At 56.1% G+C, this 115,343-nt stretch carries 98 protein-coding genes (2 of these 98 only partly in view); 57 read left to right on the top strand and 41 right to left on the bottom strand.

Features of this window, described 5'->3' with window-relative positions:
- Window positions 1-198, top strand: partial view of a YdcF family protein gene (locus ACQG2G_RS10385; protein ID WP_348595830.1) — the final stretch only. It extends 597 nt beyond the left edge of the window; only the last 198 of its 795 coding nucleotides appear in the window; its start codon lies beyond the left edge, outside the window; it ends in the stop codon at window positions 196-198.
- Window positions 199-266: 68 nt separating this feature from the next.
- On the opposite strand, the gene ACQG2G_RS10390 is transcribed toward ACQG2G_RS10385, so the two are convergent.
- The 3 genes from ACQG2G_RS10390 to gap form a co-directional block, all read right to left on the bottom strand.
- Complete coding sequence (locus ACQG2G_RS10390; RefSeq protein WP_226836368.1) at window positions 267-923, bottom strand: DUF1120 domain-containing protein; 657 nt, start codon at window positions 921-923, stop codon at window positions 267-269.
- A gap of 260 nt (window positions 924-1,183) precedes the next feature.
- Window positions 1,184-1,846 carry a DUF1120 domain-containing protein gene (locus tag ACQG2G_RS10395; protein ID WP_320706914.1) on the bottom strand — a complete coding sequence of 221 codons (663 nt, stop codon included), beginning with the start codon at window positions 1,844-1,846 and terminating at the stop codon, window positions 1,184-1,186.
- Window positions 1,847-2,096: 250 nt separating this feature from the next.
- The gene (gene gap / locus ACQG2G_RS10400; RefSeq protein ID WP_226836370.1) at window positions 2,097-3,098 is read right to left on the bottom strand and encodes a type I glyceraldehyde-3-phosphate dehydrogenase; all 1,002 of its coding nucleotides are present in this window, start codon (window positions 3,096-3,098) and stop codon (window positions 2,097-2,099) included.
- Between the two features lie 189 nt (window positions 3,099-3,287).
- Between gap and cybB the strand changes: the two genes are divergently transcribed.
- Complete coding sequence (gene cybB, locus ACQG2G_RS10405) at window positions 3,288-3,818, top strand: cytochrome b561 (RefSeq protein WP_013096695.1); 531 nt, start codon at window positions 3,288-3,290, stop codon at window positions 3,816-3,818.
- 68 nt (window positions 3,819-3,886) lie between these two features.
- Here the strand turns inward: cybB and ACQG2G_RS10410 are convergent, their stop codons facing one another.
- Both ACQG2G_RS10410 and ACQG2G_RS10415 read right to left on the bottom strand, forming a co-directional pair.
- Window positions 3,887-4,954, bottom strand: coding sequence for an oxidoreductase (locus tag ACQG2G_RS10410; RefSeq protein WP_248078502.1), 1,068 nt, complete (start codon window positions 4,952-4,954; stop codon window positions 3,887-3,889).
- A 13-nt stretch (window positions 4,955-4,967) separates the two neighbouring features.
- On the bottom strand, window positions 4,968-5,711 hold the full coding sequence (locus tag ACQG2G_RS10415; RefSeq protein ID WP_061772579.1) for a DeoR/GlpR family DNA-binding transcription regulator: 744 nt from the start codon (window positions 5,709-5,711) through the stop codon (window positions 4,968-4,970).
- Window positions 5,712-6,427: 716 nt separating this feature from the next.
- On the opposite strand from ACQG2G_RS10415, the gene ACQG2G_RS10420 reads away from it, so the two are divergent.
- From ACQG2G_RS10420 to ACQG2G_RS10435, 4 genes are all read left to right on the top strand, one after another.
- Window positions 6,428-7,765 (top strand): TolC family outer membrane protein, encoded by a 1,338-nt coding sequence (locus ACQG2G_RS10420; RefSeq protein ID WP_061772580.1) that lies wholly within the window; start codon window positions 6,428-6,430, stop codon window positions 7,763-7,765.
- A 121-nt stretch (window positions 7,766-7,886) separates the two neighbouring features.
- Window positions 7,887-25,892, top strand: a complete 18,006-nt coding sequence (locus ACQG2G_RS10425) for an Ig-like domain-containing protein (RefSeq protein WP_348595834.1) — start codon at window positions 7,887-7,889, stop codon at window positions 25,890-25,892.
- 71 nt (window positions 25,893-25,963) lie between these two features.
- Window positions 25,964-28,144 (top strand): type I secretion system permease/ATPase, encoded by a 2,181-nt coding sequence (locus ACQG2G_RS10430; protein ID WP_248766885.1) that lies wholly within the window; start codon window positions 25,964-25,966, stop codon window positions 28,142-28,144.
- Window positions 28,141-29,316, top strand: coding sequence for an HlyD family type I secretion periplasmic adaptor subunit (locus ACQG2G_RS10435; protein ID WP_013096690.1), 1,176 nt, complete (start codon window positions 28,141-28,143; stop codon window positions 29,314-29,316). The genes ACQG2G_RS10430 and ACQG2G_RS10435 overlap by 4 nt, the downstream gene beginning before the upstream one ends.
- Window positions 29,317-29,356: 40 nt before the next feature.
- Here the strand turns inward: ACQG2G_RS10435 and ACQG2G_RS10440 are convergent, their stop codons facing one another.
- A complete protein-coding gene (locus ACQG2G_RS10440) occupies window positions 29,357-30,241 on the bottom strand; it encodes a hypothetical protein (RefSeq protein ID WP_013096689.1) in 885 nt (294 codons plus the stop codon).
- A gap of 327 nt (window positions 30,242-30,568) precedes the next feature.
- Here ACQG2G_RS10440 and ACQG2G_RS10445 point away from each other — a divergent pair, with 327 nt between their 5' ends.
- Window positions 30,569-32,032 (top strand): EAL domain-containing protein, encoded by a 1,464-nt coding sequence (locus tag ACQG2G_RS10445; RefSeq protein WP_348595837.1) that lies wholly within the window; start codon window positions 30,569-30,571, stop codon window positions 32,030-32,032.
- A 27-nt stretch (window positions 32,033-32,059) separates the two neighbouring features.
- Here ACQG2G_RS10445 and ACQG2G_RS10450 read toward each other — a convergent pair whose 3' ends face one another.
- From ACQG2G_RS10450 to ACQG2G_RS10460, 3 genes are all read right to left on the bottom strand, one after another.
- A complete protein-coding gene (locus ACQG2G_RS10450; protein ID WP_013096686.1) occupies window positions 32,060-32,332 on the bottom strand; it encodes a DUF883 family protein in 273 nt (90 codons plus the stop codon).
- Window positions 32,333-32,438: 106 nt separating this feature from the next.
- Window positions 32,439-33,107, bottom strand: a complete 669-nt coding sequence (locus ACQG2G_RS10455) for an epoxyqueuosine reductase QueH (protein WP_020688571.1) — start codon at window positions 33,105-33,107, stop codon at window positions 32,439-32,441.
- Between the two features lie 83 nt (window positions 33,108-33,190).
- Window positions 33,191-33,667 (bottom strand): GNAT family N-acetyltransferase, encoded by a 477-nt coding sequence (locus tag ACQG2G_RS10460; RefSeq protein WP_061772013.1) that lies wholly within the window; start codon window positions 33,665-33,667, stop codon window positions 33,191-33,193.
- A gap of 82 nt (window positions 33,668-33,749) precedes the next feature.
- On the opposite strand from ACQG2G_RS10460, the gene ACQG2G_RS10465 reads away from it, so the two are divergent.
- The 3 genes from ACQG2G_RS10465 to ACQG2G_RS10475 all read left to right on the top strand — a co-directional run bounded on the left by ACQG2G_RS10465 (window position 33,750) and on the right by ACQG2G_RS10475 (window position 36,140).
- A complete protein-coding gene (locus tag ACQG2G_RS10465) occupies window positions 33,750-34,679 on the top strand; it encodes a LysR family transcriptional regulator (protein ID WP_061772014.1) in 930 nt (309 codons plus the stop codon).
- A 112-nt stretch (window positions 34,680-34,791) separates the two neighbouring features.
- Window positions 34,792-35,856 (top strand): hypothetical protein, encoded by a 1,065-nt coding sequence (locus ACQG2G_RS10470; protein ID WP_061772017.1) that lies wholly within the window; start codon window positions 34,792-34,794, stop codon window positions 35,854-35,856.
- The gene (locus ACQG2G_RS10475) at window positions 35,853-36,140 is read left to right on the top strand and encodes a DUF6966 domain-containing protein (protein ID WP_061772019.1); all 288 of its coding nucleotides are present in this window, start codon (window positions 35,853-35,855) and stop codon (window positions 36,138-36,140) included. The genes ACQG2G_RS10470 and ACQG2G_RS10475 overlap by 4 nt, the downstream gene beginning before the upstream one ends.
- A gap of 246 nt (window positions 36,141-36,386) precedes the next feature.
- On the opposite strand, the gene iraM is transcribed toward ACQG2G_RS10475, so the two are convergent.
- Window positions 36,387-36,770, bottom strand: a complete 384-nt coding sequence (gene iraM, locus ACQG2G_RS10480; RefSeq protein WP_338149075.1) for an anti-adapter protein IraM — start codon at window positions 36,768-36,770, stop codon at window positions 36,387-36,389.
- Between the two features lie 560 nt (window positions 36,771-37,330).
- Here iraM and ACQG2G_RS10485 point away from each other — a divergent pair.
- From ACQG2G_RS10485 to ACQG2G_RS10495, 3 genes are all read left to right on the top strand, one after another.
- A complete protein-coding gene (locus ACQG2G_RS10485; protein WP_013096678.1) occupies window positions 37,331-37,606 on the top strand; it encodes a metal/formaldehyde-sensitive transcriptional repressor in 276 nt (91 codons plus the stop codon).
- A gap of 31 nt (window positions 37,607-37,637) precedes the next feature.
- Window positions 37,638-38,756: an S-(hydroxymethyl)glutathione dehydrogenase/class III alcohol dehydrogenase gene (locus ACQG2G_RS10490; protein WP_023619503.1), complete on the top strand. Its 1,119-nt coding sequence runs from the start codon at window positions 37,638-37,640 to the stop codon at window positions 38,754-38,756.
- 160 nt (window positions 38,757-38,916) lie between these two features.
- Entirely contained in the window at window positions 38,917-40,608 is a 1,692-nt protein-coding gene (locus tag ACQG2G_RS10495) for a methyl-accepting chemotaxis protein (RefSeq protein ID WP_038419375.1), read from the top strand.
- Between the two features lie 81 nt (window positions 40,609-40,689).
- Here ACQG2G_RS10495 and ACQG2G_RS10500 read toward each other — a convergent pair whose 3' ends face one another.
- The 4 genes from ACQG2G_RS10500 to ACQG2G_RS10515 form a co-directional block, all read right to left on the bottom strand.
- Window positions 40,690-43,074, bottom strand: coding sequence for a glucose/quinate/shikimate family membrane-bound PQQ-dependent dehydrogenase (locus tag ACQG2G_RS10500; protein ID WP_348595838.1), 2,385 nt, complete (start codon window positions 43,072-43,074; stop codon window positions 40,690-40,692).
- 266 nt (window positions 43,075-43,340) lie between these two features.
- On the bottom strand, window positions 43,341-44,264 hold the full coding sequence (locus tag ACQG2G_RS10505; protein WP_014831860.1) for a LysR substrate-binding domain-containing protein: 924 nt from the start codon (window positions 44,262-44,264) through the stop codon (window positions 43,341-43,343).
- Window positions 44,265-44,429: 165 nt separating this feature from the next.
- Window positions 44,430-45,314, bottom strand: coding sequence for an SDR family oxidoreductase (locus tag ACQG2G_RS10510; protein WP_013096673.1), 885 nt, complete (start codon window positions 45,312-45,314; stop codon window positions 44,430-44,432).
- A gap of 62 nt (window positions 45,315-45,376) precedes the next feature.
- Window positions 45,377-45,766: a YdeI family stress tolerance OB fold protein gene (locus ACQG2G_RS10515; protein WP_248057203.1), complete on the bottom strand. Its 390-nt coding sequence runs from the start codon at window positions 45,764-45,766 to the stop codon at window positions 45,377-45,379.
- Window positions 45,767-45,904: 138 nt separating this feature from the next.
- Here ACQG2G_RS10515 and ACQG2G_RS10520 point away from each other — a divergent pair, with 138 nt between their 5' ends.
- The 4 genes from ACQG2G_RS10520 to ACQG2G_RS10535 are packed head-to-tail and all read left to right on the top strand — an operon-like array spanning window position 45,905 to window position 48,386.
- Entirely contained in the window at window positions 45,905-46,408 is a 504-nt protein-coding gene (locus tag ACQG2G_RS10520; protein WP_061773069.1) for a hypothetical protein, read from the top strand.
- Between the two features lie 9 nt (window positions 46,409-46,417).
- Complete coding sequence (locus tag ACQG2G_RS10525) at window positions 46,418-46,864, top strand: DUF421 domain-containing protein (protein WP_348595839.1); 447 nt, start codon at window positions 46,418-46,420, stop codon at window positions 46,862-46,864.
- An 11-nt stretch (window positions 46,865-46,875) separates the two neighbouring features.
- Window positions 46,876-47,382: a 2-oxo-tetronate isomerase gene (locus ACQG2G_RS10530; RefSeq protein WP_029883805.1), complete on the top strand. Its 507-nt coding sequence runs from the start codon at window positions 46,876-46,878 to the stop codon at window positions 47,380-47,382.
- Window positions 47,383-47,399: 17 nt separating this feature from the next.
- Window positions 47,400-48,386: an SDR family oxidoreductase gene (locus ACQG2G_RS10535; RefSeq protein WP_061772258.1), complete on the top strand. Its 987-nt coding sequence runs from the start codon at window positions 47,400-47,402 to the stop codon at window positions 48,384-48,386.
- Here the strand turns inward: ACQG2G_RS10535 and ACQG2G_RS10540 are convergent, their stop codons facing one another.
- From ACQG2G_RS10540 to ACQG2G_RS10575, 8 genes are all read right to left on the bottom strand, one after another.
- Window positions 48,387-50,012, bottom strand: a complete 1,626-nt coding sequence (locus ACQG2G_RS10540) for an alpha-amylase family protein (RefSeq protein WP_236276977.1) — start codon at window positions 50,010-50,012, stop codon at window positions 48,387-48,389.
- A gap of 8 nt (window positions 50,013-50,020) precedes the next feature.
- Window positions 50,021-51,031: a cytochrome d ubiquinol oxidase subunit II gene (gene cydB / locus ACQG2G_RS10545; protein WP_020688583.1), complete on the bottom strand. Its 1,011-nt coding sequence runs from the start codon at window positions 51,029-51,031 to the stop codon at window positions 50,021-50,023.
- Window positions 51,031-52,434: a cytochrome ubiquinol oxidase subunit I gene (locus ACQG2G_RS10550; protein ID WP_061771802.1), complete on the bottom strand. Its 1,404-nt coding sequence runs from the start codon at window positions 52,432-52,434 to the stop codon at window positions 51,031-51,033. The genes cydB and ACQG2G_RS10550 overlap by 1 nt, the downstream gene beginning before the upstream one ends.
- A gap of 67 nt (window positions 52,435-52,501) precedes the next feature.
- On the bottom strand, window positions 52,502-53,374 hold the full coding sequence (locus tag ACQG2G_RS10555; protein WP_020688584.1) for a manganese catalase family protein: 873 nt from the start codon (window positions 53,372-53,374) through the stop codon (window positions 52,502-52,504).
- Between the two features lie 15 nt (window positions 53,375-53,389).
- On the bottom strand, window positions 53,390-53,896 hold the full coding sequence (locus ACQG2G_RS10560) for a ferritin-like domain-containing protein (protein ID WP_013096663.1): 507 nt from the start codon (window positions 53,894-53,896) through the stop codon (window positions 53,390-53,392).
- A 25-nt stretch (window positions 53,897-53,921) separates the two neighbouring features.
- The gene (locus ACQG2G_RS10565) at window positions 53,922-54,125 is read right to left on the bottom strand and encodes a hypothetical protein (RefSeq protein WP_013096662.1); all 204 of its coding nucleotides are present in this window, start codon (window positions 54,123-54,125) and stop codon (window positions 53,922-53,924) included.
- 23 nt (window positions 54,126-54,148) lie between these two features.
- Complete coding sequence (locus tag ACQG2G_RS10570; RefSeq protein ID WP_014831873.1) at window positions 54,149-54,643, bottom strand: ferritin-like domain-containing protein; 495 nt, start codon at window positions 54,641-54,643, stop codon at window positions 54,149-54,151.
- Window positions 54,644-54,732: 89 nt separating this feature from the next.
- Window positions 54,733-54,918, bottom strand: coding sequence for a general stress protein (locus ACQG2G_RS10575; protein ID WP_004150795.1), 186 nt, complete (start codon window positions 54,916-54,918; stop codon window positions 54,733-54,735).
- Between the two features lie 528 nt (window positions 54,919-55,446).
- On the opposite strand from ACQG2G_RS10575, the gene hglS reads away from it, so the two are divergent.
- Window positions 55,447-56,790 (top strand): 2-oxoadipate dioxygenase/decarboxylase HglS, encoded by a 1,344-nt coding sequence (hglS, locus tag ACQG2G_RS10580; protein ID WP_061771801.1) that lies wholly within the window; start codon window positions 55,447-55,449, stop codon window positions 56,788-56,790.
- Window positions 56,791-56,832: 42 nt separating this feature from the next.
- Window positions 56,833-58,338 (top strand): carboxylesterase/lipase family protein, encoded by a 1,506-nt coding sequence (locus ACQG2G_RS10585; protein WP_061771800.1) that lies wholly within the window; start codon window positions 56,833-56,835, stop codon window positions 58,336-58,338.
- On the opposite strand, the gene ACQG2G_RS10590 is transcribed toward ACQG2G_RS10585, so the two are convergent.
- Window positions 58,325-59,167 carry a LysR family transcriptional regulator gene (locus ACQG2G_RS10590; RefSeq protein ID WP_061771799.1) on the bottom strand — a complete coding sequence of 281 codons (843 nt, stop codon included), beginning with the start codon at window positions 59,165-59,167 and terminating at the stop codon, window positions 58,325-58,327. The genes ACQG2G_RS10585 and ACQG2G_RS10590 overlap by 14 nt on opposite strands.
- 113 nt (window positions 59,168-59,280) lie before the next feature.
- Here ACQG2G_RS10590 and ACQG2G_RS10595 point away from each other — a divergent pair, with 113 nt between their 5' ends.
- The 4 genes from ACQG2G_RS10595 to rimL all read left to right on the top strand — a co-directional run bounded on the left by ACQG2G_RS10595 (window position 59,281) and on the right by rimL (window position 63,727).
- The gene (locus ACQG2G_RS10595) at window positions 59,281-60,450 is read left to right on the top strand and encodes a pyridoxal phosphate-dependent aminotransferase (protein WP_348595855.1); all 1,170 of its coding nucleotides are present in this window, start codon (window positions 59,281-59,283) and stop codon (window positions 60,448-60,450) included.
- A 10-nt stretch (window positions 60,451-60,460) separates the two neighbouring features.
- Window positions 60,461-61,234, top strand: a complete 774-nt coding sequence (locus ACQG2G_RS10600; RefSeq protein ID WP_014831878.1) for an ABC transporter substrate-binding protein — start codon at window positions 60,461-60,463, stop codon at window positions 61,232-61,234.
- A gap of 243 nt (window positions 61,235-61,477) precedes the next feature.
- Window positions 61,478-63,133: a glucan biosynthesis protein D gene (locus tag ACQG2G_RS10605; protein ID WP_061771797.1), complete on the top strand. Its 1,656-nt coding sequence runs from the start codon at window positions 61,478-61,480 to the stop codon at window positions 63,131-63,133.
- 45 nt (window positions 63,134-63,178) lie between these two features.
- Window positions 63,179-63,727, top strand: a complete 549-nt coding sequence (gene rimL / locus ACQG2G_RS10610; RefSeq protein ID WP_023619523.1) for a 50S ribosomal protein L7/L12-serine acetyltransferase — start codon at window positions 63,179-63,181, stop codon at window positions 63,725-63,727.
- On the opposite strand, the gene ydcK is transcribed toward rimL, so the two are convergent.
- Window positions 63,722-64,702 carry a YdcK family protein gene (ydcK, locus tag ACQG2G_RS10615; protein ID WP_013096652.1) on the bottom strand — a complete coding sequence of 327 codons (981 nt, stop codon included), beginning with the start codon at window positions 64,700-64,702 and terminating at the stop codon, window positions 63,722-63,724. The genes rimL and ydcK overlap by 6 nt on opposite strands.
- 122 nt (window positions 64,703-64,824) lie before the next feature.
- On the opposite strand from ydcK, the gene tehA reads away from it, so the two are divergent.
- Window positions 64,825-65,826, top strand: coding sequence for a dicarboxylate transporter/tellurite-resistance protein TehA (tehA, locus tag ACQG2G_RS10620; protein ID WP_248078512.1), 1,002 nt, complete (start codon window positions 64,825-64,827; stop codon window positions 65,824-65,826).
- A complete protein-coding gene (gene tehB / locus ACQG2G_RS10625) occupies window positions 65,826-66,419 on the top strand; it encodes a tellurite resistance methyltransferase TehB (protein ID WP_061772132.1) in 594 nt (197 codons plus the stop codon). The genes tehA and tehB overlap by 1 nt, the downstream gene beginning before the upstream one ends.
- Here tehB and pepT read toward each other — a convergent pair.
- A complete protein-coding gene (gene pepT, locus ACQG2G_RS10630) occupies window positions 66,416-67,645 on the bottom strand; it encodes a peptidase T (RefSeq protein WP_061772133.1) in 1,230 nt (409 codons plus the stop codon). The two genes, tehB and pepT, sit on opposite strands and share 4 nt — an antisense overlap.
- A gap of 110 nt (window positions 67,646-67,755) precedes the next feature.
- On the opposite strand from pepT, the gene ACQG2G_RS10635 reads away from it, so the two are divergent.
- Together ACQG2G_RS10635 and ACQG2G_RS10640 are read left to right on the top strand one after the other, a co-directional pair.
- On the top strand, window positions 67,756-69,351 hold the full coding sequence (locus ACQG2G_RS10635; RefSeq protein ID WP_061772134.1) for an ABC transporter substrate-binding protein: 1,596 nt from the start codon (window positions 67,756-67,758) through the stop codon (window positions 69,349-69,351).
- 134 nt (window positions 69,352-69,485) lie between these two features.
- Complete coding sequence (locus ACQG2G_RS10640) at window positions 69,486-70,160, top strand: DUF3313 domain-containing protein (protein WP_057071872.1); 675 nt, start codon at window positions 69,486-69,488, stop codon at window positions 70,158-70,160.
- Window positions 70,161-70,192: 32 nt separating this feature from the next.
- Here ACQG2G_RS10640 and ACQG2G_RS10645 read toward each other — a convergent pair whose 3' ends face one another.
- Window positions 70,193-71,089, bottom strand: coding sequence for a DMT family transporter (locus ACQG2G_RS10645; RefSeq protein WP_062857537.1), 897 nt, complete (start codon window positions 71,087-71,089; stop codon window positions 70,193-70,195).
- Between the two features lie 175 nt (window positions 71,090-71,264).
- Here ACQG2G_RS10645 and ACQG2G_RS10650 point away from each other — a divergent pair, with 175 nt between their 5' ends.
- Window positions 71,265-72,137 carry a helix-turn-helix domain-containing protein gene (locus tag ACQG2G_RS10650; RefSeq protein WP_205918168.1) on the top strand — a complete coding sequence of 291 codons (873 nt, stop codon included), beginning with the start codon at window positions 71,265-71,267 and terminating at the stop codon, window positions 72,135-72,137.
- Here ACQG2G_RS10650 and ACQG2G_RS10655 read toward each other — a convergent pair.
- Window positions 72,117-73,478: a benzoate/H(+) symporter BenE family transporter gene (locus ACQG2G_RS10655; RefSeq protein ID WP_348595840.1), complete on the bottom strand. Its 1,362-nt coding sequence runs from the start codon at window positions 73,476-73,478 to the stop codon at window positions 72,117-72,119. The genes ACQG2G_RS10650 and ACQG2G_RS10655 overlap by 21 nt on opposite strands.
- Between ACQG2G_RS10655 and ACQG2G_RS10660 the strand changes: the two genes are divergently transcribed.
- Together ACQG2G_RS10660 and ACQG2G_RS10665 are read left to right on the top strand one after the other, a co-directional pair.
- Complete coding sequence (locus ACQG2G_RS10660; RefSeq protein ID WP_048972155.1) at window positions 73,375-73,902, top strand: helix-turn-helix domain-containing protein; 528 nt, start codon at window positions 73,375-73,377, stop codon at window positions 73,900-73,902. The genes ACQG2G_RS10655 and ACQG2G_RS10660 overlap by 104 nt on opposite strands.
- Window positions 73,903-73,982: 80 nt before the next feature.
- Complete coding sequence (locus tag ACQG2G_RS10665; protein ID WP_348595841.1) at window positions 73,983-75,947, top strand: U32 family peptidase; 1,965 nt, start codon at window positions 73,983-73,985, stop codon at window positions 75,945-75,947.
- On the opposite strand, the gene ACQG2G_RS10670 is transcribed toward ACQG2G_RS10665, so the two are convergent.
- A complete protein-coding gene (locus tag ACQG2G_RS10670) occupies window positions 75,948-76,178 on the bottom strand; it encodes a DUF2554 family protein (protein WP_013096641.1) in 231 nt (76 codons plus the stop codon).
- Between the two features lie 250 nt (window positions 76,179-76,428).
- Here ACQG2G_RS10670 and ACQG2G_RS10675 point away from each other — a divergent pair, with 250 nt between their 5' ends.
- Window positions 76,429-76,791 carry a hypothetical protein gene (locus ACQG2G_RS10675; RefSeq protein WP_023619540.1) on the top strand — a complete coding sequence of 121 codons (363 nt, stop codon included), beginning with the start codon at window positions 76,429-76,431 and terminating at the stop codon, window positions 76,789-76,791.
- 158 nt (window positions 76,792-76,949) lie between these two features.
- On the opposite strand, the gene ftrA is transcribed toward ACQG2G_RS10675, so the two are convergent.
- Window positions 76,950-77,951 (bottom strand): transcriptional regulator FtrA, encoded by a 1,002-nt coding sequence (gene ftrA / locus ACQG2G_RS10680; RefSeq protein ID WP_029883790.1) that lies wholly within the window; start codon window positions 77,949-77,951, stop codon window positions 76,950-76,952.
- 73 nt (window positions 77,952-78,024) lie between these two features.
- Between ftrA and ACQG2G_RS10685 the strand changes: the two genes are divergently transcribed.
- From ACQG2G_RS10685 to zinT, 8 genes are all read left to right on the top strand, one after another.
- A complete protein-coding gene (locus ACQG2G_RS10685) occupies window positions 78,025-78,438 on the top strand; it encodes a rhodanese-like domain-containing protein (RefSeq protein ID WP_013096638.1) in 414 nt (137 codons plus the stop codon).
- Between the two features lie 156 nt (window positions 78,439-78,594).
- Window positions 78,595-79,698: a cobalamin-independent methionine synthase II family protein gene (locus ACQG2G_RS10690; RefSeq protein ID WP_013096637.1), complete on the top strand. Its 1,104-nt coding sequence runs from the start codon at window positions 78,595-78,597 to the stop codon at window positions 79,696-79,698.
- 200 nt (window positions 79,699-79,898) lie between these two features.
- On the top strand, window positions 79,899-81,170 hold the full coding sequence (gene urtA, locus ACQG2G_RS10695) for an urea ABC transporter substrate-binding protein (RefSeq protein WP_061772932.1): 1,272 nt from the start codon (window positions 79,899-79,901) through the stop codon (window positions 81,168-81,170).
- A gap of 24 nt (window positions 81,171-81,194) precedes the next feature.
- The gene (urtB, locus tag ACQG2G_RS10700) at window positions 81,195-82,769 is read left to right on the top strand and encodes an urea ABC transporter permease subunit UrtB (protein ID WP_061772931.1); all 1,575 of its coding nucleotides are present in this window, start codon (window positions 81,195-81,197) and stop codon (window positions 82,767-82,769) included.
- Window positions 82,769-83,842 carry an urea ABC transporter permease subunit UrtC gene (urtC, locus tag ACQG2G_RS10705; protein WP_248766889.1) on the top strand — a complete coding sequence of 358 codons (1,074 nt, stop codon included), beginning with the start codon at window positions 82,769-82,771 and terminating at the stop codon, window positions 83,840-83,842. Before urtB ends, urtC begins: the two co-directional genes overlap by 1 nt.
- Window positions 83,842-84,639 (top strand): urea ABC transporter ATP-binding protein UrtD, encoded by a 798-nt coding sequence (gene urtD, locus ACQG2G_RS10710; RefSeq protein ID WP_046887475.1) that lies wholly within the window; start codon window positions 83,842-83,844, stop codon window positions 84,637-84,639. The genes urtC and urtD overlap by 1 nt, the downstream gene beginning before the upstream one ends.
- A 9-nt stretch (window positions 84,640-84,648) precedes the next feature.
- On the top strand, window positions 84,649-85,347 hold the full coding sequence (gene urtE, locus ACQG2G_RS10715; RefSeq protein WP_348595842.1) for an urea ABC transporter ATP-binding subunit UrtE: 699 nt from the start codon (window positions 84,649-84,651) through the stop codon (window positions 85,345-85,347).
- A 53-nt stretch (window positions 85,348-85,400) separates the two neighbouring features.
- Window positions 85,401-86,039, top strand: a complete 639-nt coding sequence (gene zinT, locus ACQG2G_RS10720; protein WP_013096631.1) for a metal-binding protein ZinT — start codon at window positions 85,401-85,403, stop codon at window positions 86,037-86,039.
- 46 nt (window positions 86,040-86,085) lie between these two features.
- Here the strand turns inward: zinT and ydeE are convergent, their stop codons facing one another.
- Window positions 86,086-87,303 carry an efflux MFS transporter YdeE gene (gene ydeE / locus ACQG2G_RS10725; protein WP_061772928.1) on the bottom strand — a complete coding sequence of 406 codons (1,218 nt, stop codon included), beginning with the start codon at window positions 87,301-87,303 and terminating at the stop codon, window positions 86,086-86,088.
- A gap of 194 nt (window positions 87,304-87,497) precedes the next feature.
- Between ydeE and eamA the strand changes: the two genes are divergently transcribed.
- Window positions 87,498-88,397 (top strand): O-acetylserine/cysteine exporter, encoded by a 900-nt coding sequence (gene eamA / locus ACQG2G_RS10730; RefSeq protein WP_061772927.1) that lies wholly within the window; start codon window positions 87,498-87,500, stop codon window positions 88,395-88,397.
- A 37-nt stretch (window positions 88,398-88,434) separates the two neighbouring features.
- On the opposite strand, the gene marB is transcribed toward eamA, so the two are convergent.
- Genes marB through marR form a run of 3 tightly spaced genes read right to left on the bottom strand, consistent with a single transcriptional unit; the run spans window position 88,435 to window position 89,521 of the window.
- On the bottom strand, window positions 88,435-88,653 hold the full coding sequence (gene marB, locus ACQG2G_RS10735; RefSeq protein ID WP_013096628.1) for a multiple antibiotic resistance protein MarB: 219 nt from the start codon (window positions 88,651-88,653) through the stop codon (window positions 88,435-88,437).
- Between the two features lie 32 nt (window positions 88,654-88,685).
- Window positions 88,686-89,066 (bottom strand): MDR efflux pump AcrAB transcriptional activator MarA, encoded by a 381-nt coding sequence (gene marA, locus ACQG2G_RS10740; RefSeq protein WP_008502237.1) that lies wholly within the window; start codon window positions 89,064-89,066, stop codon window positions 88,686-88,688.
- Window positions 89,067-89,086: 20 nt separating this feature from the next.
- Window positions 89,087-89,521: a multiple antibiotic resistance transcriptional regulator MarR gene (gene marR / locus ACQG2G_RS10745; RefSeq protein ID WP_013096627.1), complete on the bottom strand. Its 435-nt coding sequence runs from the start codon at window positions 89,519-89,521 to the stop codon at window positions 89,087-89,089.
- Between the two features lie 256 nt (window positions 89,522-89,777).
- On the opposite strand from marR, the gene ACQG2G_RS10750 reads away from it, so the two are divergent.
- Complete coding sequence (locus ACQG2G_RS10750; protein ID WP_013096626.1) at window positions 89,778-90,443, top strand: MarC family NAAT transporter; 666 nt, start codon at window positions 89,778-89,780, stop codon at window positions 90,441-90,443.
- Window positions 90,444-90,628: 185 nt separating this feature from the next.
- The gene (locus tag ACQG2G_RS10755) at window positions 90,629-91,471 is read left to right on the top strand and encodes a lysozyme inhibitor LprI family protein (protein WP_061772926.1); all 843 of its coding nucleotides are present in this window, start codon (window positions 90,629-90,631) and stop codon (window positions 91,469-91,471) included.
- A gap of 81 nt (window positions 91,472-91,552) precedes the next feature.
- Here ACQG2G_RS10755 and ACQG2G_RS10760 read toward each other — a convergent pair whose 3' ends face one another.
- Window positions 91,553-92,749: a sugar transporter gene (locus ACQG2G_RS10760; RefSeq protein ID WP_061772925.1), complete on the bottom strand. Its 1,197-nt coding sequence runs from the start codon at window positions 92,747-92,749 to the stop codon at window positions 91,553-91,555.
- 175 nt (window positions 92,750-92,924) lie between these two features.
- Between ACQG2G_RS10760 and ACQG2G_RS10765 the strand changes: the two genes are divergently transcribed.
- Both ACQG2G_RS10765 and ACQG2G_RS10770 read left to right on the top strand, forming a co-directional pair.
- On the top strand, window positions 92,925-93,713 hold the full coding sequence (locus ACQG2G_RS10765; RefSeq protein WP_020688617.1) for a PhzF family phenazine biosynthesis protein: 789 nt from the start codon (window positions 92,925-92,927) through the stop codon (window positions 93,711-93,713).
- Between the two features lie 27 nt (window positions 93,714-93,740).
- On the top strand, window positions 93,741-94,532 hold the full coding sequence (locus ACQG2G_RS10770) for a PhzF family phenazine biosynthesis protein (protein WP_095455197.1): 792 nt from the start codon (window positions 93,741-93,743) through the stop codon (window positions 94,530-94,532).
- On the opposite strand, the gene ACQG2G_RS10775 is transcribed toward ACQG2G_RS10770, so the two are convergent.
- The 6 genes from ACQG2G_RS10775 to ACQG2G_RS10800 form a co-directional block, all read right to left on the bottom strand.
- Window positions 94,529-95,206 carry an SDR family NAD(P)-dependent oxidoreductase gene (locus tag ACQG2G_RS10775; RefSeq protein WP_095427392.1) on the bottom strand — a complete coding sequence of 226 codons (678 nt, stop codon included), beginning with the start codon at window positions 95,204-95,206 and terminating at the stop codon, window positions 94,529-94,531. The two genes, ACQG2G_RS10770 and ACQG2G_RS10775, sit on opposite strands and share 4 nt — an antisense overlap.
- 1 nt (window position 95,207) lies before the next feature.
- The gene (locus ACQG2G_RS10780; RefSeq protein ID WP_248766890.1) at window positions 95,208-95,678 is read right to left on the bottom strand and encodes a YhcH/YjgK/YiaL family protein; all 471 of its coding nucleotides are present in this window, start codon (window positions 95,676-95,678) and stop codon (window positions 95,208-95,210) included.
- Window positions 95,675-96,838 carry a sialidase family protein gene (locus tag ACQG2G_RS10785; RefSeq protein ID WP_155022122.1) on the bottom strand — a complete coding sequence of 388 codons (1,164 nt, stop codon included), beginning with the start codon at window positions 96,836-96,838 and terminating at the stop codon, window positions 95,675-95,677. Before ACQG2G_RS10785 ends, ACQG2G_RS10780 begins: the two co-directional genes overlap by 4 nt.
- Before the next feature lies 1 nt (window position 96,839).
- Window positions 96,840-98,252 (bottom strand): sodium:solute symporter family protein, encoded by a 1,413-nt coding sequence (locus ACQG2G_RS10790; RefSeq protein WP_013096620.1) that lies wholly within the window; start codon window positions 98,250-98,252, stop codon window positions 96,840-96,842.
- Window positions 98,253-98,328: 76 nt separating this feature from the next.
- A complete protein-coding gene (locus ACQG2G_RS10795) occupies window positions 98,329-99,213 on the bottom strand; it encodes a dihydrodipicolinate synthase family protein (protein ID WP_061772920.1) in 885 nt (294 codons plus the stop codon).
- A gap of 14 nt (window positions 99,214-99,227) precedes the next feature.
- On the bottom strand, window positions 99,228-100,376 hold the full coding sequence (locus ACQG2G_RS10800; protein WP_094084610.1) for an iron-containing alcohol dehydrogenase: 1,149 nt from the start codon (window positions 100,374-100,376) through the stop codon (window positions 99,228-99,230).
- Between the two features lie 173 nt (window positions 100,377-100,549).
- Between ACQG2G_RS10800 and dtnK the strand changes: the two genes are divergently transcribed.
- From dtnK to ACQG2G_RS10820, 4 genes are all read left to right on the top strand, one after another.
- Complete coding sequence (dtnK, locus tag ACQG2G_RS10805) at window positions 100,550-101,767, top strand: D-threonate kinase (RefSeq protein WP_061771836.1); 1,218 nt, start codon at window positions 100,550-100,552, stop codon at window positions 101,765-101,767.
- On the top strand, window positions 101,760-102,746 hold the full coding sequence (locus tag ACQG2G_RS10810) for a D-threonate 4-phosphate dehydrogenase (protein ID WP_061771835.1): 987 nt from the start codon (window positions 101,760-101,762) through the stop codon (window positions 102,744-102,746). The genes dtnK and ACQG2G_RS10810 overlap by 8 nt, the downstream gene beginning before the upstream one ends.
- 1 nt (window position 102,747) lies before the next feature.
- Window positions 102,748-103,509 carry a DeoR/GlpR family DNA-binding transcription regulator gene (locus tag ACQG2G_RS10815; protein WP_061771834.1) on the top strand — a complete coding sequence of 254 codons (762 nt, stop codon included), beginning with the start codon at window positions 102,748-102,750 and terminating at the stop codon, window positions 103,507-103,509.
- Window positions 103,510-103,591: 82 nt separating this feature from the next.
- Window positions 103,592-104,074, top strand: a complete 483-nt coding sequence (locus tag ACQG2G_RS10820) for a GNAT family N-acetyltransferase (protein ID WP_045294042.1) — start codon at window positions 103,592-103,594, stop codon at window positions 104,072-104,074.
- Here the strand turns inward: ACQG2G_RS10820 and ptrR are convergent.
- Window positions 104,028-104,906 carry a putrescine utilization regulator PtrR gene (gene ptrR / locus ACQG2G_RS10825; protein WP_013096613.1) on the bottom strand — a complete coding sequence of 293 codons (879 nt, stop codon included), beginning with the start codon at window positions 104,904-104,906 and terminating at the stop codon, window positions 104,028-104,030. The genes ACQG2G_RS10820 and ptrR overlap by 47 nt on opposite strands.
- A 99-nt stretch (window positions 104,907-105,005) precedes the next feature.
- Here ptrR and sad point away from each other — a divergent pair, with 99 nt between their 5' ends.
- From sad to ACQG2G_RS10870, 9 genes are all read left to right on the top strand, one after another.
- Window positions 105,006-106,394, top strand: a complete 1,389-nt coding sequence (gene sad, locus ACQG2G_RS10830; RefSeq protein WP_236276213.1) for a succinate-semialdehyde dehydrogenase — start codon at window positions 105,006-105,008, stop codon at window positions 106,392-106,394.
- A 116-nt stretch (window positions 106,395-106,510) separates the two neighbouring features.
- A complete protein-coding gene (locus ACQG2G_RS10835; protein ID WP_048972133.1) occupies window positions 106,511-108,100 on the top strand; it encodes a methyl-accepting chemotaxis protein in 1,590 nt (529 codons plus the stop codon).
- A 64-nt stretch (window positions 108,101-108,164) separates the two neighbouring features.
- Window positions 108,165-109,091: a glutaminase B gene (gene glsB, locus ACQG2G_RS10840; RefSeq protein WP_013096610.1), complete on the top strand. Its 927-nt coding sequence runs from the start codon at window positions 108,165-108,167 to the stop codon at window positions 109,089-109,091.
- Window positions 109,091-109,447, top strand: a complete 357-nt coding sequence (locus ACQG2G_RS10845) for a DUF4186 domain-containing protein (RefSeq protein WP_061771832.1) — start codon at window positions 109,091-109,093, stop codon at window positions 109,445-109,447. The genes glsB and ACQG2G_RS10845 overlap by 1 nt, the downstream gene beginning before the upstream one ends.
- 112 nt (window positions 109,448-109,559) lie before the next feature.
- Complete coding sequence (locus ACQG2G_RS10850) at window positions 109,560-110,999, top strand: GGDEF domain-containing protein (RefSeq protein WP_248078518.1); 1,440 nt, start codon at window positions 109,560-109,562, stop codon at window positions 110,997-110,999.
- A 176-nt stretch (window positions 111,000-111,175) separates the two neighbouring features.
- A complete protein-coding gene (locus ACQG2G_RS10855) occupies window positions 111,176-112,168 on the top strand; it encodes a sensor domain-containing diguanylate cyclase (protein ID WP_061772235.1) in 993 nt (330 codons plus the stop codon).
- Between the two features lie 53 nt (window positions 112,169-112,221).
- Window positions 112,222-113,187, top strand: a complete 966-nt coding sequence (locus tag ACQG2G_RS10860; RefSeq protein WP_023619571.1) for a sensor domain-containing diguanylate cyclase — start codon at window positions 112,222-112,224, stop codon at window positions 113,185-113,187.
- A gap of 82 nt (window positions 113,188-113,269) precedes the next feature.
- Entirely contained in the window at window positions 113,270-113,797 is a 528-nt protein-coding gene (locus tag ACQG2G_RS10865; RefSeq protein ID WP_061772234.1) for a GNAT family N-acetyltransferase, read from the top strand.
- 117 nt (window positions 113,798-113,914) lie between these two features.
- Window positions 113,915-115,343 carry the 5' portion of a tagaturonate reductase gene (locus ACQG2G_RS10870; RefSeq protein WP_236276221.1) on the top strand. 23 nt of this gene lie beyond the right edge of the window, so the window shows 1,429 of its 1,452 coding nt (coding positions 1-1,429); its start codon is at window positions 113,915-113,917; its stop codon lies beyond the right edge, outside the window.

The raw sequence follows: 115,343 nt of genomic DNA on the forward strand, positions 1-115,343 counted from the left end.
CTCTGGCCGGTGGAACGCTATTTGTCGCTGGTGCTGGGGGAGCTGCCGCGCCTGCGCGACGACGTTAACGGTTACGGTCCGGCAGGACGTGATTTTATTGCCCACGTGGAGATACCTGATGAGATTGCGGCGGCATGGAATATCTTACGCAACGATGTCATTTTGACCGATGCGCTGGTAAGCCGATCCCTGTTGTGAATGTGGACGCGTAAAAAATACCGGGCCAGCGTTAGCAGCTGACCCGGTATTGAATAAAGGGCGAATAATTACAGATAAACCAGCGTCATGGTGTTCTGGCCGTCCAGCGCGGTGTCGTCGGTAATGGCCAGGGTAGAAGTATCCCAGATCACCAGGTTGGTCACGAAGTTAAAGTTAGCCGTCGTGATGGCCATTGGGGTGGTGGTGCCGGTATCAGCAAAAGCGATGGTCTGGAACGCATCGCTGCGTGGAATACCGGTTTTTTTCCAGACGGACCAGTCGTGATTCTGTCCAATACTGTCAACCGACTTGCCGTCTACGGTGATACCCGTCATCCACATGCCGTAGTTACCAATCTTTTTCCCTTCATTCGTCATGCCGACGCCATAGGTGTAATATTTAGCCGTTATGTTCATATTGCCATCGATATCAACCGGGAGCTGGGCATTGCTGTCGCTGCGGTTATCGGTGATGGTAAAACCGACTTTGGTTGGGGCGGTGCAGTTAATGGTCACCGGGATCTGTTTTTGACCCAGTTTGTTATTGTTTGTATCGGATAATTCACCGAGGCGAATATAACCGTAATCAACAACGCCACCATTACCCAGCTCGGCCGTGCAGGCTGCGTTGGTTAATGTTCCTGCCACTTTCATAACAGCAGTGTCTGCTGCAAATGCTGAAGCGGTGCTGAGGGCGATGGCCGTAGCGAGAATGACTTTTTTCATCCTTGATTTTCCTTTGCTTGAGTGTAATACGTACGGGGAAGATAAGAGAACGCAGCGATGGCGCCCTCATTCATCTGGCGGGAATAATATTTATTATTAGGTTTTTGGTATATTTATTAAAAATGAATTTCTTTTGTAGAAAAAATAAAGGCGTGCGTGAACGACAAATGAAAGGAATCCTTTTATTTGTTATGTGAATATAACAGTGGTAAAAGTACCGGTTCAGGCGAAAGCTGAACCGGTATAAGCAAATTACGTGATTAGAGATATACCAGCGTCATCGTCGCCTGACCGTCGAGAGGGGTATCGTCGGTAATGGCCAGCGATGTGGTATCGCGAATCATCAGGTTAGTAACAAAGTTGAAGTTAGCGGTGGTGATGGCGATAGGTGCCTCCGTCCCGGTTGCCGCAAAGGAGGTGGTGGAGAACGCATCGCTGCGTGGAATACCGGATTTACGCCATTTAGTCGCTTCCCAGTCATGGTTTTGGGTCACGGGGTCTACCGTGTTGCCATCCGCCGTGACGTCCGTCATCCACATGCCGTAGTCACCAATTTTTACGCCTTCGGTCGTGGTGCCCACGCCGTAGGTATAATATTTAGCAGACTGGTTCAGGTTACCACCAATATCCAGCGGCAGCTGTGCGTTGCTGTCGCCACGGTTATCAAGAATGGTAAAGCCCACTTTGGTTGGCGCAGTACAAGTAATGGTGACAGGCACCTGTTTTTCACCCAGCTTGTTATTTTCCGTTGCAGAGAGTTCTCCGAGACGAATATAGCCGTAATCAATGACCCCGCCGTTACCGATAGAAGGCGAACAGGCCGCATTGGTCAGAGTCCCTTGTACTTTTAATACAGCGGTAGGTTCTGCGAAAGCTGATGCGCTGGCCAGTGCAATTAATGAAGCCAAAATAACTTTTTTCATTGTTGTTCCTTAACAATTTCATTGGTGGTGTTTGTTTTGACAGACCGCTTGCCTGTCTTGTGATTTATATTATTGGGAGTGTTTATGAAATTAAAGCAAGCATATTTAAAACTTCATTTTAGAAGTTCTAATGATAATTAACGTATGATTCAAAAATTTCGTGAATAATTTTATTCTTGAAAACAGATGATAAATAATAAGCGGTGCGGTAAGGGAGAGCGACGGATGGTATGACCACCCGTCATCGTTATTAAAGTGCGGCGTATTTATCAAGCGTGCGCACCAGCTGCGTCACAAAGCCATACTCGTTGTCATACCAGGCGACGGTTTTCACCAGTTGCAGTTCGCCCGCCTCGGTCACTTCGGTCTGCGTGGCGTCAAACACCGAGCCAAAGTGTGAGCCAATCACATCTGACGACACAATCTCTTCATCGGTATAGCCAAAGGACTTATTCCCCTGCGTCGCTTTTTTCAGTGCGGCATTCACCTCTTCAACGGTGACCTTTTTGCCCAGAATGGCGACCAGTTCCGTTACCGAGCCGGTTTTCACCGGTACGCGCTGGGCATGACCTTTCAGTTTGCCGCTGAGGGCCGGGATCACCAGGCCAATCGCTTTGGCGGCACCCGTGGTGTGGGGAATGATGTTCTCCGCCGCCGCGCGTGAGGCGCGCAGATCTTTCCCGCGCGGACCATCCACCAGCGCCTGGGTACCGGTGTAGGCGTGAATGGTGGTCATGGTGCCCACTTTAATCTCAAAGGCATCGTGCAGGGCATTTGCCAGCGGGGCGAGGCAGTTGGTGGTGCAGGAGGCGACAGAGATAATGGTATCACTGGCGTCAATGGTGTCGTCGTTAACGTTAAACACAATGGTTTTCATCTCACCTGCTGGCGCGGAGATCAGGACTTTTTTGGCGCCAGCATCCAGATGCGCTCTGGATTTTTCTTCCGACGTATAAAAACCGGTGCATTCCACGACGATATCCACCCCAGCGGCTTTCCACGGGATATGTCTGGCCTCTTTCTCGGCGTACACCGCGATGGTTTTACCGTCCACAATCAGCGCGTCTTCGGTGAAATCCACGCTCCATGGGAAGCCGCCGTAGTTAGAATCATGCCGGAGCAGATAGGCCAGTACTTTGGGAGAGGTGAGGTCGTTGATGGCGACGACGGTGTTGCTGTCCTGGGTTTCAAGAAGACGACGAAGTACCAGGCGTCCAATGCGTCCAAATCCGTTAATGCCAATTTTACTCATGGTATTCTCCTGTAAACGTGTCGATGCGACAGTTTGAACTTATCCAGGCTTAGACCATGAGGGGCGGGGCAGCAATTGAAGATGCTTCATGCCCCGGGAAGTATTTGAAAATCCATATAGAAAAGTTAATGAATTTTTAAGGAAAGGTAGTTATGTTGGCGCGGTAACTGTTTTTTATCGGAAAATCACATGCGCACTAAATATACAGGCCTGCAAATCGGCATTCACTGGCTGGTGTTTCTGTTAGTTATCGTCGCCTACTGCGCCATGGAGTTCAGAGGCTTCTTTCCGCGTACCGACCGACCGCTGATCAATATGATCCACGTCTCATGCGGGATCGCTATCCTGGTATTGATGGTGACACGTCTGCTGGTGCGCCTGAAGTTCCGCGCGCCGCCGATTGAGCCGAAACCGAAAGCGATGATCACAGGCCTTTCGCATCTGGGGCATCTGGTGATTTATCTGCTGTTTATTGCTTTGCCGCTGATTGGCCTGGTGATGATGTATAACCGTGGAAACGACTGGTTTGCCTTTGGCATCGCCATGCCGCACGCGGCGGAATCCAACTTTGATCTGGCTGATGGGCTAAAAGAGTGGCACGAGACGCTGGCGAACCTCGGCTATTTTGTCATTGGCCTGCACGCAGCGGCGGCGCTGATGCATCACTATTTCTGGAAAGATAATACGCTGCTGCGCATGATGCCGAAAAAGCGGCAATAGCCTCAACACTTTTGCCGCCTTTCTCGCCGGGTGGCGCTGCGCTTACCCGGCCTACAAAACCCGTTTTTTTATTGCAGCAGAGCACGCTCTTCAGCTGTTAATGCCAGCCCCTGCGTTGACCCGGTCTCTGACGATTTCACCGCCGCTTCCAGTACCGCCATCACCGCTAACGCCTCGACAGGATGAACCGGATTGGCAATCTTCCCGAGCAGAGCATCGCGCACATTAATGTAATACTGGCGCTGATCGCCTTTCGGCGTGGTAATGGTCTGCGGCGCGCCGTCAGCCCCAAAGAACACCATACTGTCGCTGTCCTCACCCCAGGTTTCACTTCCCGGAACGATGCCAGTCAGCAGCTGGGCTTCCTGCTGATCGATACGGGCCTTCACTACGCTGCCCTTATCCCCATGGACGGTAAAGCGCGCGGTACCCCCGGCGACCAGCATGCTGGCGTGCAAAATAACCTTATGATCAGGGTAGTTTAAGACCACATGCGCCCAGTCGTTCACTTCTGCGCCGTCGCGCAGCGTCGCGATATTCCCTTGCACCGAGTGAGGCAGACCAAAGAGCTGTAGCGTCTGGTCGATCAGGTGCGGCCCCAGGTCAAACCACAGCCCGCTTCCCGGTACGTTCTGTTCTCTCCAGCGCACGCGCACTTCCGGGCGGAAGCGGTCAATGTGCGACTCAAACAGTTTCACCTTCCCGAGGGTGCCCTGTGTGATAACGTCCTTAATGCCCAGGAAATCACTGTCCCAGCGGCGGTTGTGGAACACGGAGAGCAGAAGCTGCTTTTCATCCGCCAGGGCAATAAGATCGCGCGCTTCCTGCATATTGAGCGTGAAGGGTTTATCCACCACCACGTGTTTTCCGGCGTTCAGGGCCAGCGTGGCCAGCGGGGCATGGGTGGCGTTAGGGGAGGCGATCACCACCAGGTCAATATCAGGGTGCGTAATGGCCTCTTCCGGGGTAGCAACCACCTGCACATCCGGCAGATCGCGCTTAACTTTTTCCTCATCACGGGAGGAAACCACCGCCAGCGTAAGCCCGTCCACAGACTGGATGAGCGGGGCATGGAAGGTTTTACCAACAAAACCATACCCGATCAGCGCAATGTTGATTGTCTTCATTTTATTCATGACCTTCTCCACGTTAATGAGCGCAAACCGTGACGGACACGGTGCTCTGGTCCCCAAGCTCAGGCCAGGGACGATCTAAAAACAGTTGATGAATTTCGTCTAACCCGCACACCAGATACGGCTCACAGCGGTTGACTTTCAGATGGTCTGCGACGATCCAGTGCGTCTGGCTGGCAGCAAGCATCGCCCGTTTGACTTCTGCATCGGCTTCCGTCCCGGCACTCAGACCGAGTGATGAATGAAGGGCGCAGGCGCCAAGGATGGCGATATCCGCCCGATACCGTGAAAGCAGGGAGAGGGTGGCACCGCCAGCAAACAGGCGTTGCTTCTGATCCCATTTCCCGCCGAGCAGGATCAGTTCGATATCCTCCCGGTCGCTAAAAGCGTGGGCGATATCCAGCGAGGTGGTGATCACCGTCAGCGGCCCCTGAAGAAAAGAGGCCACCGCCATGACCGTACTGCCCGCATCCAGAAACAGCGTAGAGCCCGGCGGAACCTGCTGTGCCACCTGTTTTCCCAGCCGCTGCTTGGTCGCCGGCAGGAGCGTATTTCTGCCCTGGCGATTCATGGCCGACAGATTGAGCGCGATAGCGCCTCCGTGGTTCTTCTGCGCCAGCCCTTGTTTTTCGAGGTCCGTGAGATCGCGGCGAATGGTATCCGCAGAGACCTGCAGCTTTTCTGCCAGCTCAGTGATGCTGGCCTGTCCCTGCTCGCTGATGATGTCGAGCACATATTTTTGACGCGCGGTTTTGTGCATGGCAGCAATCCTGCAAAATGTCGCAATAGTTCGCATAATACAGCATTTTATCGCAGAGAAAAGGGCAACCGCACATTAGTTCAGTTGCGTGATAATTGAGCTGTTATTGATTAAATATAAGTGAACGGTTTCTAAGGGTAATCAATATGTTATGACGATGTTTTATCTGGCTGTTTGGACTTTGTAACCAGTTAACTTCGCTTTACTGGTTTGTTGTTCTATTAAAAAACTATTTAAACCAACAAAATTCCTAAAAAATGAATTTACTAGGTTTTTTATGCCAATAAATAGGGCGAAGCTACTTAAGTTGACATTTCTTTGAAAATCTTTGTGTCTGACGCGCGTGGAAATTAACGCAAAAATGTACATCCGGGTATTTTTAAATTTCACTTAAATAACAATGACTTTATTAGTTTCATTTGAAAGGCCATTTTTAAGAGTTTGTCCAGAAACCCCATGATTTTTCTTAATTGTAACACCACATTAACATTGTGGGTGTAGTTGCCTATACCACATTTTGTTATGCTGCGAATCAGTTAAGAAGTAAGTAAATTCTTAATTCATATTAGGCTAAGGTCGGCTCTCATCTCCAATGGAAATGGGTATGGGGAGCTATTACCCGAAATTCAGTACGGGGGATTAATAATATTTTTCTGATTATCTATACCTCTTTTTGGGTAAAGGGTTAAACCATTCGCAGGCTCAGGGAGATATAAATGATGAGAGAGCGAAATTATAAGTGGGTCCGATTATCCGCAGTGCTGGTGTTAATTTCGGCATGCATTAATACGACCTATGCCAATAGCGGCGCGTTGGGTTTTGCCACGGTGCCGACGACAACATTAAAAGAAAGTATTCTTTTTGCCATCGATCGCGATCCGTCGGTCAGCCAGCAGGCGGCACAATTGGGGATTGGTCAGGCGCAAATAGATGAAGCACGTAGCGGATGGATGCCGCAAATATCGCTGAACGGCAGTACGGGCCATAGCCAAACCACCGATTCCAGCGGTTCACTGAGAAATTCAGCGGCATGGGGATTAAGCCTTACGCAGCTCATTTATGACTTTGGCAAGACGAATAACAGCATCAGCCAGTCTTCAGCGCGACGCGATAGCTATCGTTATCAGCTGATGGAGACGCTCACCGCCGTGGCGGAAAAAACCGCGCTGAGCTACGTGGAGGTCAGACGTTATAGCGATCTGTTGCAGGCGGCTAAAGAGAATGTGCAGGCCCTCAAAAACGTGGAGCAGCTGGCGAAACTGCGCGCGGATGCAGGCGTAAGCTCAACCTCCGATGAGCTGCAGACCCGCACGCGAATCGCCGGTATGCAGGCGACGGTGGAGCAGTACAACGCCGCGCTCAACAGCGCCCGCGCAAGGCTCGCGGTGTTGACGAGCATGCAGGCTGAAGCCTATTCACCGGTCCCTGAGAAGCTTGCCGTAGAGCAGAATGCCGTCAACCAGATCGATTACTCGCTGATACCGGCGGTAATGGCCGCGCAGAATATGGAGCGTTCAGCCCAGTATGGGGTGGAAACCGCTAAATCTCAGCACTGGCCAACGTTAAGCCTGAAAGGAGGCCGCACGCGCTATGAGTCGGATAACCGCGCTTACTGGGATGACCAGATCCAGCTCAATATCGATGCACCGCTGTATCAGGGCGGCGCCGTTTCGGCACGCGTTCGTCAGGCTGAAGGCACCAGGGCGATGGCCTCCTCTCAGGTCGATCAGGCGCGGTTTGATGTGCTGCAAAAAGCCTCCGTCGCGCAGGCAGACTGGACCGGCGCGCGTGGAAGAATGGCCGCCGGAAGCCTACAGCTTGAAAACGCGTTACGTGCCCGCGCGGTCTACAAAAACGAATACACCCTGAGCAAGCGGAGCATTAATGATTTGCTCAGCGTAGAACAGGATGTCTGGCAGGCCACGTCTGCCAAAATAATGGCTGAATATGATGGCTGGAGCGCGGCAATTAATTACGCCTCCGCTGTTGATAATCTCATGACGCTTATTGGAGTAGAAAAAAACGCTGCCGCAAAATTACCCGATTTGAGTTGAAAAAAGCCGCGCCTTTCTGCGCGAAATAAATCTGAAAATAATGGGTGAAATTTCCCAGGGATAGCTACATCCATCTGGTGGACATATCCACAGGAATCCGAGCACCTGCAAGGAGAGAAATATGAGTAACGTAAAAGTTGTAGATGTCATCATTCGCAAGACAGCGGAGAAAACGAAATTAACCGGCGAAGGAAATCTGTCGGTCTCCATTTCCTCTCCGAGCGTGATTGAAATCCAGGGTTCTGCACAGGACGTGGTGCGTTACGTCCGCCAGGGGAAAGACCTTCTCATTTATATGAAAGATGGCAGCGTTATTCGCTGCAATAACTATTTCGTTGAAGATCCTGAAACCCATAACCAGTCTGAACTGGTATTTAACGATAATCAGGAATTAACACATATCTCTTTTGCCGATGCCGGGGAAGCGTCAGGCGCAGCCGTTACTGAATTAACCGCGCAAGCCACACCGATTAGCAGCATTGAACCTTTCCTGATCCAGGAGAGCATATTGAGTGATGCGCCATGGGGCTGGATTGCGGGGGCGGCGTTAGGCGGCGGTGCTATTGGGGCACTGCTGGCTCACGGTGGTGACGGCGAAACAAAAACAAAAGTTATTGATAATACGAAAGAAGTTGAGAGCGCAACGCCAACCTTCATGCTCACCGATCTTGCGGGAGACAAGCAGGGCGTGCTGAGTGCAAATGCGATCACCGACGATAACACGCCAACCTTTAGCGGTACCGGGCAACCGGGCGCGACCATTCAGATCAAAGACAGCAGCGGCAATACCCTTGCCAGCGCGATGGTCAGTAAAGACGGCACCTGGACGGTAAAACTGCCGACCCAGACAGACGGGGAACATACCTGGTCAGTCGTGCAGATCGACGGCAGTAAAACGACCTCCGCAGGCAGCATCACCGTGACCGTTGATACTGCCGTGGCGAGCGTGACGCTGGCAACCACGGCGGGGGATAACGTCATCAACGCCAGCGAGCAGTCCGCAGGCTTTACGCTTTCTGGTGCCAGCAAGAACCTGGCGCAGGGAACAGAGCTGACCGTTACGCTGAACGGCAAATCCTATACGGCTGAGGTGGGTGCAAACGGCGCATGGAGCGTGAAGGTGCCTGCGGCGGATGCGCAGGCGCTGGGCGACGGCACCTGGACGGTGAACGTCAGCGGCAAGGACGCGGCGGGCAATACCGTGAACGGCAGTCAGACGATTGGCGTGGATACTGCGGCACCTACCATCGCGGTCGATACTGTCGCGCAGGACAATATTATCAATGCCGCTGAACACCATCAGCCGCTGACGCTGAGCGGGAAAACCACGGCGGAAGCCGGTCAGATTGTCACGGTGACAGTGAACGGTAAAAACCATACCGCCACGGTGGGCAGCGACGGTACCTGGACCGTCACGCTGCCAGCCAGCGAGGTGCAGTCGCTGGCGAATGGTGAACACACCCTGACGGTGAACGTCAGCGATAAAGCCGGGAACGGGTCATCCACCCAGGCTCATTTCACCGTGGATACTGTCGCCCCGGTCGTGACCATCAATACCGTCGCGGGCGACGATATTCTCAACACCAGTGAGCAGGGCCAGGCGCAGATTATTTCCGGCCAGGCGACCGGAGCCGCAGCAGGCGATGTGGTCACCGTGACCGTTGGCGGCCAGAGCTTTACCGGCGTGGTGCAGGCGAACGGCAGCTGGAGCGTAGGCGTACCGGCGTCAGTCATTGACGCGCTGGGGGAAGGTAACCACAGCATTGCGGTTTCGGTGACCGATGCGGCGGGCAATACCGGTAACGCCACCCACGGCATTACCCTGAGTGGTAACCCACCGGAATTCACCCTGAATGCCATCAGCCAGGATAACGTGCTGAACGCGCAGGAGGCGATGCAGCCGCTGAGCCTGAGCGGCACCAGCAACCTGCCAGACGGCAGCGTGGTAAACGTCACGCTGAATAACGTGAGCTATCAGGCCACCGTTAATAACGGCATCTGGTCAGTTCAGGTGCCGGTGTCTGACGTTCTGAACCTGGCAAACACCCTGTACACCGTCAGCGTGAGCGGCACCGATGCCGCCGGTAACAGCGGCTCCGCCGAAGCGGCGCTGCTGGTGGACACCGTGCTGCCGCAGGTGATTATCAATACCTTCGCCGGTGACAACCTGGTCAACAATGCTGAAGTGGCGGTGGATCAAACCCTGAGCGGGCGCGTCACCGGTGCGGCGGCGGGCGACACGGTCTCTGTTTCGGTGGGCGGTAAGAGCTACACCGCTACAGTAGGCAGCGATCTGACCTGGAGCGTGACCATTTCGTCAGCCGATCTGAAGGCCTTTGGCGACGGGGCGTTAACCTTTACCGCTTATGTCACCAACGCCCACGGCAACACCGGCAGCGGCGAGCGTGATATCAACATCAACGCCGAGATTCCTGGCCTGCGGGTGAATACCATTTCTGGCGATGATGTGATCAACGCCATCGAGCAGCAGCAGGATCTGACCGTGACCGGCTCCAGTACCCACCTGGCAGCGGGCACGCACGTCACCGTCACCATCAACGGCGTCGAGTATGCCGCCGTGGTCAACGCCAACGGCAGCTGGCAAATCGGCGTCCCGGCGTCCGATCTGCAGGGCTGGACGGCCGGAGATATCACCGTTCACGTCAGCGCGACAGATGCCTGGGGAAATACCGTTTCAGCTGAGCACCCCATCGAGCTGGATCTGAACGCCGTGGCGGTGACCATCGATACCGTCAGCAGCGATGACATGCTGAATGCGGCTGAAAAAGGTGCCGATCTTGTGCTGTCGGGCCAGACGCAGGGCGTAGAGGCCGGGCAGACCGTGGTGGTGAAATTCGCCGACCAGACCTTTACCGCGCAGGTGCAGCAGGATGGCTCCTGGAGCCTGACCGTGCCGGCCAGCGCCATGGAGACGCTGATTGACGGACGCGCGCAGGTCAGCGTCAGCGTGACGAACGTCAGCGGCAACAGCGCCGACGCGTCGCGCGTGGTGACCGTGGATACCTTACCGCCGTCCATTACGATCGATAACCTGACCGACGACAACATCATTAATGCGGCCGAAGCGCAGCAGGATCTGATCTTAAGCGGCGGCAGCAATGCTGAGGCGGGACAGACGGTTACCGTTACGCTGAACGGCAAGCACTATCAGACCACCGTCCAGAGTGACGGGACCTGGACGGTGAACGTACCGGCTGAGGATCTCGGCGCTCTGACTGACGGCACCGTCACGGTAACGGCAACCGTGAGTGACGTGGCAGGCAACAGCAGCAGCGCAGACCGCGTTGGGCTGGTGGATGCGACCGTCCCGCAGGTAACCATTAACGATTTTGTCACCGACACCAATACCGTTAACCAGCACGCGCATTCACAGGCGCAGATCCTGAGCGGGTCGGTCACCGGTGCGGCAGCGGGTGACCTGGTGACCATCACCCTGAATAACGTGGAGTACACCACCGTGGTGGATGCGGCGGGGAACTGGAGCCTCGGCCTGCCAGCCTCCGTTGTACAGGGTCTGACAGACGGGACCTGGACCGTTAACGTCTCGGTGACCGATCGCTCCGGTAATACCGGCAGTAGCGCAGTGGACGTAGTGGTCAACACCGTGACGCCGGAAATCGCTATCAATACCCTGGCGGCGGATGATGTGATCAATGCGACTGAGAAAGGCGAGGATCTGCTGCTTTCCGGGACCAGCAACCAGCCGGAAGGAACGACGATTGCCGTTAGCCTTAACGGCATCACCTACACCGCGACCACCGACGCCAGCGGCAGCTGGAGCGTCACCGTACCTGCCTCTGCGGTCAGCGCGCTGGGCGAAGCGCATTACACCGTGACTGCCAGCGTCACCGACAGCGTGGGCAACAGCGCCTCAACCACGCACGATGTGCTGGTGGACAGCTCGCTGCCGGTTGTGACCATCAACGCGCTGGCGGGCGATAACATCGTTAACGCGGCGGAAGTGGCCGCGGGGCAGACGTTGACCGGTAAGGTTACTAATGCTGCTTCAGGTGACACTGTCACTATTATTCTCGGCGGCCAGACCTACACCACCACGGTTCAGGACGATCTCACCTGGAGCCTGCCGTTAACCCAGAGCCAGTTAACCGCGCCTGGCAACGGCGAACTGACCGTATCGGCCAGCGTCACCAACGTGCACGGCAACACTGGCTCTTCCTCGCTGGACTTCACCATCGACGCCCAGCTGCCGGGCCTGCGTATTGATACGGTCGCAGGCGATGACGTCATCAATGTTATCGAGCACGGTCAGAACCTGATTGTGTCCGGCACCAGCACCGATCTGGCGGCAGGCAGCACCGTTACCGTCACCATTAACGGCAAGGATTATTCCGCCTCGGTACTGGCAGACGGCACCTGGCAGGCGGCCGTGCCTGCGGCGGACGTCTCCCAATGGGCTGACGGTTCACTGACCATCAGCGCCAGCGCGCAGGACACCTCCGGCAACCCGGTCATGATTGGCACCGTCGTTGATGTGGATCTCAGCCCGGTCGCCATCAGCATTAACAGCGTGACCGCTGACAACGTGCTGAACGCGGCGGAAAAAGGTGAAGACCTGGTGCTCAGCGGCACCTCGGCCAACGTTGAGGCGGGACAGACCGTGATCGTTACCCTGGGCGGGAAAACGTATACGGCGACGGTAGACGCCAACGGCGACTGGACCACCACCGTTCCGGCAGCGGATCTGAGCAGCCTGAAGGACGGCGATGCCAGCGTGCAGGTGAGCGTGACCAACGTTAACGGCAACAGCGCATCGGCGGGGCGCGAGTACAGCGTGGATACCACCGCGCCGACGGTCACCCTCAATACCATCAGCGGTGACAACATCCTGAATGCGGCAGAGGCGGCGCAGGATCTGACCCTCAGCGGTACCTCCACCGCCGAAGCGGGCCAAACGGTGACCGTGGCCTTCAATGGCAACACCTATACCGCGCAGGTGCAGGCAGACGGTAGCTGGACGCTCGACGTCCCGGCGGCCGATCTGGCAGGCATCGCCGACGGTAATGCCACGGTCACGGCATCCGTTTCTGATAAAGCCGGCAACCCGGCGAGCACCGATGCGGCCGTGCTGGTGGATACCACCGTGCCGCAGATCGTGTTTGACGTTGTGGCGGGTGATGACATCCTGAATATCGCCGAACACGGCCAGGCGCTGATCGTCTCCGGTAAGGTCACGGGTGCCCAGGCGGGAGACGTGATTACCGTCACCCTTAACGGCAAAGACTACACCGCCATGCTGGACGCCTCCGGGAACTGGAGCACCGGCATTCCGGCCACGGACGTCGGCGCGCTGGTAAGCGGCGATCAGACCCTCTCGGCAACCCTCACCGATAAAGCGGGCAACAGCACCACCGCCACGCATGATGTTACGGTCTCCCTGACCGCGCCGGTTATCGCCATCAACACCCTTGCGGGCGATGACGTGATTAACGCGATCGAAAAGGGTGACGATCTGCTGCTCTCCGGCACCAGCAATCAGCCGGACGGCGCCACCATCACCGTAACCCTGAACGGTATCAGTTATACCGCCACCACCGACGCCAGCGGCAACTGGAGCGTGACCGTTCCGGCAGCCAACGTCTCGGCGCTGGGTGAAGCCAGCTACACCGTGACGGCGAGCGTGACCGATACGGCAGGCAACAGCGCGAGCGCAAGCCATAACGTGCTGGTGGACAGCGCGCTGCCGGTTGTCACCATTAATGCGGTTGCCACCGACGACGTCATTAACGCTGCGGAAGTGGCGTCTGGCCAGACGCTGAGCGGGAAAGTGAGCGGTGCCGCGAGCGGTGACTCTGTCACGATTTCCATTGGTGGCAACAACTATACGACAACCGTTCAGGACGATTTAAGCTGGTCGGTGAATGTGCCGTCTGACGTGTTAACCGCCATTGGCAACGGGGACCTGACCGTGACGGCCAGCGTCACCAACGGCCACGGCAACACCGGTTATGGCGAGCGTGACATCACCATTGATGCCAACCTGCCGGGCCTGCGTGTGGACACCGTGGCGGGCGACGATGTGATTAACAGCATCGAGCACGGGCAGAACCTGATTATCACCGGTACCAGCGAGGGGCTGAGCGCTGGCTCGGCGTTGACGGTCACCGTCAACGGTAAAACCTACGCGGCCACGGTGCTGGCAGACGGCACCTGGGCGGCAGCGATCCCTGCCGCAGACGTCAGCGCGCTGAATGCGGGCACGGTCACCGTGACCGTTGACGGCCAGAGCAGCGCCGGTAACCCGGTGACTATCAGCCATGACGTGACCGTGGATCTGGCGACAGTGGCGATCAGCATTGACGCCATTGCCACCGATGACGTGATCAATGCGGCAGAAAAAGGGGCGGATCTGGTGCTGTCCGGCTCCACCACTAACGTGGAAGAAAACCAGGCGGTTTACATCACCTTCGGCGGTAAGTCTTACACCGCAACCGTAGATGCCAGCGGTAACTGGACCGCCACCGTGCCATCGGCTGATTTGGGTAGCCTGAAAGATGGCGACGCCAGCGTGCAGGTGAGCGTCACCAACGTCAATGGCAACAGCGCGTCGGCAGGCCGCGAATACAGCGTGGACGCTACCGCGCCGACGGTTTCCATTGAGATTGTCAGCGATAACAACATCATCAACGCGCTTGAAGCGCAGCAGGATCTGGACATCAACGGTGTGACCAACGCCGAAGCGGGCCAGACCGTCACCGTGACCCTGAACGGCGTGGATTACACCACCACCGTACAGGCCAATGGCAACTGGAGCGTCACCGTGCCGTCTGCGGACCTGAGCAGCATGGTGGACGGCAACTACACCATCAGTGCCGCCGTCTCCGATAAAGCGGGCAACCCGGCCTCTGCGGATCGCGACGTGCTGGTGGATATCACGGTTCCGCAATTGACCATTAACACCGTGTCCGACGACGACGTGATCAACAGCGCCGAGCATGCGCAGGCCCTGATGGTGACCGGTTCCGTGACCGGCGCCGAAGCGGGCGATGTGGTTACCGTCACCATTAACAACAAATCGTATACCGCCACCGTGGATGCCTCAGGCAACTGGAGCGTGGGGGTACCTGCGGCGGACGTCAGTGCGCTGACCGCGGGCGATTACACCATCACCGCCGCGTTGACTGATAAAGCCGGTAACAGCAATAGCGCGACCCATGACGTGGAGGTGAACCTGACCGCCCCGGTGCTGACCATCGATACCGTGTCCGGTGATGATGTGATCAACAGCACCGAGAAAACGCAGGATCTGACCATTACCGGTACGGCCACCGGCCTGACGGCAGGTGCGGTTGTTACCGTGATGCTCAACGGCAAAGCGTATAGCGCGACGGTGGATGATAACGGTCTCTGGAGCACCACCGTTCCGGCGAGCGAGGTGGGGCAACTGGGTGAAGCGCTTTACAGCGTCACCGCGTCAGCCACGGACAGCGTTGGCAACAGTGCTAGTACCTCGCACACCGTGAACGTGGAGTCTGTACTGCCGGGGGTCATCATCAATACCGTCGCGGGTGACGACGTCATTAACGCGGCGGAGCTGGCAACCGGGCAGACCATCAGCGGTACCGTGGTGAATGCCGAAGCGGGCAATACCGTGACCGTGACGTTGGGAGGCAACACTTACACGGCCACGGTGCAGAGCGATCTCACCTGGTCTGTCAACGTACCGGAATCGGATCTGACGGCGCTGGGCAACGGCGAACTGACGGTGAGCGCCAGCGTAACCAACAATGTGGGCAACAGCGGCTCCGCTGAGCGCGATATTGCTATCGACGCCAATCTGCCGGGCCTGCGTGTGGACACCGTGGCGGGCGATGATGTGATCAACACCATCGAGCACGGACAGAACCTGATTATCACCGGCTCCAGCGACGGTCTGACGCCGGGTACGGGATTAACCGTCACCGTGAACGGCAAAACCTACCCGGCGACGGTGCTGGCCGACGGCTCCTGGAGCGCAGCGGTTCCGGCGGCGGACGTCGGGGCGCTGGCTGCAGGCACGGTCACCGTGACCGTTGAAGGTCAGAGCAGCGCGGGTAACCCGGTCTCCATCAGCCACGATGTCACGGTGGATCTGGCAAGCGTCGCCATCAGCATTGACGCCATTGCCACCGACGACGTGATTAATGCGGCCGAGAAGGGCGCGGATCTGGTGCTCTCCGGCAGCACCTCGAATGTGGAAGCGAACCAGACCGTCACGATTACCTTCGGCGGCAAGAGCTACACTGCCACCGTGGGGACAGACGGTAAATGGACCGCCACCGTGCCAGCGGCGGATCTTGCCGGTCTGAAAGACGGCGACGCCAGCGTGCAGGTGAGCGTCACCAACGTCAACGGCAACAGCGCGTCCGCAGGGCGCGAGTACAGCGTGGATGCTACCGCGCCGTCCGTGACCATCAACACCCTTGCAACTGACGACATACTCAACGCCGCAGAAGCACAGGCCGACCTGACCGTCTCCGGCACCAGCACCGCAGAAGCGGGCCAGACGGTGACCGTGAGTCTGAACGGCCAGGACTACACCGCAACGGTCGGTTCAGACGGTAACTGGACGCTGAACGTCCCGGCGGCGGATTTGGCAGGTTTAGCCGACGGCAGCGTGACCGTCACCGCATCGGTCAGCGACAAGGCGGGTAACCCGGCGTCGGTTGATCATAATCTGACGGTGGACATGACCGTGCCTGAGGTGACCATCAGCACCATCGCGGGCGATGACGTCATTAACATCGCAGAACACGCTCAGGCGCAAATCATCAGCGGCATAGCCACCGGCGCGGCGGCGGGCGATAAGGTCACCGTGACGATTGGCGGCCAGAGCTACACCACCGTGCTGGACGCGGCGGGTAACTGGAGCGTGGGCGTACCGGCCAGCGTCATTTCCGGCCTCAGCGACGGCAGCGTGACCGTGACTGCGTCAGTCACTGACGCGGCGGGCAATACCGGCACCGGCACCCATAGTGTGACCGTCGACACCGGTCTGCCTTCGGTTAATTTCAACGCCATCAGCGATGACAACGTCCTGAATGCGGTGGAGAAAGGCCAGGATCTGAACGTCAGCGGCACCAGCGCCAACCTGGCAGAAGGCACCGTGGTGACCGTTTCCCTGAACGGTAAAAACTACACGGCCACCACGGCGGCAGACGGTACCTGGAACCTGACGGTTCCGGCCGCCGATCTGGCCGGTCTGGGTCAGGCGAATTACACCCTGAATGCGACCGCCACCAACGGCGTGGGCAACAGCGTGAGCAATACGGCGAACCTGCTGGTCGACACCGCGCTGCCAACCGTCACCATTAACACCGTGGCGGGCGACAACGTGATTAACGCGGCGGAAGTGGCGGCGGGCCAGACCATCAGCGGCACCGTGGCGAATGCCGAAGCGGGCAACACCTTAACCGTGACGATTGGTGGCAACAGCTACACCGCGACGGTGCAGAGCGATCTGAGCTGGTCCGTAAGCGTGCCGTCCGACGTTCTGACCGCGCTCGGCAACGGCAGTCTGAGCGTGAGCGCGACCGTCACCAACGGCCACGGCAACACCGGTACGGGCGAACGTGACATCACCATCGACGCCAACCTGCCGGGCCTGCGTGTGGACACCGTGGCGGGCGATGATGTGATCAACACCATTGAGCACAACCAGAACCTGATTATCACCGGCTCCAGCGACGGGCTGACCCCAGGCACCGCACTGACCGTGACCGTCAACGGGAAAGACTATTCCGCAACGGTGCTGGCGGACGGCACCTGGAGCGCGGCGGTCCCGGCGGCGGACGTGAGCACGTGGCCGGAAGGCACCGTGAAGATCAGCGTCACCGGCGACAGCACGGCGGGTAACCCAATAACCATCAGCCATGATGTCACCGTAGATCTGGCAACGGTGGCCATCAGCATCAATGCCATTGCCTCCGACGACGTGATTAACGCGGCGGAGAAGGGCCTGGATCTGGTGCTCTCTGGTGCCACCACCAACGTGGAAGCCGGGCAGACCGTCACCCTGAGCATGGGCGGTAAAATCTATACTGCGCAGGTCGATGCCGATGGCAACTGGACCGCTACCGTGCCAGCGGCGGATCTTGCCGGTCTGAAAGACGGCGACGCCAGCGTGCAGGTGAGCGTTACCAACGTCAATGGCAACAGCGCGTCGGCGGGTCGCGAGTACAGCGTGGACGCCACCGCGCCGTCCGTGACCATCAACACCCTGGCGACGGACGACATTCTTAATGCGGCAGAAGCACAGGCCGACCTGACCGTCTCCGGTACCAGCACCGCGGAAGCGGGCCAGACGGTGACCGTGAGCCTGAACGGCCAGGACTACACCGCAACGGTCGGTTCAGACGGTCACTGGACGCTGAACGTCCCGGCAGCGGATCTGGCGGCGCTCAGCGACGGCAGCGTGACCGTTACCGCATCGGTCAGCGACAAGGCGGGTAACCCGGCGTCGGTTGATCACAATCTGACGGTGGACGTGACCGTGCCTGAGGTGACCATCAGCACCATCGCGGGCGATGACGTCATTAACATCGCAGAACACGCTCAGGCGCAAATCATCAGCGGCATTGCCACCGGCGCGGCGGCGGGTGATAAGGTCACCGTGACGATTGGCGGCCAGAGCTACACCACCGTGCTGGACGCGGCGGGCAACTGGAGCGTGGGCGTACCGGCCTGCGTCATTTCCGGCCTCAGCGACGGCAGCGTGACCGTGACTGCGTCAGTCACTGACGCGGCGGGCAATACCGGCACCGGCACCCATAGCGTGACCGTCGACACCGGTCTGCCATCGGTTAATTTCAACACTATCAGCGATGACAACGTCCTGAACGCGGTGGAGAAAGGCCAGGATCTGAACGTCAGCGGCACCAGCGCCAACCTGGCAGAAGGCACCGTGGTGACCGTGACCCTGAATGGTAAAAACTACACGGCCACCACGGCGGCAGACGGTACCTGGAGCCTGACGGTTCCGGCCGCCGATCTGGCGGGTCTGGGACAGGCGAACTACACCCTGAACGCGACCGCCACCAACGGCGTGGGCAACAGCGTGAGCAATACGGCGAACCTGCTGGTCGACACCGCACTGCCGACCGTCACCATTAATACCGTGGCGGGCGACAACGTGATTAACGCAGCAGAAGTGGCGGCAGGCCAGACCATCAGCGGCACCGTGGCGAATGCCGAAGCGGGCAACACCGTAACCGTGACGATTGGTGGCAACAGCTACACCGCGACGGTGCAGAGCGATCTGAGCTGGTCCGTGAGCGTTCCGGAGTCGGTCCTGACCGCGCTGGGCAACGGCGATTTAACGGTATCAGCGACCGTCACCAACGGCCACGGCAACACCGGTACGGGCGAACGCGATATCACCATCGACGCCAACCTGCCGGGCCTGCGTGTGAACACCGTGGCGGGCGACGATGTGATCAATAGCATCGAACATGGTCAGAACCTGATCGTCACCGGCTCCAGCGACGGGCTGGCGGCGGGCACAACGCTCACCGTGACCCTGAATGGCAAAACCTATGCGGCTTCCGTGCTGGCAGATGGTACCTGGAACGCGGCGATCCCGGCCGCAGACGTCGGGGCGCTGGCTGCTGGTACGGTCACCGTCACCGTTGCAGGCCAGAGCGCAGCAGGCAACCCGGTGACCATCAGCCATGACGTCACGGTCGATCTGACCGCGGTCGCCATCAGCATTGACACCATCGCCGCTGACGACGTGATTAACGCGGCGGAGAAAGGTGCGGATCTGGTGCTCTCCGGTAGCACCAGCAACGTGGAAGAAAACCAGACCGTTACCGTCACCTTTGGCGGCAAGTCTTACACCGCCACCGTCGATGCCGACGGCAACTGGACCGCCACCGTACCGTCCGCGGATCTCGCGGGCCTGAAAGACGGCGATGCCAGCGTGCAGGTGAGCGTCACCAACGCGCACGGCAACAGCGCGTCCGCAGGGCGTGAGTACAGCGTAGATGCCACCGCGCCAGGCGTCACCATTGATACGGTTGCTGGCGATAACGTTATTAACGGCAGCGAAGCATCCGCTGGTGTGACTGTCTCCGGCACGACCACGGCAGAAACCGGGCAGACGGTTACCGTGACGCTGGGCGGCAACAGCTATACCGCCCAGGTACAACCGGGCGGCACCTGGAGCGTCAACGTACCTTCCGCCGATCTGTCCGTACTGGCTGATAATGGCTATACGGTGCAGGTGAGCGTCAGCGATACGGCGGGTAACCCGGGCAGCGCGAGCAAAGCGATTACGCTGGATACCACACCGCCGACCGTCAGCTTTAACGTGGTGGCGGGCGATGATGTCATCAACAGCGTGGAACATGCGCAGGCGCAGATCGTCAGCGGCACGTCCACCGGCGCGAACGTGGGCGATAAGGTCGTCATCACCTTGGGTTCAAACCAGTACACCACCACCGTTGATGCCAGCGGTAACTGGAGCGTGGGCGTACCGGCGAGCGTGATTTCTGCGCTCAATGACGGCACCGTGACCCTCAGCGCAACCATCACCGACAGCGCGGGCAACAGCAGCACCCAGACCCACGACGTGGTGGTCAATACTGCCTCCGTGGCGCTGACGGTTAATACCCTCAGCGGCGATGACGTGATCAACGCAGCAGAAGCCACTACGTCTCTGGTGATTAACGGCTCCAGTGCCCAGTTTGCCAGCGGCACGGTGGTGACCGTGACCCTGAACGGCAAGAGCTATACGGCCACCATTCAGAGCGACGGCAGCTGGAGCACCACCGTACCGGCGGCCGATGTGGGTGCGCTGGCCGATGGCGCGAACTATCAGGTAGCGGTTTCGGCGCAGGACAGCGCGGGCAACAGCGCTTCGGCAACGCACAGCATCAGCGTGGACACCACTGCGCCAGTGGTGAGCATTGCAACGCTGTCGGGCGATGACGTGATGAACGCAGCGGAAGCGCAGCAGCCGCTGACCGTCCACGGCTCCTCCAGTGCAGAGGCGGGCCAGACCGTCACCGTGACGCTGGGCGGCAAAACCTACACTGCCACCGTGGCGAATGACGGCACCTGGACGCTGGATGTTCCGGCCACTGACCTGGCTGCACTCGGCCAGGGCGCGCTGACGGTGACCGCGTCGGTGAACGACAAGGCGGGTAATAACGGTCAAACCACGCATACCTTAACGGTAGACACCGTCGCGCCAACCGTGACCATCAGTACCGTGGCCGATGACGATATTGTCAACAACGCCGAGCAGCTGGCCGGCCAGACCATCAGCGGCACCACCACGGCGGAACAGGGCCAGACAGTGACCGTCTCCTTTAACGGCCACAGCTATCAGGCAACCGTCGCGGCGGACGGTACGTGGTCGGTCTTCGTACCGGGCCGAGATTTCCTTGGCCTGAGCGACGGGGATTACACCCTTACCGCCTCGGTGAGCGATAAGGCGGGCAACCCGGGCAGCGCCACGCACGACGTGACGCTGAACGGCGAAGTACCGACGATCGTTATTAACACTTTTGCCCAGGACGACATCGTTAGCGCCGCCGAACACGGTACGCCGCTGGTGATCAGCGGTACTACCGACGCGCCAACGGGCCAGACGGTGACGGTGACCCTGAACGGCAAGTCCTATACGACGACCGTGCAGAATGACGGCAGCTGGAGCTATACGCTCGGCAGCGCAGATGTTTCCGCGCTGGCAGACGGCGGCGCGTATGTCATTAACGCGCAGGTGAGCAACACCATCGGCAACACCGCCAGCGACAACCACACCGTTACCGTGGATCTGACTGCGCCGTCGATGGGGATCAGCATTGATTCCCTGCAAAACGACACCGGTCTGAGCGCGAGTGATTTCATCACCAATGACAGCCAGATTATCATCAACGGTTCCCTGACCGCGCAGCTCGGCAACAACGAGAAGGCGCAGATCAGCCTGGACGGCGGGGCCACGTGGAGTGATCTGAGCGTCACCGGCACGACCTGGCGCTACACCGATAGCCGCACTCTGACGGACGATACGTACCAGTACCAGGTGCGGGTGATCGATAACGCGGGCAACGTGGGGGCAACGGACAGCCAGGACGTGGTGATTGATCTGACCGCGCCTGTGGCAACGAGCATTACGGTTGACTCCATCTCCCAGGATACCGGTCTGTCCAACAGCGACTTTATTACCAGCGATACGCAGATCAGCCTGAAAGGGACGCTGGGCGCGGCGCTGGGCAGCGGTGACCACGTCCAGATCAGCCTCGACGGCGGCCAGAACTGGACCGATGTTAGCGTCAGCGGTTTGAGCTGGACCTATGTGGATGGCCGTACGCTGGCCGACGGGGATTACAACTACCAGCTGCGCGTCATTGATGATGCGGGGAATATCAGCGCTACCGTAAGCCAGGTAGTGACCATCGATACCGTTGTGCCGGACGCCAGCAAAACGATCGCCATCGACAGCATCAGCGATGACACTGGCCTGAGCAGCAGCGACTTTATCACCAGCGATACCTCGCTGACGCTGCACGGCTCGCTCGGCGCGACGCTGGCCGACGGGGAATATGCCCAGATCAGTATTGACGGCGGCGTGACCTGGCAGAACGTGATTGTCACCGGCAACAGCTGGTACTACGTGGATGGCCGCACGCTGGCTAACCAGACCTACGACTACTACGTTCGCGTGGTGGATGCCGCAGGTAACGTGGGTGCCAGTGCCCATCAGCAGGTCACCGTTGACACGGTGGCCCCGGATGCGGCGATTACGGTGAGCGTGGATAACATCACTGTGGATACCGGCTTCGACAATAACGACTTCCTGACCAGCTCGACATCCTACACCCTGCACGGCACGCTCGGTGCTGAACTGGGAGCGGGTGAGTACGTTCAGGTGAGCATGGATGGCGGCACCACCTGGGTCTACGCCACCGTGAGCGGCACGCAGTGGAGCTATAACGACACGCGCACGCTGACCGACGATAGCTACAGTTACCAGGTACGTGTTGTCGACCAGGCGGGGAACGTCGGGGCTACCACGTCGCAGGTGGTAACGGTGGATACGCAGGCGCCGCAGTACGGCGTCACTATCGACAGCATCAGCGACGATACCGGACAGTCCGGCAGTGATTTCATCACCATGGACACCACGCTGACCATTAACGGTTCGCTCGGTAGCGCGCTGGCAGACGACGAGCGCGTGCAGATCAGCCTCGACGGCGGCAATACCTGGGTTGACACCACGGTCACCAACCAGCGCTGGAGCTACACCGATACCCGCGATCTGGATGACGGGGATTACACCTACCAGGTGCGGATTATCGACCAGGCGGGTAACGTTGGCTCCACCGCGTCGCAGGTGGTGACGGTCGATACTACGCCGCCAACCACCGTGGGTACCGTGGTGAGCTACACCGACGGTGAAGGCGAGCGTCAGGGCACTTACGGTACGTCGGTGGCGACGGATGATACCTCACCGCTGATCAACGGCACGCTGAACCGCGCCCCGGACGACGGCGAAATTGTGCAGCTCTATCGCGACGGCATTCTGCTTGGTCAGGTAACCATGAACGGCAGCGCCAGCTGGTCCTTCCAGGACAACGGCCTGAGCGATGGCAACCACACCTACATTGTGCGCGTCACCGATAAAGCCGGTAACTACACGGAATCGGACGGGTTTGTGCTGAACGTCGATACCAGCGTGCCGACCACCACGGCGGCAATTACCGCCCAGACCACCTCCGATACCACGCCGATTGTCAGCGGTACGGTATCCGCAGACCTGGTGAACGGTGAATACCTGGTGGTGACGGTGAACGGGAAAACCTACACCTCCCAGACCGGCGGTGCGGTAGTGGTCGACCCGGATCACAACACCTGGTATCTACAGATCCCGGACAGCGATGCGCTGGGCGTGGCGAGCTATAACGTCACAGCACAGGTGAAGAGCAGCGCGGGCAACGGTAATACCACCGGTATTGCCAACGGTAGCCTGGTGATTGATACCACCACCGTGAATACCGACTGGGCGACCACGGCGGGGAACAGCAATAACTCGACCATGACCGTCGGCACGAACAGCAGCGGCCTGTGGAATATCATTGCTAACGGCCAGTCTTACTCCAGCAGCGATAGCTCGACCTATGCCGGCAATACGCTGAGCAACACCCGTGGCTATTACGTGGTGAGCCAGACCGCCGCTGACTTTGACCGTAACGGCACGCAGGATATCTTTGCGACGGAGAACACCTACGCGGGTTCTACGCAGGTGATGTGGACCTACGATGGCAGCACCTATAACGCCAGCCAGCTGGCGATGGGGACCACCATCTGGTACGGCGGCGTGGTGGCGTACGACAAAAACGGGGATGGTTATCTGGATCTGGCATACGGCGATGCGGGTGCGGACTCCATAACCTATCTGATTAACAACAATGGCGTGCTGACACCAGACGGTACCAACGGCGGGGCAGGCTTCTGGGGACAATTCACCACCATGCGTGAAATCTCCGGCGTCGACCTGAACAACGACGGCACCGTAGACATTGTGCAGCACACCAACCGCAGCGGCGCGTACTCGTTAACCGTGATGAACAACAACGGCAACGGCACGCTCTCCATCGGCCAGAACCTGACCAACGTGTTTGTGGTTAATGCGGCGAATACCACCACGGCAGCCTCCATGACGTGGGCGGACTTCAACGGCGATGGCTACATGGATCTGTACCTGGGCAGCAGCTACAACAACACCGGCGGGGTGATCTACTACAACAACGGTGCAGGACAGCTGTCCACGACCAAGAGCGCGGTAGAAGCTTCTAACGCCACGGCGGGGTATCTGTCGGTGGCGGTGGACTGGAACGGTGACGGGCAGATGGACATCATCAAGCTCAGCACCTACGGCGCGTCACAAACCGCAACCCTGTTCACCAACAACGGTTACGGTTCCACCTGGACCTCGAGCCAGCTGGCGTCTGGGCTTGCCAACGTCACCGGCGTGGCTGCGGTGGATTACAACTGGGACGGCACACAGGATCTGCTGGTATCGCAGCAAAACGGTAAGGTGGTGCTGGTGCAAAACAGCAAAACCATTGCCGACGGCACCGCGATGCACCTGCACATTGTCGACAGTGAGGGTATCAACGCTTACTACGGCAACACGGTCAATCTGTATAACGCCGCGGGTGTGCTGGTGGCCTCGCAGATCATCAACGCCCAGTCCGGTATCGGCTCGAACGATACCTCTGCGCTGGTGAGTTTCTACGGGCTGGATCCGAATGAGACCTACTCGGCCGAGATCGTCAAGATCACTAACGGCGTGTCGGATAATGTCACCTGGAGCGGCCTGGAGGCGGGCAACGGTAAGGAGGGCTACGTGCTCACTGCCGAAGCGGCCACCGGCGGCCACAGCGGAACGATTACCGGCACCGGGTATAACGACACCTTTATCGCAGAGGATGGCACCTATACCTATAACGGTTCCGGCGGCTGGAATACCCATTCCGACTATGACACCTGGAGCAACACCGGTGGGATGGACGTGGTGGATTACCGTAACGCCACGTCCGGCATTACCGTTGATTTACGTCTCTCCACGGCGCAGGACACCGGGTTTGGCACCACGCGGTTGTTGAACATTGAAGGGATCAACGGCTCGGACTTCGACGATGTCATTACCGGCAACAGCGGTGATAACCAGTTCGAAGGCCGGGGCGGAAACGACACCTTCAATATCGGCAGCGGCGGCCACGACACGTTGCTCTATAAGCTCATCAACGCGTCGGATGCCACGGGTGGTAACGGTCACGATGTGGTGAACGGCTTTACCGTCGGCACCTGGGAAGGCACGGCGGATACGGACCGTATCGACCTGCGCGATCTGCTCTCCGACAGCGGTTATACCGGCACGGGTTCGGCGAGCTATGTGAACGGGGTGGCAACGCTGGACAGCAGCGCGGGGAACATCACCGATTACATCCGCGTGGTGCAAAACGGCAGCAATACCGAAATCCAGGTTGACCTCGACGGTACGGGCGGTCAGTTCTCGCCTACCACGCTGGTGACCCTGAACGGCGTCCAGACGGATCTGGCGACGCTGCTGGCCAATCATCAACTGTTAATTGCGTAAAACCCTGCCGCGGGGAGCGATCCCCGCGGCCTTTTGCGTTTCTTTAGACGACTTGCGTTAACCCGGAGATTATGAAGACACATCCACAGTACGAACCCTGGTTGCAGGGCATGCTCATCATCGCGAAGCACTATCGGCTGGATTTTTCGGCGGAGCATGTTCGGGTCACGATTAACCATGAAAGCCAGTCCCCGCGCCAGCTGGTGCTGGAGGAGATGGCGCGCCAGCTTGGGCTTGGGATGCGTAAGGTGGAAGCAGACGCCGTCTCCCTCGACCCGTGGCGTTTACCGCTGCTGGCGGAGTTCACTGGCGGACAGATCGCGGTTATTAACCGCATGGACAACGACGGCAACGTCAGCCTGCAGTTCAGCGGCGATGGCGGGCTGGAGACAACATTAACGCGGGAAGCGCTCGGCGCACGGCTGAAAACGCTGCTGGTGTTGCGCCCGCTCGAATCCACGCCGGATGCCCGCGTGGATGATTACATCAAACCCTATGAGAAAAACTGGTTCTGGCAGCTGGCGCTGAAAGACTGGCGACGCTACAGCGACATCATGCTGGTGGCGCTGGTCGCGAACGTGCTGGCGCTCTCCGGCATGGTCTTCTCCATGCAGGTGTACGACAGGGTGGTGCCCTCGCAGTCTGAAGCCACGCTGTGGGTGCTGTTTGGCGGCGTCATGCTCGCCATCGTGTTCGAGTTCATTATGCGTATGCTGCGTGTGCATATTTCGGATGTGGTAGGTAAGCGGGCGGATCTGCGGATCTCCGAGCGGGTGTTTGCTCACGCGCTGCGGATCAAAAACGGCGCCCGCTCTAAATCGACCGGGTCGTTTATCGCCCAGATCCGCGAGCTGGAGTCGGTGCGTGAGCTGATTACCTCCACCACCATTGCGGCGATTTCCGATCTGCCGTTCTTCCTGCTGTTTGTGTTCATTCTGTGGATGATTGGCGGTCCGCTGGTGCTGGTGGTTCTGCTTGCCGTGCCGCTGCTGCTGATCCCGGGCCTGCTGGTACAGCGCCCGCTGGGAAAACTCTCCAGCGAAGGGATGCGCGAATCCGCCATTCGTAACGCCACCCTGGTGGAGGCGGTACAGGGCATTGAGGACATCAAGCTGATGCGCGCCGAACAGCGTTTTCAGAATCAGTGGAACAACACCAACGATGTGGCGGCCACCGTCGGAATGAAACAGCGCTGGCTGACCGGACTGCTCCTGACCTGGACCCAGGAGGTACAGTCCATAGTTTACGCGGTAGTGTTGCTGGTGGGGTGCTATCTGGTCATCAGCGGCGACATGACCACCGGTGCGCTGGTGGGAACCTCGATTCTGGCCTCGCGCACCATCGCGCCGCTCTCACAGATTTCGAGCGTGCTGTCCCGCTGGCAGTCGGCGAAGGTGGCGAGAAAGGGTCTGGACGATCTGATGCAGCGCCCGATTGACGATCCTCAGCAGGGTAAAAAGGTGCATAAAGCCCATCTGCGCGGGAACTATACCCTCGACGACGTGGGATTCTGGTACGACGACGAGGAAAAACTGACCGTGCTGCACATCAGCAAATTGCAGATCCGCGCCGGCGAACGGGTGGCGGTGCTGGGGCGCAACGGCTCCGGCAAAAGTACCTTGCTGCAGCTTCTGGCCGGGATGCAGGAACCGCAGCAGGGAAGCATTCTGCTGGATGATATTGCCTTAAATCATCTCGACACCGCCGATGTGCGCCGGGATATGCAGCTGCTCAGCCAGCAGGCGCGGCTGTTCTTTGGCTCTGTGCGCGACAATATCCTGATGGGTAACCCGCTTGCCACCGACGAGGAGATCCATCAGGCGCTGGTTAACAGCGGTGCGCTGGAGTTCGTGCGTAAGCAGAAAATGGGGCTGAACTACCTCATCAATGAAGGGGGGGCCGGGTTATCCGGCGGCCAGCGACAGGCGCTGTTGCTGGCGCGCGCCCTGATCACGTCGCCCAATATTCTTCTGCTGGACGAGCCTACCGCCTGGCTGGATGAGATGAGCGAAAAGCAGTTCATTCAGCACTTACAGCAATGGCTGGGCAAGCGCCGGACGCTGGTGGTGGCAACACACCGGCTGCCGATTCTGGATCTGGTTGACCGCATCATCGTGCTGGAAAACGGCAAGGTGGTGATGGATGGCCCGCGCGACGCGATCCTGCGTCAGCACGGTATGGCGCCGCAAAAGGCAGCGCAGCGTACCGTGACCATGAAACCGGCGGCCGTGGCCGAGGAGGGAATGGCATGAATGATCTATCCCGCTATAACAGCCGCCTGAAAGAGCCGCGCCTGCCGCGCTCAACGTGGGTGGCCTGGTCGCTGTTCGCGCTGCTTGCGGCGTTTATCGCCTGGGCGAGTCTGTTCCAGCTTGATGAAGTCACCACCGGCAACGGCAAAGTGATCCCGTCTTCTCACGAGCAGGTCATTCAGTCGCTGGAGGGGGGCATTATCCATAGCCTGCTGGTGCGCGAAGGTGACATCGTTGAACGTGGGCAGCGGCTGGCTCAGCTTGACCGCACCAAAACAGAATCCAGCGTGCTGGAAAGTGAGTCTCGTCTGAATGCCGCGCTGGCCACGGCTGCGCGCCTGAAAGCGGAAGTGAACGACACGGAACTGACGTTTCCGCAAGAGCTGGATGACGACGTTGAACTGGTCAAACAGGAAACGGCGCTCTTCCAGTCCCGTCGCGAAAGCCTGGAAAAAGGGCTGGCCGGTTTGCGTCAGGGGGCTGAACTGGTCCAGCGCGAGCTGTCGTTAACCCGTCCGCTGGTCACTCAGGGGGCGGCGAGCAAGGTGGAGGTGTTACGTCTGGAGCGGCAAAAAAACGAGCTTGAGAACAAAATCACCGAAATGAAAAACCAGTATTACGTGCGCGCCCGTGAAGAGCTGGCGAAAGCGAATGCGGAGATCGAAGCCCAGCGCTCGGTCATGAAAGGGCGCGAGGATTCCCTGACCCGTTTGACCTTCAACGCGCCGGTGCGCGGGATTGTGAAGGACATCGACGTCACCACCGTCGGCGGGGTTATCCCGCCCAATGGGAAACTGATGAGCCTGGTGCCTCTTGACGATCAGATGGTGGTAGAAGCGAAAATTTCACCGCGTGATGTGGCGTTTATCCACCCCGGACAAAAAGCGCTGGTGAAAATCACCGCCTATGACTACTCGATTTATGGTGGACTGACGGGTGAGGTGACCATGATTTCACCCGATACCCTTCAGGATGAGGTCAAAAGAGACGTGTACTACTACCGCGTCTATATCCGTACTGACAGTAACCACCTGACCAATAAACAGGGCAAGGAATTTCCGGTATTCCCGGGGATGATTGCGACGGTGGATATTAAAACGGGCAGTAAATCCATTCTGGATTATCTGCTGAAACCGCTGAACAAGGCGAAAGAGGCGTTGCGGGAACGCTGACGAACAGAAAAGGGCGCTCGGGAAACCGAACGCCCCAGGATTATACCGGGGAGGTTACATCCCCACCCTGGCGTCGCTCCTTCGGAACCACGTTGATGTAATGCGTGACATAGGCAAAATATAACCCGGCATAATTTTCGACGAGCTGCATAAATGCAGGATAAATGGTCATGCGGCCATCCCCTCTGTCTTTAAGATAACCTGCCTCTTGCGCAGATTTAATAATGCGTGCCACATGGATACGTGAGACAAAAAATGCTTTCGCCAGTGTGCCGGGCGAATAATCAATTATCGCGCCATGTGCGGTTTTGTTTTTAATGGCCTGCAAATATAAATACAGCATAATCATTCGCCCTCCATCTTTATCAATAAATAACCCCACTTCCGGTAACACGGCTTTGAAGGTTAATCCGCGAAACAGATACTCAGCCGCCCGGCGGAAAAAGTTATTTCTCAGAATATCGTTATCTAACAGGTTAAGGTCGATGTTAAATGTCGGGTAAAGAATACTGACAGGTATAAATGCGCCGCTCATGTAACGTTTTAGTTCATCCAGTCCTTTTTGCGTGGGGGCGATGCGCGTCTTTCGGCGATCCTCCATACAGCGCCAGGTCTTAATCCGCCCGGTAGTTCTCAGTAAGGTGATGATAGCAATAACGCTGTTGGGACTGGCGATTTTGTATCGCGAACATAATGCTTTTATCTCTGAAACAGATTCGGCCTGATTGCCGAATATAAAACAACACATGGCAAGAATAATATTGAATCGTGATTCCTGGAGCATTGTTTTGTAGAACAAGGGTTGTTTTTTATAGATGCTGTCATTGATTTTGTAGTGTTCTATTATTGCCTCGCTAAACCGCGGGTTGTTCTTAATAACATCCCTTCGATGTAGCAAGGCCCTGGATGAGATATGATTATCCATAGCATTTTCTCTTTTTGAGCAAGCCGACGTAATGAAGTGTCCAGACTTCTTTTTCGGAATTTTCATTATACCTTGCGGGGAAAACATTTTCCGTCGTTATTTGCAAAGATTGTTATATTTGCACAGCATATGGATCCAGGCGGTGATTAACGCAAAGATGTTGCAGGGCGATACGTTGATAACGGTTTATTAACCTACGGGGGTAAGATAAAATTAACCTGTTACGCAGGTTATATTCAGGCTTGTGACATTTCCGCATGTTTTTAGTCTCGATGTGCTGGTCATTATTGACCAGAGCAACGGTGTTTTTGTACCCAGGAGCGCATTATGATTCAAAACAATTCTCACAATAATCATGATTGTCATGCACAGGAATTTGTTATTTCAGCCTGCAGTTTTACGTTCCAGGGGTACCGTCTGTTACTGAAAGAGCAGGGAGGGTTGGCGTCACAGGTGCGTTTTGAGGATGACGTCGCAAATCGGGAAGATGTCTACACTATTATCAAAAATCAGGACGCTAAAATTACGGTCTTTCTCGGGGAAGAGATCGTGGATCTTTTGCAGAGCCTCAGGCACCTTGCCGATCTTCTTAACACGCTTCCCGTCATCCGCCCGGTCACTCTGTATGGCAATATACCTGACAGTTGGCTGTACGGGACCTTGCGTAGTTTGTTGAATAACAACCAAAAATTATCTCTGATCCGCATCGCCAACAGCGGCGATATTATTGCGCGTGTCCAGAAAAAAAGCGACGCATGCAGGGACAGATCTCGCTCATTGCAGGAGCATCATGCGGACTGTAGCTTTAAAGACCGTCAAAAAGGGCTCACAAACAGAGAACTTGATGTCTTATTAAATTTCTACCGGGGCATGTCGGTAAATAAACAGTGCAAAAAATTTGGGCTGACGAATAAAACGGTATATACACATCGCAAGGCCGGTTTAAGAAAGCTGCAATTAATCCAGTTGTGGTATAAAAATTCTCAGGGTTTTTCTGCGTCAGGGAGTGGGGAACGGCAGGGCAAAATAGAATCACTGTCCAGTACTGAGGTGGATGTCTTTAATGCGCTGCTTAAAAGGGAGATATTTCCTGCGTATCAAGTCATCACCGATAAAAATAAAAAGGGTGTGGGGTTTGAGATTTTATTACGCTGGAACAAGAACGGTAAAATTATCAAGCCTGCCCATTTTCTTACCGGAGTGAAAAATCGTGAGCTATGGTTGAATATCACGGCGCTGGTGCTTCATGCCGCTGTTTCTGGCATCAACAAATATAACGGGAAATATTATTTTTCGGTGAATATACCGCCGGAACTCGCGGCCGGAAATGCCTTGCCCGAGATGGCCAAAAAAGCCATCAAGATGCTGCTCAAACCCCAGTGGGCCGGGAACCTGGTCTTTGAATTTGCTGAAGATATTGATGTGACCAAAGATAAAACCATCCCAGAAACCATGCGTCGCCTGCGCAGTACGGGGTGTCGGTTATTCCTGGATGATTGCTTCTCCAGCCATCAAACCATGTTTCCGGTGAGGCAGGTTCATTTTGATGGTTTAAAGCTTGACCGGGATATTGTCGGAAAGTTTGTCGCTAATGACAATGATTACAAACTTATCAAAGCGATTCAGATATACAGTGATATGACCGGTAGCGAATGTATTGCAGAGGGGGTGGATAGCGAAGAGAAATTTGAAAAGCTGGTGGCGTTAGGCGTAAAAAGTTTCCAGGGATATTATCTTTCCCGCGCTGTGAAGGAAGAGGAGTTAGATCGCATGGTAAGATTGTTTAGCTAATAAAATAAGGCCCCGTGGGGCCTGAGATTATTTACGGCCGAGTAACAGGCCCAGAACAATACCCACAGCACCAGCCGCAATCAGGCCGGTTAACGGGTTATTTCTGACTGCCTCAGTGACATCAGAGACGGCATCACTGGCCTGCGCAGCATATTTTCGTGCTGCCCCTTTCACCTGATGTTTAGGGGAGTCAACGAATTCACCAAACTGCTGCTGAGCAGAGCCCGTCAGTTCGTCGAGTTTATTTTTGGCTTTATCACCAGCATACTGTGCATTTTTATCAGCGTCGAAATCAGACATTGTTACCTCCTTTTGTGGATAATTAAAGGATAGCCGCTATTTCAACATCTGAGAGCCGTAATGCGGATTCTGGCGCGTTTTAGGATATGTCTCCCTTCGCGCCGCCTTACTCGTCAGACTCGTCTTTGCCGTAAAACAGTTTGCCAATTTTGATGAGAGGACGCCCCTGAGACTTGCGGTGAAGGTTGCTGTCACGCAGAGAATATACGCACCCGCAGTACTCCTGCTGATAAAACTGTTCGCGCTTGCTGATCTCAATCATCCGCGACGATCCGCCTTGTTTACGCCAGTTATAATCCCAGTAGACCATGCCCGGATAGTGGGCTGCCGCGCGCTGACCGCAGTCATTAATCTGCTGCATATTCTTCCAGCGCGAGATGCCAAGGGAGCTACTGATCACACTGAAACCATTTTCCGCCGCGTATAACGCCGTGCGTTCGAAACGCATATCGAAACACATGGTGCAGCGGATCCCACGCTCAGGCTCCCATTCCATCCCTTTTGCGCGTTCAAACCAGTTGTCCGTATCGTAATCCGCATCAACAAAGGGCACGCCGTGTTTTTCCGCAAAACGAATATTCTCTTCCTTACGGATGAGGTACTCCTTTTGCGGGTGGATATTGGGGTTATAGAAGAAGATGGTGTAATCAATGCCTGAGGCCTGAATGGCCTCCATTACCTCGCCGGAGCAGGGCGCGCAGCAGGAGTGCAGCAGCAGTTTGTCAGCGCCGTTTGGCAGGGTAAGTTGAGGACGAATGAAGGGGGCTGTGCTCATGGTATTCAACAATATGTTAATGAAATTTATGGAATTGTAGCATAGATCCCGCACAGCCGGGATCTCTGCACAGCGCGCGCCGTTTACCCGGCAAATTTCAGCAGAGCTTCTCCATCCAGGCGATAGCGCACCCACTCGGACTGCGGGAGCGCGCCAATGCTCAGGTAGAAGTCGATTGCCGGCTGGTTCCAGTCCAGTACGCTCCATTCCAGACGACCACACTGGCGTTTTACGGCGAGCTGCGCGATATGTTTCAGCAAGGCTCTACCCGCGCCTTTACCGCGATAATCCGGGGATACATACAGGTCTTCCATATAGATACCATTGCGGCCAAGCCAGGTTGAATAGCTGGTGAAGAACACGGCATAGCCAGCGATCTTACCTTCATACTCCGCGATCAGCGCTTCGGTTTTACTGTCTGTGCCAAAGAGGGTTTCGCGGATCTCGTCCGGCGTGGTGATCACTTCTTCCGGCGCTTTTTCATAGACCGCCAGCTCATAGATCATGGCGTAAATGGCCGCCGCATCCTCGGGGCGGGCCTGACGAATAGTAATGCTCATGGTATTTCCTGCATGTTTTGCGATTGATGGCGCTAAGCATACGGAGTATTGTCCGAAGAATTAAGTGCAATGAAATCAACAAATGATGAATATTATGCATCCGGCCCTGAGACGCCTTGATCTAAACCTGCTGCCCGTTTTCGACGCCATTTACCGTCACCGTTCGGTTCGCCTGGCCGCCGATGAGTTAGCGATGAGCACATCGGCACTGAGCCATGCGCTGTCACGTTTGCGAACGACGCTGAATGATCCGCTATTTTTCCGGGAAGGGCATCGCATGTCACCCAGCGTGTATGCCACACAGCTCGCGCCGTCCATTGCTTCTGCTTTGTCGTTTCTTAATCATGAGCTTACCCCGCAGCCGGAGTTTGAAGCGGCCAAAAGTAGCGAGAGCCTGCACATTGCGATTACAGATTTTACCGCGCTTTGTATATTCCCGGCCCTGATGCACACGTTGCAGGATGCCGCGCCGGGTTTGCGTTTTGAACTGCGTTATCTGCCGCACAGCCCGGCGCTGACGGAGCTGCTGGCAGGCGAAGTGGATCTGGCGCTCGGTTTCAGCACGGCGGAGGAGATCCGCCATCCTGAACTGGAGGAGATAAGCTGGTTTGAAGATGAGTATGTGGTCATCAGCAACGCAAGCCGGACACGTCTGACGCTGGAGGATTATCTCGCGGCCCGCCATCTGGTTGTCACCCCCTGGAATGAGAAGCAGGGCGTGCTGGATTTACGGCTGGAGGAGTTGGGCTATACCCGGCACATTGCAATCAAAACCCCGTCAATGCTCAGCGCACCGTTTATCGTTGCGCAAAGCGATCTGCTGATGGCCATTCCCCGGTATGCAGCCGAAAAGCTGAAGGCGGCAGTGAATATCAACATTTTTACCTTACCGTTCGCCATTCAAAAATTTGACGTGAAAATTTACTCCCATAAACGCAGCGGTCAGCGGGGCGCAACCCGCTGGCTGAAAGAAGAGTTGCAAAGATTAGCAATAGAAATGAAGGCCGGGTAAGCGCAGGAAAGGGCGTGTCTGTTTCTGCGGTTGCAGATTAAATTGGGGATGTTTGACAGGTGTCGGGAATGAGCAATAATGGGGCACTTAACGGCAGCGCTACAGGGATACCATGCTTCATCACAGCCAGGCCATGTCACTGGACGACATCTACCTTGAGGACATTCCTCACATTATTCACCCGGACAAGGCGGCAGCAGACCTGGCAGATACAGCACTGCCAAACCGCATCATACAGGAGTGGAATTTACCGCAGGGCTACACGCGGTTTGTCAGCCGTTATCAACCGTTCCACTGGCAGCAACCCTGGATGGCTTACCGTGACACGCTTAACGACATCAAATCCGGAAAGCTCGTTCTGCTGAGAAAAGACGTAACCGGGCATGCCATTTCGGGCGTGCTGACAACATCCGGTGACCTTCGCAATAACCTGCCTTTGTTCCTTCAAACCCGGCTCAGTTACCTCATTTCCCGGCAGCTGAAACGCCCTGGTTATCACGTTCGTACGGCGGCACCGACGCAACATGCCCAGGCAGCAAAGACCATCAACAGCAAAACTGCAGGTCGGTTGCTGGCCGCGGGTGGGATTTATAATGGCAACATTGAGGGATTCCACCAGACCGCCCAGCAGCTCGGTGGCGATGCGCCAGCGGGTTACAATCAGGTTATGGACAATAAAGGGATGATTATTGCTGCGACTTCGGTTGCTGCGGGTCTTGGGCTTGGTAGACTGGGGGCAGCGAGTGAGCTTAGCAATCTCCATGTTCTGGGAAAAGTCGAGGGGGAATATTCGATGATAAAGCCAGGACCATTGAGCGAACGCTTTGCTGAAACATTTTCAGGCGGAGCTTATAAGGAAATAACTTTGTCCCAGGACACCACTTTTTTTAGAGGGGGTCAAAGCGGCACTGAGTTGGGGCGATTTTTCAGCTATGAACGACCTTTAGGGGTACTACAAACACGTGTCGATAAGGCGGTGTTGCCAAAATGGCCAGACGGTTCTGAATCCGTGATAGATAGTTTTTATGAGATAAAAATTCCTGCAGGCTCGAAGGTGTATGTCGGAGAGGTAGGCTACCAGTCTGATATTTTCCCTGGGGGTACTGAGCAGGTTGTCATCCCTGCGCCTTGGGAAATTCCAGGCGTGGAAACAGTTAATTTTGGGGGGTTGAAATGAAATCGGATATTCAGGTTTTACTCAATAATATCATTGAGTTGCTTGTTTCATGTAATGAAAGTGTTTGGTCAAAGAAACTCATCTATTTTCGCGAACAGCTGGACTCTGATTATGAGCAGGCCTTGTTAGGTATCAGGTCTATTTTCGCAGGGGCAGGGTCCTTTAACGACTTAATACTGCAAAATAACGGCAAAATGCTGCGAGAAGAGAACAACGCGCTTAATAGGTTACAAGATGAGCTATACAGCTTAACTAAAGCAGAGATCTCCGCGCGTAACATTTAAAGTTTAGTTAAAAGATGTGGTAGAAGACCTCTGCCACCAGGATGAATAAAAGTATAAATAATACCAAACCAAATGATTAATAACGTATGTTATCTGAGATATGGCCTCGCGCCTGCCGCAAGTCATCGGCAGGCGCGCGGGGGCCGTAACTGATAGGGTTTCAGTTGGTATCTCAGTAAAATATATGTTAAGCATGCGGTCCCTGTAACAGGGGGCAGCGGATCCAAAAGCTAACTTATTAAATGATTAGCTATCGCGAGGCACTCTTATTATCAACGGGGTTGTCTCAAATCCGTGCGGGCATTTGCGCGCATTGCAATGCTCAGTGTATGAGCAGTCTTCAGAATCCAGGTTTTTATTAAAAGGACAGGCCATTTTGTTTTTTATTTCGTCCCACAGGTTCTCATTGTATGGCGAGACGTTATAAAGGGATATGTGGTTGAACACGCCATTTACAAAAATTCCATTTTTTGTTGTATGTATTCTGTCTCCGGGCAAAAGATAGATGTCACTCTCGTACCAAATTATTAATCTTAATAATTTCAAACCAACAATGTGCGAATAAACGATTCCTGTGTTAGGGCAAATGACAGAACTTAATACTCGCCACGACATCATACTCTTCTCCATAAGATATTTTTACCTGGATTTAGGTTTAGCACGTGATCAGACATCGATCAATGTTGTAACTCATTGATATTGATCGTTATTTTAAGGTGTTGTGATTTTTCTCCATATATAACAATGGCTTGCGCAATATGGTTTCGATAATTATTTTGAATTATATATCTTACATCAAAGAGGAGTGGTTTGATTTTGACCGCTTACAGATTCTGAACGCCAAAAAATAAGATTTCGTAGAAGCCTTTATTATTAAGGAAAATTTAATCATGGCGGAAACCATTTCATTTCAACCTGTTACCAGGTTTAAGGTTTAGAAGGTTTTTTGAATTATTATCAATGCTGCTTATCGATTCCAGCGAATAAAGGGTACTGGTGACGCTTTTTTTTGGCTTAGCCATAGAAAATGGCTTAATTCGAATGTTGAGGCCAGCATTTCAAAGAGAAATTATTCAGAATTACTTATGTATGATAATGCGCTTCAAGAGCCTGATAACCCTATGAAAGCTGTTGTTTACATAATGTTGCTTTAAGGGGTACCATACCCCCCTATAGTATCAGGAGGCCGTATGCCGCACTCACCCGAAGATAAAAAACGTATCCTCACTCGCGTTCGTCGCATTCGGGGCCAGGTTGATGCCCTTGAACGCGCGCTGGAGTCGGGCGACCCCTGTCTGGCCATCCTGCAGCAAATTGCCGCCGTGCGCGGCGCTGCCAATGGCCTGATGGGCGAAATGGTCGAAATTCACCTCAAAGATGAGCTGGTAACGGGGGAAACCACGCCGGATCAGCGAGCCGTGCGCATGGCAGAAGTCGGCCATTTACTGCGCGCTTATCTAAAATAAACCCACACACCACACAATAAGGGAAGACACTATGAAATCTCGCGCAGCCGTCGCATTTGGCCCTGGCCAGCCGCTCAAAATCGTTGAAATTGACGTTGCTCCGCCGAAGAAGGGCGAAGTGCTGATCAAAATTACCCATACCGGGGTGTGCCATACCGATGCCTTTACGCTGTCGGGCGACGATCCGGAAGGCGTTTTCCCGGCGGTGCTCGGCCATGAAGGGGGCGGTGTGGTGGTGGAAGTGGGCGAAGGCGTGACCAGCCTGAAGCCGGGCGACCACGTGATCCCGCTGTACACCGCAGAATGCGGCGAGTGTAAGTTCTGTAAATCCGGTAAGACCAACCTCTGCCAGGCGGTTCGCGCCACCCAGGGCAAGGGCCTGATGCCGGACGGTACCACCCGTTTCTCCTACAACGGCGAGCCGGTTTACCACTACATGGGCACCAGCACCTTCAGTGAATACACCGTTTGCGCGGAGATCTCACTGGCGAAGGTGAACCCGCAGGCGCCGCTGGATAAAGTCTGTCTGCTGGGCTGCGGCGTCACCACCGGGATTGGGGCAGTACACAACACGGCGAAAGTGAAAGAGGGCGACACCGTGGCGGTGTTCGGTCTTGGCGGGATTGGTCTGGCGGTGATTCAGGGCGCGGTCCAGGCGAAGGCCGGGCGGATCATCGCGGTGGATACCAACCCGGAGAAATTCAAACTGGCGGGTGAAATGGGCGCGACCGATTTCGTGAACCCGAAAGATCACGAAAAACCGATTCAGGAGGTCATTGTTGAGATGACCGACGGCGGCGTGGACTTTAGCTTCGAATGTATCGGCAACGTGAACGTGATGCGTTCTGCGCTTGAATGCTGCCACAAAGGCTGGGGCGAGAGCATTATCATCGGCGTGGCCGGTGCGGGCCAGGAGATCAAAACCCGTCCGTTCCAGCTGGTAACCGGGCGCGTATGGCGTGGCTCAGCGTTTGGCGGCGTGAAAGGGCGCACGCAGCTGCCGGGGATGGTTGAAGATGCGATGGCCGGGAAAATCCAGCTCGATCCGTTCATTACCCACCGTTTACCGCTGGAGCAGATCAACGAGGCGTTCGATCTGATGCATGAAGGTAAATCCATTCGTACCGTTATTCATTTCGGCGACAAGTAACTCTTACGCCAGCGGTTTTTCGCCGCTGGCGTTTCTTTAATAATCTTCTCTAAAGTGTGACCAGTGCGGCGTTTTTAGCCGTAATCTAAATCTCAGCCGTGCCGATGACTATTTAACAGGCGTGTTTTTACGCATCTTACCTACAAGAGAGTCGACGGTCATGGACAACACTACTTCGATGCCAGCGCAGCGCAAGCTGGGCTTCTTGCATCACATCAGGCTGGTTCCGCTGTTTTCCTCCATTCTCGGTGGCATTATTCTGCTATTTGCCTTGAGCGCAGGTCTGGCGGGGTATTTCCTTTTACAGGCCGACACCGATCAGCAGGATGTCACGTCTGAAATTCAGGTGCGTATGGGGCTGTCGAATAGCTCAAACCATCTGCGAACCGCGCGTATCAATATGATCCACGCCGGGGCGGCGAGCCGTATCGCGGAAATGGATGCGATGAAGCAAAACATCGCTGAGGCGGAAAAACGGATCAAACAGTCTCAGGAAGGGTTTAATGCATACATCAATCGCGCGGTTCGTACGCCTGAGGATGAAGCGCTGGATGCCGATCTGAAAACACGCTATGACGCCTATATCGCAGGCCTGCAGCCGATGCTTAAGTTTGCAAAAAACGGCATGTTTGAAGCCATCATTAACCATGAAAACGAAAGCGCCCGCCCGCTGGATGATGCCTACAACGCCGTGCTGCTGAAGGCGATTAAGATCCGTACCGAGCGCGCGAACGCCCTGACGGTTAAGGCTCACAGCCGCACCCAACTGGGCCTGATGTTTATGGTGGGCGCGTTTGCCCTGGCGCTGGTGCTGACGGCCATGACCTTTGTCGTGCTGCGTCGCACGGTGATCACCCCGCTGCAGCGCGCCGCGAAACGCATTGAAAATATCGCCAAAGGCGACCTCACCATGCCGGACGATGTGGCCGGACGCAGCGAAATTGGCCGCCTGACACGCGACCTGCAAACCATGCAGCACTCGCTGGAGAACACCGTTGGAACCGTGCGTCAGGGGGCGGAAGAGATCTATCGTGGCACCAGCGAAATCTCCGCAGGCAACACCGACCTCTCTTCCCGTACCGAGCAGCAGGCGGCTGCCATTGAGCAGACGGCAGCCAGCATGGAGCAGCTCACCGCAACGGTGAAACAGAACGCCGATAACGCGCACCATGCCAGCAAGCTGGCGGAAGATGCCTCCGGTAAAGCCAGCCGTGGCGGCCAGATGGTCTCCGGGGTGGTTAAAACCATGGGCAATATCTCCACCAGTTCGAAGAAGATTTCTGAAATTACCGCCGTGATTAACAGTATCGCCTTCCAGACCAATATTCTGGCGCTCAACGCGGCGGTAGAAGCGGCGCGTGCGGGTGAGCAGGGGCGCGGGTTTGCCGTGGTGGCAAGCGAAGTTCGTACTCTGGCAAGCCGCAGTGCGAATGCCGCCAAAGAGATCGAAAGTCTGATCAACGAATCCGTTTCGCTGATTGACCAGGGCTCGGGTGAGGTCGTCGCCGCCGGTAATACCATGAATGAAATCGTCGAAGCGGTTAAACGCGTCACGGACATTATGCTGGAGATCGCTGCCGCGTCTGATGAACAGAGCCGTGGTATTGAGCAGGTGAGCCAGGCGATTTCTGAGATGGATAAAGTGACCCAGCAGAACGCCTCGCTGGTGGAAGAGGCTTCCGCCGCGGCGGCGTCGCTGGAAGAACAGGGCGCGCGTCTGACCGAGGCGGTGGGTGCATTTCGACTGAGCGGCGCGAAGCAAGGCCGGGCGGCAACGTCTGCGCCAGTGGCGAAGAATGCGCCGCTGCGTCCGGCGGCAGCGGTTTCCGGGGATAACTGGGAGACGTTCTGAGTGGCGTGTTGTGTCGGGTGGCGGCTTCGCCTTACCCGACCTACAAATAAAAAGGGACCTTTCGGTCCCTTTTTTCATCGCTTACTTTTTATCGGGTAACGCATACGCGATAACGTAATCACCGCGATCCGGTGACTGGCGGGCGCCGCCAGCGTTAATGACGATGTACTGTTTACCGGTTTTCGGTGAAACGTAGGTCATCGGCCCGGACTGGCTGCCGACCGGCAGACGGTCTTTCCAGATCTCTTTTCCGGTGGCGGTATCGAACGCGCGCAGGTAGAAATCCTGAGTGCCGGCAAAGAACAGCAGGCCAGACTGGGTGGAGAGCGACGCGCCAAGGGTTGGCATCCCGATAGGGATCGGCATATGCATGCGAATACCCAGCGGGCCGGTATCTTCCACGGTGCCCACCGGAACCTGCCACACCAGCTTGCCGGATTTCAGGTCAACCGCGGACATCGTGCCAAACGGCGGTTTCTGGCATGGAATACCCAGCGGTGACAGGAAACGCTCGCGCATGGCGCCGAATGGCGTGCCGTCCATGGGCACAATACCCATCTCAATCCCGCTGGCGTCTTTCGCCACGCTGGCACGCGGTACCATGTAGTTGGCCAGACCCAGGCGCATATCGTTGACGAACATCAGCCCGTTGTTCGGATCGACCGAGACGCTGCCCCAGTTCATCCCGCCCAGTGAGCCAGGGAACTGCAGGGAACGATCGAGACCCGGCGGGGTAAAGACCCCCTGATGGCGCATCTCTTTAAACTGGATGCGGCACAGCAGCAGGTCGACAGGCGTCGCGCCCCACATGTCGGATTCGGTCAGGGTCTGGTTGCCAATCATCGGCATACCGACGGAATACGGCTGCGTCGGGGAGTAGCGTTCGCCCTGCACGTTACCCGCCGGGACCGGACGTTCTTCCACTTTCGCCACCGGTTTGCCGGTTGCGCGGTTGAGCATAAAGATCATGCCCTGTTTACTGGTCTGCACCAGTACCGGCGTGGTTCCGCCTTTACCGTCTGGCAGATCGTACAGCAGCGGTTGAGAAGGCAGATCGAAGTCCCACAGGTCGTGATGGGTGGTCTGGAAATGCCAGCGGACCTGGCCGGTGGTGGCGTCAACGGCAACGATGGAGGAGCTGTATTTATCATCCAGCGCGGTGCGTTCTCCGGCCCAGAAATCTGGCGTGGCGTTACCGGTTGGCAGGTAAATCAGGTTCAGTTTTGCGTCATAGGACATTGCAGACCAGACGTTCGGCGTACCGCGCGTGTAGGTCTGGCCTTCCGGCGGCAGGCCGGTCAGGTCCGGATTACCCGGATCCCACGCCCAGGCCAGTTTACCGGTATGAACGTCATAGGCGCGCACCACGCCCGGCGGTTCGCCGGTGGAGAAGTTATCCGCCACGCGTCCGCCGACCACCACCACGTTTCCTGCCACCAGCGGCGTGGAGGTTTGCTGATAGTAGCCCGGTTTTATCTCACCCATACCCACGCTCAGATCCACGGTACCTTTGTCACCAAAGTCTTCGCAGGCTTTACCGTTATCGGCGTTGATGGCAATCAGGCGGGCATCGGTGGTGGGCAGGAACAGACGGCGCGGGCAGGCGGCGGGCTGCACATCTGTCTGTGACGTTGTCACCTTTTGTGAATCTTCAAAATAGCCCAGCCCACGGCAGCGCTGCCAGTTCGGGGCCGTGGCTTTGGCGTCGTAACGCCACTTCTCTTTCCCGGAATCTACATCCAGCGCCAGCACTTTGCTGTACGGCGTACAGACGTAGAGCGTGTCGCCAATCTGCAGCGGCGTGTTCTGGTCTTCCGCACCGGAGCCGTTGCTCTGGGGGATATCCCCGGTATGGGCAACCCACGCGACTTTCAGCTCGTTAACGTTCTGCTTGTTAATCTGGTCGAGGGCCGCAAAACGATCCCCGTGGGTGGTGTTACCCCAGTGTGCCCAGTTCTTCTGCTGTTCGCCAGCCGCGACCGGTTTCACCGGCACCGGCTCATTCGCCGCCACCAGCGTTTGGGGTTTAAACATCCAGCCCAGGCTGACAAGCATTGCCACGGCGAGCAGCGCCGCCACACCAAAGGCCGGGCCTTTTTTCACCGGCGTCGCACGGTTTGCCGCACGCAGGAACGGCCAGACGAGGGCACACAGGAATGCCAGAACCGCAAAGGTGAAGAGGCGTGAGAAGAGCGGCCAGAAATCCCAGCCGGCATCGCTTACCGCCCAGAACAGCGACGCGATAAACGCGATGCCATACAACACAATCCCGCTGCTGCGGTTGATGAAAATCAGGATCGCGGCAATCACCATTACCACGCCCATGATCAGGAAGTATCCACTTCCGCCTACGGTGACGAGTTTAAAACCCAACCCGCCAACGGCCAGACCGACGATTGCCATCAGTCCGGCAAGGAGCCACTGCAGGATACGGGGTATCCCACGTGGCGCGCTGCCAAATGCCATCTCTTTCTCCTTAAGATCCCCCGCTGCACAGCACGACAACGTGCCGGAAGTGTACCAGGTGGGTAATAAATGCAGTGGGAATAATGATTAATACGCTTGAATTCGGGGTTGATAAAACATTTACGAACCATTTGGTGAATTCTTCGCTATGATAAAACTGTTAAATTGTTTTGCGCAATTGTTAATAAATGATTTCGCATTAAATGATTAGAACGCAGGAATGACCCTCGCCCCGGGGGGAGAGGGTCAGGGCAAGGGGAAAGGAATCAGGCAGGCATCGATTTACGTATCGCGCTCAGTAGCGTCTGTGCACCTGATGAGAGCGGCGTATCAACGCGGGTTAAAATGCCAATCGGTTCGCCGGCGCCGGGCGAGGTCACCGGCAGTGCGGTGAGCGTGCCCTGGCGTAAATCATCTTTGACCGCGCCGGAGGGGACGAACCAGACGTAGTCGTAATCCACGGTAAGCTGACGTGACAGGGAAGCAGACAGGGTTTCAATACAGCCTGTCGGCAGCGTACAGCCCTGCATCTGCAGTAACGTTTCGGCATTTTGCCGTGGAACCGTACCTTTTGGTGACACGACCACCGGCCACTCCATCACCCGGCTTAGGGTGACCGTATCCTGCAACAGAGGATGGTTAGGGCGTACCACCAGCTTCAGGGATTCCAGGAACAGCAGTTCATAATTCAGACCCACCATCAGTTCGGGATCTGACATCCGTCCGATACCCAAATCCAGCTCGCCGGATTTCAGCCCCGCAAGCAGCATGGTGTTATTCATGGTGGCGACCTGCAGGGTCGTATGTTTTTGCTGTTTGTGAAACTGACCAATCACCGGCGGCAGAATACCCAGCGCCGCCGTGGGCAGGGCACCCACGCGGACAATCTCGTGCGTCTGCTCTTCTTTACGGTTTAGCGCCTGTCCGGCGGTATTGAGCGCATCAAGCACTTTGACTGCATGGGTCAGAAACTGCTCCCCGACCAGGGTCAGTTGTGCGCCCAGACGGCCGCGATCGAACAGACGGGCACCGGTCAGTTGTTCCAGCTCGTTAAGCGTTTTTGAGAGAGCAGGCTGGCTCAGGTTAAGGGTTTCAGCCGCACGCCCCAGCGTTCCCTGTTGAGCGACGGCCACAAATGTATGCAAATGGCGCAAGCGTATGCGCTGACTGAACAGACCATTTTTTTCCATAGGCGATGTTAAAAACAGAGCGATGCGGGTGACAAGCTAAGTTGTTTAATTTTGATAACTTGATAGCAAAATATTTTTAACATTTGATCTGTTTGAGTTACAACATGTTTTTGGCGGGGGGCTGAACGTCCTTGTTCATTTATTGCACATTCGGACAGGGAAACGTTAAATCACGCCATCACCGCCGTCGGAACACCATACCTGGCCGGTCGTAAAGGAACACTCATCTGACGCCAGCGTGACGTATAAAGGTGCAATCTCCACCGGCTGGCCCGGACGGCCCAGCGGTGTGTCACCCCCAAACTGCTTCACTTTCTCCATCGGCTGGCCGCCGCTGGATTGCAGTACCGTCCAGTAAGGCCCGGGAGCCACGGCATTAACGCGAATGCCCTTCGGCCCCAGTTGTTTGGCAAGGGATTTGGTAAACACCGCCAGACAGGCTTTGGTCTGGGCATAGTCCAGCAGGACAGGGCTGGGTTTTACCGCCTGCACCGAGGAGGTGTTAATAATTGCCGCAGGGGCTTTCAGATGGCGAAGCGCCGCTTTGGTGATCCAGAACGGGGCATAAACGTTGGTTTTAAACGTGGCATCGAAATCTTCGGTAGTGAGTTCTTCCAGCGATTCCCGATACTGCTGGCGACCGGCGTTATTCACCAGAATGTCCAGCCCGCCAAGTTTAGCCACCGCTTCTTCCACCAGGTTCTGGCAGAAGGTTTCATCCCGGACATCCCCCGGCAGCGCGACGGCGTTGCGTCCTTCGGCCTTGATAAGGTCGATAACCTCTGCGGCGTCTTTCTCTTCTTCAGGCAGATAGTTAATGGCGACATCGGCGCCTTCACGGGCGTAGGCAATGGCCACCGCGCGGCCGATACCGGAGTCACCGCCGGTAATCAGCGCTTTTTTGCCCGCCAGACGGCCGTGGCCTTTATAGCTCGTTTCCCCGTGATCGGGAACAGGTTGCATCTCTGAAGCCAGTCCTGGTGGCGTCTGCGGCTGTTCCGGGAAAGGGGGTTGCGGATAAGCGTTCGTACGTTGTTGAGTATCACTCATAGCTGACTCCTTAAGCCAATAGGTGAGTTAGGATGAAAATACAGCGTTAACGCTTCGCTGAGTTATTTCTGCAGATGATCGACACGCACCACGGAAGGCGATGACTTTTTATCAAGCGAACCGTTAATGCTGATCATCTGGTCTGGTTTGACTGTTCTGCCGTCAAAAACTGCTTTTGGGATAATAACGTCGATTTTTCCGGATTTATCCTGAAATACATACTTATCGCCGCTACCGTCAATAAGGTTGCCGCGCAGTGAAATGGTCGCGCCATCATGCATTTGTTTCGCCTGTTCGATGGTCATAATACGGGCATCATCCGTGCCGCGATAACCGCTATCCAGCGCATGCGGAGGAGGCGGTGCTTCACCCTTTTGTAACCCGCCGTTATTATCAGCCCATGCGGTTGGCACCATAAATATTAAAAAAGCGGAAATAAGTGATAATTTCATCTGATATCCTTCATTTAAGGTGTCTTGACTTATTAAGTATTGTTGCTATTCCTTTATGTGGCAAATGTGATAAGTCTTAAAAACATTCGCCATACAAAACAGAACGTTTGGTAAATAAGCGAAACGGTGATGGCTGCCATGAATGATAAAAATGAAAAGTTACCCGGGATAAATGAGAGTTATCGCTTGCTGAGGTTTGAATATGCATTTCGCCAGGTCGGATTTATTGTGTTACTGAGTATTATCATCGCGGCGATTGCCGGTCTGTTTTCAAGTGGGATAGTGAGTGACACGGAGAAAACCAATTCTGCAAAAAACCTGACCCTCAACTATGAGCGCTTTGCGCGTCGGCAAACGGAGTCGCGACTTCAGCTGACCTTTCCGGTCAACAACGAGGGCAAATACACTGTGAGCATGACCAGCGAGAGCAGCGACGCCTACGAGCCGGGCAGCGTCTGGCCGCAGCCAGACAGCATGTACAGCCGCGGGAACACGCTCTATTTTGTCTATAATCATCTTGATAAATCGCCACATTTTTCGGTCTGGCTGTTCATTACCCCGACCAGAGGCGGTAAATGGCACAACGTCATTCGTGTAAACAAACTGCCGGATATTCCTTTCTGGCAATTTATTTACCCTTAGGAGGCTGCCATGGATATGGTTTTTAGGGCGTTGGCGATTTACCTGTTTCTGGTGGTGGTCTTCAAAGTTGCCGGACGACGTGCGTTGCTGCAGATGACCAGCTTTGACCTTATTCTCCTGTTAATTATCAGCGAAGCAACCCAGCAGGCCCTGCTGGGGGAAGATTTTTCGGTCACGGGTGCAATGATAACCATCACCACGCTGGTGGTTGTGGATATTATTTTTGGACTGATGAAAAAGTATTTTTCGCCGATGGAGAATATTCTGGATGGCACGCCGGTAATTCTGGTTGAGAACGGCGTGCCCTTAGCTGATAAACTCAAAAAGGTCGATGTTTCATGTGGTGATATTCTGGTTTCAGCCCGGCAGAATAATGGTATTACAAAGTTAAGTGAAATTAAATATGCCATTCTGGAACGCAATGGCCATATTTCCATTATTCCTGAGAAAAAATGAGAGGCCTGATGATGAGCAATCTATACCACGACAACACCATTACCGTGGCTGAACTGACCAAAAAACTGGCGAGCAGGTTAATCGATGCCGGGCTTCGCTTAACAACCGCAGAATCCTGCACCGGCGGGAAGCTTTCCGTGGCGCTCTGCGCGGAAGAGAACACTGCCGATTTTTATGATGTGGGGCTGGTCGTCTTCAGCGATAGCGCGAAGGAGAGGATCCTGGGCGTAAGCCCGGAAACCCTCGCGCGGTTTACCGCCGTCAGTGAACAGACCGTCACCGAGATGGCGGCCAGCATCCGTGACATTGCCCAGGCCGATGTCAGTATCGCCATCAGCGGCTATGCCGGGCCGGAAGGGGGAGACGACGGCACGGCGGCGGGGACCGTGTGCTTCGCCTGGAATATCGGCGGAAAGACGGAAACGAGCAGGGTGCTCTTTTCCGGCGATTGTCAGGACGTGGTGGAAAAAGCGGTGCATTACTCGCTGGCTGAATTAGTGACGAAATTGTCGGGCTGAAATAACGCGGAGGTTTTATGGCTGTGATGGTCATTACTGGCGGGACGGCGGGCGTGGGTAAAGCCACGGCGCTGCACTTTGCAAAAGCGGGCTACGATGTGGGCATTATTGCGCGCGAGGAGACAAGCCTGCACTCGACCCAGGAAGAGCTACGCCGTTTTGGCGTCAATGCGTTGGCTGTGCAGGCGGATGTGGCCGACAGTCAGGCGGTGGTGGATGCCGCCAACGAAATTGAGTATCGCCTTGGGGCGATTGAGGTGTGGGTCAATAACGCCATGGGGGCGGTGCTGGCGCCGTTTCGGACCATGACGCCGGATGAATTTCGTCGCGTCACAGAAGTCACCTACCTTGGCTACGTGAACGGTACCCGTGCCGCGCTGGAACTGATGGTGCCGCGCGATCGGGGCGTGATTATTCAGGTTGGCTCCGCGCTGGCCTACCGCTCCATTCCTCTGCAGTCCGCCTACTGCGGCGCCAAAGCCGCGATCCGGGGCTTTACCGATGCGGTGCGTACCGAGCTGATGCATGAGAACAGCCGGGTGCAGCTCGCCATGGTCCAGATGCCGGGGCTGAATACGCCGCAGTTTGAATGGGCACGGAATAAGTTTGCCTGGGCGATGCGCCCGGTTCCGCCGGTGTTTGAGCCGGAAGTGGCCGCGAGTGCCATTTTCAGGGTGGCGCAAAAACCGGTGCGCGAGCTGTGGGTGGGCAGCAGTACCATTCAGTCGATTGTGGGTCAGTTCCTCTTTCCCGGCTTCCTCGACCGTCTGATGGTGAAAAAAGCCTGGGAAGGGCAGATGACTGACACGCTGAACGCGGAAGACCGGCGGGATTATCTCGACCAGCCGGTCAACGACCTGCATAAAATCCACGGTCACTTCTCCAGTGAGGCGAAGGGGCGCGCCACGTCTGTGACCTCCGGTCTGCCAGGGAAAGTGCTGTTAGGCTCCCTGGCCGTTGCCGGGATCGTGGTAACGCGCCTGATGCGTAGCCGGAAAAAGTAGTCAGCGCAGCGCGCTACGGTTTGTCCAGAACCAGCGATAGCCGTAGCCGCCTATATTCAGCTCAACGGTTTTGCCGCAGACCAGCGCATCCTCGTAGCGTTTGTCTGCCAGACAGGCGGTCCAGGTGGCGTGGCGGATCCCTCTGGCGGTGAAGGTCACCGGTTTATCGCTGAAATTAACAAAGGTAAGAATGCTGCGATCTTCAGCCTCGTAGTAAATCCCCAGCACCGCATCATTATCGATGGCGATGAGATGAAACGGCGCCACGGCAATCTCCGGGAATTCAGACCGCGTGTTGGCGATATCGATAATCCGGTGCAGCAGCGAGTTGCGGTGCAGCAGCGAATCCGCCACGTTAATTTTCTGATAACGATAGGGCCCGTGGTCAATGATGGGCGCGATAAAGCTCTGCGGGTCTGCGTCAGAGAAGCCACCGCCCTGAGAGGGAGCCCACTGCATGGGCGTACGCACGGCGTAACGTTCTTCTAAATCCAGATCATCACCCATGCCGATTTCATCCCCGTAGCGCATAACGGGCACCCCGGGCAGGGAGAACAGCACGGCGTGGCAGAACGCCAGCCGCTTCTGGTCGCCGTTCAGCATCGGCGCCAGGCGACGGCGGATCCCACGCTGGTACACGTTCATCTCTTCATCCGGGGCGAACGTGTCGAGGACGAACTGTTTATCCTTTTTACCGATCCCCTCCAGATCCAGCTCGTCGTGGTTACGCAGCCAGTTGGCAAAGCAGCAGGAGTCCGGCGGGACGATCATTTTCTTCACCGCATTACGCAGCGGGCGGGCGCTTTTCCTGGCCAGGCTCACGTAGAAATATTTGTTAAGCCAGAAGTTAAGCACCAGATGCAGGCGGTCGTTATTGCCGAAATAGTCCTTGTAGGCTTCCACCTCTACGTCAACTTCACCGAGCAGGATCGCCTGCGGGTTATGTTGGGTAATCAGGCGGCGCAGGTGCTCCAGGATCCACAGCCCCTTTTTCTCGTCACCGCCTCCGGCCTGGGTGGTGAGATGCGACGCGGCATCCAGACGGAATCCCGATACGCCGAGCTTAAGCCAGAAGAGAATAATGTTCTCTATCTCTTTAATTACCGCAGGTGAGGTGAGGTTGAGATCCGGCTCGTGGCGATAAAACATATGCCGGTAGTATTGGCCCGCCTCGTCATCCCACGTCCAGATGCTCTTTTCCACGCCGGGGAACATCGGGGGCGTATCGTCATCGTCATTATCTGACCACAGATAATAGTCGCGAAAGGGGGATTTCGGGTTGCGCCGGGCCTCCTGAAACCAGGGGTGGGCGTCCGACGTATGCTGGATCAACAGCTCGATAATGACCTGCATCCCCAGCTCACGTGCCTGCTCAATAAAGGCGATAATATCCGCCAGTTTGCCGAACCGGGGGTCGACCTGCAGGTGGTCGCTGACGTCATACCCTTCGTCAAGAAAGGGGGTAAGGTAAAACGGAGTGATCCAGATAACCGTCGCCCCCATGCGGCGTATATATCGCAACTTGGCCGTTATTCCGGCGATGTCTCCGCAGCCATCGCCGTTTAAATCGTAAAACAGTGCCGTATCAATTTGATAAATAATGGCCCGTGTATGCCATCCTGCCATCCTGCACCTCAGTGGTAACCTTCTGTATCAGAAACTTTTCCCCGAAAGACGTAGTAACTCCAGGCGGTGTACACCAGGATCACCGGAATAATCAGTAACGTCCCCACCAGCATAAAGAGCTGGCTGGCGGGCGGGGCCGCGGCATCCCACAGGCTAATGCGCGGCGGAATAATGTTCGGCCACAGGCTGATGCCCAGTCCGCTAAAACCGAGGAAGATAAGCCCAAGCGTCAACAGGAACGGACGCGCGTGGCTGGCCGGGTTGCGGGTCAAGCGCCAGATCCACAGGCTAAATACGCCCACCAGCAGAGGCACCGGCAGGAACCAGAAGAAGTTAGGCAGGGTAAACCAGCGCTCGGCCACGTACTGCCAGCCGAGTGGCGTCCAGATGCTCACCACCGCGATGACGACAATCAGCGCCAGCAGCACGTGGCGGGTCAGTTCGCGCATGCGGTTTTGCAGTGCACCTTCGCTTTTCATGATAAGCCACGTGGTGCCCAGCAGCGTATAGGCCACCACCAGCCCGATACCGCAGAACAGGTTGAAGGGGGTCAGCCAGTCGAGGGCAGACCCCACGTAGCGACGGCCTTCCACTTCAAAACCGTTGATCACCGCGCCGACCACCACGCCCTGGCTGAAGGTGGCGAGTAGCGAGCCTCCGGCAAAGGCGTAGTCCCAGAACTGGCGGTGAGAGGGCGTCGCTTTGAAGCGGAACTCAAAGGCGACACCGCGAAAGATAAGACCGATCAGCATGGCGGTAAGGGGAATGGTGAGCGCATCGATGATCACCGCATAGGCCAGCGGAAAGGCGCCAAACAGCCCTGCGCCGCCCAGCACCAGCCAGGTTTCGTTGCCGTCCCAGACGGGGGCCACGCTGTTCACCATCACGTCGCGCTCTTTAGCATCGCCCACGAAGTTAAACAGCAGACCGATCCCCAAATCAAAGCCATCCATGATGATGTACATCAGGGTGGCGAAGACGATGATGGCAAACCAGATAACCGAGATATCGACGCCCATCAGATTCTCTCCTCTTCCGGAACAGACTCAGCGGCAGACAGCGGACGGGCGGGAGTGCCCGAGGTGTTCGAGGTTAGCGTGTCCACCGGCTGTGGTCCTTTCTTAATCAGACGCACAAGGTAGACATAGCCCACGCCAAACACCGAGCAATAAACGACGATGAAGGCCAGCAGGCTGATGCTCATCTGCAGCGTACTGTGCAGAGAGACCGCGTCGATGGTGCGCAGATAACCGTAGACCACCCACGGCTGGCGACCCACTTCGGTGGTCACCCAGCCAGCGAGCAGCGCCAGCAGACCGGCTGGCCCCATACAGAGGGCAAACCAGTGGAACGGGCGCGAGTGATACAGCCGGTGGCGATAGCGTAGCCACAGGCTCAGGACGCCGAGGGCGATCATCAATAGCCCCATGCCAACCATGATGCGGAACGACCAGAAGACGATGGTGGAGTTCGGGCGATCTTCTTTCGGGAAATCTTTCAGCGCGGGGACCTGTTTATCCAGACTGTGGGTGAGGATCAGGCTGCCGAGGGCCGGGATCTCAAGCCCGTATTTGGTGCGCTCCTCTTCCATATCCGGCAGACCAAACAGCAGCAGCGGGGTGGCTTCCCCTGGCGGATTTTCCCAGTGCCCCTCGATGGCGGCGATTTTGGCAGGCTGATGTTCAAGCGTGTTCAGGCCATGCATATCCCCGACTACGGCCTGAATGGGGGCGACCAGCAGGGCCATCCACATGGCCATCGAGAACATTTTGCGAATGGCGGGCGTGTCGTTGCCGCGCAGCAGGTGCCAGGCCCCCGACGCGCCCACAAACAGCGCGCTGCACAGGAATGCGGCAATGGACATGTGAATCAGCCGGTACGGGAAAGAGGGGTTGAAGATGACGGCCAGCCAGTCTTCAGGGATCACCTGACCGTTCTCAATGGCGAAGCCCTGCGGAGTGTGCATCCAGCTGTTAGAGGCGAGGATCCAGAAGGTGGACATTAGCGTACCCAGCGCCACCATGCAGGTTGCGAAGAAGTGCAGTCCCGGTCCAACCTTGTTCCAGCCGAACAGCATTACGCCGAGGAAACCGGCCTCCAGGAAGAAAGCGGTTAATACCTCGTAGGTCAGCAATGGCCCGGTGATGCTACCTGCAAACTGAGAGAACCCGCTCCAGTTGGTGCCGAACTGATAGGCCATGACCAGCCCGGACACAACGCCCATACCAAAGTTGACGGCAAATATTTTGAGCCAGAAATGGTACAGGGAGCGCCAGACGTCGTTTTTGGTACGCAGCCACATCCCTTCGAGCACCACCAGATAGCTGGCAAGCCCGATGGTGATCGCCGGGAAGAGAATATGAAACGAGACGGTAAAAGCGAACTGAATTCTCGCCAGATGAAACGCGTCGAGTTCGAACATGGTCCGTACCTCTGGAACGATGGGGCACGAGAATTACCAGGCAGCGGGAGCTGCCTGGCAAAACCGGTTACGGTTTTTTCTTACCGGCGCCTAGCTCGGCACCTGTTAACGGGTCGGCGTTCGGATCGGATTTTGTGCGAGCAGACATCGCCTTGACGAGCGTAGCCTGTTCGGTCGAGAGCGTCACGCTTGCACTCCCGTCTCCACCGTCAACCGCAGGTTGGGGGGCCTCAACGTAGTCGAAATGCTTATCGCTGTTCCAGCTTCCGCGGACCTCGCCACCTTCAGACATATTGTAGTACTTGTTGGTGAATTCCTCGATTGGCGGCAATTTCCCCGGCGGGAAATTATTGCGAATAGACTGAAGCGCCTTCTCGAAGGAGAGCTGGTGCGCTGCCTCTCGCGTCATCAGAAACGCCAGTGCATCTTTCACCCCGGGATCGTCTGTCACGTTGATCAGACGCTCATAGATGATTTTTGCCCGCGCCTCTGCGGCCACGTTCGAGCGCAGATCCGCCGTAGGTTCACCAATGGTATCAACATAGGCCGCCGTCCAGGGCACACCCGCGGAGTTGGTGAGCGGGGTACCGCCGCCGTAGAGCAGGGAGGTGATATGGCTGTCGTTGCCGTTTTCGGTCATGGACCGGTACAGCTCGGCTTCGTTCTCTACCCCTTCCGCCAGCGCGCCTTTGGCCCCTTTATTCAGCATGCCGACCAGCGTCCCGATGATTTCGAGGTGGCTCAACTCTTCGGTCGCGATATCCATCAGCATATCTTTACGGCCAGGATCGTCATCACTCAGGCCCTGGGTGAAGTAGCGGCAGGCGGCCGCCAGTTCACCCTGCGGCCCGCCAAATTGTTCCAGCAGAAGATTGGCGAGGCCGGGATTCGGTTCAGCAACGCGAACCGTGTATTGCAGCTGTTTGACGTGTCGAAACATACACTCTCCTGTGGTTTATTTTTTCGCTTCGACACCTGATGCATCAGAACGCAGCAGGAACTGTTCCGTCGTTTGCGGAATATGACGAATTAGCCAGTCGGCCATCTCGCGCTCTTCGGCGAGAATGGTTTCAATGGCGGGTACAGAGGCGGTGTCGCCCGCTTTTTTGGCCGCGGCCAGCAGGGAGGTGTAGCAGGCAATTTCGAACTGTTCGAAAACATAGCCGCTGATGGAGCCTTTAACAATCTCATCGGACGGGAACATGCCGCCGATGGACTGGCCGAGCGCAGCCATTTTGCTCATCGAGTCTTTTAAAACCGAACGAGAAATATCATTACGATCGAGGATTTCCTCCAGCAATGTGATTTGCCGTTTTGTCTCATTAAGGTGTTGCTCAATACGGGCGCGAACATCAGGATAATTTTCAATACGGCTGGCCATCGATTCCAGCATTGATTCGGCTTGCTTTTCCATTGCATGGGCATCGCGTAGCCAGTCATGGTAGTGTTCTACGTGATTCATATTTCGTTCCTCATTATAGGTTCGCTTATTTGGTCTCACTTTCAGCAGCCTGATCGGCACGTGCGGCACTGTAGCCAGATAAATGGCCGACAATATTGGCGTAAATACTGATGATAATGACCCATAGTACGCTATTCTTCCACCATATTACGGAAGGGATAGCAAGAATGAACCATATTATAGCTGCCGTTAAATGGCACCGTTTAATTGTCCTGGGACTGATGCTCATTATATTTAACCTGTGTTATAGCGTCATTTTTGCGCTTTTTGGTTAATATTTCCTACGGCCAGGTCGGTGAGTTTAAGATCGGTTTCTTTTTCTTCTTCCAGTGTTTCGGCAAGAAGTTTAACGGCTTTTTTATAGCCAAGTTGTTCTGCTAATGTGGCAAGGGTACCGTAACTGGCAATTTCGTAATGTTCCACTTTTTGCGCAGCGGCAATTAACGCAGCATCACGAACTTCATTCTTTTCTGTGCTTTCGATGACCTCATTGGCCTCTTCAATTAAGCCTTCCATTGCCACACATTTCATTCGCTTAAGCTTAATACCGTCTTCCTGTTCGATAATCTGATCGATACGCTCAATCTGACCCTGCGTCTCCTCAAGGTGGGCGGTGAAGGCCGCGCTGAGCTTTTCACTGGAGGCGGCACGGGCGAGTTTGCTCAGGGCTCGGGTAAGCTGTTTTTCCGCGCTGTATGTATCGGACAGTAGGTGAATAAAAACATCCTCGATACTTTTCATATTCATATATTTTGCTCCGGTTAAAACGTTAAGGGAACTGCGAGCCTTTCGGCCCGCAGCATGCTCTCTGGTATTACTGAGACAGCTTGTTAAAATCAGGAGTTATCAGATTTACGGCCTCCGCCGTGACTATTCTGACCCCCTTTCTTACCTGCTTCAGATGCGCGTTGCGGATCGTTTTTGAAATTACCGCCGCTGTGCTGGCCGCCTTTACGTCCAGCTTCTGATGCTTTTTCACGGTCTTCAGCGAAATTACCGGAACCACCACGATGCTCTGCCATATTAAACCTCATAGTCATATATTGGTTATGTCAGTACGATACAGAAATATTCCGTATCACTCGTCGTTCGAGTAATAACTTTAGACGCTGTGCGGCATGCGTCAAATGCGTTTCGCCATTCACGGTTGCGTTATTTAAAAATATTGGGGGGGTTACGCTTCGTTTGGCGAAAAAATATGGATGAGTGGGAAGGACTTGTGAAAAAATGCTCGGATTAATCCTAAGTTGCCGCTAAAAACCTGAAAGGTGAGGATAAAAATTGTAGCGCCACAATTTCGTTCAATTTTTAGCCGGGATGGTCTCCAAAATTACTCCTTTATAGCCAGGAAACAGAATAATCATTAATTATAAGGAAACTCCTGGACGACGGGCCGGGGGGAAAGGAAGGGGACCTGGTACGGCCGCGACAGGTTCGGGCAGCACACGGTTTGACCACTGTCGTCGTAAGATCACAAATCGTAAATTCTTCCCCCCGGAAGGAACGGGTTTCTCTACACTCCAGGTAATATTCACTGGAGGCATGACACCATGGCGAACACCATCACGGCTGATGATATTCGGGAACATTTTTCGCAGGCTATGTCGGCGATGTACCAGCAGGAAGTTCCGCAGTACGGCACCTTGCTTGAGCTGGTCGCGGACGTAAACCTGGCGGTTCTGGAAAACAATCCACTCTTACATGAACAACTGGCGAATGCAGATGAGCTGGCGCGCCTGAATGTGGAGCGTCACGGGGCTATCCGCGTTGGCACCGCAAAAGAGCTTTCTACCCTGCGTCGTATGTTTGCCATCATGGGCATGTACCCGGTCAGCTACTATGATCTCTCTCAGGCGGGCGTTCCGGTTCACTCGACGGCATTTCGCCCGGTGGATGATGCGGCGCTGTGCCGTAACCCGTTTCGTATCTTTACCTCACTGCTGCGCCTTGAGTTGATTGAGAACGTTGCCCTGCGCGAGCGGGCGGCGGAGATCCTCTCTCACCGCAACATCTTTACGCCGCGCTGCCTGGCGCTCATCGAACTGCATGAAAAAGAAGGGGCGTTCACCGAGGCGCAGGCACGGGAGTTTGTTCAGGAAGCGTTAGAAACCTTCCGCTGGCACCGTCATGCGACGGTCGATCAGGAGACCTATCTGGCGCTGCATAATGAGCATCGCCTGATTGCGGATGTGGTCTGTTTCCCGGGATGCCATATCAACCACCTTACGCCACGCACGCTGGATATCGACCGGGTGCAGGAGCTGATGCCGAAGTACGGCATTGAACCCAAAATTCTGATTGAAGGGCCGCCGCGCCGCGAGGTGCCGGTGTTGTTGCGTCAGACCAGCTTCAAGGCGCTGGAAGAGCCGGTGCTGTTTGCCGGGGAACATAAAGGCACCCATACCGCGCGCTTTGGTGAAATTGAACAGCGCGGGGTGGCGTTGACGCCGAAAGGTCGCGAGCTTTATGACAGTTTGCTCGCCGAGTCCGGCACCGGTAAAGACAACCTGACCCATCAGCTTCATCTGCGTGAAGTGTTCAGCGCCTTCCCGGACAGCGAGTTGATGATGCGCCGACAGGAGCTGGCGTATTTCCGCTATCGCCTGACGCCAGCGGGTGAAGCGCATCGTCATGCGTTTCGTCCGGGCGACGATCCGCAGCCGTTAATTGAACGCGGGTGGGTGGTTGCCCAGCCGATCACCTATGAAGATTTCCTGCCGGTCAGCGCCGCAGGGATTTTCCAGTCCAATCTCGGGAATGAAACCCAGGCGCGCAGCCACGGTAACGCCAGCCGGGATGCCTTCGAAGCGGCGCTGGGCTGCCCGTTCTATGACGAGTTCGCACTGTACGAGGAGGCGGAAACCCGCAGCAAACAGCGTTGCGGTTTGCTCTGAAATCGTTACTCTTCAGGGGTGTGATGGAAAAAGAAGGTAGTTATGCAATATCCCTCCGCCCCTGTGGTTGAAACGCGCTACGGCGCACTGGCTGGTTTTACGGATAATACTGTTCAGGCATGGTACGGCATTCCCTACGCCGCACCGCCCGTCGGCAACTGGCGCTGGCGCTCACCGCGACCGCCTGAACGCTGGGATGGGGTTCGCACGGCAACGGCGTTTTCCGCCTCAAGCTGGCAAAGCAGCGAATATTGCCAGGAGCTGGGCGGCGGGGATCCCGGACAGTTTTCAGAGGATTGTCTTTATCTTAACGTGTGGTCGCCTGTTGACCGCGTTGAGCCGCTGCCGGTGATGGTCTGGCTGCACGGTGGTGGGTTCACGCTCGGCGCGGGTGGGTTACCGCCCTATAACGGCAGGGCGTTGGCGGAACGCGGCGTGGTGGTCGTCACCCTCAATTACCGTCTTGGTCATCTCGGCTTTTTCGCCCATCCTGCGCTGGAGGGGGAAGAAGATCGCGTGGTGCATAATTTTGCCCTGCTGGATCAGATCGCCGCTCTCGAATGGGTGCGGGACAATATCGCCGCCTTTGGCGGCAATCCCGAAAACGTCACGCTGTTTGGTGAATCAGCTGGCGCACGCAGCGTGTTGTCGCTGCTGGCCTCGCCGCTGGCGAAAGGGTTATTTCATAAAGCGATTGTGCAAAGTGGCTATACCTTGCCGGATACCCCGCGCGAGCAGGCCCTGCGAAAAGGGGAAGCGCTGGCCGCGCATTTTGGGCTGGAGAACGCGACAGCGGAGCAGTTGCGTGCTATTCCACCTGAGTCGTTCTGGCCGTTAACGGCACCGCTGAATATCGCCCCGGCCCCTGTTGCCGGAGATTGTGTTCTCCCGGAGCCGATGCTGGACGTATTCTTCGCCGCCCGTCAGCAGCCTGTCCCCATCATGATTGGCTCCAACAGCGACGAGGCGAGCGTAATGGCGGTGTTTGGCATCGATCTCGCCGGACAAATTCAGAAGCTCCGCCGGGAGCGGCGCTTTGGTCTGGGGCTGATCAAGCTGCTCTATCCAGGCGTGAAAGGCGATGAAGAGCTGGGAAGGCAGGTGTGCCGGGATATGGCGTTCACCACCATGGGCTATGTGGTGATGCAGGCCCAGCAGCGCGTCGGCGCGCCGTGCTGGCGCTACTGGTTTGACTATGTGGCCGAAGCGGAGCACGCCACCTATATCAACGGTGCCTGGCACGGCAACGAGGTGCCGTATGTGTTTGATACGCTCGGAGAGGTGGAACCTTCACGGCAGTATGTGAACGCACGTGATTTACAGTTCGCCGCTCACGTGGCCGACTACTGGGTGAGTTTTGCCTGCGATGCCGGGCATCGTGACAGCCTGCCAGGGCCGACGCACTGGCCAGCCTGCCGTAAAGGGCGTGACGTCCTGTTACGCATTGGTGTGAATAAGCATGCAGGTTTTAAGCTTGAAAATCGCTTTATGCGCGCCCGCATGAGCCTCTTCAAACGGGTGATGAAGCACCACGTTAACCTCGATTAAGCAAACAGGTACGAAACGCGGCCAGGCCGTTTTCCGTGCCTGGCGCTTCGCGCAGCACCAGCCGGTAGCTCGCACCGGTTTTGATGCTGGTCGCAAAAGGCCGCACCAGCCTTCCTGCGCGGATGTCCTCTTCCACCAGCGTTTCATCGGCGATAGCGACGCCCAGCCCCTGAATGGCCGCCGTAATGGCGAGATCCATCGTGTCGAAGTGTTGATTTTTGTGCATAACAACGCCCGGCTCATCCTGTTTCGCCAGCCACAGTGACCAGTCGGTTTTATCCCGTGTCGGGTGAAGAAAGGTTAATGATCCCAGTCCGGCTCCCGCCCGCAGCGGGCTGAGCACCGGAGTTAACGCCTCTTCGAACAGCAGATCGCCCGCGCTCATGTGCGTGCCAAACACGATGGCGGCGTCGTAGGATTCGGTTTTAAAGTTGACGTTATGATCGGTGGTGGTGGTCAACGCGATTTGCAGATCGGGCTGCTCGCGCTCTACCTCCAGCAGGCGCGGCACCAGCCAGCGCATGGCGCAGGTAGGCGCTTTCAGCCGGATCACCGTATGCTGGGCCCGGGCCCGATCGGCCACGTTGAGCATCTGTTCGAAAGCGGATTGTAGCTCCGGCAGCAGGGCGCTACCCTGGGAAGAGAGGCGCAACCCGCGCGCGTGGCGCTCAAACAGCGGAAAGCCAAACCACGCTTCCAGAGCGGCGATTTTACGGCTCACGGCCCCCTGAGTCAGACAAAGCTCTCTGGCGGCATGGGTGAGATTCAGGTGACGCGCGGTCACCAGGAAGGCGTCGATGGCATTGAGCGGGAGCGAACGGCGCGACATAAAAACACCTCAGCTATGCATTTTTCTCATGGCTATTATGACAACAATTCGATTGTCCCGGCAACGGCGTTGTTGTTTGAATAGTTATGCAATCTCCATGAGAAGGATAAATGATGACCCTGAAGACCGCGGTACAAACCCGTTCCAAATTACCGGATGTGGGTACCACCATTTTTACCGTAATCGGCCAGCTTTCTGCTCAGCACAACGCCATCAATCTTTCTCAGGGCGCACCGAATTTTTCCTGCGACCCGAAACTGATTGCGGGCGTAACCCGCGCGATGGAGGCAGGGCATAACCAGTATGCCGCGATGACCGGCCTGCAGCCTTTGAAAGAGCGTATCGCGGAGAAAATTGCCACCCTTTACTGCACCACGTATGACCCGGGGCGCGAGGTGCTGGTTACCGCCAGTGCCAGCCAGGGGCTCTATTCCGCCATCAGCGGACTGGTGCATCCGGGCGATGAGGTGATCTACTTCGAACCGTCATTTGATAGCTACGCGCCGATTGTTCGCCTGCAGGGTGCCACCCCGGTCGCCATCAAACTCACGGTGCCGGATTTTGCCGTGAACTGGGATGAGGTCCGCGCAGCCATCACCCCCAAAACGCGCATGATCATCATCAACACGCCACATAATCCAAGCGGGCAGGTGTTCTCCGCGAATGACCTGCAGCAGCTGGTGGCCGTGACGCACAATACCGATATCATTATTTTGTCTGACGAAGTGTACGAGCACGTCGTTTTTGACGATGAGCCGCACCACGGTATGGCCACACACCCTCAGTTGGCGGAGCGTAGCGTCATTATCTCTTCCTTCGGAAAAACCTATCACGTTACCGGATGGCGCGTGGGGTACTGTGTTGCACCGGCGGCACTGATGGAAGAGATTTGTAAAGTGCATCAATTTTTGATGTTTTCTGCCGATACGCCAATGCAGCATGCGTTTGCCGAACATATGACCGATCCGCAAACCTGGCTGTCGCTGGCGCCGTTTTATCAGCGCAAGCGCGATCTGCTGCAAACTCTGCTGGCTGAGTCGCCGTTTAAACTGCTGCCGAGCGCGGGCTCGTTCTTCCTGCTGGCAGATTACAGCCCATTCAGCGACGAGCCCGACAGCGTGATGGTGAAACGGCTGATCGTTGAGTGCGGTGTCGCGACCATTCCGCTGTCCGCTTTCTATACGGATGGTACGGACAATAAATTGATTCGTCTCTCTTTTGCCAAAGATGAGGCGACGTTACGGGCAGGTGCCCAGGCCCTGTGTCGGGTTAAACCACGCTAAGGAGTTTGAGATGAAATTACGCGCGTTAGTTGTCGGCATGGGACTGCTGTGTACGTTTTCGTCATTCGCGGCCACCGAACTGCGGTACGGACTGGAAGCGGAATATCCACCGTTTGAGAGCCGCAATGCCTCCGGCGAGCTGGAAGGGTTTGACGTTGAATTGGGGAATGCCATTTGCAAAGCCGCAGCGCTGAAATGCACCTGGGTGGAAACATCCTTTGATGCGTTGATTCCGGGGCTGGTGGCGAAAAAATTTGATGCCATCAACTCGGCGATGAACATCACCGAACAGCGGCGCAAAAGTATCGATTTTACCCAACCTATCTACCGCATCCCCTCGCAGTTAGTCGGCAAGGCCGGGACCGCAGTAGAGGCGACACCTGAAGGGCTGAAGGGCAAAACCATTGGCGTGTTGCAGGGTTCCATTCAGGAAACCTATGCCAAAGAGCACTGGGAAAAGCAGGGTGTCACGGTAGTGTCGTATAAAGATCAGAATATGGCGTGGGGCGATTTGCTGAATGGCCGCATCGACGCCTCGCTGGTGATGTCCGCGGCCGGGCAGGCAGGGTTCCTGAGCAAGCCGCAGGGGAAAGGGTTTGGCTTTATCGGCAAACCGGTGTCTGACGACACCATCCTCGGCAGCGGGATCGGCTTTGGGCTGCGCAAAGGGGATGAGGCCACCAAAAAGCAGCTTGATGCCGCGATTGATAAAGTTCGTGCCGACGGCACGATCGCAAAACTCGCTGATAAGTACTTCCCGGGTATCGATGTCAGCGTAAAATAACCACCTCATTTCGCCCCGGTTGTCGATGTCGCACCGGGGCATTTTTCTTCACACTTTCCAGGCTTTCTTTACACCACTTTCGGGCCGTTCTGGTCGACAGAAAATATTTCTCACTTTGCTCATATAATCACCGGCCAACAATTGGATTCTTAACCGTTTTTGTTTAGGCTGTGCGTTCTTTCTTGCCGTCATTTCGCCGAGCGCGAAACACATTCACACGACCATAAGGACGTTTTTCCAGGCATGAATCGCAGACGTTTTTTACAAGGTTCGCTGGCAATGGCAGCCCTGAGCGGCACTTCTGGCCTTGCTTCACTGTTCTCCAGAGCGGCCTATGCCGCTGACTCTGACATCGCCGATGGCCAGAGCCGTCGTTTTGACTTCTCCGTACTGCAATCCATGGCCCATGACCTGGCGAAAACCCCGTGGGGTGGTGCGCCGCGTCCGCTGCCGGAAACGCTGGCAACCATGACGCCGCAGGCCTATAACGCCATCCGGTACGATGAAAAGCAGTCCCTGTGGAATAACATTGAAGGCCGTCAGCTTGACGTGCAGTTCTTCCACATGGGGATGGGCTTCCGCCGCCGCGTGCGGATGTTCTCCCTGGACCAGTCGACCTCCCAGGCGCGTGAGATCCACTTCCGCCCGGAGCTGTTCAGCTACGGGGATACCGGGGTAGATACCAAACAACTGGAAGGGCAGAGCGACCTCGGTTTTGCTGGCTTCCGCGCCTTCAAAGCGCCTGAGCTGGCGCGTCGCGATATTGTCTCTTTCCTCGGCGCGAGCTATTTCCGTGCGGTAGATGACACTTACCAGTACGGCCTGTCGGCGCGTGGTCTGGCGGTGGACACCTTTACCGACACGCCGGAAGAGTTTCCTGATTTTACGGCCTTCTGGTTTGAAACCGTTAAACCGGGCGACACCACCTTTACCGTCTATACGCTGCTGGACAGCCCAAGCATTACCGGTGCCTATAAGTTCGTGATCCACTGCGAGAAGAGCCAGGTGATCATGGAGGTGGAAAACCATCTCTATGCGCGTAAAGACATCAAACAGCTCGGTATCGCGCCGATGACCAGTATGTTCAGCTGCGGCAATAACGAGCGCCGTATGTGCGACACCATTCATCCGCAGATCCATGACTCCGACCGTCTGGCCATGTGGCGCGGTAACGGCGAGTGGATCTGCCGTCCGCTGAACAACCCGCAGAAACTGCAGTTCAATGCCTTTGTCGATAAAAACCCGAAAGGGTTTGGTTTGCTGCAGCTTGACCGGGATTTCTCCCACTATCAGGACGTGATGGGCTGGTATAACAAACGCCCAAGCCTGTGGGTGGAGCCGCGTAACGACTGGGGTAAAGGTGCGGTTGGCCTGATGGAGATCCCGACCACGGGTGAAACGCTGGATAACGTGGTTTGCTTCTGGCAGCCGGAAAAAGCGGTCAAAGCGGGCGATGAGCTGGGCTTCAAATATCGCCTGTACTGGAGCGCCATGCCGCCGGTACGTTCCCCGCTGGCCAACGTCTTCGCGACGCGTACCGGTATGGGTGGCTTCCCGGAAGGCTGGGCGCCAGGTGAACACTACCCGAAAGTGTGGGCCCGCCGCTTCGCCATCGACTTTGTCGGCGGCGATCTGAAAGCGGCCGCGCCGAAGGGGATTGAGCCGGTGATTACGCTCTCCAGCGGTGAAGCGAAGCAGGTGGAAATCCTCTACGTTGAGCCGTTTGACGGATACCGCATTCTGTTTGACTGGTACCCGACGTCGGATTCGACGGAGCCGGTGGACATGCGCCTGTTCCTGCGCTGTCAGGGCGATGCCATAAGTGAAACCTGGCTGTATCAGTATTTCCCGCCAGCGCCGGACAAACGTAATTACGTTGACGACCGTGTGATGCGTTAACGATCGATTCCCTCTCCCTTCGGGAGAGGGTTAGGGTGAGGGGCAATGACCGCAGCAAAATTCGAAATTATCCCGGTATCAGACGCTATCGAACTTCGCGCCGTCGAAGAGCGCTACACCGCCGATCTGCACAACCTCGTTGTCAAAAACCGCACCTTTCTGCAAACCGCGTTTGATTGGGCGCAGCACGTGGGAACGGAAGAAGACACCCGACGTAACGTGCAAAGCAACCAGATGCTACATCAGCGCGGCTACGCGAAAATGTTTCTTATTTTTCAGGCGGACGAACTGGTGGGCGTGCTGTCGTTCAATTCCATTGAGCCGGTTAATAAAACGGGCTACATCGGCTACTGGCTCGATGAAGCGCATCAGGGGAAGGGGATCCTCTCCTGCGCCTTGCAGGCATTTATGCGCTACTACGTTGAGCGGGGCGAGATCCGCCGTTTTGTGATCAAGTGCCGGGTGGCGAATCAGAACAGCAACAACGTTGCGCGTCGCAACGGCTTTACCCTGGAAGGGTGCCTGCGGGAAGCGGAATACCTCAATGGCCGTTATGACGATGTGAACCTTTACGGCAGAGTTTTCCCGCTATAGCGCGCCCAGCAGGGGCGTGCGGGTGATTCGACTCTCGCCGTTAACCACTTTTTCGCCGCGCAGATGAATGCTGTCGCCGTCGAAAGCCTCAATGACGGCATCGTCGGTGATTTCAACATGGTGCTCAATCAGTACGTCGCCGCTTATCCGCGCCCGTCCCTGAATCACGACCTTATCATCAATCATGATCGGCCCCCCGCGTAGCCACGCCTGACCGCCAATCAGCACGTGGTGCTTAATTACGCAGTTGCCTTCCACCACCGCATTCTCAGCCACCTGAGAGCTGTAGCGCACGGTAGGGATGGCATCGTCGTCGAATCCGGCAATCAGGCGCGCGTTGCCGTACACTTTTGCGCAGTCGCAGACCCAGACGTTATTGATATCGTTCCCTTCAAGAATGGCCTTGTCGAACACCTCGGCACGGTGCTCGATAAACGCATAATTGACGATGGCCTCGCCGTAGATTTGCGCCTGATGCACCACGCGCGACTGGCTGACGGTCGCGTTGTCGTAGATTTTAAGGATCTGCTCCTGGTCTGGGGTTAAGCCTTTGGCGGCGATAATCATGCTGTTATGCAGCACCCGGGCATCACCAAAAATATGGCATTCCCCCCGTACGGTGGAGTTCTGGATGGTGACGTTGTCACTTATTCGCGCCCCATGGCTCACGTTTGCCCCGTCCAGCCAGCTGTTGCCGCTAATATGGGCATGGTCGCTGACGACGCACGGCAGGGTCAGACGGGCATTACCGGAGACGGTCGCACCGGCGAAGACCACGCTGTTTTCGTCGTAGATCCAGCAGTTCCCCTCCTGAGACAAGGCGCGTTCATCTTCAATCCAGCCGCCTTTCGTCCCGGCGGCGACGTCATTAAAATCTGTCGTGGCGATAATCTGTTTTAACGTAGCCGAGTGGGGCGTTTCGCCGTTTTTCCAGTGCCAGAGCCGGGTTTCATCGCTGAGCCGATACTTTTTCATCGTGTTATCCCTGGTAAGCGTCTTCACTAAACGTAGCAAACTTTCAGCTTTGCGTTGTGCTGGCATCCGAGGCGGAAACACCTTAAAATGGCATTTCAAATACATTTTAAATTTTAAAATTAATGAATAAAAATGACGAAACCCGGCAGGTACTTAACCTGCCCGCAAGTTATTTTGGCATGGTCCTTGGCATCATCGGCATGGGGTTCGCCTGGCGATACGCCAGCACCCTCTGGCCGGTTACGCGCTGGCCGGGTGAGGGGTTGGTTGCCCTTGCGGTGGTATGTTGGTTTTTACTGACGGTGGCGTTTATTACGCGCGCGGTGCGTTTCCCGCGTAGCGTGCTGGCGGAAATGCGACACCCGGTAATGAGCAGCTTTGTCAGCCTTTTTCCGGCCACTACGATGCTGGTTGCCATTGGGTTTGTCCCCTGGTACCGCCCGGTTTCGCTGGTGTTGTTTGCCGTGGGCGTGGTGGTGCAGCTTGCCTATGCCGCCTGGCAAAGCGCCGGGCTATGGCGCGGTAACCATCCTCAGGAGGCGACAACGCCGGGGTTATATCTGCCTACGGTGGCAAACAATTTTATCAGCGCGATGGCGTGTGGTGCGCTGGGGTTTAACGATGCAGGGTTAGTCTTCCTCGGCGCAGGCGTCTTTTCCTGGCTCAGCCTGGAACCGGTTATTCTCCAGCGCCTTCGCAGCGCGGGTGAACTACCCACCGCACTGCGTACGTCGCTGGGTATTCAACTGGCCCCGGCGCTGGTGGCCTGCAGCGCCTGGATTAGCGTCAACGGCGGGGAAGCCGATACCTTTGCCAAAATGCTGTTCGGTTATGGCCTGTTGCAACTGCTGTTTATGTTGCGTCTGTTGCCGTGGTACATGTCTCAGCCGTTTAACGCATCGTTCTGGAGCTTCTCGTTTGGCGTGTCGGCTCTGGCAACCACCGGTCTGCATCTGGGGCACAGCAGCGCGTCAGGCTTTTTCCACGCCATTGCCGTGCCGCTCTTTATCTTCACTAACTTCATCATTGGGATGCTGTTGGTTCGTACATTCATCCTGCTGATACAGGGCAAACTTCTGGTGCGCACTGAGAAAGCACGGCTTATGCAATCTGAGGAACAATAATGGCTGTCGACGAAAACTACTTCACCGAGAAATATGGACTCACCCGTACCCATTCAGAGGTGCTGTACAGCGCAGAGATCGTTAAGCCCGGTAAAACGCTCGATCTCGGCTGCGGCAATGGCCGTAACAGCCTCTACCTGGCCGCTAACGGTTACGATGTGACGGCGTGGGATAAAAATCCCATGAGCATCGATAACATCGAACGCATTAAAGCGGCGGAAGGGATAGCGAATCTGCAGACGGCGATCAAAGATCTGAACAGCCTGAGCTTTGACGGGGAATACGATTTCATTCTCTCCACCGTGGTGCTGATGTTCCTTGAAGCGAAAACCATCCCTGGTTTGATCGCCAATATGCAGCGCTGCACGAAACCGGGCGGTTACAACCTGATTGTGGCCGCCATGGATACTGCGGATTATCCTTGTACCGTCGGCTTCCCGTTTGCATTTAAAACCGGCGAACTGAGCCACTATTACGAAGGCTGGGAGCTGCTTAAGTACAACGAAGATCCCGGCGAACTGCATCGCACCGACGAGAACGGCAACCGCATCAAATTGCGCTTCGCGACCCTGCTGGCACGTAAACCCGCTTAACGGGCGGCCAGCATACAGAGTTGCAGGGCTGTGTGGTAAGAGGCCTCGAACGACGACAGCGGAAGAAACTCAAACCGTGAGTGGAAATTGTGCGCGCCGGTGAAGAAGTTCGGGGTTAACAACCCTTTGGCTGAAAGCGCCGCGCCGTCTGTTCCGCCGCGCATCGGGGTGGGTTTGGGGGTGATGCCAAGGGATTCCATTGCCGCAAACATCAGGTCTATGGCCCGGCGATCTTCCCCAATCGCATTGCTGATATTGCTGTAGGTATCCTCAATCTGGTACTCCACCTTTGCGGTGGGGTGTCGGGCGGCAATCAGCGCCGCGACGTCGGCAATCTGCTGCTTACGGGCGGAAAAGCTTGCCTGATCGAAGTCGCGGATATTCGCTCTCAGTACGGCCTCGTTTTGCCCGGCCTGAATGCCGTTGAACCAGATATAGCCCTCACGCCCCTCGGTGCACTCCGGGGTTTGCTGGCGGTCAAAATGGTTAATAAAATCCGTCGCCATCAGCAGCGGGTTCACCAGCACGCCTTTGGCAGACATGGGGTGCGCGGTGACGCCGGTAAAACGGATTTCTGCCGCCGCCGCGTTAAAGTTTTCATAGACAATTTCACCCAGCTCGCAGCAGTCAATCGTCCAGGCAAAATCAACGTCGAAGCGCTTCAGATCCAGCGCTTTTGCCCCCTTCAGGCCAATCTCCTCATCCGGCACAAACGCAACCACGATATCCCCATGCTGATGCGCCGACGTCAGGTTTTCCAGCAGGGTCATCACCACAGTCACGGCGGCTTTATTATCTGCCCCTAACACGCTGGTTCCATCGCTGAAAATAATCTCTTCGCCGGGATAGGCCAGAATTTCCGGATGCTCATTGACGCGAAGCCAGATCTCTTTCTCTTTATTCAGACAGAGGTCTTCACCAGTGAAGGTTAATATTTGTGGATGAATATCCGGTGATAAACCCACGTCAACGGTATCAATATGGGTAATAAATCCAATCCGCGGCGCGCCGGATACATTGCCTTTTTTTACCGCGGTGACCGTGGCGAATTCATCGATGAGAATGTCGTCTAAGCCCAGCTGTGTCAGCTCTTTCGCCAGTTCCCGCGCCATCTCATGCTGGCCCGGAGTGGAAGGGAGAGTACTGACTTTTGCATCGCTCTGGCTGGTGATGGCGAGATAACGGAAAAAGCGTTGCGTTAATTGTCTGGAAAGCGGCGAGCCCATAGTGTTTTCTTCCTTATTTATTTTTCGGGTGTTTGCTCCCTCACTTTAATGTTATTTATGAAATGGCAAAAGAATTAATTAGCCGTCGAATTAAAAGACAGGAATAAATGATGAAAAGCAAACTCACAACGTTAACCCTGGCACTCGCCGCGCTCACGGTCAGTTCCACCGTAGCCGCGAAAACGCTGGTGTATTGCTCCGAAGGGTCTCCGGAAAATTTTAATCCTCAGTTATATACCTCGGGTACCAGCGTGGACGCCAGCGCGGTGCCGGTCTATAACCGGCTGGTCGATTTCAAACCTGGCACCACGGAGCTGGTGCCGAGCCTCGCGGAGCGCTGGGAGGTGAGCGATGACGGCAAGGTCTATACCTTCCATCTGCGCAAAGGGGTGAAATTCCAGAGCAATAAGTCCTTTACGCCAACGCGCGACTTTAATGCCGATGATGTGATTTTCTCGTTTATGCGCCAGAAGGATGCGAATCACCCTTACCATAACGTCTCTAACGGCAGCTATTCCAACTTTGAAAGTCTGGAGTTTGGCAGTTTAATCACCGCGATTGATAAAGTGGATGACCATACCGTGCGCTTTACCCTGGCGCACCCGGAAGCGCCATTTGTCGCCGATCTGGCGTGGTATTTTGCCTCCATTCTTTCGGCGGAATATGCCGACGCGATGCTCAAGGCGGGCACGCCGGAGAAGGTGGACATGGAGCCCATCGGCACCGGCCCCTTTAAACTGGCGCAATACCAGAAAGACTCCCGCATCCTGTTCACCGCCTTCCCGGACTACTGGCAGGGGAAATCGAAGCTGGATCGGCTGGTGTTTACCATTACGCCGGATGCGTCGGTCCGTTTTGCCAAAATCGAGAAAAACGAATGTCAGGTGATGCCGTTCCCGAACCCGGCCGATCTGCCGCGGATGAAGGCGAACAAGGATATCAATCTCATGAGCAAGGCGGGGCTGAATACCGGCTTCCTGGCGTTCAATACCCAGAAGCCTCCGCTGGATAATGTGAAAGTGCGCCAGGCGCTGGCGATGGCCATCAACAAACCGGCCATTATTGACGCCGTGTTCCACGGCACTGGCACGGCGGCGAAGAACCTGCTGCCGCCGGGGGTATGGGGGGCCGACAGCGAGCTGAAGGATTACGAATACGATCCCGAAAAAGCCAAAGCGCTGTTAAAAGAGGCCGGTTTTGCCAACGGTATCAGCATCGATTTATGGGCGATGCCGGTGCAGCGCCCCTATAACCCGAATGCGAAACGCATGGCGGAGATGATTCAGGCGGACTGGGCGAAGGTGGGCGTACAGACCAAAATCGTCACCTACGAATGGGGCGAGTACCTGAAGCGGGTGAAGGGCGGCGAGCATCAGGCCGCGTTGATGGGCTGGACTACGGCGACCGGCGATCCGGACAACTTCTTTGGTCCGCTCTTTACCTGCACTTCGGCGAACGACGGTTCAAACTCGGCCAAATGGTGCTACAAGCCGTTTGATGACATTATCGCCGAGGCAAAATCGATAACCGATCATGACAAACGCGTGGCGCTGTATAAACAGGCTCAGCAGATGATGCACGATCAGATGCCCGCGGTGATGATCGCCCACTCCACGATTTTTGAACCGGTTCGTAAGGAAGTCACGGGGTACGAAATCGACCCGTTTGGCAAACATATCTTCTGGCAGGTTGATATCAAACCATGATTTTTCACTGCCCGTCGCATGGCGGGCAGACTTTTCGCAAATTGTGCTCCCGGCATCATTTTTTGTCACAACAAACCCGCCTGACTTTTGCTATAACTTCAAATGCATACTTGCAGATAACATGGAAAACCATCATGCGTACTCACACTTTTTTTAAAGTTGCAGTGCTTTCTGGTCTGTTGGCGCTGGCGGGGTGTTCATCCAAGGTCGCCGCGCCTGAACAATACTCCGGCTTTTTGAAAGATTACTCAGGCTTGCAGCAAACGACATCCGCAACGGGTAAACCAACCCTGCGTTGGGTCGATCCTTCTTATAACGAAGCAAATTACGACAGTATCATCTGGACGCCGATTACCTATTATCCGGCACCTAAACCGACCACCCAGATTGGTCAACGTACGCTTGATGAGCTGTTAAATTACACCAATAACAAAATGAAAACCGCGATTGGCCAACGCAAGCCAATTGTGACGACGCCGGGCAAACACAGCCTGATTTTCCGCGGGGCGATCACCGGAGTGAGCTCGCAGAAAGAAGGTCTGCAGTTCTATGAAGTGGTGCCTGTTGCGCTGGTGGTGGCAGGTACGCAGATGGCAACCGGCCATCGCACCATGGATACCCATCTCTTTTTCGAGGGTGAGTTGATTGATGCGGCGACGAACAAACCGGTAATCAAGGTTGTTCGTAAAGGTGAAGGCAAAGAGCTGAGTAACGAAAGTACGCCAATGACCTTCGCGACGCTGAAGCAGGTTGTTGATGACATGGCGACGGATGCCACCATGTTTGATGTGCATAAAACAGCGAAATAATCATGTACGGCCTGCAAACGCAGGCCGTTTTTTTATGCCGTACGCAGGCGTCTGAACCAGGTTTCCGGTCTGGTAAACATCACCATATTCCCGCCCAGAATCAGCAGTAACCCGATAATGCCGTTAATGTGCCAGACGTAGCCTTCATACACGGTGGAGATGGACAGCGCCACCAGCGGGAAGAGCAGGGTACTGTAGGCCGCTTTGCCCGGACCAATGCGTCCGACCAGGGTGAAGTAGGCACCAAAGGCAATCACCGAACCAAACAGGGCCAGATAGACCAGCGCCCCCATGTAGCTCATGGTCCATAGCGGCGCGAAGCTGTCGCCTCTGAACAGCGCGATGCAGCCCATTACCAGCGTGCCGTAGAGCATCGCCCACGCATTGGTGGTCATCGTCTCTAGCCCTCTGCGCTGATGCCGCATGCTGATCATGTTGCCCAGCGAGAAGCCGTAGGTCCCGAGTGCGGAAAGGCCAATGCCCGTCAGCAGCGATACGCTCCAGCCGCTCGCCAGCAGATCGTCCCAGAAGAGGGTGATGATCCCCACCAGACCAAGGGCGGCGGCTGTCCAGAAACGCGCGGGTGGGCGTTGCCCGAAGAAAATAAAACTGTTGATGGCGTTATAGAGCACCGCCATGGAAAATATCACCGACTCCAGGCCAGTGTTAATATGCGCAGCTGCCGTGTAAAAGCACCAGAAGTTGAAGCAAAACACGCAGCATCCTTGCAGCACGCAGAACAGATGATCCCGCAGCGCCAGTTTACGCAGGCGGCCAAGCGCCAGGAGCACCACCATCATCGTGGCGCTGGCCAGCGCAAAACGCCAGAAAATGGACACCGGGGCCGCCACAGGACCCTGCTGCAGGAAAATTGCAATCCAGGTGGTTCCCCAGATAACCACCACCAGTCCGTATAACAATGCGTTCATGTTGTCTCTCTTCTCAAACCACGGAAACCCACAGTATGGCGACGAGGGCGTTGACAGGCTTTCACCGTCCTGCGGCGGACTTGCAAAATCTTGCGCTTTTTTCTGTTCCGGGGTCTGGCAACGTGAAGCAACAATTCTTAGACTGACATTCTGATTCACAGACGCGCTAACGGTTATGTCACACGCTTACGATACCTTTGAAACGCTACGCCAACAGAACGCCGTGCTGCGGGAAACCGTTGCGCTCAATTCCGGTATCCAGCTGGCGGCGTGGTACAACAAGCGCGACACGATCACCGTAAAAAGTAATCATCACACCCTGAGCCTGTACGTGGCGGACGGTTATGAGAGCTATCAAAAAACGCCGGGCGGCTGGAAAAACGGCGGCGGGCCGGATCGTTTTTGTCTGATGCCGAAAGAGAGTGAATCGACGTGGGATATTCGCGATGACCTGTCGTTTGTCCACCTCTACTGCACCGATGACCATCTGCGCGATGTGGGTGAAAAAATCTGGGACAAACGCCCGCTGTCGTTGACGCTGGATGAAAAAATCTTTGGCAGCGATGCAAAAATCACTGCGCTCTATCGTCAGTTTTTGCTCGGCTGTGACTGGCAGCAAAAAGCCAACCAGCTGACGCTCAGCACGGCCTCGACGCTGCTGCTGACCCATCTGCTGCAGAACTATTCGAATGTGCAGTGGAAGCTGCCGGTGGTTACCGGCGGGCTATCGCCGTTTGTGCTGCGCAACGTGCTGGCCTTTATCGAAGAGAATCTTGCTCAGCCGCTCACGCTGGCTGAACTGGCGGCGCAGGCCGCGCTCAGCGAGTACCATTTTGCCCGCATGTTCCGCCAGTCGACGGGGCAGGCACCGCACCAGTACGTGATGCAGCGCCGCATGGAGAAAGCCAAAACGCTGGTGCAGCATACGGCGACGCCGCTGACGGATATTGCACTCGCCTGTGGATTTAACTCTGCCAGCCACTTCAGCAACCGTTTTCGCAGCGTAATGGGGATGACGCCTTCACAGCTACGCGCGGCGAAGGCGTGATAAAACGGCGAAGCATACGCCTCCCAGCACCAGCCCCCAGAATGCAGAGCCAATCCCGAGCAGCGTCACGCCGCTGGCGGTCATCAGAAACGTGACAATCGCCGCGTCACGCTCCGTTTCGTTATGCAATGCCTGATACAAACTCCCGCTGATGGTGCCCAACAGCGCCAGGCCTGCCAGCGTCTGGATCCAGCTCGGCGGCAGGGCCGCCATCAGCCCGGTAAGGGATCCACCGAATACGCCCGCCATCAGGTAAAAACCGCCTGCCGCCATCGCTGCCAGCCAGCGTTTACTGGCATCCGGATGCGCATCCGGGCTCTGGCAAATGGCTGCGGTAATGGCTGCAATGCAGATGGAGTAGACGCCGAAAGGCGAAAGCAGCAGCGCCAGCCCGCCGGTCGCGATCATCAGCGGAGATACCGCCAGCGGATAGCCCGACGCTTTCATCGTGGCGACACCGGGTGCATTTTGCGACGCCATGGTCACGAGGAAAAAGGGCAAGCCGATACTGACCAGGCTGGTGAGGCTAAACGCCGGTGCAATAAACTGTGGCATGACGAGGGAAAGGGTGAGTCGGTTTGTGACAACGTCACCGCCCGCCCAGGCCACCACGCTCCCTGTTATCAGAGTCGCCACAATGGCGTAGCGTGGCGCCAGCGCTTTGGCGACCAGCCATGCCGCAATCATGCTGCCGCAGAGCAGAAAATGGTCGTCGAGGTGACTGAACGTCTGCAGGCCAAAGCGCAGCAGTACGCCTGCCAGCATCGCGGCGGCAAGCGAATGGGGAATGAGTTTCATCAGGCGGGCGAAGAGTCCGGTCAGGCCGCAGAGTAAGATCAGCCCATTGGCGAAAATGAAAATGCCGATGGTTTCTGCAAGCGTTATCCCGTGCAGACTGGTAGCCAGTAGCGCCGCGCCGGGGGTTGACCAGGCGGTGAGCACCGGGGCTTTATACCACCATGACAGGGCGAGCGTACTGATCCCCATGCCGAACCCCAGTGCGGTCATCCAGCCGGCGATCTGCTGTGCGCTGGCGCCTGCCGCGGCAGCAGCCTGCCAGATGATGGCGGCCGAGCTGGCATAACCGACCAGGACGGCAACAAATCCGGCAAGAATGGCGGGAAAAAGAGGGGCTGACTGGCGCATAATATCTCCGTTGTGCGTTATAACGTCCGCAATAAGGTAGCACTGTGCGTTATAGCGTACAAGTGGTATGCTTACCCCCTCGGGAGGAAACATGGAAATCACACAACATCTTGCTACAACACTCAAGACGCAGCGCCAGGCGCGCGGCTGGAGCCTGTCAAAGCTGGCAGAAGAGACGGGGGTGTCAAAAGCCATGCTGGGACAGATCGAGCGTAATGAATCCAGCCCAACGGTATCGACGCTGTGGAAAATTGCCACGGGGCTAAACATCCCGTTCTCGGCGTTTATCACGCCGGAGGCAGACCGGCAGGCGGTGTTCGACCCGCAGCAGCAGGCGATGGTGGTGAAGCCGCTGTTCCCGTGGGATGAGACGCTGAAGTTCGATCATTTCTCCATCACCCTGGCGCCCGGCGCCCTGAGTGAATCCACGCCGCACGAGGCGGGGGTGATTGAACACGTGGTGGTGATAAGCGGTGAACTGGAGATGAAAATTGACGGCGAATGGCGAACCCTTTACCCCGACCAGGGCGTGCGTTTTGCCGGGGATAAACCGCATGCCTACCGCAACAGCAGCAGCCGACCGGTGCATTTTCACTCCCTGATTCATTATCCCCGCTAAAGGCTCGCAAAACTGTTTCGCTGATGCATACTTCTGACTACAATAGCCGCCATTTTGACCATAACGGATAACGACGAAGTATGCGCCTGCAATCCCATCATCTTGAACTTTTAAGCCCGGCCCGCGATGCCGCCATCGCCCGTGAAGCGATCCTTCATGGGGCTGATGCCGTCTACATTGGCGGTCCTGGCTTCGGTGCCCGCCATAACGCCAGCAACAGCCTGAGCGATATTGCCGAGCTGGTGCCGTTCGCCCACCGTTTTGGGGCGAAAGTGTTCGTGACCCTGAACACCATTCTGCATGATGATGAACTGGAGCCTGCGCAACGTCTGATCACCGATCTCTACCAGACCGGCGTGGATGCCCTGATTGTTCAGGACATGGGCGTACTGGAGCTGGATATTCCGCCAATTGAACTGCACGCCAGTACCCAGTGCGATATTCGCACCGTCGAGAAGGCGAAGTTTCTCTCCGATGCGGGCTTTTCCCAGATCGTGCTGGCGCGCGAACTGAACCTGAATCAAATCCGCGATATTCACCAGGCGACGGATGCCACCATTGAGTTCTTTATCCACGGTGCGCTGTGCGTGGCGTATTCCGGGCAGTGCAATATCTCCCACGCGCAGACTGGCCGCAGCGCCAACCGCGGTGACTGCTCTCAGGCCTGCCGTCTGCCGTATACCCTGAAAGACGATCAGGGCCGCGTGGTCGCCTTCGAAAAACACCTGCTGTCCATGAAGGACAACGATCAAACCGCCAACCTGGGCGCGCTGATTGATGCCGGTGTGCGTTCCTTCAAGATTGAAGGGCGCTACAAAGACATGAGCTACGTGAAGAACATTACCGCTCATTATCGTCAGATGCTGGACGCCATTATTGAAGATCGCGGTGACCTGGCGCGCGCGTCTGCCGGTCGCACCGAGCATTTCTTTATTCCGTCGACGGATAAAACCTTCCACCGCGGCAGCACGGACTACTTCGTCAATGCCCGTAAAGGCGATATTGGCGCGTTTGATTCACCGAAGTTTATCGGTTTACCGGTGGGTGAAGTGCTGAAGGTCACCAAAGATTATCTCGACGTGTCGGTGACCGAACCGCTGGCGAACGGGGATGGTCTGAACGTGATGATCAAACGTGAAGTCGTGGGCTTCCGTGCTAATACGGTGGAAAAGACCGGTGAAAACCGCTATCGCGTCTGGCCAAACGAGATGCCTGCCGATCTCTATAAAGCACGTCCTAACGCCGCGCTGAACCGTAACCTTGACCACAACTGGCAGCAGGCGCTGCTGAAAACCTCCAGCGAGCGTCGCATTGCGGTGGATATCGAGTTAGGTGGCTGGGAAGAGCAGCTGATCCTGACCATGACCTGTGAAGACGGCATCAGCGTCACGCATACTCTCGACGGTCTGTTTGAGGTGGCGAACAATGCAGAAAAAGCCCTCAACAGCCTGAAGGATGGCGTGGCGAAGCTGGGACAGACCATTTACTATGCGCGCAACATTGCGGTAAATCTGCCGGATGCGCTGTTCGTGCCAAATAGTCTGCTGAACCAGTTCCGTCGGGAAACGGCAGAGATGCTGGATGACGCGCGACTGGCGAATTATCCCCGCGGCAGCCGCAAGGCGGAAACCGTGCCAGCGCCAATTTACCCCGAGTCGCATTTATCGTTCCTGGCGAACGTGTATAACCATAAAGCGCGCGAGTTTTATCATCGCCACGGCGTGCAGTTAATTGATGCTGCCTATGAGGCGCACGAAGAGAAGGGTGATGTGCCGGTGATGATCACCAAACATTGTCTGCGTTTTGCCTTTAATCTTTGCCCGAAACAGGCGAAAGGCAATATTAAGAGCTGGAAAGCTACGCCAATGCAGCTGGTGAATGGCGACGAGGTGCTGACCCTCAAATTTGATTGTCGTCCGTGTGAAATGCACGTTATTGGCAAAATGAAAAACCATATTTTCAAAATGCCGCCACCGGGCAGTATTGTTGCCTCCGTGAGCCCCGACGAACTGATGAAAACCCTGCCGAAACGTAAGGGTAATTAATTAACGAAAGTGAGTACCCGGTTTGCGCGATTTTTGCCACAGGTGATGTTCGCGCAAACCCTCCGCTGATTCCTCCGCTGCGCTGCGTAATTCATCACTGTCTGCCTCGTGCCGAAGTTGATGATCAACATTCTTAACCCACAAATATTCATGGCCTTTGTGTCCTGCCATCAGCTGGCCGGAAAACAGGGCGCAGACCAGCATCATAAGCGTTAACCCCTTTTTGAACATGGACTTCCCCTTCAATAAAAATGCCACGCTAGCATGAACGTAGTTTCGTAGGGTTATTATTGGCATTTTCAAATTAGCGCAAAGAATATGTCATGTTGCGCGAACAGGATATATTTTGCGCGTAGTGAGATTTTTCCGAAAAAAGAATTATCTTTGTCATACCCTAAAATTTGGTATCAAAATATGGCAGAGGTTTAAGGATTAATCTTATATAATAAGATTTCTCTGACAAAGGAATGGATCTGATTCAATGAAAAAAGTCATGTCAATAGCGCTTCTGGTGGTTGCCGTTGGGGCTGTTGTAGGTATGAACGTTAACTGGAGTGGCGAACCGGATTATATTCAGTCAGCGGAAGCTCGGGTCGGTTCTTATTTAACCAGCGACTACGGACGCGTGGCGTGTAATAGCAAGCAAATTGATGACGAGCGTTGGGAATTAGGGTGTACCAATCCGTCGAAAAGTAAAACATTCCAGTTTGCTGTTTTCTCAGCAGATAAAGCACCGTATGGCGTCTCGCGTCCATTCTATCTGGAAGCGATTAACGATGATGCAAAACAGAGCGCGGAACAGGGCCTGATGCGCTACCTGCAAATTAATACCAAAGCGGGTTAATGGCTCTGTTTAGCTTTTGTTGAGTTCAGGCATGTTAGGTTGTTATTGATCCGCTGCCCGGCATGGAGTGTCGGGACGTAGACATGAAAATACAAATCTATCCATGCAAGCATTTACCGCCAGATTATGGCGGTTTTTTTTTGCCTGCGAACCGGCCATCAGCGTGGCGGGCGGGCAAACTGTTTACGGTACTGGGCAGGGGAAAGCGCGAACTGCTGGCGGAAATGGTGACGCAGGGTCGCTGCCTGTCCAAATCCGGTTTGTTCAGCAATGCTGTCGATGCTGAGACGGCTGCTCTCAAGATAATCTTTTGCCCGCAGGAGTCGTTCATTAAGCAGCCAGCGCGCAGGCGTGGTGCCTGTGGCAGCCTGAAAGCGGCGCAGAAAGGTGCGCTGGCTCATGCCGACGCGACGCGCCAGCGAATCCACGCTATGAGAAACGCTCAGGTGGTTGTGCAGGAAGTCGAACAACTGTCCCAGACGCTGGCTCTCCCGCAGCTGTGCCACCGGGCGACTCAACTGCTGCGGCTGGGAGCCATCCCGGTGGGGAGGGATCACCAGACGGCGCGCGACGCTGTTGGCGGTTTCCATACCGTAATCCCGTCGCACCACGTGCAAACAGAGATCGATGCCTGCCGCGCTTCCTGCAGAGGTCAGAATATCGCCTTCATCCTGATACAACACATCCTCGACCACGCCGATCGCCGGATAACGGGCTTTCAGCGCCTCAATATAGCGCCAGTGGGTGGTGGCTTTACGCCCGTTCAGCAGACCCGACGCGGCCAGAACAAACACCCCGGAACAGATAGAAAGCAGCTGGCAACCGCGCGCATTGGCCCGGCGTAAGGCCTCGCAGAGCGCCGCGGGAACAGGCGCATCCATCCCTCGCCAGCCCGGCACAACGATCAGGTCTGCCGATTCCAGCAGATCAAGCCCCCCGTCGGTCAGGATGCGGATCCCACCGGTTGCCCGAAGCTCACCGTCATCAATGCCCGCCACCGCAAAACGATACCATTCGTCGCCCAGCTCGGGACGTGGCAAACCGAAGATTTCCACCGCCACGCCAAATTCAAAGGTACACAAACCGTCATAGGCCAGTACCACCACCTGCGGGCGGGAAACCTGTCTTAAGTTTGTCATCTTTTTGCTGTTTTCTGGCATAAGCGGACGCATTCACGTGATCAATTTCTGGATAGAGTAGTGTTAACACAAACGCCAAAGATGAGGAAGGATCATGAGTTATGTTACTGAATTTCCGGCTGCCGAGCCGCAGGAAGCCGTTACCCATTTTCTGCGTCGCCTGAGCGTCGAAACAGACTGTGCCGATGTGCACCATGCGCTGACGAATAACGAGCAGGACTTTGTGTTGCTGCATGTTGTCGGGAAACCTGAGCAGTTTGCCCGTCGTCATGTGCCCGGCGCGATACATATGCCCTGGAGCCAGATTACTGAGGCGCGCATGGCGCAGTGGCCGGCCGATACGCTGTTTGTGGTGTACTGCGCGGGGCCGCACTGTAACGGCGCGGACAGAGCCGCACTGAAGCTGGCGCGTCTCGGACTGCCCGTGAAAATCATGATTGGCGGCATCACTGGCTGGGAGGACGAACAGTACGCGTTTGCCAGTAGCGAAACCGCTGCCGCGTTGTGAACATGAATAAATTTCAACTGTCGTGAAATTTTCTCGTTTGCCGGGATACAGCAGGTATGTCATCTTTTTTGGACATTTAGACATCCAGAAGTCTAAAGCTTTAAGATATGAATTATCACTGCTGGCAATTATCGCCGGCAGACAGAGGAGATTTCCATGCAGCGACAGCACGCCCCATACCGCGCCGATGTAGTCGGCAGTTTTTTACGCCCGGATGCCATCAAACAGGCTCGCCAGCAGTTTGCCCGCGGTGAGATTGATGCCGGGCAGCTTCGCGCGGTGGAAGATGACGCGATCCGCCAGGTGGTCGAACAGCAGTGTGCCTGCGGCCTGCACGTGGTCACCGACGGTGAGTTCCGTCGCGCCTGGTGGCACTTCGATTTCTTCGATGGTCTGCAGGGGGTTGAGCGTTACGATTCACAGCAGGGCATTCAGTTCAACGGCGTGCAGACCAAAGCGCACGGCGTGCGCGTCACCGGCAAGCTGGGCTTTGGCGATCATCCGATGCTGGAAGACTTCCGCTACCTGAAAAGCATCAGCGGCAACGCGCAGCCGAAAATGACCATTCCCAGCCCGAGCGTGCTGCACTTCCGTGGGGGTCGAAAAGACATTGATGCGACGGTCTATCCGGATCTGAATGACTATTTTGACGATCTGGCCACCACCTGGCGCGACGCCATCCGGGCCTTTTATGATGCAGGCTGTCGCTATCTGCAGCTGGATGATACCGTCTGGGCCTACCTCTGTTCAGATGACCAGCGTCGTCAGATCCGCGAGCGCGGGGAAGATGCCGATGAGCTGGCGCGTACCTATGCCCGCGTGCTGAACAAGGCGCTGGAAGGAAAACCAGACGATTTGACCATCGGTCTGCATGTCTGTCGCGGTAACTTCCGCTCCACCTGGATTTCCGAAGGCGGCTATGAGCCGGTGGCCCAGGTGCTGTTCGGCACGGTGAACGTCGATGCCTTCTTCCTGGAGTACGACAATGACCGTAGCGGTGATTTCGCACCGCTGCGCTTTGTCCGCCCGGGCAAGCAGCAGGTGGTACTTGGGCTGATCACCACCAAAAATGGCGAGCTGGAAAACCCTGAAGGGGTGAAGGCGCGCCTGGAGGAGGCGGCCAGATACGTGGCAAAAGAGCAGATCTGCCTCAGCCCGCAGTGCGGTTTTGCCTCCACTGAAGAGGGCAACACCCTGAGTGAAGCCCAGCAGTGGGACAAAGTGCGTCTGGTCACGCAGATCGCCAGCGAAGTCTGGTAATCCCGTCGTCACAGCGCTGCATTATAAAAGTGCAGCGCTGTACCATTCTGAGTCGTTCTCTTTACATCCCGCGTTACACATCCTGCAATAGCACGTTATTCATCCTGGCATCCTTTTTGCTCCTGTTTCGCTGAGACATTTTTCCGCGTCCATGCCGTAACGGACGTCTTCGCACAGCGTTCTTTTTCAGGAGTGAAAATATGCATCGTCGTACATTATTAAAAGCCTTCGCGTTGTCTGCGTCAGTCGTTGCTATGGGGATGACTTTTGGCGCACAGGCGGCCGATACCATCAAAGTGGGGATTATGCATTCGCTCTCCGGCACGATGGCGATCTCAGAAACGCCGCTGAAAGATGTCGCACTGATGACGATTGACGAGATCAACGCCAAAGGCGGGGTGCTGGGTAAAAAACTGGAGCCAGTGGTGGTTGACCCGGCCTCTAACTGGCCGCTGTTTGCCGAAAAAGCGCGTCAGCTGCTGAGCCAGGATAAAGTGGCCGTGGTGTTTGGCTGCTGGACCTCGGTGTCACGTAAATCCGTACTGCCGGTGTTTGAGGAACTGAACGGTCTGCTGTTCTATCCGGTGCAATACGAAGGCGAAGAGATGTCGCCGAACGTCTTCTATACCGGTGCGGCGCCAAACCAGCAGGCCATTCCGGCAGTGGAGTACCTGATGAGCGAAGACGGCGGTAGCGCTAAACGCTTCTTCCTGTTGGGCACGGATTACGTCTACCCGCGAACCACCAACAAGATCCTGCGCGCCTTCCTGCACTCCAAAGGCGTGGAAGACAAAGATATCGAAGAGGTCTATACCCCGTTCGGGCACAGTGACTACCAGACCATCGTCGCCAACATCAAGAAATTCTCCGCAGGTGGTAAAACCGCGGTGGTCTCCACCATCAACGGCGATTCTAACGTCCCGTTCTACAAAGAACTGGCTAACCAGGGACTGAAAGCAACCGATGTCCCGGTGGTGGCGTTCTCCGTTGGCGAAGAGGAACTGCGCGGGATTGACACCAAACCGCTGGTCGGCAACCTGGCCGCGTGGAACTACTTCGAGTCCGTTGATAACCCGACCAACCAGGCCTTCGTGGCGGACTATAAAGCCTATGCCAAAGCCCATAAGCTGCCTAACGCCGATACCGTAGTCACCAACGACCCGATGGAAGCCACCTATGTCGGGATCCACATGTGGGCACAGGCGGTAGAGAAAGCAGGCACCACCGACGTGGATAAAGTGCGCGCGGCCATGGCCGGACAGTCCTTTAAGGCACCCTCCGGCTTTACGCTCACCATGGATGCCACCAATCATCACCTGCATAAGCCGGTCATGATCGGTGAAATCGAAGGTAACGGTCAGTTTAACGTGGTCTGGCAGACGGAAGAGCCGGTACGCGCCCAGCCGTGGAGCCCGTTCATCGCCGGGAATGATAAAAAGCCCGATCAGCCGATGAAGACCGCCAGCAACTAAGCCATTACTGCAGGGAGAAAAGTCATGAACGCCATGCGCATGATGATCGCGATTGTATGGCTTACCGGACTGCTGCCAGGGATGGCGCAGGCATCGGATGCCGATCAATTTGTTGCCGCCAGCCGCAGCCAGCAGGCGGATATGCTGACCCGCTGGGCTCTCGCGCCGGATGCCGCAAGACTGCCGTTACTGCAGGCGCTGCAAAACGAAAATCTGTTTGCCGACAGCCAGAAACATGCCTTTGCGCGACGCAATGGCGAGATGGTGGCGCTGGGAGATTCCCCTGCTGCAGAAGGGCAAACCAAAGCCGTACGCCTGACCAACCGTCTGCGGGTGCTGGCCGCCACGGCCAACGCTACGCATCAACTTATCAGTGACAACGTCACGCAGCGGCGTGCCGCCGCGCGCCAGTTACAGCGGGATGCGCAGCCGGAAATGATCGGCCTCCTGCAAACACGGGTAAGCAGTGAAACGGACGATGTGGCGCGCCAGTCGCTGCTGCTGGCGCTGGCTAATCTCCAGCTCGCCAGCCCACAGGCTGACGTGCGTCTTCAGGCTATTGAACGACTCGGGCAATCTGACGACCCGGACGTGCCATCCCGACTCATGCCATATACCCAGACGCAAACCGAACCGGATGCCCGCGTACGTGCCGCCGCCGGGGAGAGCCTGAGCCAAATCCAGCACCGTCTGATGTGGGGCGATCTGCTTGGGCAGGCGTTTATGGGGCTGTCGCTGGGCTCGGTCCTGCTGCTGGCGGCGCTGGGGCTGGCGATCACCTATGGGCTGCTGGGGGTCATCAACATGGCGCACGGCGAGATGCTGATGCTGGGGGCGTACGCCACGTGGATGGTTCAGCAGGTGATGGCCGGATTGACGCCTCAGTGGCTGGCGCTGTATCCGGTCGTCGCGCTGCCTGTCGCCTTCTGCCTGACCGCAGGCATCGGGATGATCCTTGAACGCACGGTGATCCGCCATCTCTATGGTCGTCCGCTGGAGACATTACTCGCCACCTGGGGTATCAGCCTGATGCTGATTCAGCTGGTACGCATGACGTTTGGCGCACAAAACCTGGAGGTGGCAAACCCGGCCTGGCTGTCAGGCGGGGTGCAGGTGTTTGCCAACCTGACGCTACCGTGGAACCGCATTGTGGTATTGGGCTTTGTGCTAATGGTGCTGTTCTTCACCTGGCTGGTCCTGAATAAAACCCGTCTCGGCCTGAACGTGCGTGCGGTAACGCAAAACCGCAGCATGGCGGCCTGTTGCGGGGTGCCGACCGGACGTGTCGATATGCTGGCGTTTGGTCTGGGCTCCGGCATCGCCGGTTTAGGCGGCGTGGCGCTCTCCCAGCTGGGCAACGTCGGGCCGGAACTGGGCCAGGGTTACATTATCGACTCCTTCCTGGTGGTGGTTCTTGGCGGCGTCGGACAGCTGGCGGGGAGCGTGGCGGCGGCCTTTGGCCTTGGGATCTTCAACAAAATTCTTGAGCCGCAGATGGGGGCCGTGCTGGGCAAAATCGTCATTCTGGTGGCCATCATTCTGTTTATCCAGAAACGCCCGCAGGGATTGTTTGCGCTGAAAGGGAGGGTCACTGACTGATGAGCCAGCCACTTACCTTAAAACTGGCGCGAAAAGCGCCACGCACAACGCAGATTGCAGGCAGCCTGCTGGTGGCATGTTTGCTGATATTGCCGTTCTTTGCGATGTTGCCCGCCACCCATCCGCTGGCGCTGTCGACCTGGATGCTGACGCTGATCGGCAAAATCCTGTGCTACGCCATCGTTGCGGTGGCGCTCGATCTGGTATGGGGATATGCCGGTATGCTCTCGCTGGGCCACGGGATCTTCTTCGCCTTGGGCGGATACGCCATGGGGATGTACCTGATGCGCGAGGCCGCGGGCGATGGGCTGCCCGCATTTATGTCGTTTCTCTCCTGGAGCGAACTGCCGTGGTTCTGGTGGGGAACCCAGCACTTTGCCTGGGCGCTGGTACTGATTGTGATGGTGCCGGGGCTGCTGGCGCTGGTGTTTGGCTGGTTTGCCTTTCGCTCAAAAATCAAAGGGGTTTATTTCTCGATCATGACGCAGGCCCTGACGTACGCGGGAATGTTGCTGTTCTTTCGCAACGAAACCGGGTTTGGTGGCAATAACGGTTTTACCGGTTTTACCACGTTGCTGGGGTTCTCCATCACCGCGACCACGACACGTATCGCGCTGTTTCTGGCGACCGTCATGTTGCTGCTCCTCACGCTTGGCATCGGCATTGCCCTCGCCAGAAGCAAGTTTGGCCGTATTCTGACTGCCGTGCGCGACGCTGAAAACCGCCTGACGTTTTGCGGCTACGATCCGAAGGGATTTAAGCTGCTGGTATGGACGCTTTCCGCCATGCTGTGTGGCCTGGCGGGAGCGCTCTATGTGCCGCAGGTCGGGATTATTAACCCCGGTGAAATGTCGCCGACCAACTCCATTGAGGCCGCCATCTGGGTAGCGCTGGGCGGCCGCGGCACGCTGGTTGGCCCGGTCATTGGTGCGGCGCTGGTGAACGGCGCGAAGAGTTTCTTCACCGTCGCAATGCCGGAATACTGGCAGCTGTTTCTCGGGCTGATTTTTATTGCGGTTACGTTGTTTTTACCGCGCGGCGTCTACGGCCTGTTTCGTAAAGGAGAGAAATAATGCAGCCAGCCGAAGGATTATTTACTCGCCAGCTGCCCGGAGATCGCTATCGCGAGCAGACGGACCCGGTGCTGCAGCTGGATAAGATCAACGTGAACTTCGATGGATTTCAGGCGCTGACGGATCTCACGCTGAACATTGGCGTGGGGGAGTTGCGCTGCGTGATTGGCCCAAACGGCGCGGGGAAAACCACCCTGATGGACGTGATCACCGGCAAAACGCGGCCAAAAAGCGGTAAAGCCGTGTATGACCAGTCCGTAGACCTGACCCTGCTTGAACCGGCCGCCATTGCCCGCCAGGGGATTGGCCGCAAGTTTCAGAAACCGACGGTCTTTGAAGCGCTGACGGTATGGGAAAACCTTGAGATCGCCATGAAAACCGACAAGTCCGTCTGGGCAAGCCTGCGGGCCAAACTCAACGGCGAACAGCGCGATCGTATTGATGAGATGCTGGTCCTGCTGCGGCTCGCCGGTGAACGCGACCGCCGAGCCGGACTGCTTTCGCACGGACAAAAACAGTTCCTCGAGATCGGAATGCTGCTGGTCCAGGATCCGCATCTGCTGTTGCTGGACGAACCCGCCGCCGGGATGACGGACGCGGAGACCGAGTACACCGCCGAGCTTTTCCGGACCCTGGCAGGCAAGCACTCGTTGATGGTGGTTGAGCATGACATGGGGTTTGTTGAAACCATTGCCGATCGCGTGACCGTACTGCATCAGGGACAGGTGCTGGCAGAAGGCTCGCTGCGCGAGGTACAGGCCAACGAGCAGGTGATTGAAGTCTATCTGGGACGCTAAGGAGCCTTGATGTTACAGGTTAACGAACTGAATCAATATTACGGTGGAAGTCATATTCTGCGCGGCGTGAGCTTTGAGGCCATCACCGGCGAAGTGACCTGCCTGCTGGGGCGCAATGGCGTGGGTAAAACCACGCTGCTGAAGTGTCTGATGGGGCTGATCCCGGCGAAAACGGGTGAGGTTATCTGGCAGGGGAAAAAGATCACCCACAGCAAGCCGCACCAGCGGGTGCAGTCTGGTGTGGCGTATGTACCGCAGGGACGTGAGATTTTCCCGCGCTTAACCGTGGAAGAGAATCTGCTCATGGGGCTCACGCGCTTCTCAGCCCACGAAGCAAAACATGTCCCGGAGGAAATCTGGCAGCTTTTCCCGGTATTAAAAGAGATGAAGCATCGACGCGGAGGCGATCTCTCTGGCGGACAACAGCAGCAGCTGGCGATAGGTCGCGCACTGGCGAGCCGTCCGCAGCTGCTGATCCTCGATGAACCTACCGAAGGCATTCAGCCCTCGGTAATCAAAGAGATTGGCCACGTGATCCGCCAGCTTGCAGACCGGGGGGACATGGCGATCCTGCTTGTGGAGCAGTTTTATGACTTTGCGGCAGCGCTGGCAGACAGCTATCTGCTCATGTCTCGCGGCACCATTATCCAGCGAGGACGGGGAGAAAACATGGCGCAGGAGGGCGTTCGCGGACAGGTTGCGATCTGAAATGTTATAATATAACATCCTCATTCTTATAAAAACGGAGTGAGGATACTGTTGTGGCTGCACATATTGGAAAATTTGCGATGACTCTGGGGGCGCTGCTGGTCAGCGGCCAGCTGTTTGCCCACTCACACGGTCACCAGATGACCGAAGCGGAGCAAAAGGCGGCAAACGGCGTGTTTGCGGACAAAGACGTTAAGGACCGGAAACTGTCCGACTGGGACGGCACCTGGCAGTCCGTTTATCCCTTCCTGCTGGATGGCTCGCTGGATCCGGTCTTCAGAAAGAAGGCGCAGAAGGACAATAAAACGTTCGACGAGATCAAAGCCTATTACCGCACGGGGTACGCCACCGATGTGGAGGCTATCGGCATCGAAAATAACGTCATGGAATTCCATAAAGGTAAAGAGGTCAGCCGCTGTCAGTATGATTACAGCGGGTACAAAATTCTGACCTACGCGTCAGGCAAAAAAGGTGTTCGCTATCTGTTTGAGTGTAAGGACGCGGGCAGCAAGGCACCGAAGTTTGTTCAGTTCAGCGACCACACCATTGCGCCAAAAGCCTCATCCCACTTCCACATCTTTATGGGCAATACCTCCCACGAGGCACTGCTGAAAGAGATGGATAACTGGCCGACCTATTATCCAAACGAGATGTACAAAGAGCAGGTGGTGGAGGAGATGCTGCACCACTAGGCTGTTGCTGTTGCCGGGTGGCGGCTACGCCTTACCCGGCCTGCGATCAGGGTTTTGTAGGTCGGGTAAGCGCAGCGCTACCCGACACGCAATCTTCACGCTTCACGCTCATTCCACGCAGGATCATCAGCCAGGCAATAACGATAGCCGCCATCATAATCATAAACAGCGACCAGTGCGGCAAATGGGTCAGGATGATGCCGGTGATCATCGGGTTGGCCGCCGCGCCGAGCCAGCCCAGCGCCTGAGCGGAGAAGTAGCTTGCTTTCATACCCGGCGGGGCGATGTTGTCGATCAGCATATATTCACCCGGTGCATAAATAATCTCACCCAGCGTAAAGATGGCGGCGGCGATGCCCCAGTAAATCAGGTTTTCTCCGGAGATCATAAAGCCACCCAACCCCACGATAAAAAACAGGGTGGCGGCCGTCATCAACGGGCGAATATTGCTGGCAGAGATTTTGCGTCCGAGTGCGTACTGCAGCGTCACCACCACGGCGGCATTGACGGGCAGAACCACGGCGACCACCTTTTCGGCGAAATCACTGTCTGCATGTGCGGCCAGAACATACTGCGAAATACAGCTCGCGAACGACCCGCCGACGTATGACGCGAGCAGGCCAGAGAGCGTATACCAGAACAGCGCGCGGTCTTTCAGCAAAACCGACGGCTGCCACGTTGTCTTCTGCTCCGCGATATCTAACGCAACGCTTTTTTGCACAAAGAAATGGATAAACCCCAGCGGCAGAGCGGCACAGAACGCGGCCAGCCAGAACGGCAGCTGCAGGCTGTACATCACCAGAAACGTGCCAAGAGGCGGCCCGATCGTCCAGCCGATGTTCAAAAAACTGTAGTTCAGCGAAAAAACGCGGGCTTTTTCACTGGAGGTCAGCACGTCGGAGAACCAGGCTTTCAGCACCGTCGAGAACACAGAATAGGCACAGTTGATTAACGAAAAGAACAGCACCACCAGGGTGACGTTATTGACCAGCGGGATCGCCACAAAACCGGCGATAAACGCCACAATCGCGATCAGCATGTAGCGCTTTTTATCGAACTTATCGGCCAGAATGCCAAACCCCAGGCTGAATACCACGCCGATGGTCAAGGCAATGGTCAGGGCATAACCAATATTCTCGACGCTCATGTTAAACACGCGCGTGAGATAAATAGTCATAAACGGCAGCGTGGCGCCACGACCGATGGTTAATAACAATGACGATGCCAGCAGCGCTGCGGTTGAGCGCCTGAGAGATGGTTTCATATTCCTGCCCGACAAATGCTTATGCTTTTTTATAGTGTGTCCTAAAAGGAGTATCACGACATAAGAGGCTTGTATAGCGCCCAATTTATCCGTAAGTGCTTCAACTGCCTGCCAGAATTAATGATCTTCTCGCGACGCACTTTTTTCTGTTACCTTGAAGTGTTAACAAATTATTAATAATTCAGGGGCAGGGTATGACGCGTAAAGACGGATTGCTGGCACTGCTGGTGGTCATCGTATGGGGACTTAATTTTGTGGTCATCAAAGTGGGGTTGCATAACATGCCCCCGCTGATGTTGGCCGGTTTGCGCTTTATGTTGGTCGCCTTCCCGGCACTGTTTTTTGTTGCCCGCCCGAAAATCCCGCTAACGCTCCTGCTGGGTTATGGCCTGACCATCAGCTTTGGCCAGTTTGCATTTCTGTTCTGCGCCATTAAGTTCGGTATGCCTGCCGGTCTTGCCTCGCTGGTGCTGCAGGCGCAGGCGTTCTTCACCATCATTCTTGGTGCGTTTGTTTTTGGCGAGCGTTTACAGGGCAAACAGCTGGCGGGGATCACTCTGGCCGTGTTTGGCGTGCTGGTGCTGATTGAGGCCAGCCTGAATGGTCAACACGTGGCGTTGCTGGGCTTTATGCTGACGCTGGCAGCGGGGCTGAGCTGGGCCTGCGGCAATATTTTCAACAAGCTGATCATGCAGCATGAAACACGCCCGCAGGTCATGTCGCTGGTGGTCTGGAGCGCGCTGATCCCGATTGTGCCGTTTATGGTGGCCTCGCTGATTTTTGATGGCCCGGCGGTGATGCTGACGAGTCTGGTTGAGATCGATCTCACCACTATTCTGTCGCTGGTCTACCTGGCGTTTGTCGCCACCATTATCGGGTACGGGGTCTGGGGTTCTCTGCTGGGGCGGTACGAAACCTGGCGCGTGGCGCCGTTATCGCTGCTGGTGCCGGTCGTCGGGCTGGCCAGCGCTGCAATCCTGCTGGATGAGAAACTGAGTGCATTACAGCTGCTCGGCGCGGTGCTGATCATGGCCGGGCTGTATATCAACGTGTTTGGCTTACGCGTGCGTCGGGCGGCGCGAGTGCGGAATTAGGGCAGAAAAAAGCCCCGCATCGGCGGGGCAAAACGAATCAGAAGCCGTGCTGATTATAATAAGGCACGCCTAATTCGTCGGATTTGTCGCTACCAGACCCCATGTGGTTGAAATCATAAGGGGACTGGCTATGTGCTGACGGCAAAATCATCGTGTCATGATTATTTTGCTGCGTTGCACGAGGGGGTTGCTCCGCGAAGGTCTGGCTGGAAAAGAGCACCAGCAAGGCGAGGGCGGCGGAGGCGGTAACGTTCATGATTTCCTCGGTTACGTCTTTACAGGCGATGATTAACTACAATGTTTTAGCGGATAAAGGTATCGGGATTCACCCGGCACGCTGGTGATGCGATACTTATGAGGCGGCACGTCGAAGTAGTTCTTAAACGTACGCGTCAGGGTCTGTTGCGATTCAAACCCGTATCGCTCCGCCAGATAAAGGATCGGTTCATTGCTTTCTTTCAGTTTTTGGGCAATTTCCGTCAGCTTGCGGCTGCGAATATATTGACCTAATGAATGACCGGTCTCTTTTTTAAACATCCGTTGCAGGTGCCATTTGGAGTAACCTGAACGCTCAGACACTTTTTCAAGGGAGAGCGGCGATTCCAGGTTATCTTCGATCCAGTCCAAAATGCTATGAATAGTGATAGCGTCAGTATTGCGTCTGGACATCGTCATACCTCTTTTTCTGTTTACGGCAGTATTTTCTTAAGCAAAAGCTCAAGCGTTGCCACTTCCTCTGCCGTTAAGTTTTTTGTTAGTTCCTGATGCAGTGTTTGTCCTACTAATTGATGACATTGTTCACACATATCCGCACCGTCGCTGGTGAGTGTCACCAGGACGCCGCGCTTGTCATTCGGGTTAGGGCTTCGTTCTATCCATCCTTTACAGACGAGACGATCCAGCATGCGGGTCAGCGCGCCCAGATCGACAGAGAGCACCTTTTTTAACTCAACCGGGGTGATACACACCTGGCAGCGAATGGAGCACAGCACTTTGAACTGCGTTGCGGTGATATCCAGCGGCGACAGATAGTCATTCAGCAGGCGGTCTTTTTTCTGATTAACCAGATGAATAAGACGACCCAGCGGAACAACGTCGTTGAAGATATCACTGGTGCTTTTCACAATGGTTGCCCTGGCAAGTAGTTTAATCACGGCAGATATTATTGCTCAGGCAAGTATAAGTCAACTGAATGGATCTGCGGATGCCACGAATTGCTAAAACGTTTCATGAACTTTTGTTGAGGTCTTTCAAATCATACAGATAACGCAGGGTTATCGTTCCTTTATGAAAATAATCGTTACGTTGCGTGAATGGCTCAATGTCACACTTTCACCCTATAATTGCGGTGATAAACATGGATAAGGACAACGACGCACTATGTTGGATTTGATAAAAGCAATTGGTCTTGGGCTGGTGGTATTGCTGCCGTTGGCCAACCCGTTAACGACGGTAGCGCTTTTCCTCGGGCTGGCAGGGAATATGAACAGCGCAGAGCGCAATCATCAGTCGATGATGGCCTCAGTGTATGTGTTCGCCATCATGATGGTGGCTTACTACGCCGGTCAGCTGGTGATGAATACCTTCGGGATCTCCATCCCTGGCCTGCGTATCGCCGGGGGGCTGATTGTGGCCTTTATCGGTTTCCGCATGCTGTTTCCGGCGCAAAAAGCGCATGAATCGCCTGAAGCGAAGAGCAAATCCGAAGAGCTGGAGACCGAACCGAGTGCGAATATCGCCTTTGTACCGCTAGCCATGCCGAGCACGGCAGGGCCAGGGACCATTGCGATGATCATCAGTTCTGCCTCAACGGTACGTGACGGCACTACGTTTCCGGACTGGGTCGTGACCGTAGCGCCACCGCTGATATTTGCACTGATCGGCATTATTGTGTGGGCATCATTGCGCAGTTCCGGGGCAATTATGCGCTGGGTCGGCAAAGGCGGTATCGAGGCGATTTCCCGTCTGATGGGGTTCTTGCTGGTATGTATGGGCGTGCAGTTTATTATTAACGGCGTGCTGGAGATTATTAAGACTTACCACTGAGGTCATTGCCGGGTGGCGCTGCGCTTACCCGGCCTACGCCTATATCGATAATTCATGTGAATATAAATCAATTCTGAAAATTATTTCTTTCACTTATTTCTGAGTTAAAAAACAACTGCCTTGCTTGCCGTGTGTTACCACTTAAAGTAACGTACTGCACTCATTTCTTCTCAGGATATATGAATATGCGTGCTAAAACGTCTCTTATTGCTTTAAGTTCTTTGTTTCTTGCATTAAATGCCAACGCTGGTCTGTTCGATTCAACACCTGATTTTAAATGCGGTCGTGAAGACGCTATTTCTGCTACGCAGTCGAAAATCAGAAATGATGCGGTTAGTAAACTACAGAAAACATATATCTCTTCACCTTCGAAATTCTATGACAAACCGCTTAAGGATTACATTGCTAAAGTGAATGAGATCGGGCTTGTTTTAGAAAACGTCACCACAAAAACCAATCAAGATAATAAAGCGATACTTAGCTGTAATGCTAAAGTTTCACTCACCGTGCCAGCAGATATCATGAGCTACATTGGATCCCATCCGAACCAACTGGGAGGGATAACTAACGGCGATGGTAAAATTCTTAACAACAGCGTTCAGTGGGACAAATTTGTCTATTCAATGTCCCTGGCCGATAACGGTAAAGATATTTCTGTTTCATATGAATACGGAAACAGGGATTATGTTTCTGAATCATTGGCTGGGGTAACAATTCTTATTATGAATAAAAACGACCTCGAGAAGGACGAACTCATCAGTAAATTAAATAATGCCAAATATATTTTTGCTGATAGCGATCAACGTCTGAACGACCTCTGGAAGCAACTTCCTGCTTCTGTTAAAACCTCAATGAAAAAAGAACAGAATGCCTGGATTAACGAAAAAGCAAAAAAATGCGGGAAAATTAGCGACGCATCATCAGAACAAATGCCGCTCTCTGTCAGAACCGACATCTATACTTGCCAGACCAAAATGACCGACGACAGATACTATTATTTGGGTGGCAGTGAAGAAGCGGAATATTAATGCTGAACACAATTTAATTTCACAGTCCAATTGGTCTCGTAGGCCGGGTAAGGCGTAGCCGCCACCCGGCACAAACAGACGTCACCCGTGCTGCCCCTGTTCCTCCAGCGCCACCGGCCATTTACGGAAGATCAACACCGACCAGATAAGCGCCACCAGCGCCGGAATGGCCCCCAGATAGCCAATCGCCGACATGGATACGTGCAGAATCACCTGATTGCCCACCAGCGCACCCGCGCCAATTCCCAGGTTAAAAATGCCCGAGAACAGCGACATCGCCACGTCTGTGGCATCCGGCGCGAGGGCCAGCACTTTCACCTGCATCCCGAGACCGATAATCATGATCGCCACACCCCAGAACAGGCTGAGGATTGCCAGCTGGCTTTCACTGCCCGCGGCGGGCATCAGCAGCAGCAGACATACCAGCAGCAAACCGATGGCGCTGCTCACCAGCGCTGAAGCGTGCTGATTGCCAAGCTTGCCGAAAAGAATACTGCCAATAATGCCCGCCCCGCCCAGGAGCAGCAGGAGAAGGGTGGCAAAATTGCCGCTAAAGCCGGCAACCACCTGAACGAACGGCTCGATATAGCTGTAAGCCGTATAGTGGGCGGCGACCACAATAACGGTAAGCAGATAAATGCTCAGCAGGGCCGGGCGACGCATCAACAGCGGCAGGCTTTTCAGTGAGCCGGAATGTTCGCTTGGCAGCTTCGGCAGCAGTTTCACCAGACACACCAGGGTAACCAGCGCTCCCATGCCAATGGCGAAGAACGTGGTACGCCAGCCGAAGTATTGCCCCACGATACGGCCAATCGGCAGGCCCAGCACCATCGCCAGCGCGGTCCCGGTGGCAATCAGGCTCAGCGCCTGGGCGCGTTTCCCCGCCGGTGCCAGTCGGATAGCCAGCGACGCGGTAATCGACCAGAAAACGGCATGCGCAAAGGCGATCCCGACGCGGCTTAACACCAGCACCGTAAAATTCCACGCCAGGAACGACAGCACGTGGCTGGCGATAAACAACGCAAACAGCCCGATCAGTAGCTTACGCCGCTCCATCTGGCTGGTCAGCAGCATAAACGGCAGCGACATCAACGCCACCACCCAGGCGTAAATGGTCAACATAATGCCCACCTGCGCCGTTTCCATCTGGAAACTCTCTGCGATGTCAGACAACAGCCCAACCGGAACAAATTCTGTGGTGTTGAAAATAAACGCGGCAATAGCCAGCGTGACCACGCGTAGCCACGCAACCCTGCGGGAAACTGTGTTCGTTGTCATAGGGATGTCGGAGATTCGTTGCAAAAGAAGAGGAGACGATCTTAAAGCCTTGCACGGCGAAAACTCAACCATTATGTGATGCAGATCTCAATATTTACCTTATGAAAGCGGTAGCCGGAGGCAGGGTTTTCATTGAATATAAAAGAACACTCCAACAAAAACAGGCGGTAAGACAGTGCAGGAGATTGATTTTTATCTGGTCGATGCGTTTAGCAATGTGTCATTTGGCGGAAATCCGGCTGCCGTTTGCCCGCTCAAGGCGTGGCTGCCGGACGAAACGTTACTGAAAATGGCGCAACAGCATAATCAGTCGGAAACCGCATTTTTCGTCTGTACGAAAGGGGGCATTGAGCTACGCTGGTTTACCACGCTGACCGAAGTTAATCTTTGCGGTCACGCCACGCTTGCTGCGGCGTACGTTCTGTTCAATGAGCTGGACTATCCTGACTCGCGGATCCACTTCGAAACGGCCTCTGGCCGCCTGACGGTGAGCCGGGAGGGGGAGTGGCTGACGCTGGATTTCCCGGCATGTCCCACGCATGAAGAGACGCCCCCGCCGGAGATGCTCGCGGCGCTCGGTATCCGCCGCTACGTTGAAGCCCGCAAAGGCCGCGCATGGGTGGTGGTGCTGGAAGATCGCCAGCAGGTTGAAGCACTCGCACCGACAATTTCAGCCATGACGCCTGGCGAACATAAGGTTGCCGTTACGGCGCGGGGCGACGGGGATTACGATTTCGTCAGCCGCTTTTTTTCCCCCGGCGTTGCCGTCTGGGAAGATCCGGTGACCGGCTCTGCACATACCATGCTCATTCCTTACTGGAGCGAAAAATTGGGTAAAACGACGATGTTTGCCCGTCAGGTTTCCGCGCGGGGCGGCGACGTGCGGTGCGAGCTAAAAGGCTCGCGCGTGCTGATGAGCGGACAGGCGTCATGCTATTTGAAAGGCACAGTTTTTCTGCGCTAGATACCTATAACAACAGAGGAAAAGACAATGCAGGAAATTGATTTTTATCTGGTGGATGCCTTCAGCGACAGGGCGTTTGGCGGCAATGCAGCGGCGGTATGCCCGCTGGAGGAGTGGCTTTCGGATGAGACGCTGCTCAAAATGGCGCAACAGCATAACCAGTCTGAGACGGCGTTTTTCGTACGCACCGACACCGGGTTCGAGCTGCGCTGGTTTACCACGCTGCATGAAATCAACCTCTGCGGCCACGCGACGCTGGCAGCGTCCCACGTGATTTTCGAATACCTCGATTATCCGCATACCGAAATCACCTTCACCACGCGCTTCGTGGGTGAGTTGACGGTGAAACGCAGCGGCGACTGGCTGACGCTCAATTTCCCTGCGTGGTCGACCGAGGTGGTCGACAATCCCCCGCCGGGCCTGTTCAGCGCGCTGGGGATAGACCAGGCTAAAGAGGTCCGCGTCGGACGGGATTACATGGTGGTACTGGAGAGCCAGCAACAGGTAGAGACCTTAACCCCGGATATTGGAGCGATGGCGCCGCTCGGGAAAATGGTCTGCGTGACGGCACCGGGAGAGGAGTATGACTTCGTCAGCCGCTTCTTCTGCCCGGGCGAAGGGGTACCGGAAGATCCGGTCACCGGATCGACGCACAGCATGCTGATACCGTACTGGAGCGAGAAGCTGGGCAAAACGTCGATGAACGCCCGCCAGGTTTCATACCGTGGCGGGGATCTGCGCTGCGAACTGAAGGGCGACCGTGTGCTGATTGGCGGCCAGGCGACGCTCTATCTGAAAGGGCGTATCTTCCTGCGCTAGCTGAGCGAGGCGCCGCCGCATATCACCATCTCCTGGCCCGTGATGGCGGCGGCTTCATCGCTGAGCAAGAAATTCACCAGTCCCGCGACCTCTTCTGGCGTGATAAGACGGCCGATGGGCGGACAGGTAGGCGGTGAACTTTCTCGCCCCGGTGCGCTAAGCATCGGCGTTTGGGTGGCGCCCGGCGCGACCACGTTCGCGGTGATCCCACGCGGGGCCAGTTCCGCCGCCCAGCTTCTGACCATCCCTGTCATCGCCGCCTTGGTGGCAACATACTGTGAACGACCTGCCGCCCCGCGGGAGGTTCTGCTGCCAATCGCCACAAATCGTCCACCGGCGGCCATAGCGGGCGCGAAATGGTTAAACAGGGCTTCGCAGGCCTGGACGTGCAGTTGCCACAGTGACGCGCCAACCCTGCTTTCCAGTTGCCCCAGTGGGGCGGCGGCCATCATCCCGGCGGCATGGATCACCGCCTGCGGTGTCGCGATGGCGTGCAGGGCGCTGTTCAGCGCCTCAGGGTCGGTGATATCTACGCGTAACCCCGTAAAGCCAGGGGTATCCGGCATCACGGCGCGGCGGCTGAGTCCGGTGACCTGCCAGCCTTCCGCCAGTAAACGCTTAACGATAGCCTCACCAATTCCGGAGCTGGCTCCGGTCACGACGGCGTGACGCATATCAGACCTCCTGCATTGAACGAGGAACTTTAAACACCGCTTTGCGCACGGTCATCGGCGCGCCGCTGGCGCATAGCGCCTGGTGTGGTTCTCCGGGAGAAAAGACCGCAAAGTCACCCGCGCCAAGGCGGATCCCGACGCTGTGTGCCGATGAGCTGGCAATGAACAGGTCCGCTTTACGCTCTTCGTCATCCGGCTTGCCAACAGGGCGCGCGCCGGCATAGATGAGTTCTTCTCCCGCCAGCACAACCTGAATATCCGCCCACTGGTGATGGTACTCCGTATGCCGCTCCGCGCGCGGCTGCGTCTGCGCCGGACCAATCTGGCAAAACCAGGGGGCATTGTCCGGCTGCCAGCGGCCGTCATCGCGTTCGCTAAGCGCCTGCAGCGTGCAGTCCGGGCGGGACAGCAGGGCATACAACACTGGAGGTAACCCTGCCAGCGGCAGGGCGTCGAGATGTCCGATAATCATGCTGACTCCTTGACCCACTCGGGCGTCACCCGCACGTATTTTATGGCCTGTCGAAAGTAGGTGTAGGCGATATGCAGGCTGCCATCCGGGCTCTGTTTAATGCTCGGATAGGAAAACTCACGGTTCAGTTTCTCCAGAGAGTTGTTAGTCATGCAGTAGCCGTCTCCCTCGTCCAGATGCCGTTGCCACGGCCAGCTTTTGCCTCCGTCCGGCGAAATGGCGACGGTCATCGGCGCACGCGGGGCACCCCAGAAGGCGGCCCGACCGTGGGTTACAACCGGCTCTTTACGGCCATCGCCATCGTCAATTTCATCGTACAGCGAGGTGCGACGCTCCTGCGCCCCGGCGGCGCTCATGAGGTTAAACACCAGCGCCAGCTCGCCACTGGCAAGCGTTGTCACCTGGATAGAGGAGTTGTTGTTAGGTAATACCGTGGGCTCCGGCACGGACCAGCTTTCGCCGTTATCCGTTGACTGGCTGTAATAAATGTTATCCGCCCAGCGGCTGCGGAACAGGGCAACCAGGGTGCCATTGCGCAGCGGGGTGATATTCATATGGACGCAGCCCAGGCTGTCCGGCACCTCGACATCACGCCAGGTTTTGCCCCCGTCTTCGGAGATTTTCACCGCGCTGATGTCATCGTTACCGACCCATTTCTCACCCGGCCGGGTGCGGCAGTAAAACACCGGCAGCAGCCAGTTACCGTTCTCCAGCACGACAATCGGCTGACGAATAAAGGTGCCGGGTTTATCGAGCAGGGTCGCGATGCCCCCCCAGGTTTTACCCAGATCCCGGGACTGGCGATAGCGCACAATAGCGGTGTCCTGGTTGCCGGACATCTGCGCGGTCCACAGCAGCCACAGCACGTTATCGGGTGCCAGGAACAGAACCGGGTTCTGTTCGGAGCGCGTGGCATCATCCGACAGTTTTTCTGCCTCACTCCACTGCTGGCTTCCCGGTGACAGGCGCGAACCCCACACAGAGATATCCGCAATACCCTCCTGGGTACCGCCAAACCAGACGCACATCAGCGAACCATCCGGCAGCGGCAGCAGATTTGCCGCGTGGTTTTGTGGGCAGGTGGAAGGCAGCATGGCCGCCTTCACGCGCGTATCCTGTTGTGGGCGAATAATCCCGTCGCGGGTTACGGTTACAGACATATCAGACTCCATTGTTTTCAACGGGGGTTGGCGCTTTACCCTGTGCCTTTCCCGGAATGAGACGGTCGATGACCATGATGACCGCAGGGGTCAGCAGGGCGATGTACATATTGTTAATGCCAAACGGATCGCCCAGCAGATACCAGACAGAGGTCACGACGCAGGCGCCGATCAGCCCGGCATTGGCTCCGCGAGTACTGCGGAAGAACGGGGCGTAGAACGCGATGACCGCCACGACGGAAATCGACAGACGAATGGCGCGGGTAAAGAACGACAGCTTCAGCACTTCAGGCACCAGCAGAACAAAAATCAGCGGCAGGAAACCAATCAGCAGGGAGATCCAGCGGGTAGCTTTAAACTCCTGCTCGGGGGTCGGGTTGCGCATCGGCACGTAGAAATCTTTGACCACCAGGGAGGCAATGGCGAGCGCCACGGTACTGACGCTGACGAAGATGGACGCCACCAGAGAGGTGGTGACCAGACCGGCCAGCCACGGGTTCATATCCTGCAGGAAAATCGGCATCGCATACAGGCTGTCGATCTCCGGATGCAGGTATTTTGCCGCCACGCCAATCACCGCAATGGCCAGCGCGATCGGCAGGCAGAAGAAGAACGCGACCCAGGTGGAGCGTTTAGCCGATTTAACATCTTTAGTGGAGGAGATGGCCTGGATCACAAACTGGGTGCAGAAGATGGAGCCAATGGTGCCGATAAGCCACGCGAAAATGGTCGACGCGCCGATGTTGCCATCCCAGGTCCAGTAGAAATCCGGCATGTTTTCGATCATCGGCGTGAAACCGCCGGTTTTGGATAACGCAAAACCCATAATGGCCAGAATGCCGAAGTATTTCAGCGCACTGTGCAGCACGGTAACCCACGCCACGCCCTTCATGCCGCCGAAGGCGAAATAGAAGGTACTGACGATAGCCGTAATGAAAGCGGCAACGGGCAGATTGACTTTCAGTACGGTAGAAATGGCTGCTGCGCCACTGACGTAATTCCCCACGTTCACCAGCAGCAGAGCGTAGATCATGATGAGGGAGATAATGTTTTTGGTGCTGTTACCGTACTTTTCAGCAATCGCACCCGAGATGGTGATTTTCCCGGTGTTGTATATGCGTTTTACCAGTAACAGACCAAAAAGCGGAAAGCCAATCGCGGCACCGATGACGGACCATGACGCAGCAAACCCGTCCTCAAACGCCGCCTGCGCGGTGCCGATGGTGGATTTAGCGCCGATATACTCAGACATCAGCAGGATCCCGACAATAAACGCCGGCATCGCGCGGGAGCCTTCCATAAAGTCCCCGGAGTTTTTACTGCGGATCCGGAAGGTCAGCCAGGTGGTGAACAGGATGTAGGCAATGACTATGCCCACAATGATCAGGGTATCTTCAGCGGTAAAATTATTCATCTTTGCCTCTCTTCAGGGCGAGTGAATCCTGGGCACCTCAGGTACCCGGTATTCTTATTGACGAAACCAACGCCGTTTAGCTAAGTGACGTTGTCACTATCTGGCGAATCTGTTGGCACTGCTGCTCGCTAAACGCCACGGCATAGCGACTCTCTCCGACATCCTCGCCCATGATTTGCAGGGCCTTTTTAACCGAGGCAGGGGAAAACGCCACGCTGTACAGCTCGGTGCGGAGCCGGGTGACGCGCTCCTGCGCCTGCCGGGAACCTTCAACATCACCCGCGTTAAAGCGTGACCAGATGGCGTTGATCGCCGCTGGCGCCACGTTTGCCAGCCCGGAAATACAGGCTGAACATCCCTCGACGAAGCCCTGATGGATCAGTGAATCTGGTCCGTTCAGCACGTCGAACCCGTCAATGTCGCTTACCGCGTTGAGAAAACCGCGCAGGCTTTCATAGCTCCCGGCACTGTCTTTAATACCTGAGATGTTGGGGTGTTCGGCCAGCGCCCGTACCGTGGCGGGCTCAAGGGTGTTGCCGGTCCGCGCCGGAATGTTGTACAGAAAGACCGGTACGGTTAGCGCGTCAGCGACGGCGGTGTAGTGTGCGATGAGTTCAGACTGTTTCAGCGGCACGAAGTAAGGGGTGATGACGGAAACCGCATCCACACCCAGCGCGGCGATCTGTTTTCCCAGCCGGATGGTGTCGCGGGTGGAGATTTCGCCAATATGCGCCACGACGGGCGCGCGTCCGGCGACGGTTTCCACACAGGTCCGGGTGACCACGATTTTTTCCGCTTCGTTCAGGACAAAGAACTCGCCGTTGGTTCCGCCGCAAAAAATGCCGTTTCCGGCGTCCAGCTGCCGGGCGACCTGCCGCGTTAAGCCGGGAAGGTTGAGTTCGCCTTCCGCGTCAAAGGGGGTGACGATGGCCGTCAGCACACCCTTGATGTTGTTACGCATTTCTTACTCCTTGACTATGCATGTTCAGGAAACAGTGTCCGGTAAATCGCCTGTACCTCGTCGTGACTCACCTGACAGGGGGCATTGTTCATTAACCGTTTAACGTTCAGGGCGGCATCGCTCAGGGAAGCGATGTCTTCGCGCGGCACGCCCAGGGACTCAAGGTTGTCCGGCAGGTTGAGCCGACGAACCAGCGCGGCAAAGTACTCCACCAGCGCGTGAGATTTTTCGTCATCGGACAGGCTGCTGTCCGCGCCTGGCACGAGATCCCACACCTGCGCAAATTTTGTCACGCAGTGGGGACGAACCACCCTCATGCAGGGCGCCAGAAGAATGGCGTTGGCCACGCCGTGCGGCAGGTGATATTTCCCGCCAAGCGGATAAGACAGGGCGTGAACCAGGTGTGTGCCGGCATGCGCAATCGCGACCCCGCCGTAATAAGAGGCCCACAGCATTTCCAGCTTTGCCAGCAGGTTGCCCGGCTCAGCGCAGGCCGTTTCAATGTTCTTCAGCAGCTTAGCGAGCCCGGTCAACGCCGCGTTATCGCTGACCGGGTTGGCGACCGTGGCGGTGAAGCACTCAATCAGATGGCACAGGGCATCGATGCCGGTGGAGGAGGCAATATGCGCGGGCATGCTGGTGGTCAGTTCCGGCAGCAGGGCGACGTAATCGGGCAGCAGGACCGGAGAGATAATACCGACCTTCGTGTTTTGCTCCGGTATCGCCAGAATAGCGTTCGGCGTGGCTTCTGACCCGGTTCCGGCGGTGGCGGGGATCAGAAGTGAGGAGATGCGTGCCACCGGTTTTACCCCTGCCAGCAGGCTGTCCAGCCCCGGTGACAGCGGGTGACAAAGCACGGAGAGCAGTTTCGCCACATCCAGTACGCTGCCGCCGCCGATCCCGACCACGACATCAAACGATCCGCTGTTTAACCCCGCGAGCAACTGGCTGACATCGTGGTGGGAGGGTTCAGGCGGCACCGTGTCAATCACCGTGACGCGGCGGTTGCCCTCTTCAAGAATTGAACGGATCTGTGTTGCCGCCTCCAGACGCGCAATGTTGCCGTCCGTAACCAGCAAGAGCTGCGCGTTATCGGTGAGTAATGGCCTGATGGCGGCGAGCGCATTTGCGCCGCTAATAATGGTGCTGTTGAGGGTTACCACGCTTTTCTCCTGTCTTTGTGTCCATGATTAAATTCGCTCAATTAAGACGCTTCATGGTCATCGTGTGGCTAAATTTATAATTTATTCGCAAACTGATTAACTTGATCTTGCTCACATATAATCAATCATGATTGAATATAATCATTAACAGGAAAAACGAGCCCGGAGTGGGAATGAAAGAGAACAACCTGTTCAAAGACGTCGTTGTCGTTGCAGATGACTTTACCGGGGCAAACGATGCGGGTGTCAGCCTGGCGCTGAGCGGTAAGAAGGTCAGCGTGGCATTCCACACCCCCTTTACCCAGCCGGTGGATGCACTGGTTATTAATACCGATTCCCGTGCACTGCGGGCAGCAGAGGCGGCCGAAAAAGTGGCCGTACTGGGGGCGGATATCGCGGCTGCGCGCTGGCTCATCAAAAAGATTGATTCCACGCTGCGCGGCAACGTAGGGGCAGAAACAGGCGTCCTTAAGGCAGTAAGCGGCAAACGGCAGGTGATTGTGGCGCCGGCGTATCCTGCGGCAGACCGGATCACACGCCACGGCAGGTGTCTGGTGAACGGCATTCCGGTGGATGAAACCGAATTCGCCAGCGATCCGAAAACGCCCGTCCCGTCTGCCACGATTGCTGACCTGTTTACCGACGTGAGTTGTCAATCCGTAACGGTAAACACGCTGGCAGCCGAACTGGCGCAGGGAACGGAGTGGCTCATCGTCGATGCCCAGTGTGACGAGGATCTGGACGCCATTATTGCCGCCGCGCTGACCTGCCCGCAGACGCCGCTGCTGGTCGGATCGGCCGGGTTATGTGATGCGCTGGCACGCCATCTCGCCCCCGTGAAGCGTCAGCAGTTGCTGGCGGTGGTGGGATCAATGAGTGAGATCGCTCAGCGCCAGATTGCGCTGGCCGCTGCAGAGCCTGCGGTTTCGTCGGTGTTTATTGATGTTAATGATGTGCTGAAGGGGGAGACGGCGAACGCGCTCATGCGCATCACGCAGGCCCTGAAGGCGGGCCGTCACTGCATCGTTCATACCTGCCCGGACCATGAGGCGCGACATCAGGTTAAACGGCTTTGCGCGCAGTATCAAATGACCCGGACCGAACTGGGTGAAACGATCTGCGCCTTCCTGGGGAAGATTACCCGAGAGGCACTGACGGCATGTCCGCCGGATGCGTTGTATGTCTCAGGCGGCGATGTGGCAATGGCCGTCGCCAGCGCGCTTGATGCGCAAGGATTTGAAATTACAGGGCGCGTCGCAGGATGCGTCCCTTACGGCAAATTTCTGGGTTGTGCCTGGCACCAGCCGGTAATGACCAAAGCAGGGGGCTTCGGAAAAGAAGAGACGCTGCTTGAGGTGTTGCATTTTATCGAGGAGAGACTGAGTGACTAACATTATTGCTGTAACCATGGGTGACCCGGCGGGCATTGGCCCGGAGATCATTATCAAATCTCTCACCGGGAGCGAATTAACGGGAGCCCCGGTTGTCGTGGTGGGCTGTGCCCGCACGCTCAGGCGGGTGCTGGGTGATGGGATCGTGGGGCAGGCTGACATCCATATCATCAGGCAGGTCAGCGAGGCCCGTTTCGCCCCCAACGTGATTAACGTGCTGGACGAACCGCTGGCCGACCCTGATGCCCTGAAGCCCGGCGTGGTCCAGGCTCAGGCGGGGGATTTAGCCTATCGCTGCGTGAAGCGCGCGACGGAACTGGCGATGGCGGGGGACGTAAAAGCGGTTGCCACGGCGCCACTGAATAAAGAAGCGCTGCATCTGGCCGGACATCACTACCCCGGGCATACCGAGCTGCTGGCCCATCTGACGCACAGCAAAGACTACGCTATGGTGCTGTACACCGATCGGCTGAAGGTCATTCATATCACGACCCATATTGCGCTGCGTAAATTCCTTGATACGCTCAATCAGGATCGGGTAAAAACCGTCATCGGCATTGCGGATACCTTCCTGAAACGGGTGGGCTTTAGCGCACCTCGTATTGCGGTTGCGGGCGTGAACCCGCATGCGGGAGAAAATGGCCTGTTTGGCGATGAAGAGATCACGATTGTTGGCCCGGCCGTTGCAGCGATGAAAGCGCAGGGGGTCAACGTCACCGGACCGTGCCCGCCGGATACGGTATTTATGCAATGCCACGAAGGAATGTATGACATGGTCGTTGCGATGTATCACGATCAGGGGCATATTCCGCTAAAATTGCTCGGCTTTTACGACGGGGTGAATATCACCGCCGGATTGCCGTTTATCCGCACCTCTGCAGACCACGGAACCGCGTTCGATATTGCATGGACCGGTAAAGCCAGGTCGGAGAGCATGACGGTGTCTATTCAGTTGGCTATGCAAATTACACGGGAATAATATGAAGGGATATAACCGGTTAGAGCAGATAATGGATTACCTCAAAGGGCACAACCTGGTCACGGTGGATCAGCTGGTGGCGATCACCGATGCCTCACCGGCGACGATCCGCCGCGACCTGATTAAGCTTGACCAGGAGGGCGTCATCAGCCGAACCCACGGCGGCGTGACTCTTAACCGGTTTATTCCTTCCCAGCCGACCACGTCCGAAAAAATGCAGCGCAGTCTGGCAGAAAAACATGCCATCGCCAGCGCGGCCGCGAGCTTTGTGAAAGCGGGGGATGCCATTGTGCTGGATGCCGGTACCACAATGATTGAACTCGCGCGTCAGCTCACGCATCTGCCGCTTCGCGTCATCACCAGCGATCTGCACATTGCGCTGTTTCTCTCTGAGTTTAAACAGATTGAAGTGACGATTATTGGCGGCCGTATCGATGATTCGAGCCAGTCCTGTATTGGTGAGCACGGGCGTCGGCTGTTGCAGAATGTCTGGCCTGATGTGGCTTTTGTCAGCTGTAATGGCTGGGATATTACCCGCGGTATCACGTCGCCTACGGAAGAGAAGGCCGCGCTGAAGCGGGATTTAATAGCCAATGCAAAACGGCGGGTGCTGCTGGCAGACAGCTCTAAGTACGGTGCCTGGTCGCTGTTTAATGTGGCGCACCTGAACACCCTGACGGATATCGTCACCGACAGCAGGCTGGATGAAGCGGCCCGGAACCAGCTGGAACAGCTTGAGACCCGCCTGACGCTGGCGTCATGACATAAGTTAAAACTATGAAGTCCGAACAGATGGCAGACGCTATGTTGAAGCCTGGCCTCACAAAAAAAGCAAGGAGCCTGCCATGTATTCCATTACCTCTGAATCTGCCCGTCATCCGGACATCCTCAAGCTGATCGCGGCGCTTGACCGTTATCAGAGCGAACTCTATCCCGCTGAAAGCAATCATCTGCTCGATCTGGCTGCGCTGCCTGAAGCCTCGCTTATCCTGATGATCATTCGCGACCCGCAGCTGCAGGCCGTGGGATGTGGCGCCGTGGTGCTTAATGGCGACGGTACCGGGGAGATGAAACGGGTCTATATCGATCCGGCCCATCGCGGGCAACATCTGGGCGAGAAGCTGCTTGCTGCCCTTGAGGATGAAGCCCTGAGTCGTCACTGCCACACCGTGCGCCTGGAGACAGGGATCAAGCAACACGCCGCCATTCGCCTGTATGAACAGTGCGGATATGAACGCCGTCCGGCGTTTGCGCCGTATGTCGACGATCCGCTGAGCCTGTTTATGGAGAAGGCTCTGGTTGTCGACGTTCGTTTAGCAGCGCTATAAACGCTTCGAGCTGGCGGGTCATCGCCCCACGACGCCACACCAGCCAGGTGGTCAGCCAGCGCCAGTTCTCCGCCAGCGGCCACGCTTCTACTTGATGATGCCCCGGCATGCTCTCCAGCATGGAGCGGGGCATTAGCGCAATACCCGCCCCTGCAATCACGCAGGCGAGCATACCGTGATACGACTCCATCTCATGGATCCGCCCGGGCGTGGCGCGGTCTGCGTGAAACCAGCTTTCCAGATGACGTCGATACGAACAGTTCGCGCGAAACGCGTAGACGTCGCTGCCGCTTACCTGCGCGGCGCGCGTCACCTCCGCATGTCCGGCGGGGGTGACCAGCATCATCTCTTCCCGGTAGACCGGCATGCCTTCCAGCTCCGGGTGTGAAAGTGGCCCGTCGACAAACGCCGCGCTTAAGGTGCCTTCCAGAACGCCGTCAATCATCGTTCCGGACGGGCCGGTAGAGAGCGCGAACTGAATGCGCGGATAACGCTGGTTAAACGCCGCCAGACTTTCCGGGATCCGCACGGCGGCGGTGCTCTCCAGGGCGCCAAGGGCAAATAACCCCTGAGGCTCATCACCGGCGACAACCATGCGCGCCTCGTCAACCAGCGCCAGGATCTGCTTACTGTAGCGCAGAAAGTTGTGCCCGGCGGGAGATAAGCGCAAACGCTGGCTCTCCCGGATAAACAACTCAACGCCGAGATCGGCCTCAAGCTGGCGGATGCGGGTGGTGAGGTTAGACGGAACGCGATGCACTTTCTGCGCCGCCTGGGTAATGCTGCCGGTCAGGGCTACGGCGTTAAACATTTCAAGCTGAGTTAAATCCATAGCATTCTCGATTCGTGAATAAGGTGGTTAGTATTATTCATTTTTAAGAAATAGCAGAGTGGGCCACAATCAATCAACCGATATTACGTGGAGAACATCATGACTTATTCATCTGCTACGCATGCCCTCTCTGTTAACCCGGCGACAGGCGAGACGCTGGCCGCATATCCCTGGGCCACATCCGAAGAGGTCGAACAGGCAATCACCCTGGCTGATGCCGGTTTTCGCCAGTGGCGAGGAGAGAGCGTCTCACACCGGGCACAAAAGCTGCGCGACCTGGGGGCAGCACTGCGCCAGCGTGGGGAAGAGATGGCGCAAATGATCTCCCGGGAAATGGGCAAGCCGATTGTGCAGGCGCGGGCGGAAGTGGCCAAATCTGCGGGTCTGTGCGACTGGTATGCGGAACATGGCCCGGCGATGCTGCGTGCGGAGCCCACGCTGGTGGAAAACCAAAACGCGGTCATTGAATACCGTCCGCTGGGGCCGATTCTTGCGGTTATGCCGTGGAACTTCCCGCTCTGGCAGGTACTGCGCGGTGCGGTGCCGATCCTGCTGGCAGGTAACAGCTATCTGCTCAAACACGCACCGAACGTCCTTGGTTCTGCAGCGCTGATTGGGCAAATCTTTGCTGATGCCGGTATTGCGCAAGGCGTCTTTGGCTGGGTGAATGCCACCAATGATGGCGTGAGCCAGGCGATCAACGATCGTCGTATTGCAGCGGTCACCGTCACCGGTAGCGTGCGTGCAGGTGCGGCGATAGGGGCTCAGGCGGGAGCGGCGCTGAAAAAATGCGTTCTGGAGTTGGGCGGCTCCGATCCGTTTATCGTGCTGAATGATGCCGATCTGGATCTGGCCGTTCGTGCGGCCGTCACGGGACGTTATCAGAACACCGGGCAGGTTTGCGCGGCGGCAAAGCGCTTTATTATCGAAGAGGGTATTGCCGATGACTTTACCCGGCGTTTTGTTGCGGCGGTTACGGCGCTGAAGATGGGAGCACCGGATCGGGAAGAGAATGATATTGGCCCGATGGCGCGTTTCGATCTGCGTGACGAACTGCATCAGCAGGTGCAGGCCACGCTCGCGGAAGGGGCCACCCTGCTGCTGGGCGGCGAGAAAATCAGCGGGGAGGGCAACTATTACGCGCCAACCGTGCTGAGCCATGTCGCCCCGACAATGACCGCCTTCCGTCAGGAGCTGTTTGGTCCGGTTGCGGCGATTACAGTAGCGAAGGATGCGGAACATGCCCTGCAGCTTGCCAACGACAGCGACTTTGGTCTCTCTGCCACGGTGTTTACCGCCAACGAAGCGCTGGCCGGGAGATTCTCCCGCGAGCTGGAGTGCGGCGGGGTGTTTATCAATGGCTTTAGCGCCAGTGACGCGCGCGTGGCCTTTGGCGGCGTGAAGAAAAGTGGTTTTGGCCGTGAGCTTTCCCACTTTGGTTTGCACGAGTTTTGTAACGTGCAGACGGTGTGGAAGAACAGAGTGTAACCGCCATCCTTACAGAGGCCCTGACGACGAGGGCCTCTGTCATTTCTCTGCAATGGTTCTGTCATTTTCGTTTCGTAGACTCGCACGCGTCTAACGTCTTGTTACTGAAGAAAATTATGAACCTAACGCAAATTTATCGTCGTATTGCGCAGCGCATTATCCCCCGCCAGTTTGGTCTGCTTACCGGTATCTTTTGTATTATCGGCCTCTTTTCCGCCCTGCAACTCTCCTCGTCGTTCCTGCTCAATGCCTCCCTTAAGGAAGCGCAACGCAACGAGCAGCAAAACCTGCTGGCGTACCAGCAGCAGAGCAAGCTGGATCTGGCTCGCGTTTCCCTGCTAGCCGCAAGCGATCTGCTTAACCGCTCCGGCGTCTGGTTTATGCAGGATAAAGAGACCGGCTCCGAGGGCAGCTGGCACAGCCTGATGGACGACGCGCAAAAGGCGCTGGCTGTTTCGCAGCAGGCGTGGAATGCCTGGCTGGCGCTTAATCCGCCAAAAGATGACGCCCTGGTGAACAGCTATCAGCTTTTTTACGGCGCGATAAAAGAGCAGGCGGAAGGGCTGGTGAAAACCAACACCATCGATGCGTTTTTTGCCGTGCCGGCGCAGGCGTTTCAGACCGACTTTAATGACAACTATGCCCGCTATCAGCAAGCAAGCGAGAAGCAGGCGCTCAAAGGGCGTCAGTCGTTGATTGCGCAGCTCTCCGGTCTGCAAACGCTGTTCCTGCTTGCGCCTGTTCTGTTGCTCGCTATTGCGGTTGCCGTCTGGTTCGGGATGTCCCGGTGGGTGATTACCCCGTTGCGGCGCTTGATTGCGCATATCAACCGGCTGGCCGCGGGCGATCTCTCCGGTACCCCTCCTGGCGTGACGCGTTTTAACCGTGAAATTGCCCAGCTCAGCGACAGTATTGCCACCATGCAGAACGGGCTACAGCAGCTGGTGACCCAGGTCAGCGATGCGACCACCGCCATGGTGGAAAATATTGGCGCACTGGCGCAGGGCAATCAAAAGCTGTATCACCAGTCGGCACGTCAGGCCAAAGAGCTGGAAGACGTGACGGCGCATATCGCGACTCTGGAAACCCACGTAGAAGGCAACACGGGCTATGCGAAGCTTGCCAGCTCGCGGGCGGATGAGGCGCGCCAGGCCGCGGCGGGAGGGGATCAGATGATGTCGACCGTCAATGCGTCGATGCAGGCGATCGTCGACCGATCCTCAGAGATGCGGGGGATCGTGGCCATGATCGACAGCGTCGCGTTTCAGACCAACATTCTGGCACTGAATGCGGCAATTGAAGCGGCTCACGCGGGAAACCAGGGGCGCGGGTTTGCCGTTGTCGCTCGTGAAGTGGGGCTGCTGGCGAGGAAGAGCAGCCATTCGACGCAAACCATTCAGGAGCTTATCAACCGTTCCCTTCAGGGGATCGAAGACGGGTCACGGGCCGTTAACCGTCTGGAAGATAACCTGCAGCAGGTGACGGGGCTGGTGGGAACATTAAGCAGTTTGCTGAATGAGATCTCCGCGGCCACGCTGAGTCAGGGGGAGAGTATTCATCAGATGACGCGCCAGCTTCAGGCGCTGAATCAGGTGTCGCGGCAGACCGACAGCCTTGTCTCTGACGCGTCTGATGCCTCTGAGCGCCTGCACAAACAGTCGGATCTTTTATTGCAGGCGGTTTCGCGTTTTCGTCTCAGTGCCTGACGCAACACATAAGCGTCTGTTATACTCGCAGCCCGTTTTAGCCTGAGGGCAAGGAGCAAAGAGAGTGGCTGCGGTCATCCATAATGAGATGCTGGACGAGATTCTGGCGCAGGTTCGTCCGTTACTTGGAAAAGGAAAGGTTGCCGACTATATTCCGGCCCTTGCCTCGGTCAGCGGGAATAAGCTGGGAATTGCAATTTGTACGATAGACGGTCAGCGTTACCAGGCCGGTGACGCCACGGAACGTTTTTCCATCCAGTCTATTTCGAAAGTGCTGAGTCTGGTTGCGGCCATGCGACAGTACGAGGAAGAGGAGATCTGGCAACGGGTGGGTAAAGATCCCTCCGGGCAGCCGTTTAACTCTCTGCTTCAGCTTGAGATTGAACAGGGTAAACCGCGTAACCCCTTTATCAATGCCGGGGCGCTGGTGGTCTGCGATATGCTGCAAAGCCGTCTCAGCGCGCCACGCCAGCGCATGCTTGAAATTGTTCGCCAGCTCTCAGGCGTTGACGATATTGCTTATGATTCAGTGGTCGCCCGTTCGGAGTTCGAGCACTCTGCGCGTAATGCCGCCATTGCCTGGTTGATGAAATCGTTCGGCAATTTCCATAATGATGTGGCGACCGTACTGCAAAACTATTTCCACTACTGCGCGCTGAAAATGAGCTGCGTGGAGCTGGCGCAGACCTTCCTGTTCCTTGCTCACCAGGGGCACGCACCGCATCTCGATCAGGAGGTGGTCTCACCTATGCAGGCGCGTCAGGTCAATGCCCTGATGGCGACTAGCGGGATGTATCAGAACGCGGGCGAATTTGCCTGGCGCGTCGGTCTTCCGGCCAAGTCGGGCGTCGGGGGTGGGGTGGTTGCCATTGTACCGCATGAGATGGCTATTGCTGTCTGGAGCCCGGAGCTGGATGAGACGGGTAATTCACTGGCCGGTGTGGCGGTTCTGGAGAAACTGACCCAACGCCTGGGACGTTCCGTTTACTGATGTCTGACCTGGATCCTCTTTTTTCTCGCCTGACGCGATCGACCTTTCGGTCGCGCTTTCGCTTAGGCACAAAAGAACGACAGTACTGCTGGGACAAAGGTGCCGATACCATTGACCAGCATGCTGCCGACTTTATTGCGAAGCGTCTTGCCCCCGCGCACCCCGTCAACGACGGTAAACAGACCCCCATGCGCGGCCATCCGGTGTTTATTGCCCAGCACGCGACCGCCACCTGCTGTCGCGGCTGTCTGGCGAAATGGCACAACATTCCGCAAGGTGTTCAGCTCACCGCGCAGCAACAGCACTATATCGTCGGCGTGATCCACCACTGGCTGGTGTTGCAGATGAACGCCTGATGTTGATGGGTGCTGATCCTGTTGTAATTGTGTTATAGATGCACGCTATGAGATCCCCCGCGTGGTGACGGGTCAGTTAGTTGCCATAAGTTATTATATGGAATGATATTTAATGCGTTCAGACCCCGCTGCCTTCACGCTTTTTCGCCCTGAATCGCCGCTGCGTAATGCGGCGGGTATCTTTATTCTCACCACCTTGTTCTACTTTATCGGTGCGGAATTACGTCTGGTCGAAGCCTTGTCGCTGTTCTGGCCGCTGAATGGCGTGATGGCGGGCGTCTTTGCCCGTTTTACCTATCTCAATCGCCTGCATAATTATGCGGTGTCGTATGTCGCCATGCTGATGTACGACGCGGTCACCACCAACTGGGGAATGGCCTCGGTGGTCATCAACCTGTCGAATATGGTCTTTATCGTTGTTGTCGCATTGCTGGTGGTGCGTGATAAGCGGTTGATGAAGAAAACCCCCGATCCCATTAATGCGCTGCGGCTGTTCAATTATTGTCTGATCGCCGCCTTATTATGTGCGCTGCTCGGCGCGACCGGGTCGGTGGGGATCGACAGCCATACCTTCTGGCCGCTGTTTGCCGACTGGTTCAGCGAGCAGTTCTCAACCGGCGTGCTCATTTTACCCTGCATGCTCACGGTCAGTATGCCGACGCGGGCATTCAGACTGCGTCTGGAGCAACTTTTACCGGTCATTGCGCTGATTGTCTCGGTGATGGCATCGGTGGTGATTGGCGGGGCGGGAAGCCTTGCCTTTCCGCTGCCGGCGCTGATCTGGTGTGCGGTCCGCTACTCCTTGCCCGCGACCTGTCTGCTGACGTTTCTGACCGGCGGTCTGGAGATCGTTCTGGTCGCTAACTCCATTATCAATATCGCCGTGGGCACGCCGCTCTCTACCCCGATGATGTTCTCCGCCCGACTGGGGATTGCTACCATAGCGATCTGTCCGGTTATGGTCTCCGTCAGTATGGCGGCCATTAATTCGCTCATCCGTCAGGTGTCGTTGCGCGCGGATTATGATTTTCTGACCCACGTTTATTCACGCTCAGGGCTCTATGAGGCGTTAAAGCGGGAAGAGGCGCAGCGGCAGACACGTTTTCTGACCGTGATGCTGCTGGATATCGATTACTTCAAAAGCATCAATGATAACTATGGGCATGAGTGTGGCGACCGCGTGCTGGCCGCGTTTGCCCGCGAGGTTCACCAGGTTGTCGGAGACGACGGTATGGTGGCGCGTATGGGCGGAGAAGAGTTCGCGGTTGTGGTGAACACCGGTGACGCGCAGCACGGCTTTGCGCTGGCGGAACGTATCAGACTCACCATTGCCGCTCATCCGTTTACCTGGCGCCAGCAAACGCTCTATCTGACCGTGAGTATTGGTCTCGGGAGCGGGAAGGCGGCGTCGTGGCAGTTGACCGAAGTATTCAACAGGCTGATGGCCGAAGCAGACGATCATCTCTATCGTTCCAAAAAAGCGGGGAGAAATCGCACCAGTGCGCGTGTGTCAGACGATCCCATTACCCCGACCCCGGAGAGTGAAACCTGAGCGCAGCCTGCATTCTGCCGGGGATGAATCATAACGAATAGCAGATAAATTGCTTGCTAGGTATTTTTAACGTCAATAAGATACCGCAAGAAAGCTATCGGAAAATTCGCAGAATGAATGCAGCTGACAAACTCAGTAGACCCCCTCGTGTACCAGGAAGCCGGTTTGTCAAACGTATGTATCTGATGCGTATTCTCGGCACGTTTCTCTGTTTTGTTCCCATCCTCTCCGTGCTGATTGAACAGAATCGTTCAATCTGGCTGATGTGTTTGCTGGCGTTGAACGCGTTTATCTGGCCTACGCTTGCCTGGTATCGGGCGCGAAATTCGGCCATGCCGCTGGTGACTGAGCATCAGAATCTGGTGCTGGACGCCGGGGCGGGGGGATTCTGGATCGCCATGATGGCGGTCAATCCGCTGCCGTCGGTGGTCATTGCCACCATCATGCTGACCGACCGGCTCTCGGCAGGGGGCGTTACGCTGATGAGAAAGGCGGCCATCACCATGCTGGGCGTTTTTCTGGTGACCTGGCTGACGCAGGGAATGGCGGTGGATATGTACGTTTCGCAGCGCACCATGTTTGCCACGCTGCCTCTGATTGCAATTTATCTGCTGGCACTGAGCATATTAACGGACAGCATTGCGCTGCGCCTGCGGATCAAGAGCCGGGAGCTTGAGCGGATCGCGATGATGGATCCGCTACTGGATATCGCGAACCGACGTCTGCTCGAAAAGCGCATTGACCACGAACTGAATAAACTGCGCCAGACGTGCCGGGAATCGGCCCTGATGTTCATCGATATCGACAATTTTAAAGACGTTAACGATCGTTTTGGTCATAAGGTTGGGGATGCATTGCTGGCGGCCGTCTCGCAAATACTGCATTTGTCGACACGCCCGAACGATACCCCCGCACGCCTTGGCGGCGATGAATTTGTGGTGTTGCTGCCGGATACCACCCTTGAAGAGGCGCAAGTTGTCGCCAGACGCATTATGGATGCGGCTGCAATGAAAAAGGAGGTGGCTCAGGAGACGGTGCATTGCACGCTCAGCATCGGTATCGCCTGTGCCACGCGAGAAATGATAAGCGTAACCGACTGGCTACAGGCCGCGGACAACGCCCTGTACCGCGCCAAGCGGGACGGTAAGAACAGAATATTCGCGCACTGACAATGTCTCTGTTTAGGCTACGCTTTGAGTAACGCTTTGCGTCAGGAGACGTTATGAAAACACCTGCAACCCCAGCAAATGAAATGGAACGTCTGAACTCGCTGCGCGAGTCAGGCCTGCTTGAGATCGACAGTTCCCCGGCGTTTGACCGACTGACACGTCTGGCAAAACGCTTCTTCCAGGTTCCCCTGGCGATGGTCAATCTTATTGATGAACACTCGCTGATTGTGAAGTCGGCCGATGGTCAGGCGCCTGAAACCGTTCCGCGTAATATCTCGTTTTGCGGCCATACGATCCTCAGCGAAGCGCCGCTGGTGGTTGCCGATATGCGTCAGGACGATCGATTTGCCGATAACCCGCTGGTGGCCGGTGAGCCTGGCGTAAGGTTCTATGCCGGTTTTCCACTGCGTTTACGTGACGGGGCGAGCGTGGGATCGCTGTGCCTGATTGATTATTCTCCTCGTGAATTTTCCGCTGCCGATCTTGCCGTGCTGGGCGACCTGAGCGCGCTGGCGGAAGACGAGTTTGCTGCCGTCAGCGCGGCGACAACCGATGAATTAACCGGTCTGTTTAACCGTCGGGGCTTTAACCAGCTGCTCCGCTTCACGCTCTCCGTAGCCAGACGTCGGGCGGAGCCGTTAACTCTGGGCTGGCTGGATCTGGATCGCTTCAAGGAGATTAACGATCGCTACGGACATGAAGAGGGCGACAACGCGCTGAAAGTGATGGCGGAACTGATGCGCACCTCTTTCCGTGAAGCGGATTTGCTGGTTCGCTTTGGCGGCGATGAGTTTGCCGTGCTGTTTGCCGATACCGACGAGCAGGGGGCCTGGATTGCCATGCAGTATCTGGCCGAGCAGGTTGAACAGTACAATGCGCGCAGGCTGCATCCCTGGTCACTCCATTTTTCCTGGGGGCTGAGCGAGTTCGATCATAACGGCAACGATCTGCAGCAGTGGATGAAAGACGCGGATGAAAAAATGTATGCCATGAAGCAGCAGCGCAAGCGCGCAACATGACATAACAAAAGCCTATGTCTGATGTGATTGCGTTACGTAAATGTTAAATGCACAGTGAGCGTATTCAACGAAAGGAAAACCCATGAATACCTCACTGCAGATCAAAACCCTCACCCGGGACGATATTCTCACCCACCTCGATGCGCTGGCCGATATCCTTGAAAATTGTGTCAGGGGCGGCGCTTCCGTCAGTTTTATGTTGCCATTCAGTACCGATAAAGCTCGTGCTTTCTGGCAGGATATTGCCGGGAGCGTAGAGCGTAACGAACGCGTTGTGCTGGCCAGCATCGATTCTCAGGATGGCGTGATTGGCACCGTGCAGCTCATTACCGATCAGCCGGAAAACCAGCCGCATCGTGCCGATGTGGCAAAGCTGCTGGTGCATGAAAAAGCGCGTCGTAAAGGTGTCGCGATGGCGCTAATGGAGGCGCTGGAAGTGCAGGCCAGAGCAAGAGACATCTCGGTGCTGGTGCTGGATACCTCAACCGGCAGCGGAGCGGAGACCTTCTACCAGCGTGCTGGCTGGCAAAAAGTGGGGGAGATCCCGCGTTATGCGCTGATGCCGGACGGCGCGATGACTGCCACATCGGTCTTCTATAAGTTCTTGTGATTATTTCCCTCAATGACGTGATGAATTGATCAAAAGCGGGGTTCTGGTCGAAAACCTCTGGTAAGTTATCATACCAATTTAATCAGGTTGTACGACTAATCATAAAAGGACCCCATTGTGAACACACTTAACCGTCGTGATTTCCCCGGTGCTCTCTACCCCGAACGAATCATTCAGTTTGGCGAGGGCAATTTCCTGCGTGCGTTTGTCGACTGGCAAATCGACCTGTTAAACGAACATACCGATCTCAATGCCGGCGTCGTGGTCGTACGCCCAATTCAAAGCGACTTCCCGCCGTCATTAAGCACTCAGGATGGCCTGTATACCACGATCATTCGTGGTCTGAATGAGCAGGGCGAGGCGGTCAGCGAAGCGCGTCTTATCCGCTCGGTGAATCGAGAGATCAGCGTCTACAGCCAGTACGATGAATTTCTGAAACTGGCGCACAATCCGGAGATGCGTTTTGTCTTCTCCAACACCACCGAGGCGGGGATTAGCTGGCACGCGGGCGATCGTTTCGAAGATGCGCCAGCGGTGAGCTATCCAGCGAAGCTGACGCGGCTGCTGTTTGAGCGCTTCAGCCATTTTAACGGCGCAGCGGACAAAGGCTGGATCATCATTCCGTGCGAGCTAATAGACTATAACGGCGAAGCGCTGCGCGAACTGGTGCTGCGCTATGCACAGGCATGGGCACTGCCAGCGGAATTTATTCAGTGGCTGAATGCGCATAACAGCTTCTGCTCCACGTTAGTTGACCGCATTGTAACGGGGTATCCGCGCGACGAAGCGGCGACGCTGGAAGCCGGGCTTGGCTATCACGATGCGTTCCTGGATACCGCTGAACATTTCTACCTGTTTGTTATTCAGGGGCCTGAATCCCTGGCCAGCGAACTGCGTCTGGACAAATTCCCGCTAAACGTGCGGATTGTGGATGACATTAAGCCGTACAAGGAGCGCAAAGTGGCGATTCTCAACGGCGCGCACACAGCGCTGGTGCCGGTGGCGTTCCAGGCGGGGCTGGATACGGTGGGCGAGGCGATGAACGATGCTGACATATGCGCGTTTATCGAAAAAGCGATCTATGAGGAAATCATTCCGGTCCTGGATTTGCCGCGTGATGAACTGGCCTCTTTCGCCAGCGCCGTTACGGGTCGTTTCCGCAATCCGTATATCAAGCATCAGCTGCTGTCGATTGCCCTTAACGGCATGACCAAGTATCGCACGCGCATTCTGCCGCAGCTGTTGGCGGGGGTGAGGGCATCTGGCACGTTGCCCGCTCGCCTGACGTTCGCGCTGGCCGCACTGATCGCGTTCTACCGTGCAGAGCGTAACGGGGAGTACTATCCGGTGCAGGATGATGCGCACTGGCTTGCTCGTTACCAACAGCTGTGGGCGCAGCATCACGATAAACAGATCACCACCCGCGAGCTGGTCGCCTCCGTTTTAAGCGTTACTGAGCACTGGGAGCAGGATTTAACTCAGGTAGAGGGTCTTGTCGGTCATGTTTCGCGCGATCTCGACGCGATTCTGCAACAGGGGATGCGGG

The organism is Enterobacter cloacae complex sp. 382A5, from assembly GCF_050031095.1.
In the GTDB taxonomy this organism is placed as follows: Bacteria; Pseudomonadota; Gammaproteobacteria; order Enterobacterales; family Enterobacteriaceae; genus Enterobacter; species Enterobacter cloacae.

What these genes read in the sequence shown, in the direction of transcription:
- hglS (WP_061771801.1), top strand. Translation starts at nt 55,447, where the DNA reads ATGGCGAACACCATCACGGCTGATGATATTCGGGAACATTTTTCGCAG.
- ACQG2G_RS10470 (WP_061772017.1), top strand. Translation starts at nt 34,792, where the DNA reads ATGCTTCATCACAGCCAGGCCATGTCACTGGACGACATCTACCTTGAG.
- ACQG2G_RS10670 (WP_013096641.1), bottom strand. Translation starts at nt 76,178, where the DNA reads ATGTTCAAAAAGGGGTTAACGCTTATGATGCTGGTCTGCGCCCTGTTT.
- ACQG2G_RS10460 (WP_061772013.1), bottom strand. Translation starts at nt 33,667, where the DNA reads ATGAGCATTACTATTCGTCAGGCCCGCCCCGAGGATGCGGCGGCCATT.
- ACQG2G_RS10845 (WP_061771832.1), top strand. Translation starts at nt 109,091, where the DNA reads ATGTCTGACCTGGATCCTCTTTTTTCTCGCCTGACGCGATCGACCTTT.
- cybB (WP_013096695.1), top strand. Translation starts at nt 3,288, where the DNA reads ATGCGCACTAAATATACAGGCCTGCAAATCGGCATTCACTGGCTGGTG.
- ACQG2G_RS10850 (WP_248078518.1), top strand. Translation starts at nt 109,560, where the DNA reads ATGCGTTCAGACCCCGCTGCCTTCACGCTTTTTCGCCCTGAATCGCCG.
- ACQG2G_RS10645 (WP_062857537.1), bottom strand. Translation starts at nt 71,089, where the DNA reads ATGAACGCATTGTTATACGGACTGGTGGTGGTTATCTGGGGAACCACC.
- marA (WP_008502237.1), bottom strand. Translation starts at nt 89,066, where the DNA reads ATGTCCAGACGCAATACTGACGCTATCACTATTCATAGCATTTTGGAC.
- eamA (WP_061772927.1), top strand. Translation starts at nt 87,498, where the DNA reads ATGACGCGTAAAGACGGATTGCTGGCACTGCTGGTGGTCATCGTATGG.
- urtE (WP_348595842.1), top strand. Translation starts at nt 84,649, where the DNA reads ATGTTACAGGTTAACGAACTGAATCAATATTACGGTGGAAGTCATATT.
- ACQG2G_RS10495 (WP_038419375.1), top strand. Translation starts at nt 38,917, where the DNA reads ATGGACAACACTACTTCGATGCCAGCGCAGCGCAAGCTGGGCTTCTTG.
- ACQG2G_RS10390 (WP_226836368.1), bottom strand. Translation starts at nt 923, where the DNA reads ATGAAAAAAGTCATTCTCGCTACGGCCATCGCCCTCAGCACCGCTTCA.
- ACQG2G_RS10835 (WP_048972133.1), top strand. Translation starts at nt 106,511, where the DNA reads ATGAACCTAACGCAAATTTATCGTCGTATTGCGCAGCGCATTATCCCC.
- ACQG2G_RS10520 (WP_061773069.1), top strand. Translation starts at nt 45,905, where the DNA reads ATGAATGATAAAAATGAAAAGTTACCCGGGATAAATGAGAGTTATCGC.
- cydB (WP_020688583.1), bottom strand. Translation starts at nt 51,031, where the DNA reads ATGGGCGTCGATATCTCGGTTATCTGGTTTGCCATCATCGTCTTCGCC.
- ACQG2G_RS10515 (WP_248057203.1), bottom strand. Translation starts at nt 45,766, where the DNA reads ATGAAATTATCACTTATTTCCGCTTTTTTAATATTTATGGTGCCAACC.
- ACQG2G_RS10540 (WP_236276977.1), bottom strand. Translation starts at nt 50,012, where the DNA reads ATGGCAGGATGGCATACACGGGCCATTATTTATCAAATTGATACGGCA.
- ACQG2G_RS10690 (WP_013096637.1), top strand. Translation starts at nt 78,595, where the DNA reads ATGCAGCGACAGCACGCCCCATACCGCGCCGATGTAGTCGGCAGTTTT.
- ACQG2G_RS10865 (WP_061772234.1), top strand. Translation starts at nt 113,270, where the DNA reads ATGAATACCTCACTGCAGATCAAAACCCTCACCCGGGACGATATTCTC.
- ptrR (WP_013096613.1), bottom strand. Translation starts at nt 104,906, where the DNA reads ATGGATTTAACTCAGCTTGAAATGTTTAACGCCGTAGCCCTGACCGGC.
- ACQG2G_RS10790 (WP_013096620.1), bottom strand. Translation starts at nt 98,252, where the DNA reads ATGAATAATTTTACCGCTGAAGATACCCTGATCATTGTGGGCATAGTC.
- ACQG2G_RS10820 (WP_045294042.1), top strand. Translation starts at nt 103,592, where the DNA reads ATGTATTCCATTACCTCTGAATCTGCCCGTCATCCGGACATCCTCAAG.
- tehB (WP_061772132.1), top strand. Translation starts at nt 65,826, where the DNA reads ATGGCTGTCGACGAAAACTACTTCACCGAGAAATATGGACTCACCCGT.
- ACQG2G_RS10440 (WP_013096689.1), bottom strand. Translation starts at nt 30,241, where the DNA reads ATGGATAATCATATCTCATCCAGGGCCTTGCTACATCGAAGGGATGTT.
- ACQG2G_RS10640 (WP_057071872.1), top strand. Translation starts at nt 69,486, where the DNA reads ATGCGTACTCACACTTTTTTTAAAGTTGCAGTGCTTTCTGGTCTGTTG.
- ACQG2G_RS10655 (WP_348595840.1), bottom strand. Translation starts at nt 73,478, where the DNA reads ATGGCTTTTGACACCCCCGTCTCTTCTGCCAGCTTTGACAGGCTCCAG.
- ACQG2G_RS10760 (WP_061772925.1), bottom strand. Translation starts at nt 92,749, where the DNA reads ATGACAACGAACACAGTTTCCCGCAGGGTTGCGTGGCTACGCGTGGTC.
- ACQG2G_RS10410 (WP_248078502.1), bottom strand. Translation starts at nt 4,954, where the DNA reads ATGAATAAAATGAAGACAATCAACATTGCGCTGATCGGGTATGGTTTT.
- ACQG2G_RS10475 (WP_061772019.1), top strand. Translation starts at nt 35,853, where the DNA reads ATGAAATCGGATATTCAGGTTTTACTCAATAATATCATTGAGTTGCTT.
- ACQG2G_RS10525 (WP_348595839.1), top strand. Translation starts at nt 46,418, where the DNA reads ATGGATATGGTTTTTAGGGCGTTGGCGATTTACCTGTTTCTGGTGGTG.
- ACQG2G_RS10775 (WP_095427392.1), bottom strand. Translation starts at nt 95,206, where the DNA reads ATGCGTCACGCCGTCGTGACCGGAGCCAGCTCCGGAATTGGTGAGGCT.
- ACQG2G_RS10675 (WP_023619540.1), top strand. Translation starts at nt 76,429, where the DNA reads ATGAAAAAAGTCATGTCAATAGCGCTTCTGGTGGTTGCCGTTGGGGCT.
- ACQG2G_RS10560 (WP_013096663.1), bottom strand. Translation starts at nt 53,896, where the DNA reads ATGAATCACGTAGAACACTACCATGACTGGCTACGCGATGCCCATGCA.
- ACQG2G_RS10755 (WP_061772926.1), top strand. Translation starts at nt 90,629, where the DNA reads ATGCGTGCTAAAACGTCTCTTATTGCTTTAAGTTCTTTGTTTCTTGCA.
- ACQG2G_RS10565 (WP_013096662.1), bottom strand. Translation starts at nt 54,125, where the DNA reads ATGAGCATCAGTCCCAGGACAATTAAACGGTGCCATTTAACGGCAGCT.
- ACQG2G_RS10435 (WP_013096690.1), top strand. Translation starts at nt 28,141, where the DNA reads ATGAATGATCTATCCCGCTATAACAGCCGCCTGAAAGAGCCGCGCCTG.
- ACQG2G_RS10575 (WP_004150795.1), bottom strand. Translation starts at nt 54,918, where the DNA reads ATGGCAGAGCATCGTGGTGGTTCCGGTAATTTCGCTGAAGACCGTGAA.
- ACQG2G_RS10785 (WP_155022122.1), bottom strand. Translation starts at nt 96,838, where the DNA reads ATGTCTGTAACCGTAACCCGCGACGGGATTATTCGCCCACAACAGGAT.
- urtC (WP_248766889.1), top strand. Translation starts at nt 82,769, where the DNA reads ATGAGCCAGCCACTTACCTTAAAACTGGCGCGAAAAGCGCCACGCACA.
- ACQG2G_RS10430 (WP_248766885.1), top strand. Translation starts at nt 25,964, where the DNA reads ATGAAGACACATCCACAGTACGAACCCTGGTTGCAGGGCATGCTCATC.
- ACQG2G_RS10535 (WP_061772258.1), top strand. Translation starts at nt 47,400, where the DNA reads ATGGCTGTGATGGTCATTACTGGCGGGACGGCGGGCGTGGGTAAAGCC.
- ACQG2G_RS10395 (WP_320706914.1), bottom strand. Translation starts at nt 1,846, where the DNA reads ATGAAAAAAGTTATTTTGGCTTCATTAATTGCACTGGCCAGCGCATCA.
- tehA (WP_248078512.1), top strand. Translation starts at nt 64,825, where the DNA reads ATGAATAAAAATGACGAAACCCGGCAGGTACTTAACCTGCCCGCAAGT.
- ydeE (WP_061772928.1), bottom strand. Translation starts at nt 87,303, where the DNA reads ATGAAACCATCTCTCAGGCGCTCAACCGCAGCGCTGCTGGCATCGTCA.
- ACQG2G_RS10770 (WP_095455197.1), top strand. Translation starts at nt 93,741, where the DNA reads ATGCAGGAAATTGATTTTTATCTGGTGGATGCCTTCAGCGACAGGGCG.
- ACQG2G_RS10605 (WP_061771797.1), top strand. Translation starts at nt 61,478, where the DNA reads ATGAATCGCAGACGTTTTTTACAAGGTTCGCTGGCAATGGCAGCCCTG.
- ACQG2G_RS10465 (WP_061772014.1), top strand. Translation starts at nt 33,750, where the DNA reads ATGATGAATATTATGCATCCGGCCCTGAGACGCCTTGATCTAAACCTG.
- ACQG2G_RS10750 (WP_013096626.1), top strand. Translation starts at nt 89,778, where the DNA reads ATGTTGGATTTGATAAAAGCAATTGGTCTTGGGCTGGTGGTATTGCTG.
- ACQG2G_RS10815 (WP_061771834.1), top strand. Translation starts at nt 102,748, where the DNA reads ATGAAGGGATATAACCGGTTAGAGCAGATAATGGATTACCTCAAAGGG.
- ACQG2G_RS10795 (WP_061772920.1), bottom strand. Translation starts at nt 99,213, where the DNA reads ATGCGTAACAACATCAAGGGTGTGCTGACGGCCATCGTCACCCCCTTT.
- sad (WP_236276213.1), top strand. Translation starts at nt 105,006, where the DNA reads ATGACTTATTCATCTGCTACGCATGCCCTCTCTGTTAACCCGGCGACA.
- ACQG2G_RS10530 (WP_029883805.1), top strand. Translation starts at nt 46,876, where the DNA reads ATGAGCAATCTATACCACGACAACACCATTACCGTGGCTGAACTGACC.
- ACQG2G_RS10415 (WP_061772579.1), bottom strand. Translation starts at nt 5,711, where the DNA reads ATGCACAAAACCGCGCGTCAAAAATATGTGCTCGACATCATCAGCGAG.
- ACQG2G_RS10635 (WP_061772134.1), top strand. Translation starts at nt 67,756, where the DNA reads ATGAAAAGCAAACTCACAACGTTAACCCTGGCACTCGCCGCGCTCACG.
- ACQG2G_RS10855 (WP_061772235.1), top strand. Translation starts at nt 111,176, where the DNA reads ATGTATCTGATGCGTATTCTCGGCACGTTTCTCTGTTTTGTTCCCATC.
- ACQG2G_RS10555 (WP_020688584.1), bottom strand. Translation starts at nt 53,374, where the DNA reads ATGTTTCGACACGTCAAACAGCTGCAATACACGGTTCGCGTTGCTGAA.
- ACQG2G_RS10780 (WP_248766890.1), bottom strand. Translation starts at nt 95,678, where the DNA reads ATGATTATCGGACATCTCGACGCCCTGCCGCTGGCAGGGTTACCTCCA.
- ACQG2G_RS10425 (WP_348595834.1), top strand. Translation starts at nt 7,887, where the DNA reads ATGAGTAACGTAAAAGTTGTAGATGTCATCATTCGCAAGACAGCGGAG.
- ACQG2G_RS10510 (WP_013096673.1), bottom strand. Translation starts at nt 45,314, where the DNA reads ATGAGTGATACTCAACAACGTACGAACGCTTATCCGCAACCCCCTTTC.
- ACQG2G_RS10585 (WP_061771800.1), top strand. Translation starts at nt 56,833, where the DNA reads ATGCAATATCCCTCCGCCCCTGTGGTTGAAACGCGCTACGGCGCACTG.
- gap (WP_226836370.1), bottom strand. Translation starts at nt 3,098, where the DNA reads ATGAGTAAAATTGGCATTAACGGATTTGGACGCATTGGACGCCTGGTA.
- iraM (WP_338149075.1), bottom strand. Translation starts at nt 36,770, where the DNA reads ATGGAGAAGAGTATGATGTCGTGGCGAGTATTAAGTTCTGTCATTTGC.
- urtA (WP_061772932.1), top strand. Translation starts at nt 79,899, where the DNA reads ATGCATCGTCGTACATTATTAAAAGCCTTCGCGTTGTCTGCGTCAGTC.
- ydcK (WP_013096652.1), bottom strand. Translation starts at nt 64,702, where the DNA reads ATGAAAAAGTATCGGCTCAGCGATGAAACCCGGCTCTGGCACTGGAAA.
- ACQG2G_RS10550 (WP_061771802.1), bottom strand. Translation starts at nt 52,434, where the DNA reads ATGTTCGAACTCGACGCGTTTCATCTGGCGAGAATTCAGTTCGCTTTT.
- ACQG2G_RS10505 (WP_014831860.1), bottom strand. Translation starts at nt 44,264, where the DNA reads ATGGAAAAAAATGGTCTGTTCAGTCAGCGCATACGCTTGCGCCATTTG.
- dtnK (WP_061771836.1), top strand. Translation starts at nt 100,550, where the DNA reads ATGAAAGAGAACAACCTGTTCAAAGACGTCGTTGTCGTTGCAGATGAC.
- ACQG2G_RS10490 (WP_023619503.1), top strand. Translation starts at nt 37,638, where the DNA reads ATGAAATCTCGCGCAGCCGTCGCATTTGGCCCTGGCCAGCCGCTCAAA.
- marB (WP_013096628.1), bottom strand. Translation starts at nt 88,653, where the DNA reads ATGAACGTTACCGCCTCCGCCGCCCTCGCCTTGCTGGTGCTCTTTTCC.
- ACQG2G_RS10485 (WP_013096678.1), top strand. Translation starts at nt 37,331, where the DNA reads ATGCCGCACTCACCCGAAGATAAAAAACGTATCCTCACTCGCGTTCGT.
- ACQG2G_RS10665 (WP_348595841.1), top strand. Translation starts at nt 73,983, where the DNA reads ATGCGCCTGCAATCCCATCATCTTGAACTTTTAAGCCCGGCCCGCGAT.
- ACQG2G_RS10445 (WP_348595837.1), top strand. Translation starts at nt 30,569, where the DNA reads ATGATTCAAAACAATTCTCACAATAATCATGATTGTCATGCACAGGAA.
- ACQG2G_RS10860 (WP_023619571.1), top strand. Translation starts at nt 112,222, where the DNA reads ATGAAAACACCTGCAACCCCAGCAAATGAAATGGAACGTCTGAACTCG.
- ACQG2G_RS10600 (WP_014831878.1), top strand. Translation starts at nt 60,461, where the DNA reads ATGAAATTACGCGCGTTAGTTGTCGGCATGGGACTGCTGTGTACGTTT.
- ACQG2G_RS10500 (WP_348595838.1), bottom strand. Translation starts at nt 43,074, where the DNA reads ATGGCATTTGGCAGCGCGCCACGTGGGATACCCCGTATCCTGCAGTGG.
- ACQG2G_RS10660 (WP_048972155.1), top strand. Translation starts at nt 73,375, where the DNA reads ATGGAAATCACACAACATCTTGCTACAACACTCAAGACGCAGCGCCAG.
- ACQG2G_RS10450 (WP_013096686.1), bottom strand. Translation starts at nt 32,332, where the DNA reads ATGTCTGATTTCGACGCTGATAAAAATGCACAGTATGCTGGTGATAAA.
- ACQG2G_RS10455 (WP_020688571.1), bottom strand. Translation starts at nt 33,107, where the DNA reads ATGAGCACAGCCCCCTTCATTCGTCCTCAACTTACCCTGCCAAACGGC.
- ACQG2G_RS10420 (WP_061772580.1), top strand. Translation starts at nt 6,428, where the DNA reads ATGATGAGAGAGCGAAATTATAAGTGGGTCCGATTATCCGCAGTGCTG.
- rimL (WP_023619523.1), top strand. Translation starts at nt 63,179, where the DNA reads ATGACCGCAGCAAAATTCGAAATTATCCCGGTATCAGACGCTATCGAA.
- urtB (WP_061772931.1), top strand. Translation starts at nt 81,195, where the DNA reads ATGAACGCCATGCGCATGATGATCGCGATTGTATGGCTTACCGGACTG.
- ACQG2G_RS10570 (WP_014831873.1), bottom strand. Translation starts at nt 54,643, where the DNA reads ATGAATATGAAAAGTATCGAGGATGTTTTTATTCACCTACTGTCCGAT.
- ACQG2G_RS10650 (WP_205918168.1), top strand. Translation starts at nt 71,265, where the DNA reads ATGTCACACGCTTACGATACCTTTGAAACGCTACGCCAACAGAACGCC.
- urtD (WP_046887475.1), top strand. Translation starts at nt 83,842, where the DNA reads ATGCAGCCAGCCGAAGGATTATTTACTCGCCAGCTGCCCGGAGATCGC.
- ACQG2G_RS10590 (WP_061771799.1), bottom strand. Translation starts at nt 59,167, where the DNA reads ATGTCGCGCCGTTCGCTCCCGCTCAATGCCATCGACGCCTTCCTGGTG.
- ACQG2G_RS10685 (WP_013096638.1), top strand. Translation starts at nt 78,025, where the DNA reads ATGAGTTATGTTACTGAATTTCCGGCTGCCGAGCCGCAGGAAGCCGTT.
- ACQG2G_RS10595 (WP_348595855.1), top strand. Translation starts at nt 59,281, where the DNA reads ATGACCCTGAAGACCGCGGTACAAACCCGTTCCAAATTACCGGATGTG.
- pepT (WP_061772133.1), bottom strand. Translation starts at nt 67,645, where the DNA reads ATGGGCTCGCCGCTTTCCAGACAATTAACGCAACGCTTTTTCCGTTAT.
- ftrA (WP_029883790.1), bottom strand. Translation starts at nt 77,951, where the DNA reads ATGCCAGAAAACAGCAAAAAGATGACAAACTTAAGACAGGTTTCCCGC.